Below are 114,346 nucleotides of genomic sequence, written 5' to 3'. Positions count from 1 at the left end.
CATTGTTCCAGCCTCCCGCCTTCTCCTCTTTCGCGGCCTTGCCCACGACGCATTGACGGCGGGGCGCCCCGCGCGCGAAAGTCCGCGGGAAGAAAGCGGCCGCCGACGCGGCCGGTCAGGATTTGTCGAGGCCGATGAGCGAAGCCGGAAATCTTGGAACGGAAAATTCCGGAGCGGCGGGCGTTTCCGGCGCCTACCGGGTGCTGGCGCGCAAATACCGCCCGTCGAACTTTTCCGAGCTGGTCGGCCAGGAGCCGATGGTGCGTACGCTCACCAACGCCTTCGCCTCCGGGCGCATCGCCCAGGCGTGGATGCTGACCGGCGTGCGCGGCGTGGGCAAGACCACCACCGCCCGCATTCTCGCCCGCGCCCTGAACTACCGCACGAGCGAGGTGAACCAGCCCTCGGTCGATCTTTCCGTGCCGGGCGAGCATTGCCAGGCGATCATGGAAGGCCGCCATGTCGACGTGATCGAGATGGACGCCGCCTCGCATACGGGCATCGACGACATCCGCGACATCATCGACCGCGTGCGCTACGCCCCGGTGGCGGCCCGCTACAAGGTCTACATCATCGACGAGGTGCACATGCTGTCCACGCAGGCCTTCAACGGCCTGCTGAAGACGCTGGAAGAGCCGCCGCCGCACGTCAAGTTCATCTTCGCCACCACCGAGATCCGCAAGGTGCCGATCACGGTTCTGTCGCGCTGCCAGCGCTTCGACCTGCGCCGCATCGACGCCGCGGCGCTGGTCCGGCACCTCACCTCGATCGCCGGCCAGGAAGGCATTTCGGTGGACGGCGAGGCGCTGGCCATGATCGCGCGCGCCGCGGAAGGCTCGGCACGCGATTCGCTTTCCATTCTCGACCAGGCGATCGCCCATGGCGGCGGGCGTGTGGACGCCGAGACCGTGCGCGCCATGCTGGGCCTCGCCGACCGCGCCCGCATCGTCGACCTGTTCGAGCATGTCATGAAGGGCGACGTGGCGGCGGCGCTGGCCGAATTGCGCGCGCAATACGACACGGGCGCCGACCCGGCCGCCGTGCTGACCGATCTTGCCGAGTTCAACCATCTCGTCACGCGGTTGCGCTTCGTGCCCGGGGCCGCGGACGACGCGTCGCTCTCGCAGGACGAGCGCGAGCGCGGCGCGGCCTTCGCCGAGAAGCTGTCGGTCAGGGTGCTGTCGCGTAGCTGGCAGATGCTGCTCAAGGGCATTCCCGAGGTGCAATCGTCCAACCGGCCGCTGAGCGCGGCCGAGATGGTGCTCATACGGCTCGCCCATGCCGCCGACCTGCCGACGCTCGACGAGGCGCTGAAGCGCCTGGACGACGGCGCCCCGGCCGCGCCCGGGCCGCGCGGCAACGGCGTGAGCGCAGCCGCGCCCGGAAACGGCGCCCCCGGCGCCAGTGCGGTGGCGCAGGCGCGCATGCCTTCCGGCAATGGCGGCGCCGCGCCGGCCATGCGGCTGGTGGAAGCCGCGCCCGAACCGGCGGCCTTCGCGCTCCCGCCGGCGGAGCCTGAGCCCGAGGCTGCCGCCGTATCCGTGAAGTCGCTGGCCGACATCGCCGCACTTGCCGACCAGAACCGCGACATCGCCTTCAAGGTGCTGCTGAAGCGCTGCGTGCGGCCGGTGCGCTTCGAACCCGGCCGCATCGACGTCGCGCTCACGCCCGACGCGCCCAGGATGCTGCTCAACGATCTCACCGCCAAGCTGCGCGCCTGGACGGGGCGAAGCTGGCTGGTTTCCCTGTCGAAGGAAGAAGGCGGCGCCACGCTGGCGGAGCTGGAAACGGCCCGGCGCGAGACCGCCATCCTCGACGCCCGGGCCGACCCGACGGTCGCGGCCATCCTCTCCCGCTTTCCCGGCGCCAAGATCATCGACGTGCGCATTCCCGACAGCGCGGCCGGCGACGAAGCCGGCGAAGACACCGGACTGGCCGCCGACCCGGCGGCGGATGACGACGACGACAACTGATCAGAACAAGGACACCCCGATGAAGGATTTGCTCGGCCTCATGGGCAAGGCGAAGGAAATGCAGGCCAAATTCCAGGCCATGCAGGAGGAAATCGCCGCCATGGAGGCTTCCGGCCAGGCCGGCGGCGGGCTGGTCTCGGTGACGCTGACCGGCAAGTTCGAGATGAAGGCGCTGAAGATCGACCCGTCTTTGTTCAAGGAAGACGAGGTGGAGATCCTTGAGGATCTGATCCTGGCTGCCCACAACGACGCCAAGGCCAAGGTCGAGCAGGCGATGCAGGAAAAGACCCGGGCGCTGACCGCCGGCATGCCGCTGCCGCCCGGGATGAAGCTGCCGTTCTGATCGTTGCGCAACCGGGCAGGACTGCCGCGCCCTGCCGCTGCGCCCACCGGGATCGCGCCGATGCGTTTTCGGCGCCATTCCACGCAATGGCGGACCGACCGGCAGCAACGCCAAGTAGATCGGGCTTCGCGCAAGATGCCGGAAAGATCAACTTGGTTGAGCCATGATGCACGCGACGACCGGCCGCAGCGATCCTTAACGGATTCTTAGCCGTTCCTTGTCAGCAGTGGCCGCCTCACCGAATGTTTCATTCGGTAGGATAACGTGCGCATTCCGTTAACTTTTTTGCCTTCCTTTTGCCGAAAATAATCTCATTCTGGCTGCATCGGGGACCGGGCGGCAGCAAAATGAGGCAGGGTTTGTTGATCGCCAAGCGAAGCAGGGCGCTATTGGTTCTATGCGCCGCCGTTTCACCCGTCATGCTGGCCGCCTGCAGCCAGACGACACATGCCCCCACCGCAAGCTTTACCGAAACCGTATCGCCCGGCGCGGTAAAGACGCATGCCTATCGCTACACCGCCCGGGACAGGACGTGCCTTGAGAGGGCGATGTTCTTCGAATCGAACCGCTCCAGCCGCGACGGACTGGTGGGCGTCGGCACGGTGGTCATGAACCGGCTGAAATCCGGCAATCACGGCGACACCATCTGCGAGGTGGTGGGCGAACCCGGCCAATTCGCGCCCGGCGTTCTGACCCGCAAGATGAATTCCCGGGCCTTGCCGGACGTCGAGGCGGCCGCGCAGGCGGTGCTGGACGGCGAGCGGCACCCCAGAATGAAGGACGCCATGTTCTTCCACACCGCGGGGCTGAAATTCCGCTACGACAACATGCATTACGTGGCGGTGGCCGGCGGCAACGCCTTCTATGAGAAGCGCGGCCGGAACTGGCAGCCGCTGCCGCCGGATTCCGAATTCAAGGTCGTGGCCGCCGATCCGTCGGCTCCGGCCCTGCTGGCCGGAACACCGAAGGAACTGCAGCCGGTGGCGATCGCCTCGGCGGCGGACGCTCCGGCCGAGCCGCTCACCGTCACCACGGTCAGGCATGCCGCGAGCGCGCCTGCGCAGCAGCCCGACGCCTCGCGCTTCGGCACCCTGCCCGAAGCGATGCCGGCCGCGCCCGTGATGACGGCAGCGATGGCGTCGTCGGAGCAGCCCGCCATGGGATTCCAGTCCACGCCGCAGAACACCGACGCCATCGGCGCGCTGATCATGAGCGAGAACAGGCCGCTGTAGAGCCTCGAATATCGCCGACGGCGGCTTGTGCGGCCTGTCTTCCGGTCGTCGAACGGCTTATATCGCTGGCATGTCCAAGCGAATCGCCGGCCCCGAGATCGAACGCCTGATCCAGCTCCTGGCCAAAGTGCCGGGGCTGGGCCCGCGCTCGGCGCGCCGGGCGGCCCTGCACCTCATAAAGAAGAAGGAGCAGCTTCTGGCGCCGCTCGCCGCCGCCATGGGCGAAGCGGTGGAGAAGGTGCGCATATGCTCCACCTGCGGCAATGTCGACACCACCGACCCCTGCATGATCTGCACCGACCCGCGCCGCGACCCCGCCACGCTGATCGTGGTGGAGGACGTGTCCGACCTGTGGGCGCTGGAGCGGGCCTCGGCCATGAACGTGCGCTACCACGTGCTCGGCGGCACGCTGTCGCCGCTCGACGGCATCGGCCCGGACCAGCTCAACATCCGCACGCTGGTCGACCGCGTGGCCGGCGGCGAGGTGAAGGAGGTGATCCTGGCCGTCAACGCCACGGTGGAAGGCCAGACCACCGCGCATTACCTGACCGACCAGCTTTCCGGCTTCGAGGTGAAGGTGACGCGGCTGGCGCATGGCGTGCCGGTGGGCGGCGAGCTGGATTATCTCGATGAGGGCACGTTGGCCGCGGCGCTGAAGTCGCGCACCGCCTTTTGACGCATTTCGACGGGCGGGGAGCCTGCATGAGCCGCATCCTTGCGACCCTGGCATTTCTTTTGGCGCTGCTTCTGCCCGCCTCGGCCGCGCAGGTCGACGACCAGTTCCGCGCCTGGCTGAAGACGGACCTTTGGCCCGAAGCGAAGGCCAAGGGCATCTCGCAAAAGACCTTCGACGCCGCCTTCGACGGCGTGAAGCCGAACCTCAAGCTGCCGGACCTCGTCATGCCCGGCGAGAAGCCGAAGCCGCCGCAGAAGCAGCACCAGGCCGAGTTCGGCTCGCCCGGCGCCTATTTCGCGGAGAAGACCATGCGCGCCGTCACCGCCGGCGGGCGCGCACGCGTTCAAAAAAACGCCGCCACGCTTTCGGCTGTCGAAAAGCGCTTCGGGGTGCCGGGCGACATCCTTCTGGCGATCTGGGGCCGCGAGACAGGGTTCGGTGCCGCGAAAATGCCCTACGACGCCTTCGAGGTGCTGGGCACCAAGGCGTTCATGGCGCGGCGCAAGGACATGTTCCGCACCGAGCTGCTGGCGGCGCTGGAGATCGTGCAGCGCGGCCTCGCCCCGGTGGGCGCCATGAAATCCTCCTGGGCCGGCGCGCTCGGCCAGCCGCAGTTCATGCCCACATCCTTCCTCAAGCATGCCGTGGACGGCGACGGCGACGGCCGCGCCGACATCTGGAACTCGGTGCCCGACACGCTGGCCTCGATCGGCAACTTCCTCGACCATTACGGCTGGGCAAGGGGCCGCGACTGGGGCTTCGAGGTGACGGTGCCGGCAAGCGTTTCCTGCGCGCTGGAAGGGCCGGATCGCGGCAGGAAAATCTCCGAATGGGCGGCCATGGGCATCGCCCGCGTCGGCGGCAAGACATTTCCGGCCAATGAGGCGCGGCAGGAGGGCTTTCTGCTGATGCCGGCCGGGCGGCACGGGCCGGCCTTCGTCGTCACGCCGAATTTCTACGTGCTGAAACAATACAACACCAGCGATCTCTATGCGCTGTTCATCGGCCATGCCGCCGACCGCATCGCCCATGGCGACAAGACCTTCTCGGCCGGCTGGGGCGATGTCGGCGGGCTCTTGCGCTCCGACATCGCCGCCCTGCAGCAGGCCCTGGAGAAAAAGGGTTACGACGTCGGTTCCGCCGACGGCCTGCCCGGCTTCAAGACGCGCCGCTCGATCGGCGACTGGCAGGCAAAAAACGGGCGGGCCGCCACCTGCTTCCCGGACGCGGAGCTGGTCAAAACAGTCCGGTAGGTGTCCGGCGCTCAGGTTCCGCGCGGCTTGGCGCGGCTGGTGGCGATCGCAAGAAGCGGATTTTCCGGCCAGACATGCTTGGGATAGCGGCCGCGCATGTCGGCGCGCACGTCGGCCCATGAGCCGCGCCAGAAGCCGGGCAGGTCGCGCGTGGTCTGGATCGGCCTGTGCGCGGGCGAAAGCAACTCCAGCGTCAACGGCACGGTGCCGCCGGCGATCGACGGATGCCGGTCGAGGCCGAACAGTTCCTGCACGCGGACGGCAAGCACCGGCGCCTCGCCGTCGTAACGGATGGGCACGCGGCTGCCCGACGGCGCATCGAAATGGGTCGGCGCAAGGGCTGCGACGCGGCGCTGCAGGTCGTGCGGCACCAGCGACGTCAGCGCCTCGGCCAGCGTGCCGGGCGCAATCGCCGCAAGCGAGGCCTCGCCGGTGAGGAACGGCAGCAGCCAGTCTTCCAGATGCTTCAGCAGCGCAGCGTCGGAAACGTCCGGCCAGGGCGCGCCCAGCCCGCGATGCAGCCAGGCGAGACGATGGCGCAGCGCCTCGGCCTCCCTGCTCCAGGGCAGCAGCGAAAGCCCATGCGCGCGAAGCGCCTCGATCAGGGTCGCATTCGCCTCCTCGCCGGCGGGGGCCGGCAGCATGCGCTCGCTCAGGGTCACGGCGCCGAGCCGCACGGTCTCGCGCACCCGCACGGCCCGCCTGTCGCGGTCGAAAGCGGAGTCGCGGCGCGTTTCCAGCCGGTCGGCCAGCACGGTGCGGAGGTCGGCCTCGTCGACGGCTGCAGCCGCGGTGATGCGGGCATTCTGCGCCTTGCCCTGCATGTCGGCCACCACCAGATAGGTTGCGCCCGCCAGCGGGTCGGCGGCGTCAAGCGCGGCGCCCGAGCCGTTGGCCAGGACGAAACGGCCGCGCTCGCCGCGCGCCTTGGCGACGCGGTCGGGCCAGGCATGCAGCAGCAGCGCGCCCGCGCTTGTACTTCCCTCCCGGTAGCTTTGGCTCGGGAGGGAGCGCGCCAGCCGCTCGGCCAGTTGCCGCGCCGCATTGGCGCGGGGCGATCTTTCGCTCGCGAACCGCATCAGCCGCCGCTCCAGATCGACGCTGTCGCCGCCCAGCCCGCGCTCGGTAAGCAACACGGCAAGCTCGGCAGCCTGGCGTGCCTGACCGGTCCTGGCCGCCTCCGCCACCATATGTGCCAGCCGCACGGGAAGCGCCAGCTTGCGCATGGCGGCCCCGCTCTCGGTCAGGCGGCCGCCTTCGTCTATGGCGTGAAGCGAGGAAAGCAGAGCCTTCGCCTCGGCGAGCGCCGGTGCCGGCGGCGGGTCGAGAAAGGCCAGGCTCGCCGGCTCGGCCACGCCGAAGGCCGCGCAATCCAGAACGAGGCCGGAGAGGTCGGCCTCCAGGATCTCCGGCGGGGTGAAGGCCGGCAGCGCCGCCGTCTGCTCAGCGCGCCACAGCCGGACGGCGACGCCTTCCTGCGTGCGGCCGGCGCGGCCGGCGCGCTGGTCGGCGGAGGCCTTCGACACGCGCACCGTCTCCAGCCGGGTCAGGCCGGAGGCCGGCTCGTATTTCGGCAGCCGCGACAGGCCGCTGTCGACGACGACCCGCACGCCATCGATGGTAATGGAGGTCTCGGCGATCGAGGTGGCCAGCACCACCTTGCGGCGGCCGGCCGGCGAAGGACGGATTGCGGCGTCCTGCGCCTTGCCGTCCAGCATGCCGTAGAGCGGCACGATGTCGGTGTCCGCCCCGACGCGGCCCTGCAGCCGCTCGGCGGTGCGCTCGATCTCGCGCTGGCCGGGCAGGAAGGCCAGCACCGAGCCCGTTTCGTCGGCAAGTGCGCCGCGGATGGCCCTGGCCATGGCGTCCTCGACCGGCTCGCCGGGCGCGCGTTCCTGATTGCGAATCTCGACGGGAAAGCTGCGGCCCTCGCTCTCGATCACCGGCGCGCTGGACAGGAGCCGCGCGACCCGCGCGCCGTCCAGCGTCGCCGACATCACCAGCAGCCGCAGGTCCGGCCTGAGCGCGCCCTGCACGTCCAGCGCCAGCGCCAGGCCGAAATCGCCGTCCAGCGAGCGCTCGTGGAACTCGTCGAAGATCACCGCCGCAACGCCCGGCAGTTCCGGATCGTCGAGGATCATGCGCGCCAGCACGCCTTCGGTGACGACGAGGATTTTCGTCCTTGCCGAGGTGCGGTTTTCCATGCGCATGGCATAGCCCACCGTGCCGCCCGGCTCCTCGCCGAGCAGAGCGGCCATGCGGCGTGCAGCGGCGCGGGCGGCAAGCCGCCGAGGTTCGAGAAGAACGATCCTGCCGTCGCCCAGCCACGCCGCGTCGAGCAGGAATAGCGGCACCAGCGTGGTCTTGCCCGCACCGGGCGGCGCCACCAGCACGGCGCTGCCCTTTCCGGCCAGGGCTTCGCCCAGCGCCGGCAAAGTCGCGCTGACGGGAAGCTGCGGCAGGTCTTTTGCGGTCATTGCCACCGCATAGCAGCGCCGGCTACGGCCGGCAAACTCCTGGTCAGGACAACGCCTGCTCCAGATCGGCGATCAGGTCGTCGGCGTCCTCGATGCCGGCCGACAGCCTGACCAGCGAATCGGAAATGCCGATGGCGGCGCGTTTCTCCTGCGGTATCGAGCCGTGCGTCATCAGCGCCGGATGCTCGATCAGGCTTTCCACGCCGCCCAGGCTCTCGGCCAGCGCGAACAGGCGCGTCTGTTCGAGGAAGCGTTTTGTCCCTGCAAGGTCGCGGTCCAACTCGACCGAGATCATGCCGCCGAAGGCATGCATCTGCGCCTTGGCCACCTCATGCTGCGGGTGGCTTTCCAGCCCCGGATAGAGGACGCGGCACACGTCCAGCCGCGCCTCCAGCCAGCGCGCGATCTTCAGCCCGTTTTCCGAATGCCGCTCCATGCGCAGCGCCAGCGTCTTCAGGCCGCGCAGCGCCAGGAAGGAATCGAACGGGCCCGAAATGGCGCCCACCGCGTTCTGCAGGAACTTAAGCCGGTCGCGCAGGTCGGCATTCTCGCCGACGACAACCACGCCGCCCACCATGTCGGAATGGCCGTTGAGATATTTCGTCACCGAATGCACGACGAGGTCGATGCCGAGTTCCAGGGGGCGCTGGATATAGGGGCTGCAAAAGGTGTTGTCGGCCACGGCGACGATGCCCCTGCGCCGGGCCAGTGCGGCCACGGCGGCGAGATCCACCACGCGCAGCAGCGGGTTGGTCGGCGTCTCCACCCACAACATCCGGGTCTCGGGCCGGATCGCGGCTTCGACGGCTGCGAGGTCGGTGAAATCGACGAAGCTCACCTGCAAGCCGGCCGAGCGTTTTCGGACGCGTTCCAGCAGGCGAAAAGTGCCGCCATAGATGTCGTCGGTCGCCACGATATGGGCGCCCGCGTCCAGAAGCTCGAAGACGTTGGCGATCGCCGCCAGGCCCGAAGCATAGGCGAAGGCTGCCGTGCCGCTTTCCAGGTCGGCCACGGCGCGTTCGAAGGCAAAGCGCGTCGGGTTCTGGCTGCGCGCATATTCGAACCCCTTGTGCACGCCGGGCGACTGCTGCGCGTAGGTGGAGGTGGCGTAGATCGGCACCATCACCGCGCCCGTGGTCGGGTCATGGCCCTGGCCGCCATGGATGGTGCGGGTGGAGAAGGCGAGCCGGTTGCGGCCCTGCACGGTTTCGCGAATGGTCATCTGGTGCGCCTGAGATGGTTGATGAGGTCGATCCGGGTGATGAGGCCGACGAACTCGTCGCCGTCGAAGACGATGGCCACCTCGTTGCGGTCGAAGACCGGCAGCAGCGCCTCCAGCGTCTGGCCGGCCTGCAGCGTGTGCAATTCCGAGGTCATGGCCGAGCGCACCGGCGCGTCGAAGCGCGTCCAGCGACCGTCATAGGGGCCGTCCACCTTGGCCAGTATGTCGCTCTCGTCGACGATGCCGACCAGCCTGCCGCCGTCCAGCACGGGAAGCTGCGAGACGTCGCCGCGCCGCATGCGGCCATAGGCGGTGAGCAGCGTGTCGTCCGGCCCGACGAAGACGGTGCCGCCCTCGCGATGCGAGCGGGCGACGAGGTCGCGCAGGTCGCCATGCTGCTCGCGCTCGGCGAGGCCCTGCTCGGCCAGCCAGAAATCGTCGAACACCTTGGACAGATATTTGTTGCCGGAATCGCAGACGAAGGTGACGACGCGCTTGGACGCCTGCTGCTCGCGGCAATAGCGGAGCGCGGCCGAAAGCAGCGTGCCGGAGGAGGAACCGGCCAATATGCCCTCGCGCGACAGGAGATCGCGCACGGCCAGCATCGAATGGCGGTCGGACACCGAATACGCCTTCTTCACCAGCGAAAGATCGGCATTGGGCGGGACAAAATCCTCGCCGATGCCTTCGACGGTCCAGCTTCCGGCCTCTTCCATCCGGCCGGTCTTCACGAACGGCGCCAGCACCGATCCGGCTGGATCGGCCAGCACCATTTCGGTCTTCGGCGAGACCTTGGCGAAGAAGCGGCCCAGACCCGTCAGCGTGCCGCCGGAGCCGACGCCCACGACCACGGCGTCCACGTCGCCGTCGAGCTGCTGCCAGATCTCGGGGCCGGTGGTGGTTTCATGCGCCAGCGGGTTGGCCGGATTGGCGAACTGGTTGACGTAGAAGGCGCCGGGCGTCTCGCCGGCCAGCTTCTCGGCCATGTCCTGATAATATTCGGGGTGGCCCTTGCCGACGTCGGAACGGGTCAGCCGCACTTCCGCGCCGAGCGCGCGCAGATGCTGCACCTTCTCGCGCGACATCTTGTCGGGCACGATCAGGACGATGCGATAGCCTTTCGGGATGCCGACCTGGGCAAGGCCGAGGCCGGTATTGCCGGCGGTGGCCTCGATGATGGTGCCGCCGGGCCGGAGGGCGCCGTCGCGCTCGGCCGCATCGATCATGGAGCGCGCGATGCGGTCCTTGATCGATCCGCCGGGATTCTGGCTCTCCAGCTTGATGAACAGGCGGCACCTGCCGGTATCGAACTTCTTCAGCTCCACCACCGGCGTGTCGCCGATCAGGTCGAGCACGGAGGAAAAGGGCGGGCTCAGCCGGCTCGCACCGGCATGCGGCTTCTCACCTGTGCTGGTGGTCATCGGAATCTCCCTGCTTGCGGCGTCCACATGTGCCGCCAACCGGCGTCCGCACTGATCGCAGACCGGCAGGCGCATTGTCGAAGGAAGAATTTTTCATTCATTCCTCCCAAACGGAATGGAATTCCAATTCCGGTCGAAACGCCCGCCTCTTCTGCAAAACCATATCTACGGCCTGCGGCCTGGCAGGCGCCCGTCACTGGAACATATGGAGCGCCTGAGCCGGCCGGAAAGCGCCGTCACTGCCGCTGAAGAGGCGAATGAGGCGCCCCGCTCATCCGCCCGGGTCGGACCAGCCGTTCGGCGGCGCGAAGTTCGCCATGGCCTCGGCCGGGCCCCAGGTGCCGAGCTTGTAGACCGCCGGCGGCGACTTGTCGTCCAGCACCGGACCGACGATGCGCCAGGCGATCTCGGAGGCGTCCTGGCGCGTGAAGAGCTGGGCGTTGCCGTTCATGGCGTCGCCGATCAGCCGCTGGTAGGGCTCCATCTCGTCCTTGTCGTCGTCCAGCGCGCTCAGTTCCACCTGCTCGCCCGCCATCTCGTCGCCGGCGGCCTTGCGCCGCGCGCCGATGCCGATGGCCACTTCGGGCGCGATGCGGAAGCGCACATAATTGCCCTGGTTGCGCTTGAACTGGTCGAACACGGCCAGCGGCGGCCGCTTCAACTGCACGACGACCTCCGTGGCGTGGACGGGCAGGTTCTTGCCGGCGCGGATGAAGAAGGGCACGTCCTGCCAGCGCCAGGTGTCGATCATGAAGCGCACGGCCGCGAAGGTCTCCACCGTAGAGCCCGGAGCCACGCCCGGCTCCTTCAGATAGCCGTCGAACTGGCCGCGCACCACGTCGTGCGCCGTCAGCGTGCGGATCGCCTTCAGCACCTGCACCTTCTCGTCGATGAGGTCGTCCGCGTCGCGGCCGATCGGGGGCTCCATCGCCAGCAGCAGAAGGATGTTGAGCAGGTGGTTCTCGATGACGTCGCGAATGCAGCCGACCTCGTCATAGAACCTGCCGCGGCCCTCCACGCCGAAATTCTCGGCCATGGTGATCTGCACGCTCTCGACATAGTTGCGGTTCCAGATCGGCTCCAGGAAGGAGTTGGCGAAGCGGAAATACAGGATGTTCTGGATCGCCTCCTTGCCGAGATAGTGATCGATGCGGAAGATCGCCTTTTCATCGAACACCAGATGCAGCACGCGGTTCAGCCAGCGGGCCGACTGCAGGTCGCGGCCGAACGGCTTTTCGACCATCAGCCGCGCGCCGGCCGCGCCGCCGGCCTGTTCCAGCCCCTGCACCACGGGCTCGAACATGGAGGGCGGCACGGCAAGGTAGTAGAGCGGATGGCGGTGGCCGCCGATCGCGTCCCGCAGCTTGTCGAAGGTCTCCTGACTGCGGTAGTCGCCGCTGACATAGTGCAGCAGGCCGGCCAGCTTGGAAAACACCGCCTCGTCGACCTGGCCGACCGCGGCCTTGATGCCGTCATGGGCGCGCTCGGCCAGCTTCTTTGCGTCCCAGTCCTCCAGCGCGACGCCCACGACGGGCTCCTTCAGCGTGCCGCGCGCCACCATGGCGTAAAGTGCGGGAAAGATCTTCTTGTGCGCCAGATCGCCGGTGGCCCCGAACAGCACCAGCACGTCGGACCGCTCTTCGCTCATGCTCGTCCCTCTCCTTTCCGCTCTCAGGCGCCGCCCTTCGGCTTTTCCACATGGCCGCCGAAGGCGAAGCGCATCGCCGACAGCAGCTTGTCGGAAAATTCCGACTCTCCGCGCGAGGCGAAGCGGTCGAACAGCGCCGAGGCCAGCACCGGGGCCGGCACGCCCGTGTCGATGGCCGCCTTCAGCGTCCAGCGCCCCTCGCCGGAATCGGACACGTGGCCGCCGAACTGGGCAAGCTCGGAATCCTTCTTCAGGGCGTCGGCAGTGAGGTCGAGCAGCCATGAGCCGATGACCGAGCCGTGCCGCCACACTTCGGCAACCTCGGCGAGGTCGATGTCGAACTGATAGTAGCGCGGCTCCTCCAGCGGCGTGGTCTCGGCATCGGCCTCGCGCTTCTGCTTGCCGGCATTGGCCGATTTCAGGATGTTCATGCCCTCGGCATAGGCGGCCATGACGCCGTATTCGATGCCGTTGTGGACCATCTTGACGAAATGGCCGGCGCCGCTCGGCCCGCAATGCAGATAGCCGAAAGGCGCGGTGCCTGCCGATCGGTCCGGCGCCGTCCCGGCGTCGGCGCCCGGCGCCAGCGCGGCAAAGACCGGGTCGAGCCGCTTCACCGCCTCGTCCGGGCCGCCGATCATCAGGCAGTAGCCGCGGTCGAGGCCCCAGACGCCGCCGCTGGTGCCGACGTCGAGATAGGCGAGATTCTTATCCGCCAGCTTCGCGGCCTGGTCCACGGCGTCGCGATAGTTGGAGTTGCCGCCGTCGATGATGGCGTCGCCCGCATCCATCAGCCCGGCGAGCTGGTCGACGATCCTGCCGGTGATCGCCGCCGGCAGCATCAGCCAGGCCGCGCGCGGCTTCGCCAGCTTGCCGACGAACTCCTCCATCGAGGCAACGCCGACGGCGCCGTCGGCCACGAGCGCGGCGACGCTCTGGGGGTTGATGTCGTAGACCACGCATTCATGGCCGGCCCGCAGCAGGCGCCTGACCATGTTGGCGCCCATCCTGCCCAGTCCCATCATTCCGATCTGCATCTGTCGTCCCTGCCTGATAGCGCCGTTGCCTTCCGGATGATCGCGCAGGGTGTATCGACGCAGGCGGAAAGTCTACATCCACCTTGGACGCACGGTCTGCGGCCGGCAGACGATGAACGCGACAGACGCGCAGGCGTTGCATGCGCGTCTGAAAGGCCTCGCGGCAGGGCCCGCACAGGATATGGAAAGCGCGCCGCGCCCGCAGATGCGCAGGCGCGGAGCCGAAGTCCGCCTAGTCCGGCAGGCGCCGCACGGCGCCCTTGTCGGCGCTGGTGGCGAAGGCGGCATAGGCCTTGAGCGCGGTGGAGACCTGGCGCTTGCGCTGCTCGGCCGGCTTCCAGCCCCGGGCATCCTGCTCGGCGCGGCGGGCGGCAAGCTGCGCCTCCGGCACGGCCAGGCTGATGGTGCGGTTCGGGATGTCGATCTCGACGATGTCGCCGTCGCGCACCAGGCCGATGGCGCCGCCGAGCGCCGCTTCGGGCGAGACGTGGCCGATGGAAAGGCCCGAGGTGCCGCCGGAGAAGCGGCCGTCGGTGATGAGGGCGCACGCCTTGCCCAGCCCCTTCGACTTGAGGTAGCTGGTCGGATAGAGCATCTCCTGCATGCCCGGCCCGCCGCGCGGACCCTCGTAGCGGATGACGACGACGTCGCCCGCCTTCACCTCGTTGCCGAGGATGCCCTTCACCGCCGCGTCCTGGCTCTCGAACACCTTGGCCGGGCCGGTGAATTTCAGGATGGATTCGTCCACGCCCGCCGTCTTCACGATGCAGCCGTCGAGCGCCAGATTGCCTTTCAGCACGGCAAGTCCGCCATCCTTGGAGAAGGGATGCTCGGCGGAGCGGATCACGCCGCTCTCGCGGTCGAGGTCGAGGTCGTCCCAGCGCCGGTCCTGGCTGAAGGCGGTCTGCGTCGGAACGCCGCCGGGGGCGGCGAGATAGAAGTCGCGCACGCTCTGGCTCGACGAGCGGGAAATGTCCCAATGCTCGATCGCCTGGCCCAGAGTGGCCGTGTGCACCGTGGGCAGGTCGCGGTTGATGAGACCGGCGCGGTCGAGCTGGCCGAGGATGGCGAAGATGCCGCCGGCGCGGTGCACGTCCTCCATATGCACGTCCGCCTTGGCCGGCGCCACCTTGCACAGGCAGGGCACGCGGCGCGACAGCCGGTCGATGTCGTCCATGGTGAAGTCCACGCCGCCCTCATGCGCCGCGGCCAGAATGTGCAGCACCGTATTGGTGGAGCCGCCCATGGCGATATCCAGTGTCATGGCGTTCTCGAAGGCGCCCTTGGAGGCGATGACGCGCGGCAGCGCGGTCTCGTCGTCCTGCTCGTAGCAGCGCTGCGCCAGATCGACGATCAGGTGCCCGGCCTCCACGAACAGGCGCTTGCGGTCGGCGTGGGTGGCCAGCGTCGAGCCGTTGCCGGGCAAGGACAGCCCGAGCGCCTCGGTCAGGCAGTTCATGGAATTGGCGGTGAACATGCCCGAGCAGGAGCCGCAGGTCGGGCAGGCCGAGCGCTCGATGACCTTGACGTCCTCGTCCGAAATCTTGTCGTCGGCGGCCGCCACCATGGCGTCGACCAGGTCGAGCGCCTGCGTCTTGCCCTGCAGCACCACCTTGCCGGCCTCCATCGGCCCGCCCGAGACGAAGACGGTGGGGATGTTGAGCCGCAGCGAGGCCATCAGCATGCCGGGCGTGATCTTGTCGCAATTGGAGATGCACACCATGGCGTCCGCGCAATGGGCGTTGACCATGTATTCGACCGAATCCGCGATCAGCTCGCGCGACGGCAGCGAATAGAGCATGCCGTCGTGGCCCATGGCGATGCCGTCGTCCACCGCGATGGTGTTGAACTCCTTGGCCACGCCGCCCGCCTTCTCGATCTCGCGCGCCACGAGCTGGCCGAGGTCCTTCAGATGCACATGGCCCGGCACGAACTGGGTGAAGGAGTTGACGACGGCGATGATCGGCTTGCCGAAATCGCCGTCCTTCATGCCGGTGGCGCGCCACAGGCCGCGTGCGCCGGCCATGTTGCGGCCATGGGTGGTGGTGCGGGAACGATAGGGAGGCATGAACTTTCCTTGCTGCCAGGGCCGCCGGTTGGGGCCGCGTAGAAACCGAGGTCCCGGGGTTTATATACGCAGGGTGCGGCTCTGGCCAAGCTTTTGCTGCGGGCGCGCAGGCCGTCGGGAAAGAAAGTTGCGCCCGCTGTCGGCGGCGGCGTTCCCGGCTCGTCCTGGTGATATCCACGCAAACCGACGAGGAGAGAAAGATGCAGAAGATCACACCGTGCCTGTGGTTCGAGAACCACGATGCCCAGGAAGCCTTCGATTTCTACGCAGCCATCTTCAAGAATGCGAAGATCACCAGCGAGCTTCGCAACGGCAAGGAAGGCCCGGGACCGGAAGGCAGCCTGCTGATGGCGGAGTTCGAGCTCGACGGCGTGCGGTTCCAGGCGCTGAACGGCGGCGCCCATGACAGCTTCAACGACTCGATCTCGCTCAGCGTCGAATGCGGATCGCAGGAAGAGGTCGACCACTATTGGGAGAAGCTGATCGAAGGCGGCGGCCGCCACGTGCAATGCGGCTGGCTGAAGGACAGGTACGGCATCTCCTGGCAGATCGTGCCGCAGATGCTGCTGCCCCTGCTGCGCGATCCCGACAAGGCCAAGGCCGGACGCGTGATGCGGGCGATGATGGAGATGGTGAAGCTCGACATCGCCGAGATCGAAGAAGCGGCGCGCGGCTAGCTTCCGCTCCCCCCGGGACAAAAAAGCGGCGGAAAACCCCGCCGCTTTTCGTGTGTCAGTTCTGCGTGGCCGGCTCGCTTGCCGGCAAGGCCGGCTCTTCTTCCGCCGCACGGTCCTTGTGGGCCAGGAACGTGTAGAACATCGGAACCACGAACAGGGTGAAGGTCGTTCCGATCAGGATGCCGGAGAAGATCACCAGGCCCATGGAATAGCGCGCGGCCGCGCCCGCGCCCTGCGCGGTGATCAGCGGCACCACGCCGAGCGCCATCGCCGCCGTCGTCATCAGGATCGGCCGCAGCCGGACCTTGGCCGAAGCGACGATGGCCTCGACGCGGCCCAGGCCGTGCTCTTCGCGCTGCTGGTTGGCGAACTCCACCAGAAGGATGCCGTGCTTGGTGATGAGGCCGATCAGCGTGATGAGGCCGACCTGCGTGTAGATGTTGAGCGTGCCGAGCCCGATATTGAGCGGAATGATGGCGCCGAAGATCGACAGCGGCACCGACATCATGATGATGAGCGGGTCGCGGAAGCTCTCGAACTGCGCGGCCAGCACCAGGTAGATGACGATCACCGCCAGCGAGAAGGCGATGAGGATGGTGCTGCCCTGCTCCTTCTCCAGGCGCGACTGGCCCGAATAGTCCACGAAGAAGCCGGCCGGAAGCACGGAACGCGCGATCTCCTCGATCGTGGCAAGGCCGGTTCCGGTGGTCACGCCCGGCACCGGCAGTGCCGAGATGGTGGCCGAGTTCAACTGGTTGAACTGCTCGATGGCCGCCGGCGAGGCGTTGGTGGAAATGTGGACCACGGCCGACAGCGGCACCATCTCGCCGGTGGCGCTGCGCACGAAATATTCGCCCAGCCGCTGCGGGTTGTCGCGGAACTCCTGCGGCACCTGGGGAATGATGTCGTAGGAGTTCGAATCGCGGTCGAACTGCGCCACCTCGGCCCCGCCGACCAGCAGGCCAAGCGTGGTGCCGATGTCGCGCACGGAGATATTGAGGGCCGCCGCGCGGTCGCGGTCGATGGTCACCGTCACCTGCGGCGCGTCGAAGGCCATCGAATTCTGCACGATGATGAAGCGGCCGGACGCCTGGGCCTTCTGCTTGATCTGCTCGGCAACCTCGTAGACCTGCGACGGATCGCCGGTCGACTGCACGATGAAGGAGATGGGCAGCCCGCCGCCGGCGCCGGGCAGGGAGGGCGGCGCGAAGACCAGCGCCTGCACGCCGGCGACCTTGGAAAGCCGGCCCTGGATGTCGGCCTGCAACTGCTTTTGCGAGCGCGTGCGCTCGGCCCAGTCCTTGAACGCCCACACGGAGAAGCCGCTGTTGGTGGCGCCGCCCATGCCGACGATGGAAAAATTGGCGCGCAGCTCCGGCAGATCCTGCGTCAGGTCGCGGATCTGGTCGGTGTAGAGGGTGGTGTAGTCCGACGTCGCGTAGCGCGGCGCCGTGATCAGCGCGAACAGCGCACCCTGATCTTCTTCCGGCGCCAGTTCGCTCGACGTCTTGAGGAACATGAAGCCGGTGACGCCGACCAGTGCGATGACGATCATCAGTGTGACGGGGCGGTATTTCAGCGAGCCTGAGACCAGCCGTTCGTAGCGGTTGGCGACACGGTCGAAGGTGCGGTCGACGAAGGCGGCGAAACGGCTCTGGTGGCCGGATTTCAGCAGGCGCGCCGACATCATCGGCGTCACCGTCAGCGCCACGAAGCCGGAGATGACGACGGCGCCCGCCAGCGTCAGCGCGAATTCGCGGAACAGCGAGCCGGTGAGCCCGCCGGTGAACGCCAGCGGCGCAAACACGGCCGCCAGCGTGATGGTCATGGCCACCACCGGCCCGGTGATCTCGCGCATGCCGGCAAAGGCCGCCTGCATGGGGCTCATGCCGTCTTCCATGTGGCGGTGGATGTTTTCCACCACCACGATGGCGTCGTCCACCACCAGGCCGATCGCCAGCACCATGGCAAGCAGCGACAAGAGATTGATGGAATAGCCGAGCAGGAACAGGAAGAAGCACACGCCGATCAGCGACAGCGGGATGGTGACGACCGGCATCACGACCGAGCGGAACGACCCCAGGAACAGCAGGATGACCACGACGACGATGGCGACGGCCTCGGCGATGGTCTTGAACACCTCGTCGATCGACGCGCCGATGGTGGCGGTGGCGTCGTAGACCAGCGTGATCGACATGCCCTGCGGCAGCTCCGACTGGATGGCCGGCAGCTCCTTGATGACGGCGCCGGCCGTGTCGAGCGGATTGGCGGCGGGCGTCGGGAAGATGCCGATGAAGGTGCCGGGCTTGCCGTTGAAGTTGACCCTTGTGTCGGTGTCCTCGGCCGCCAGCTCGACCTTGGCCACGTCGCGCAGGCGCACGACATTGTCCTTGTCGGACTTGACCGGCATGGCGCCGAAGGATTCGGGCGTCTGCAGCGTCGACTTCATCGTGATCGAATAGGCGACATATTCGTTCTGCGTCTTGCCCGGCGCCGACAGGAAGTTCGAGCCGTTGATCGCCGCAAGCACGTCGGAGGCCGTCAGGCCGCGCGCAGCGAGTTTCACGGGGTCGATCCACACGCGCATCGAATAATTGGCCGCGCCCAGCACCTGCACCTCGGCCACGCCCTCCACGGTGGAGACGCGGGGGCGGATGACGCGCTCGATATATTCGGTGAGCTGCTCGGCGGTCATGTTCGGGTTCTGCATCGCCAGATACATGATGGCGAACTGCTGGCCCGTGCCCTTGACGATGGTGGGATCCTTGGCACCCGACGGCAGTTGGCCGCGCACCTGCTGGACCTTGGACATGACCTCGGTGAGCGCGGTGTCGGGATTGGAGCCGAGCTTCATCTGCACGGTCACCACGCTGGCGGACGGCCGGCTCTGCGAGGTGACGTAGTCGATGTTCTCGGTGGTGGCGACCGCGGCCGAGATCGGCGCGGTGATGAAGCCCTGGATCAACTCGGGGCTGGCGCCGGCATAGACGGTGGTGATGGTGATGACCGTCTCGTCCACCTTCGGATATTGCCGCACCGACAGGTTCGACATGCCCTGGAAGCCGAGCAGCAGGATCATGAGGGCGACGACGGTGGCGAGCACCGGCCGCCGGATGAAGAGAGCGGAGAAATTCATTGCGCGCCGTCCTGCTTGGGCAGCAGCACCGACGGGTCGACCGTGTTGTCCACCGTGACCGGCGCACCGTTCGACAGGCGGTTCTGGCCCGCGGTCACCACCTCCTCGCCGGCCTCGATGCCGGACAGGATCTCCACCCGTCCGTCGGAGCGGCGGCCGGTCTTGACGAAGACCTGATGGGCGGACAGCGGCGGGGCTTCCTTTCCGGCCGTCTCCGATGCGGCCGAGGCCGTGCCGGAGGGGCCCTGACGGGCCGGTTCCTGCTGCGCCGGAGCGGCCGGCTTGTCCGATGGCGGGCGCACGACGAAGACGAAGTCGCCGTAGAGGCTGGCGGTCAGCGCCGTCTGCGGAATGGCGATGACGCCGTCCTCCTTCGGCTGCTCGACGCGCACCTGGACGAACTGGCCAGGGCTCAGGCGACGGTCGGGATTGGCGATCTCGGCACGCACGGAAACCAGGCGGCTGGTCGGGTCGATCTTGGGGTCGATGCCGGTGATGACGCCCTTGTAGGCCATATCGCCGCCGGTAAGGCCGAACGTGACCGGCTGGTCGATGTGCAGATCGGCCAATTGCTGCTCCGGCACGGTGAAGTCGGCACGCATCGTGTCGAGGTCCTGCAGCGTCACCACCACATTGCCCGGCGCGACATACTGGCCGGGATCGATCCGCGGAATGCCCAGCGTGCCGGAGAAGGGCGCCTTGAGCAGCTTCTGGTCGGCCAGGGCCTGGATCTTGACCACCTGCGAGCGCGAGGTCGAGGCGGCGGCGCTGGCGGAATCGAGCGCGGCCTGCGTGCCGGCGCCGCTCTTGCGCAGCGCCTGGGCACGGTCAAGCGCCTGCTGGTCGAGCGTGGCCTGCGTGCGGGCGGCGACCAGGTCGGCCTGCTCGACGGCATCGTCCAGCCGCACCAGCAACTGTCCTTGCTCCACGCGCTCGTTGGCCTTGAACAGGATCTCCTTCACCACGCCGGTGGTCTCGACGGTGAGGTCCACGCCGCGGGCGGCCGCCACCGTGCCGATCGCCTCGATGCCGGGCGTCCAGGTGACGGGCTCGACCTTCGCCGTCGACACGGTGAGCGGCACCACCGGCATGTTGGCGAAATATTGCTGGATCGCCCGGTCGCGGAACAGGTTGAAGCCGACGATGCCGCCGCACACCAGGACGAGCAGGACGAAGGCGATGAGGAAGCGCTTGATCACGAGGGCTCTCTTGCGTTTGCGACGGTCGACCATACCGAAGGCTTCCGGGCAGGCGAAGCCTCCCCGAAAATCGGAGCGGCCTTACTGTACCGTCTGGACGGTCTTGTCAATTGCGGATAAGCTAAATAATGGAGGTTCGATGAAAAGACCAAGGCCCAATTCGCGTGAAAAGATTCTGGCGGCGGCCGCCGACGTGGCCCGCGAAGCCGGGCCGGGCAATCTTTCGCTCGACGCGGTGGCGAGCCGCGCGGGCGTCTCCAAGGGCGGCCTGCTCTACAATTTCCCCTCCAAGGCCAAGCTCATGCAGGCGCTGGTGGAGCACTATCTGGGCGAGTTCGAGAAGCGGCTGGAGGCGGCCGGCGCGGCGCAGGGCAGCGGCGCAAACCTGCTCTCCACCTATGTGCAGCTCTCTGTCAGCGAGTGTCAGGAGACTCACGCCTCGGCCTCGTGGATATTCTCCGCCATCGCCGAGGACCCGGAATTCCTCGTGCCGATCAAGATCTTCCGGCGCCAGCTCTTCGAGCGCCTGAAGGCCGAGACGCCGGACCTGCGCGCGCTGCTGCTCGCCTATCTGGCGATCGAGGGGCTGCGCAGCCTCAGCCTTTTCGATTTCGATCTTTTGTCCGAAGACGAGCGCGAGCAGCTCGTCAAGGTGCTGCTGTCGATCTCGGTACGCGGCCTGGCCGATGACTAGGGTCAGCATCTTTCCAGCGCTGCCGCGAGCGTGTCTATTGCCGCCATGGCTTTCACCCTGAGGCAATTGCAGTTTTTCGTGGCCGTGGCCGAGCAGGGCACGGTCTCGCGCGCGGCGCAGAAGCTGTCGATCTCGCAATCGTCGGTCACGGAGGCGATCAAGGAGCTGGAGAGCGATCTCGGCGTGGAGCTGTTCGAACGCCATCCGCGCGGGCTCAACATCACCCACAAGGGCCACCAGTTCCTGCGCCACGCCACCAAGATCCTGATCAGCGTTTCGGACGCGCGGCGCGCCTTCCATGCCGGTCAGGAAGCCACCGGGGGCCGGCTTCAGCTCGGCGTCACCTCGCTGGTGGCCGGCTACGTTCTGTCCGACCTGCTCGCCCGCTACCGCCGCGCCTATCCGGGGGTGGAAGTCTCGGCCATCGAGGACAATGGCGACTATCTGGAGCACCTGCTGATCGGCGGCAAGCTGGATGTGGCCGTCATGGTCACCTCCAACCTGCGCGACCGCACCGCCCTGCAATCGGAAATCCTGGAGGTCTCGGCCTACCGGCTGTGGATGCCGCTCGGCCACCCGCTCGCCGGCGCCGACATCATCGGCGTGGACGACATCGCCGGCGAGCCGCTCATCATGCTCACCATCGACGAGATCGAGGAGAACATGGGCCGGCTGCTCGCGGCGTTCGGCGCGCGGCCGCACATCGCCTTCCGCACACGCTCGGTGGAGGCGGTGCGCAGCCTGGTGGCCACCGGGGCGGGCGTCGCACTGCTGCCCGACCTCGTCTACCGGCCGTGGTCGCTGGAAGGCGACCGCATCGAATCGCGCGACGTGTCGGGTTCGCTGCCGGTGGTGCAGGTCGGCATGGTATGGCGCCGCGGCTCCGGCCTGCCGCAGGCCGCGCGCGACTTCATCGGCATCGCCCAGTCGCAGCGCACGATCCGGCAGCGGCAATAGGCTATCTATCGGAAAAACCGATACCGACGTTCTGACAAATGAATTTGCGAAACCTGTGGTTTCGGGACACCCTCAAACAAGGAAGCGGAGCCGCCGAGGGGAGCGGCCCCCTTTTTTGACGGGAGGAGACGATGCATTCATTCCTGAAATCGTGCACCGCGCTGACGGTCGCGCTGGCTTTTGTCGGCCAGGCGGCCGCGCAGGAAGCGCTGAAGGAGCTGGGCAAGGGCGAGGGCGCGCTCTCGATCGTGGCCTGGCCCGGCTATATCGAGCGCGGAGAGAGCGACAAGAACTACGACTGGGTCACCGACTTCGAGAAGCAGACGGGCTGCAAGGTGACGGTCAAGACGGCGGCCACGTCGGACGAGATGGTGGCGCTGATGAACGAGGGCGGCTTCGACCTCGTCACCGCCTCGGGCGATTCCTCGCTGCGCATGGTCGCCGGCAAGCGCGTGCAGCCGATCAACACCGACCTGATCCCGAGCTGGAACACGGTGGACAAGCGGCTGCAGGACGCGCCGTGGTTCACGGTCGACGGCGTCCACTACGGCGTGCCCTACCAGTGGGGGCCGAACGTGCTGATGTACAACACCAATGTCTTCAAGGAAGCGCCGAAGAGCTGGAACGTGGTGTTCGAGCCGATGGACTTCCCCGACGGCAAGCCCAACAAGGGCCGCATCCAGGCCTATGACGGGCCGATCCACATCGCCGACGCCGCCAATTACCTTATGGCGCACAAGCCCGATCTCGGCATCAAGGACCCCTACGAGCTGAACGAGGACCAGTACAAGGCGGCCCTCGACCTGCTGCGCGTGCAGCGCACGCTGGTGGGCCGCTACTGGCACGACGCCATGATCCAGGTGGACGACTTCAAGAACGAGGGCGTCGTCGCCTCCGGCTCGTGGCCGTTCCAGGTCAACCTGCTGGCCAGCGAGAAGCAGCCCGTCGCCTCCACCATTCCGGAGGAAGGCGCCACCGGCTGGGCCGACACCACCATGCTGCATGTCGACAGCCAGCACCCCAACTGCGCCTATATGTGGCTGGAGCATTCGCTGTCGCCGAAGCTGCAGGGCGACCTCGCCGCCTGGTTCGGCTCCAACCCGGCCGTGCCGGCCGCCTGCAAGGGCAACGCGCTGCTGACCGACGAAGGCTGCAAGACCAACGGCTTCGAGGACTTCGACAAGATCAAGTTCTGGAAGACGCCGGTGACAAAATGCGCCACGCAGGGCGACCAGTGCGTGCCCTACTACCGTTGGGTGTCGGACTATATCGGCGTGATCGGCGGCAGGTAAGCAGGCCGCGCGCCAGCCCCATCATTCCCCACCCGGCCGCGTCTGCGGCCGGGCGGGCGATACATGCTTGAAGAGAGCCGAGGCCGGTCATGACCACCGCTGTTTCCTTTCGACAGGTCTCGCGCCATTTCGGCGCGGTCAAGGCCGTGGACGCGGTCGATCTCGACATCGCGCCCGGCGAGTTCTTCGCCATGCTGGGACCGTCGGGCTCCGGCAAGACGACGTGCCTGCGCCTGATCGCGGGCTTCGAGCAGCCGACCGCCGGCTCGGTGTCGATCTTCGGCGAGAGGGCGGAGGGCGTTCCGCCATACCGCCGCAACGTCAACACCGTTTTCCAGGACTATGCGCTGTTCCCGCATCTCAACGTGCTCGACAACGTGGCCTATGGGCTGATGGTCAAGGGCACGGCCAGGGCCGCGCGCCACAAGGCGGCCGAGGAGGCGCTGGCGCTGGTGCGGCTTCCGGACTACGGCGCGCGCCGCCCCGGCCAGCTTTCCGGCGGCCAGCGGCAGCGCGTGGCGCTGGCCCGCGCGCTGGTCAACCAACCCAAGGTGCTGCTTCTCGACGAGCCGCTGGGCGCGCTCGACCTCAAGCTGCGCGAGAACATGCAGGAAGAGCTGAAATCGCTGCAGAAGTCGCTCGGCATCACCTTCGTCTTCGTGACCCACGACCAGGGCGAGGCGCTGTCCATGGCCGACCGCGTCGCCGTCTTCAACGAGGGCCGCATCATGCAGGTGGGCGCCCCGCAGGAGATCTACGAGCGGCCCGCGACGCGCTTCGTGGCCGATTTCGTCGGCTCCTCCAACGTGCTGCCGCCGGACTTCGTGCAGCGCTATTGCGGCCAGCGCCGCTGGGGCTCGCTGCGCCCCGAGGCGATCCGGGTGAGCCGGACGGCGAGCGGCGACGGCGTTCCGGCACGCCTTGTCGGCACCAACTATCTGGGCGCCACGACGCGGCTGGCGCTCGATGCCGAGGGGCTGCGCCTGCACGCGGTGATGCCGGCCGGCAGCGCCCTGCCGCGGCACGGCGAAGAGGTGATGCTCACCTTCAACCGCGATCAGCTTCACCTGATGGAAGAGGCGGCATGACCGCGGCGGCCGTCCCCACCCGCGTGGCCTCAGCCATCCTGCCCGGCGGCGGTGGCGTGCGCGGGGCGCTGTCGGACGCCTTCTGGCGCCGGCCGAAGCTGCTGTTGCTGCTCATGCTCCTGCCGCCCGTGCTGTGGCTGGGCATCGTCTATATCGGCTCGCTGATCGCGCTGCTGCTGCAGAGCTTCTTCTCCATCGACGAGTTCTCCGGCCTCATCAACCGCCAGTTCACGCTCAAGACCTATGGCGACCTTTTCCAGGCGGCCAATCTCGACATCATCATCCGCACCGTCACCATGGCCGCCTGCGTCACGCTGGCGGCGGCGGCCGTGGCCTTCCCGATCGCCTATTATGCGGCGCGCTATGCGCGCGGGCGCTGGAAGGCGCTGTTCTACCTCGCCGTCATGCTGCCTCTGTGGTCGAGCTATCTGGTCAAGATCTACGCCTGGAAGCTGATCCTGGCCAAGGAAGGCATCCTCACCTGGCTGCTCGACAGGCTGCACCTTTCCTGGCTGCTCGACGCCTGGCTGTCGCTTCCCGTCGTCGGCGGCAATTCTTTGTCTGTCTCCTTCACCGGCACCTTCATCGTCTTCGTCTATGTCTGGCTGCCCTTCATGATCCTGCCCGTCCAGGCCGCGCTCGAGCGCGTGCCGGGCAACCTGGTGGAGGCATCGTCCGACCTGGGCGCCACGCCCGGCCAGACCTTCCGCAACGTGCTGTTCCCGCTGGCGCTGCCGGGCATCGTGGCCGGCTCGATCTTCACCTTCTCGCTGACGCTGGGCGACTACATCGTGCCGCAGATCATCGGTACCTCGCGCCTGTTCATCGGCCAGGCCGTCTACGCCCAGCAGGGCACGGCCGGCAACATACCGCTCGCCGCCGCCTTCACCGTGGTGCCCATCGTCATCATGGGCTTCTATCTGTGGGGCGCCAGGCGCCTGGGGGCCTTCGATGCGCTCTGACCGCTCGCAATCCGCGCCGCTGGGCCTGAAGATCGCCGCCGCCTGCGGCCTGCTCTTCCTGCACCTGCCGATCCTGCTGATCTTCGTCTACGCCTTCACCAGCGAGGAGAAGAGCTACCAGTGGCCGCCGCCCGGCTTCACAACCGACTGGTTCGCGGTGACGTGGAACCGGCCGGACGTATGGCGCGCGCTCTCGCTTTCGGTGCAGGTCGCGGCGATCTCGACGCTGATCGCGCTGGTGCTGGGCACGCTGTGCGCGGCGGCCGTGTCGCGGACAAGGTTCTTCGGCCGCGAGACCATCTCGCTGCTGGTCATCCTGCCGATCGCATTGCCGGGCATCATCACCGGCATCGCGCTGCGCTCGGCCTTCGCGCTGGCCGAAATCCCGTTCTCGTTCTGGACGATCGTGCTCGGCCACGCCACCTTCTGCGTGGTGGTGGTCTACAACAACGCCGTGGCCCGCTTCCGCCGCACCTCCGGCTCGCTGATCGAGGCCTCCTACGACCTCGGCGCCGACGGGTTCCAGACCTTCCGCTACTGCATACTGCCCAACATCGCCACCGCGCTGCTGGCGGGCGGCATGCTGGCGTTCGCGCTGTCCTTCGACGAGGTCATCGTCACCACCTTCACCGCCGGCCAGCAGCAGACGCTGCCGATCTGGATGCTGGAGGAACTGATCCGCCCGCGCCAGCGGCCCGTCACCAACGTGGTGGCCATGGTGGTGGTGCTGGTCACGCTCTTTCCCATCCTTGCCGCCTATTACCTCACGCGCGACGGCGATCAGGTCGCCGGATCGGGCAAATAAGGGAGACTTTCCATGGATACCCAGATGCTGATCGGCTCGAAATTCGAGACGGGCACGGAAGCCGAGGAGGCGATCCTCAACCCCAGGACAGGCGAGACCATCCTGAACCTGCCCGAGGCCGGCCCGGCACAGATCGATGCCGCGGTGGACGCTGCGGAAAAAGCCTTCGCCGGCTGGTCGCGCACCACGCCGGCGCAGCGGTCCGGCTACCTGCTCAAGATCGCCGACCGTATCGAGGCCGAGGCTGCGGAGTTCGCCAGGCTGGAGGCCCTGAACTGCGGCAAGCCCATCAACGCCGTGCTCAACGACGAGATTCCGGCGATCGTCGACTGCTACCGCTTCTTCGCAGGCGCCGTGCGCGCCATGCCCGGCCAGGTGGCGGGCGAATATATTGCCGGCCACACCTCGATGGTCCGCCGCGATCCGGTCGGCATCGTCGCTTCCATCGCGCCGTGGAACTATCCGCTGATGATGATGGCCTGGAAGCTGGCGCCGGCCATCGCCGGCGGCAACACCGTTGTCTTCAAGCCTTCCGAACAGACGCCGCTGACGGCGCTGAAGCTCGCCCGCATCCTGGTCGAGATACTGCCGGAAGGCGTGGTCAACGTGGTGCTCGGCCGCGGCGAGAGCGTCGGCAGCCCGCTCATCAACCATCCCAAGGTGAACATGATCTCCATCACCGGCGACGTCGCCACCGGCAAGAAGGTGCTGCAGGCCGCCGCGAAGTCGGTCAAGCGCACGCACCTGGAACTGGGCGGCAAGGCGCCGGTCATCGTCTTCGACGATGCCGACCTCGATGCCGTGGTGAACGGCCTGCGCGCCTTCGGCTACTACAATGCCGGGCAGGACTGCACCGCCGCCTGCCGCATCTATGCCGGAGCGAAGATCTACGACAGGCTGGTCGCCGACCTCACCTCGGCCGTCTCCACCATCGCCTACGACCGGCCCGACGATACCGAAAACGAGATCGGGCCGCTCATATCCAGGCGCCAGCGCGACCGCGTGTCCAGCTTCGTCGAACGCGCTTCAGAACTGAAGCATATCGAGATCACCACCGGCGGCAGCCCGGGGGAAGGCAACGGCTTCTACTATCAGCCGACGGTGGTGGCAGGCGCCCTGCAGGAGGACGAGATCGTGCGGCGCGAGGTGTTCGGGCCGGTGGTTTCCGTGACCCGCTTCTCCGACGTGGATCAGGCCGTGGCCTGGGCCAACGACAGCGACTACGGCCTGGCGTCCTCGGTGTGGACGAAGGACGTTTCGCGCGCCATGGCGACCGCCGCGCGGCTGCAATATGGCTGCACCTGGATCAACACGCATTTCATGCTGACCAACGAGATGCCGCATGGCGGGCTCAAGCAATCAGGCTACGGCAAGGATATGTCGCTCTATGCGCTTGAGGACTACACCGCCGTGCGCCATGTCATGATCGCGCACGGGTGAGCGTGCCTCAGGCGTTTCGCTAGCCCGTTCGATGCGCTAGGGTCAGGCCCTGTTAATTTGGTTGGAATGGTCGGAGCGGATTTGTGCGGATGCGCGAAGCAAGGCCGCAGGAAGGCTTGAGCCTTTCAAGGCCTTGCGACAAAGCAGCCCGTGCAAATCCGCCCGATCCGAAGGACGATCGAGCTGGCGTCGATCTGCCGCGTCAAAGTCCTCGACCGGGGGAACCACCCCGCTCTTCAGACTTTTCCTCGCATCTCTTGCCATCTCGAACGCCATTCCAGCCAAATTAACAGGACCTGACCCTAGATCGGGATGACGTTCCTCGAATCGTCATCCCGATCTATCTCTTCGCCGGAGCATGATCTTTTTCGAATGCCGCCATGCGCTTCTCGAAAATTCATGCCCCGGGACGCGGGCAAAAGGAGGCGCCGATGACGCCGCAAGCGGTTTTCTGGGACATGGACGGCACGCTGGTGGACAGCGAACCGCTGCACGACGCCGCGCTGTCGTCGGCGATGCAGAGCGTGGGGCTCACGCCCCCCGACGACCTGCATCAGCGCGTGCTGGGACAGAGCGCCGCCCATGTGTACGCCATGATGTGCGACGAGTTCGGCCTCGACGTGCCGTTCGAGCAATGGATCGCGCTGAAATACGAATACTATCTCGACAATGTCGCGGGACTGAAGCCGCGGCCCGGCGCGGTGGAGGTCTACCGCGAACTCAAGGCAGGCGGCGTGGCCCAGGCCGTGGTGTCCAATTCCGACCGGCTGGTCGTCGATGCCAATCTGCGCATGGTCGGCCTGGCCCATGCCGGCATGAAGACGGTGAGCCGCAACGACGTACGCGAAGGCAAGCCGCATGCCGAGCCCTTCCTGCGGGCGGCGTGGCTGGCCGGCGTCGACCCCGGCCGGGCGGTGGTGGTGGAAGACAGCTTCACCGGCGCGCTGGCGGGACTGGCGGCCGGCATGCGGACCCTGTTCTGGCCGGAGCGTCCGATGGCCGGGCCGGCAGGTGCCGTCGTGGTGGACGACATTGCGCAACTGCGGGCCGAATTGGGCCTGTAGCCCTTTTCCGCGCCTTGCGCCCAGGGCATGAAACGCTTCGGGAGGCCTTGCGGTCGCCGAAGCGTGCCCATCAGTTGCGGTAGGCAGGCTCCTGCTCGTCGAGGATCGCCTTCAGTTCGGCCAGATGCCGTTCCGCCTGGCCGGGGTAGTTTTCCAGCTCTGCGGCCGTCTTCTCGGCGATCTCGTCCGGCAGCACCCGGAGCGGCCGGCCGGTCCACAGCGCCTTGATGTAGGTCTCGGCGGCGCGCTCGAAATAATACATCCGGTTGAAGGCGTCTCCCACCGTGTCGCCGATCACCAGCACGCCGTGGTTGCCCATGATCATCACCTTGCGCTTCGGGTCGGCCAGCAGCGCCGAGCAGCGCTCGCCCTCCTCCTCGAAGGCGAGGCCGCCATAGCAATCGTCCACGACATAGCGATTGAAGAAGGTCGCGCAGTTCTGGTCGATGGGCGGCAGCGCGGAATCGGCCAGCGAAGCCAGCACCGTGGCGTGGATGGAATGCACGTGCATGACGCAACGCGCATGCGGGCAGTTGCGGTGGATGGCGCCGTGCAGGCCCCAGGCGGTCGGGTCGGGCGCGTTCGGACCGGACAACGTGTCGGGATCGTTGGCGTCGATCAGCAGGAGGTCGCTCGCCTTGATACGGGAGAAATGCATCTGGTTCGGGTTCATCAGAAACCTGGTGCCATCGCCGTTCACCGCAAGCGAGAAGTGGTTGGCGACCGCCTCGTGCATGTTGAGACGCGCGGTCCACCGGAAGGCGCAGGCAAGGTCGACGCGTTCCTCGTAGAAGGGCAGGTTGGTGAGCGCGTCCTTCCTCAGGCTGGCAACGGTCATCGGCGGTCCTCCTTTTGCTGCCAGCATGCCGTTCCGGCCGGCCGCCGGCAATGCCAAAATGGTGGGCCAGCCGGGCCGGCCGCTCAGACTATGGTGTCGAACAGGCGCAGGATCCACCACACCTGATAGACCAGCGCGAAAGCCACGAAGGCGATGTGGAAGCGGCGGTCCTGCACCAGGAAGGCGACGACGCACAAGCCCACGAACAGCGGCGTGCGGATGAGGTATTCGCTGCCGAAATGGGCGAAATGAGCCGGGCCCTTGAGCAGCGTATCGACCACGTCCAGCAGGTAGGTCACCGCCAGGACGCCGAAGAACCAGGCGCGGTTCGCATAGAAATAGTCCTCGAAGCCGCGATAGTCCTGCATGCTGTCGGGGAACAGCAGGGCGCACAGCAGGAAAAGAACGATGGAGTAGACGATGATGAACAGATACTTGCCGAAGGTCCAGGTGCCGATATGGTAGAGGCCGAACTCCCACCACCAGAAGTGCACGAGCATGAGAAGCACGGAGGCCGTCCAGGCCAGGTGCACGGGATAGAGCTGGTATTGTTTCGGGTGCTGCACGATGCGGGCGAGACCGGAGAGGAGCCGGGTCACGCCCAGGCCGATCACCATGCCCATGACGATGCGGACATGGGGAAAGACCTCGGGCGCCGTGGTCACCGTTTCCTGCGTCGCCATTCTTCCCCCTCGCTTGCCGTGGCCCAGCCCCGGCATTTACCGGAAAAGGGAGCAGGCCGGCAACCGCGCGCAATGTCAATCGGCCGGGTCAATCGACTGGATCTCATGCATGGAACCTTGCGGCGGCATGCCCGTTGGGCATAGCGCGAGGGGCGGACACGATATCCTCGGGAATACGGAGTGAAGACGCTTTGCATGCATCAATCCTTGTGATCGCGCTGGGCACCGCGCTTGCGGCGACCGGCGCTGCCCGGGCGCAGGCATCCGCCGGCAAGACGCTCGAAAGCACGATCATCGGCGCCGACGTGCGGCAGGAGGAAGCGACCGCCGCCGAGAAGCAGAACAAGGTGCTGGCCGCAATCGACAAGACCGCGGACAATCTGGGCGCCGTGCGCAAGACGACCTGGGCCGACAGGGTCGATATCGTCTTCCTGCGCGATGCCGCGCGCGAGGAGGGCCGCGGCCTGCCGTCGAAGATCGAGGACCGCGTGAAGGAGCACGAGGGCGAGATCGCGCGGCTGCAACAGGAGATCGAGGCCAACGCGCTGCTGTTCCACGCCATCGATTCCCGCCGCGTGCTGCCTCAGGACGTGCTGGCGGTGGATTTCGAGCCGGCCGGCAGGGTGGTCATCTATGCCGCCGCGCGGCCGCCGCAATGAGGGTGTGCCGCAGGCGCCCGCTATCGCCTGTTGCCTCGCGCCGTTTCCGTTTCTATAGAGAAAGGGGGCGCCCGCACCGCACGCAGGCAACGGGCGGGAAAGCAGGCGCGGTGGAGATCGGTCGCGCAGGGCGCAGCGGCGTCGCATCGGGAAGAGCTTTTTTCAGAAAGGAACCGGATGGCTGACGAGCTGGCAAGGCAGATCATCGACAAGATCAAGGCCCACGCCGAACCAGGCGGCGAGGAGATTACCACGAACACCGAACTGACGGCGCTCGGCATCCACTCGCTGGAGTTGACGGAGATCATCTTCGACCTGGAGGAAGCCTACGGCATCGAGATCGAGATGAACACGGTCGACGCCTGGAGCAACCTCAAGAACGTCGGCGACATGGTCGAGGCGGTTCGCGAACTCATCGCAACAAAAAAAGCCTGACCGGACCTCATGCGCCAGCGCGTCGTCATCACCGGCATCGGCGGCATCTGCGGGATGGGCACCGACGCCGCCTCCATCTGGGAAGCGATGCGGGCCGGCCGGCCGGCTATCGGGCCGATCGAGAATGTCGAGCTGCATGAACTGAAGGTCCGGATCGGCAGCCAGATCAAGGCGCTGCCCGACCACGGCATCGACCGCAAGCAGCTCGTTTCCATGGACCGCTTCAGCCTGCTGGCCGTCATCGCCGCACGCGAGGCCATGGCGCAGGCCGGCCTGCAGGCGGGCCAGGCAAACGAATGGCGCATGGGCGCCACGGTCGGCGTCGGCGTGTGCGGGTGGGAAGCGATCGAGGAAAACTACCGGGCGCTGCTGCTGGAAGGCAAGAACCGCGCCGGCATCTTCACCGTGCCCAAGGTGATGCCGGGGGCGGCGGCCGGCCAGGTCAGCATGGCGCTCGGCCTCCGCGGGCCGGTGTTCGGTGTCACCTCGGCCTGTTCCTCGGCCAATCACGCCTTCGCCGCGGCTGTGGACCAGATCCGGCTCGGCCGCGCCGACGTGATGCTGGCCGGCGGCAGCGACGCGCCGCTGGTCTGGGGCGTGCTGAAGGCATGGGAGGCGCTGCGGGTGCTGGCGCCGGAGACCTGCCGGCCCTTCTCGGCCGACCGCCAGGGGCTGGTCCTGGGCGAGGGCGCCGGCATGGCCGTACTGGAAAGCTATGAACACGCGCGCGCCCGCGGCGCCGAGATTCTCGGCGAGATCGCCGGCGCCGGCCTGTCGGCGGACGCCTCCGACATCGTCGCCCCCACGGTCGAAGGGCCGGAAGCGGCAATGCGCGCCTGCCTGGCGGACGCCGGGCTCGACCCGGAAGACGTGGACTATCTCAACGCCCATGGCACCGGCACGAAGGCCAACGACCAGATCGAGACGGCGGCCATCAGGCGCGTGTTCGGCGAGCACGTCTCGCGGCTGTCGGTATCCTCCACCAAGTCCATGCACGCCCATTGCCTGGGGGCATCCGGCGCGCTGGAACTGATCGCCTGCGTGATGGCGATCCGCGAGGGGCTGGTGCCGCCGACTGCCAACTACCGCGAGCCGGACCCGGACTGCGATCTGGACGTCACGCCCAACGTCGCGCGCGAGCGCCCGGTGCGCGCCGCGCTCAGCAATGCCTTTGCCTTTGGCGGAACCAATGCGGTGCTGGCCTTCACGCGCGCCTGAAGCCTTTCATGCGCGGCCCGGTGGCGCATTGAACCTGCGCGGCGCCTCGCCTAACTCTGTCACAGCCCCTCCCGCCGCATCCGCCGGCTCTTTTCCCGAGGACCTCTGATGGCCGATCTTTCCGCCTTTCCGATCAATTCACGCTGGCCGGCGCAGCACCCGGAGCGTCTCCAGCTCTATTCCTCGCCCACTCCCAACGGAGTGAAGATTTCCATCATGCTGGAAGAAACCGGCCTCCCCTATGAGGCGCACTATATCGACCTGGGCAAGGACCAGACCTGGACGCCGGAGTTCCTCTCGCTGAATCCGAACGGCAAGATCCCTGCGATCATCGACCCCGACGGACCGGGCGGCCAGCCGCTGGCGCTGTTCGAATCGGGCGCCATCCTGCTCTATCTGGCCGAAAAGACCGGCAAGCTGCTGCCGGCCGACGCGGTGCAGCGCTACGAGACCATCCAATGGGTATTCTTCCAGATGGCGGCGATCGGCCCGATGTTCGGCCAGGTCGGCTTCTTCCACAAATTCGCCGGGCGCGACATCGCCGACAAGCGCCCGCTGGAGCGCTACGTCAGCGAATCGCGCCGGCTGCTCGGCGTGCTCGACGCGCGGCTTTCCGGGCGCGACTGGATAATGGGCGCCGACTACACCATCGCCGACGTGGCCACGCTGGGCTGGGTGCGCAACCTGGTCGGCCTGTACGGCGCCGGCGACCTCGTCGGCTATTCCGACTTCAAGCAGGTCGCCGCCTGGCTGGAACGCGGCCTTGCCCGCCCGGCCGTGCAGCGTGGCCTCGCCATCCCGGCAAAGGCCTGACGGCCGCGGCATCAGCCGGTCTGTTCGTGCAGGATCAGGTCGGCAGCGCGCCGCCGCGCCAGGACGCGCTCGATATTGGGCATGTCGTTGGAGGCGATCCAGGCCAGCGCCTCCTCCTCGCTGCGCCCGTGCTCATGCCAGCGCTGGCGCAGGCGCCGTTCCAGCTCGCCGCGCGGGACGTCGAGGAAGATGGTGAAGTCGAACAAGGGCGCCAGCCGCGACCAGGGCTCCTCGTCGAGCAGCAGGTAGTTGCCCTCCACGAGCACGAAGCGCGCATCCGCGCCGATGACGGCCGCCGCCGCGCGCGACAGTTCGACCGAGCGGTCGAAGACGGGAATGGCGATGTCCGGCTCGCCGGCGCGGATGCGTTTCAGAAGCACCTCGAAGCCGGCGAAGTCGAAGGTTTCGGGCGCGCCTTTGCGCCCGCGCAGGCCCCGGCCCTCCAGCACCACGTCGTCATAGTGGAAGCCGTCCATCGGCACGACCTCGGCGGTGCCCTGCGGCAGAAGGCCATGCAGCGCCGAAGACAGGGTCGACTTGCCGGCACCGGGCGGTCCGGCAATGGCCACGACGAAGCGTCTGGCCTTTCCGGCGCGCCGGAAGATGGTGGCGGCGATAGTGGCGATCTCGGACATGCGTTCGCTCCGCTCGTTCTCCCCGTCGCCGCCACAATCCGAAAAATCGGGGGCCGGCGTCAAGCCTTGCCGATGCGCAGGAAAGTTCCGTCGAAGGGAACTTCCCGCACGGCGCCGTCCAGCGTCTCCAGCCGCAGCCGGTCGGGCAGCATGGCAACGGAAGCCGGCGGCGGGCCATCTGCCTGCGGCAGCGCGCCAATCACGTGACGAAAGGCGACGCGGCCGTCCGGCGCAAGCGCGAAGGCCGTGGCGACGCCCTCCCGCTTCAGCCAGTTGTCGCCCAACGAGGCGGCATGGCCGATCGCCGTGCGCCCGTCCTCGATGCCGAGCACGCCGCGGTGGCGGCCGTTCCAGGGGGCATAGTCGCGTCCGCCATTGCTGGTCCACAGCATGGTGACGGGCAGTTCGGCGGGGTTCTTCAGCACCAGCACGAGATCGCGCTCGGCGCGCCGCGCCACCGCCGTCCAGCCCGGCCCGGCGTGATCGGCCTCTATCAGTGTGACGAAATCCTCGCGGCTGGGCTCCATCGCATAGTCGCGCAGATCCGTCGTGCCGCCGCCGGCCGTGGGAAAGGCGGCCAGATCGGCGCTGCGGGCGGGATAGGCCAGGGCAAACCGGCCGCGCTTCGGGTCCGGCTCCAGCGATATTTCGGGCGTGGCGGCGAGGCGCTTCGGCGAGAAGGAAAGCCGCCCGCCCTCGCGCATGACCGTCATGGGATGGTGGGCGACCGAAATGGCGCCCGAGCCGCCGACGAAGGCATGCTCCTGGTAGAGGAACGGGTGGCCGTGGCGCAGGCGCAGCGTCTTTTCCACCGCCGCCCCCATCACCTTGCGGCGCAGGCGGAACACGGCGCGCCAGCCGTCGGCGACGGCGGCGCTTTCCACCACATCCCAAGGGCTGTTGGCGGGCCAGCCGTGCAGCGGCGCTGCCTCGACGTCGCTGGCCGAAAAGGGCGCGCACAGGAAATCGCCGGAGAGGCGCGCCACGCCTTCCGGCAGGCCCTGCGGCAGTTCACCCGGCGGTTCGTCCAGCCATGGCGCGCGGTGCAACGGCCTCAGGCCGCGCTCGCCGGCCTCGACCACGAGGTCCGCGAGATGGCCGACCGCCAGGTCCACCGAAACCGAAATGCCCTTCGCCGTGATGGTGATCCTGTCCATGGTCCGTCCCGATTCGCCCCCATGCACAACAGAGCGCGCGTCGGCGCGCCGGCGCAAGCCCGCAAAAGCTGGGCAAACGGCAATTCCCGGGCGCCGGCCAAATGGACGACGCCGAAATGCTGGGCTAGGGTCGGCGCGAAAAAACGCCCTGCCTTTCGTTCAAGAACGACCCGCCTTGCCGAATTTCCGATTGTCGTCCATTGCCGCAAGATGCTTCGCGACCCTCGCCCTCGTGGCGCTGGCGGCCGGCTGCACCACAACCACACCGCCGGAGGCCGTGCTCTCTGTGCCTGCGCCGCCGCAGAAATATGCGGCGATCGTGGTCGATGCGAAGACCGGCAAGCAATTGTTCGAGGCCAATTCGACCGCGCCGCGCTACCCCGCCTCGCTCACCAAGATGATGACGCTCTACCTGCTGTTCGAAGCGCTGGACTCGGGCCGCGTGACCAAGGAAACGCCGATTCCCGTTTCGGCGCATGCCGCATCGCAAGCACCCACCAAGCTGCACTTCAGGCCGGGGGAGACCATCGACGTGGAGACGGCGATCCGCGCGCTCGCCGTCAAGTCGGCCAACGACGTGGCGGTGGCGGTGGGCGAATATCTGGCCGGCAGCGAGGAGGCCTTCGCGGCCGCCATGACGGCAAAAGCCCGCCAGATCGGCATGCGCAACACGGTCTTCCGCAACGCCTCCGGCCTGCCCGACGACGGCCAGCACACCACCGCGCGCGACATGGCGGTGCTGGGCCTGGCGCTGCGCCAGCGCTTTCCGCAATATTACTACTACTTCTCTGCCACGGATTTTACCTTCCGCGGCAAGCTGGTGCGCGGCCACAACGACCTGCTCGGGCGCGTGAACGGCGTGGACGGCATCAAGACCGGCTATATCCGCGCCTCCGGCTTCAACATCGTCACGTCCTACGACGCAGGCGGAAAGCGGCTCGTCGTGGTGGTGATGGGAGCCGACAGCGCGCGCGAGCGCAACGCCCATGTGGAGGCGCTGCTGGAACGCGCGCTGGCGCAAGGCGCGGGCGCGCCGCGGCTGGTGTTCAACCAGCCTTGAGATTGCCCGCCCGCTCGATGGCCTCGACGATCAGGCGGCGGGCGTAGTCCGCATCGTGCCAGCCGTCGATCTTGACCCACTTGCCGGGCTCGAGGTCCTTGTAGTGCTGGAAGAAGTGGGACACCTGGTCGAGCGTGATCTGCGGCAGGTCGGTGTAGTTGAACACCTTCTCGTAGCGCTTGGTCAGATGCGGCGACGGCACGGCGATGATCTTCTCGTCCTGCCCGGCATTGTCCTCCATCACCAGCACGCCGATCGGCCGCACATTGATGATGCAGCCCGGCACCAGCGCGCGCGTGTTGCAGACCAGCACGTCGATGGGGTCGCCGTCGTCCGACAGCGTGTGCGGCACGAAGCCGTAATTGCCCGGATAACGCATGGGCGTATGCAGGAAACGGTCGACGAACAGCGTGCCCGCTTCCTTGTCCATCTCGTACTTGATCGGCTCGCCGCCGACCGGCACCTCGATGATGACGTTGACGTCCTGGGGCGGATTGGTGCCCACGGCTATCGCTTCGATGCGCATGCTTCAGTCCCTGTTTCGATTCGGCGAGACCGATACAGGCGGGCGCGGCAGGGCGCAATATGGCGAATGGCGCATAGGAGCGCAAAGGCCGGCCGTCACTCCCAGACGAAGGCGACCTTCTTCAGCGCCTTCTGCTCGAACACCTCCACGCCCTCGGCCACGTCGCGGCCGCCGGCGCCGGCATAGAAGGCGAGCGCATTGTCGTTGTCTTCCAGCGCCCACACCACCATGCCCTTCAGGCCATGGTCGACCAATGTGCGGCGGGCGGCGGCGAACAGTCGGGTGCCGAGGCCGATTCCCTGATATTCCGGCCGCAGGTAAAGCTCGTAGATCTCACCCTGCTGCTTCAGTTCGCGTGCGCGATTGCGCCCGATCGTGGCATAGCCGACGATCGTGCCGCCGATCTCCACCACCAGAACCGTGGCGGCGCGACGGATCGCGTTGGCCCACCAGCCCGGACCGCGGCGATTGATCATCGCCGTCAGCGTCCGGTACGGAATGATGCCGCTATAGGCGCCGCGCCAGGCTTCCATGTGCACGTCGGCAATGGCGCCCGCGTCGTCGGGCTCGGCCTTGCGGATGTCGATGGTCAACGTGTTCATAATTCATTAACCATAGACCCGAGCCGGGCTCTTGCAAAGAGCCTGGATGAGGCTTCCCACCGCCGCCTTTCGGCTGACGGAAAGCCCCGCCACGCAGAGCGGCTCAGATCTCGACCAGACGGTCTTCCAGCTCGTTGGGATTGCCGGGCGTCGGCGGAAAATGCTCCGCCAGCACCGCCCCTACCGTTTCGACGGCCTGGACGAAGCCGTCGGCGAGGCGGCCGTCGCCCGCATGAGCGGTCAGTTCGGCAACCACGCCGTCCCAGACATGCTGGCCGACGCGGGCGTCTATGCCCGAATCGGCGACCACCTCGGCATAGCGCTCGGCCAGCGACACGAAGACCAGCACGCCGGTGCGCGCCGCGGTGACATGCACGTTGCGGGAGAGGAACTGCTTGACCGCGTTGGCGTGCGCGGCGCGGTAGCGCAGGCCGCGCGGGACCAGATGGATGCGGAGCGCCGGCACCAGCCAAAGCACCAGGTAGACGCAGGCGAAGGCCAGCATCTGCGCCAGCACGAAATGGGGCAGCCGGAGCGACAGCCAGCGTGCTTCCAGCCCGTAGGCCACCGCCAGGCTGGCGAGCAGCATGGCGATCGTGGCGGTAAAGGCGGCCGCGAAGAAGTAGCCGCCGCTCGAACGCGCCAGAACGCAATAGATCTCGCCGTCGGTATTGTCCTCCGCCAGGCGGATCGCCTGCGAAATCCTGACGTGGTCCTGCGCGCTGATCGGTCCCGTGGCCATCGCCTTCCTCACCAGCTTCCCGAAGCGCCGCCGCCGCCGGACGAGCCTCCGCCGCCCGAAAAGCCCCCGCCTCCCGACGACCACCCGCCACCGCCCGAGGACCAGCCGCCGCCACCGGACGACCAGCCGCGCGAGGACCGGCGGCGATTGTCGAAGGTCATGCCGAGCCAGCGATAGCGCCCCGGCCCGATCCTGGTGCCGAAGATCGGCGGCAGGATCGCCATGGCGAAGCCGCCGAAGAAGATGAGCGCCCAGATGGTGATGAAGACGGCGAAGAACAGGTCGTCGCTGTTGTAGGACGACTGCTGATTGGCCCGGCCGCGCGCTTCCAGTTCCTCCGGGTTGCCCTCCAGAACCATGATGATGTCGTCGACGGCCTTTTCTATGCCGCCGGAAAAGTCGCCTTCGCGGAAGGCCGGCACGAGATCGTTTTCGATGATGAGCTTGCTGTGCAGGTCGGTCAGCGTGCCTTCCAGCCCGTAGCCGACCTCGATGCGCATCTTGCGGTCGTCGCGGGAGATCAACAGCAGGATGCCGTTGTTGTCGCCGGCCTGCCCGAGGCCCCAGGCCCGGAACAGGCGGTTGGCGTAGGGCTCGATCTCCTCGCCGCCGAGGTCGGGCACGGTGGCCACGACGATCTGGTCCGAGCCCTTCTTTTCGAAATCGGCCAGCTTCTGCGTCAGCGCGGCCCTGGCGGCGGCGTCGATCATGCCGGCGTCGTCGACCACGCGGCCGGTGAGCTTCGGCAATTCGGCCTGCGCCAGAGCACCCGCCAGCGGCAGCAGCAACGCAAGCAGGGCAAGGGCCAGGAGCCGGGCAATGCCGGCCCGCCCCCGCGCAGCGCGGGGTGGGAAAAGGCCCACGGCCTCGATCGAACCGCCGCTCACGACCGCAGGGCCCCTGACGTCAGCCGCCCTGGCTGGTGCCGAAGCTCACCTTCGGCACGTCCAGCTTGTCCTCCGGCGCGGAGAAATTCTGGAACGGCTGGCTGTTGCGGAACCACAGCGTCGCCCAGATCACCGACGGGAAGGTGCGCAGCGTGAGGTTGTAGTCCCGCACTGCCTGGATGTAGTCGCGCCGCGCCACGGCGATGCGGTTCTCGGTGCCTTCCAGTTGCGCCTGCAGGGCCAGGAAATTCTGGTTTGCCTTGAGGTCGGGATAATTCTCCACCACCGCCAGAAGCCGCGACAGCGCGCCGGTCAGGCCGGCCTGGCTGTCCTGGAACCGCTTGAAGGCTTCCGGATCGGAAAGGTTTTCCGGCGAGATCGTCACCTGCGTGGCCTTGGAGCGGGCATCGACCACGGCCTGCAGCGTGTCCTTCTCATGCGCGGCATAACCCTTCACCGTCTCGACCAGGTTGGGAATGAGGTCGGCACGGCGCTGATACTGGTTCTGTACCTCGCTCCAGGCCGCCTTGGCGTTTTCCTCGGCCGTGGGAATGGTGTTGTAGCCGCAGGCGCTGAGCAGCGGCAGAAGCACCGCCACCGCCAGCAGGGCCGGCAGGTTGCGCGGAAGCGGAAAAAGACGCTGTGCGAGCATATGCTTTTCCTTCAGGAGCCTCGGGAGGCAAGCATTACCACAATGAGCGGCCAAGAAAATGGGCACGCGTGGCATCATGCGCCGATGCGGCACCCCCTGTGCTGCGCGGAACGGACAGGCTAAGTTCGCCGCAAACGGGAACGACCATGGCATCAGGCAAGGATCAGCATGACGGACGCCCGAGCGATCCAGGCGAACGCGAGGCGCAGCGCATCCTGAAGCGCGTCTCCATGGAGGCAGCGCCGGGCGGCTCCTCGCTGGTGGGACGCGCCGCCAGGGGCGTGCGCGACCATGTCGCCGCCGCGGACGTCGATCCGGGCGACCGCATCGAGCATTGGGGCACGCGCATCGGCCGCGTGCTCGGCCTGCTGATCGTCGCCGCGCTGATGGTCTGGCTCCTGTTCCTTCTCCTCGATCGCGGATAGACCACGGATGATTCCACCGCAGACACAGGGCGCGCCCCGCGCCGTCGTCGTCGTCTCCAGCCATGTGGTGCGCGGCTCGGTCGGGAACCGCGCCGCCGTCTTCGCCCTCGAGAGCCTCGGCTTTCCCGTCTGGGCGGTGCCGACGGTGGTGCTGCCCTGGCATCCCGGGCACGGCCGCGGCACGCGCATCGTGGCGCCGCCGGAACAGTTTGCCGCGCTGATGGCGGATCTCGAACGCGCGCCCTGGCTCGGCGAGGTCGGCGCGGTGCTGTCGGGCTATCTCGGCGATGCCGGGCAGGCCGAAGCCGTGGCTTCACTGGTGGGCGCGGTGCGGGCGAAAAACCCGGGCGCCCTCTATGTCTGCGATCCGGTGATCGGCGATTCCGGCGGCCTCTACGTGCCGGAGGCAACGGCCGCCGCCATCCGCGACCGGCTGATGCCACTCGCCGACGTCGCCACGCCGAACCGCTACGAGCTTGCCTGGATGGCCGGCGGGAGCCTGCCGGACATGGAGGCGATCATGGCGGCGGCGCTGGCCGCCGACCCGCCCACCATGCTCGTCACCTCGGCGCCGCCCACGCTGAACGGCGGCATCGCCAACCTGCTCGTGCGGGACGGACAGGCGCTGCTGGCCGAGCACCGCACCGTTGCCCGGCCGCCGAACGGGCTGGGCGACCTGACCGCCGCGCTCTACCTGGCGCGCACCATGGACGGCATGCCGCCCGCCGATGCGCTGGGCTCGACCACGGCGGCGGTGTACGAGATCCTTGCCCGCACCGTGGCGCGCGGCGGCGACGAGTTGCAGCTCGAGACCGACGCGGACTGCCTGGCCCAGCCCACGGCCGCCGTGCAATTGCACCAACTGACGGGTTCCGATGGCTTTCCTTGAACTTCGTCATTGATCACGGCACCGTTTTCACATTAATTGCGACCGATGCCCCATCTTCCCGAACATCTTCTCGCCGGCCACCGCAACTTCATGCGCGGGCGCTATCCCTCCGAAAGCGGCCGGTACACCTCGCTGGCCCGCCAGGGCCAGGCGCCGGAGACCATGATCATCGCCTGCTGCGATTCGCGCTCGGCGCCGGAGACCATCTTCGATGCCGGCCCGGGGGAGCTGTTCGTGCTGCGCAATGTCGGCAACCTGGTGCCGCCCTACGAGCCGGACGGCGAGTTCCATTCCACCTCGGCCGCGCTGGAATTCGCCGTGCAGAGCCTGAAGGTCAAGCATATCGTGGTCATGGGCCACGGGCGCTGCGGCGGCATCCGCGCCGCTCTCGACACCAGCCACACGCCGCTTTCGCCCGGCGACTTCATCGGCAAGTGGATGAGCCTGATCGCGCCGGCGGCCGAGACGGTCGCCGCAACCACGCTGATGACCAACAGCGAGCGCCAGACCGCTCTGGAGCGCATATCCATCCGCTATTCGATCGCCAATCTCAGGACCTTTCCCTGCATCAAGATCCTCGAGGACAAGGGCAAGCTGACGCTGCACGGCGCCTGGTTCGACATCTCCACGGGCGAGCTATGGGCGATGAACAGGGAAACCGGCGACTTCGAGCGGCCGCCCCTGGAATAGGCCTTCCGCAAGCCTCAGACGGCAGCCAAAATAGCGGTTGGCATCGGCGCCGAACCTGCTAGGCCCACATCATGGCGACGCTGTTCACGCTCCAGGACGTCCGGACCTGCCAGCAGGAGGTCAGGAAGAGCCGCTTTCTCGCGGTGGCCGGCCCCGTGTCGGGGGAAACCGCGGCGAAGGCGTTCATCGCGCAGCATTCCGACCCGCGGGCAAACCACAATTGCTGGGCCTGGCGCGTCGGCCAGCAGTACCGGTTCAACGACGACGGCGAGCCCGGGGGCACCGCCGGCAAGCCCATTTTGCAGGCGATCGACGGCCAGTCGCTCGACGGCGTGGCGGTGGTGGTCACGCGCTGGTTCGGCGGCATATTGCTGGGCAGCGGCGGACTGATCCGCGCCTATGGCGGCACCGCCGCCTCATGCCTGCGCGCGGCGCCCAAGGTGCCGCTGATCGCCACTGTCGAGGCGACGATCACGGCCGGCTTCGCGGATCTGGCGCTGGTGCAGGCGCGGTTGGCGGCGCTGCCGGCGGTGCAGGTGCTTTCCCAGGACTATATGGCCACCGGCGGCAGGCTCGTCGTGACGATCCACGACGCCGAGGTCGACGCCGTGTGCCGAATGATGACTGACCTCACCAGCGGCCGCGCGGTGATCTCGCTGCCGGGCTAGACCATGATGCCGAAAAGCGTGAAGCGGTTTTCGGACGACATCATGGTCAATCTAATCGATTTTGCCGCACCGGAACGGCGGGCGCGCCGTGCGCCCTAAACGCCCAGATAGCGCTGCAACAGCTCCGGTTGCGCCTTTATCTCGACCGCCGGAGCCTCATGCGCGATGTGGCCGTTGGCGATGATGTAGACGCGCTTGGCCAGCGCAAGCGTCGCCGCCAGATTCTGCTCCACCAGCACGATCGTCTGCCCTTCCTGCGCCAGGTCACGGCAGGCGCGCACCAGATCGTGCACGATGACCGGCGCCAGCCCCTCGAACGGCTCGTCGAGCAGGATGATCTTCGGGTCGCGCACCAGCGCCCGCGCGATCGCCAGCATCTGCTGCTCGCCGCCCGACAGGTCGGTGCCGCGGCTGGTGCGCCGCTGCTTCAGCCGCGGGAACATGTCGTAGATGCGCTCCAGCGGCCATTTGTTGTCGGCGGTCAGTCCGGCGAGGATGATGTTTTCCTCCACATTCAGGCTGCCGAAGATGCGGCGGTCCTCATGCACGAGCTGCATGCCGGCGCGGGCGATGGCGTGGGCCTTGCGGCCCGCAAGCTCCGCACCGTCGAGCTTGACGCTGCCGGCGCGCGGGGTGACGACGCCCATCAGGCTCTTGAGCGTCGTCGACTTGCCGGCGCCGTTACGGCCCAGAAGCGCCACCACCTCGTGCTTCTCGACGCGCAGCGAGACGTCGAACAGGATGTGGCTGTCGCCGTAGTAACTGTTGAGGCCGTTGACTTCGAGCAGGCTCATGCCATCTCCCCGTGCACGCCGCCGAGATAGGCTTCCTGCACCTTCGCGTTGGTCCTGATCTCGTCGGGCGTGCCCTCGACCAGAACGCGGCCCTCCTGCAGCACGGTGATCTTCTCGACCAGCTCGAACAGGGAATCCATGTCGTGGTCGATGACGATCATGGTGCGGCCGCGCGCGATGGACTTCAGAAGCGCCACCGTCTCGACGCGCTCGCTCGGGCTCATGCCGGCAAGCGGCTCGTCGAGCAGCAACAGCGTCGGCGAGGTGGCCAGGGCGAGCCCGATCTCCAGCCGGCGCTTTTCGCCATAGGCAAGCTCCGACACCGGCGTGTCGGGCCGCCCGGCCAGGTTGACCAGCGCCAGCGTATGCTCCACCTGCTCGGCCAGGCCCGGAATGCCGCGGATGTTGCGGAACAGGTCGAGCCTGAACTTGCCGCGCAGTTCGCCGAGCGCGGCGATCGTCAGGTTCTGGCGGACGGTCAGCCGCTCGAAGAGCTGGTTGATCTGGTAGCTCTTGGTCAGCCCGAGCTGGCAGACATCCGACACGTTCATGCCGGTGATGTCGCGGCCCTCGAACACGATCCTGCCCGAGGTCGGCGCCACCTCGCAGGTCAGCATCTTGAAGAAGGTGCTCTTGCCGGCGCCGTTTGGCCCGATGATGCCGCGCATCTCGCCATGATCGACGGTGAAGTCGACATCGCTGTTGGCCACCACGCCGCCATAGCGCTTGGTGAGGCCAGTGGCCTGCAGGATGGGGCCGGACACGCGCTCGGCGTGCCGCTTGCGCGCCGGCATGGCGTCGGCGGCGACCGCCCGGGCGGCGGCTGCCAATGCAGGCGCGGCGGAGGAGATGGGTTCGGCTACGATCCCTGTCCTGTCTTTCGTCGCTAGGCGATAGAGATCGATGACGGCTCCCGCCAGGCCGCGCCGCAGGAAGCACACGAGCAGCACGAACACGATCCCCAGCACCAGCTTCCAGGTGGCGCCGAGATTGAGCGTCGTCTGGAAGAAATCGCTCAGGTAGAGCCATGCCGCAGCGCCGAGCAACGGCCCGAACAGGGTGCCGGCGCCGCCGATCGCGGTCTGCATGACGATCTCGCCCGATGTCGCGAACATGAAGGCGTCCGGCGGCATGAACCCCTGCATGAGGCCGAGCAGGCCGCCGGCGAAGCCGGAATAGACGGCGGCGACGACGAACACGGCAAGCTTGTAGCCGTGGATGTCGTGGCCGAGCGCCTCCGCCCGCAGCGGGTTGTCGCGAATGGCGCGCAACAGCAGCCCCACGGGCGAGCGCACGATGCGCAGCGCCACGACCAGCCCGACGAAATACCAGAAGGCGAAGAAGACATACATCGACCAGTTGGAGGAGAACTCGATGGTCGTGAAGCCGAGGCTGAGGTTCGGCGTCGGCACGCCGGGCAGGCCGTTCTCGCCGCCGGTGTAGTCCGACAACGGGTTGAACTCCACGAAGAAGAACACTTCGGCGATCGCCACTGTGATCATGGCGAAATAGATGCCGGTGCGCCTCAACGCGATCAGGCCGACCAGATAGCCGACGAAACCGGCCGCGATCGCGCCGAGGAAGACGGCCGCGATGGTGTTCTGGAACGCGGTTTGCGTCAGCAGATAGGCCGCGAACATGCCGCCGGTGCCGAAGAAGGCGGACTGGCCGAAGGAAAGCAGGCCGGTGTAGCCGAACAGGAGGTCGAAGCCGATCCCCAGCAGGCCCCATATGAGGATGCGGTTGATCGTCGTCGGGGTGAAGCCGAGATAGGGCAGCACGAAGGGCGCCGCGATCAGCCCGAGGGCCGTCAGAATCTCGACGAGGAATGGGCGTTGTCTAATCATGGGAAGGCAGCCCGTTCACTCGCGGCCCGCAGTGCCCAGCAGCCCGTGGGGGCGCAGGACCAGCACCAGCGTCATCGCCACGAACAGCATGACATAGGAATAACCGGGGTTGAACATCGAGGTGATGGAGATGATCTCGCCGGCGATGAGACCGCCGAGGATGGCGCCCGGGAAGGAGCCGACGCCGCCGATGACCACCACCACGAAGGTCTGCACCAGGATCGCCTCTCCGACATCGGGCGCGATGGAGACCACCGGGGCGTTGACGATGCCGGCGAAGCCCGCCGCCATGGCGCCGATGCCGAACACCAGCATGAAAATCCTGTAGACGTTGATGCCGAGCGAATCGACCATGACCGAATCCTCGATGCCGGCGCGCACGATCATCCCGATCCGGGTCTTGTAGAGCACGAAATAAAGCACCAGCAGCGCAACCGCGACGATGCCGAGCAGCGCGAGGCGATAGGTCGGATAGACCATGAAGCCGAGCGGCGTGATGCCCTGCAGCAAGGCCGGCGGCGGCACGGTCTGCGACAGGCTGCCGAAGACGAAGCGCACCGCCTCGACGAAAACGATGCCGAGGCCGAAGGTGACGAGAAGCTGGTCCTCGGGAGGTCGCGAATAGAAGTGGCGGATGATGAGCCGCTCCGTCACCACGCCCACCAGCATGACGAACAGCGAGCCGGCGATTACCGCGACGATGAAGGAACCCGAATAGGTATAGGCCACCCAGCCGGCATAGCCGCCGAGCATGAACATGGCGCCATGCGCCAGATTGAGCACGCCGAGCGTGCCGTAGATGATCGTCAGGCCGGAGGAAATCAGCGCCAGCAGCGCGCCCAGCACCAGCCCGTTGAAGCATTGCGATATGAAGTTGGCCCAGTTGATCACGCTGCCGCCCGCCTTGAGGTTGATGAGAACGCACCCCGTGCCGTCGCCCCGCACCCGTGAAGCCAGGCGGTCCGCCGCCTCGCAGGATGCGGGCGGCGGAGCCGCGCGGCGGAACGCTCGTGCTTCGTGCCGCCCCGCGCGGCCGTGGGGAGATCGACCCCTCCCGCCCGCAAGGGCGAGGAGGGCCGCCGGTCAGGTGTAGTCGCCGAGCTGGCAGCCGAAGGCATCCGCCGGCTGGATCACCTTTTCGCCGGGCACGACCTCGAGCACCTCCCAGAAGTCCTCGTCGTTCTTCATGTCCTTCTGGGCCTTGCCGCGGACGATGACGACCGGACGCACGCACTGGTGGTCTTCGGCGCGGTAGTGGACGTCGCCGAGGAGGGAGGGGATGGTCTCGCCCTTCTCGTACTGCTTGATGACGTCGGGCGGATAGAAGCTGCCGGCTTCCGAAACCATGCGCGCCCATTGGGCGAAGCTGACATAGGCGTTTTCGGCGCCCCATTCGGGCCGGTAGTTGTACTTCTTCTGGAACGTCTCGACGAACATCTTGGCCAGCGGATACTGATCCTCCAGGGTCCACCAGAAGTCGGTCGCCGCAAAGACGCCGGCGGTGATGTCGGGCCCGACCTCCTTGGCGAGGAACGGAACCTGGTAGGGGACGACCAGCGTCATCTGCGGCAGGATGCCGAACTGCTTGGCCTGCTGGGTCGACAGCACGGCGTCGCGGCCCCAGTTGACGTTGATCAGGAATTCGGCGCCGGAATTGGCGATGTTGGTCAGATACTGGCTGAAGTCCTGCGTGCCGAGCGGCGAGACCTGGTTGGTCACCATCTGCCAGCCGGCCTTTTCGGTCAGGTAGTCGTTGACCGACTTGGTGGTGGTGTGGCCGTAGGTGTAGTCCGGCGTCATGAACGCGGCCTTGCGGTTCTTGCCGAAATTCTTCACCAGAACCGGGCCGATCGCGTTGGCCGCCATCTCGCCGTAGAAGCCCTGGCGGAAGCCGTAGCGCACGCAGTCCTTGCCGGTGGTGTCGTTGGAGCCGGAGATCGCCGCCAGATAAAGGATCTTCTCGCGCTGGGCGAACTTGTTGAGCGCGACCGCCACGGCCGACGAGGTCGAGCCGGTCATCATGATCACCTTGTTCTGGTTGATGAAGGTCTGCTCGGCCTGCACCGCCTGGTTCGGCTTCGCCGCCGAATCGGCGGAAAGCAGCTCCACCTTCTTGCCCAGAAGGCCCTTGTCGAGCTTGGGCGCGAACGTCTTCATCAGCTCATGGCCGTCGTTGATATGCTCGACGGCAAGCTCCATGCCCTTGCGCTCGTCCTCGCCCTGCACCGCGTAGGTGCCGGTGAGCGGCACCGCGGCGCCGATATAGACCGTGTCGCCCTCAGAGCCCGCCGGCCACGTGCCGATCGCCGGCTTGTCGTCGGCAAGGGCCCAACCGATGTTGCCGAGGCCGGGGATCAAGGTCGCGCCGGCCACGCCTGCACCGATCTGCAGGACGTGACGGCGCGACAAGACACTTGTGGTCCTGTTTCCCAGTTTGAAGTCTGACATGCTTTCCTCCCACGGTTGGTGTTCCGATCCTTGCCTGGACGTGGCCGTCGACGGCCGATTGCCCTCCTTGCGATCGACAACGGCAACTCGGCTCTTGCCCGGCCGATGTTGTTGGAGATGTTGTCGCGACAGTAGGCCAACAGAAACAAAAGGCCGTCAATGCAACTTTCGTTTGCCATGGCGGCACGCGGGCAAAGCGGAATCGCGGCCGTTCTTCCGACCAGCAGGCGGGCAAACCGGGTGGGTGCATCCGAGCACGGCTCGCCGCCGCAACGACAGCCCGCGTCCTCAAAAGGACAAAACACGCGTTAGGAAAGGCGGTCCTTGAGACGGCTCCAGGGGTGCATCCGGTTCGCCACCTGCACCGCAACCGGGTGGAACGGCACCGGCTTCATGCCGGTGACGGGCAGCGGCATCTGCGCGTCGGTTCTGCGGCCGGCCGCCCAGCGGCCGATTTCCTGGCCGAGCGCCATGGAAAGCGCCACTCCGCGGCCGGAATAGACGCCGCCGAAGACCAGCCCGGGAGCGAGACGGTAGAGACGGGGCCGGCGGTCGGGCACCACGGCGAAGGTGCCGTGCCAATATTCCACCATCTTCGGCTCGCCCGCGAACGCCGGGAAGGCCTTGCCCAGCATGCGCGAGACCTTGGCGCGGCCGCGGTCCGCCTCGTCGAACCACAGCGTGTGGGTGCCGCCGCTCACCAGCCGGTTGTCGCGGTCATAGTGGAAGTAGCGGATGTCGTTGCGCATGTCCGAGACGGCCGGATTGCCGACCAGGATGCCGGCCCGCAGCGCCTCCGGCAGCGGATCGGTCGCCGCCTGGAATACCTTGAAGGGGACGAGCGTCTTCTTGAGACCCGGCCAGATGTCGCCCGTCAGCGCGTTGGTGGCGAGCACCACCTCCGGCGCGGCGATGCTGCCGGAAGCGGTAAAAACGCGCCAGCCGCCGTCCACCTTCTCGATGCGGGCGGCGCGCGAATTCTCGTATATGGTCACGCCTTCGCGTTCGAGCGCGCCCGCAAGCCCGACGGTCATGGCGAACGGGTTGATGTGTCCGGAATTGTGCACCATCCAGCCGCCGAGATAGGGGCTGCCTATGCGCGCGCTGACCTCGGCGCGGTCCAGCCAGGAAACCTGCGCGCCGAAAGCCTTCCATTCGTCGTGGAAACGCCTGGCCCTGGCGAGCGTGGCTTCGGTATGGGCGGGCTGGATCCAGCCTTCCTGCACCTGATGCGCGTCTATGTTGAAACGCTGCATCAGGCCGAAGGCCACGCCGGCGGAATCGGCGACCATGCGGTTGTAGCGCTCGCCCACCGTCTTTCCGTAGGCGGCCTCGAATTCGGAGGGCGCGGCCTTCGAGTGATGGGATATGACCAGGCCGTTGTTGCGCCCGGAGGCGGCCGACCCTATTTCGTTGCCTTCGAGCAGCGCGACGTCGAGGCCGCTGTCGCGGGCCCCGAGTGCCGCCGCCATGCCGGTGAAGCCGCCGCCGACGACCAGCACATCCGTCTTGCGGTCGCCCTGCAGCGCCGGCGCCGGACCGCGCACGCCGGCGGTCTTGCGCCACAGGTGCGGCGTCTTCCAGTCCACCTCAGACATGGAGGGTGTCCTGGCTCACTCCGCCCAGATAATGCTCGCCGAGCGCCGAATGCTGCGCCATCTCCTGTGCCGGGCCATGCAGCTTCACCCTGCCGGTGTTCAAGAGATAGGCATAGTCGCCGCATTCGAGCGCGAGTTGCACGTTCTGCTCCACCAGCAGGATGGACATGCCGTTGCGCGACAGGTCGAGGATGATGTGGAATATCTGGTGCACGATCTTGGGCGCCAGGCCGAGCGAAGGCTCGTCGAGCATCAGAAGCTTCGGCTCGGCCATCAGCGCGCGGCCGATGGCCAGCATCTGCTGCTGGCCGCCGGACATGCGGCTGGCCATGCCGTTGCGCCGCTCCTTCAGCACCGGAAAGAGTTCGAACACTTCGGCGCGCAGCGCCTCGAAGCTCTTGCCGGCACGGCCGATATGGGCGGCGACGAGGTTTTCCTCCACCGTCAGCCGCTGGAATATCTGCCGGCCTTCCGGGCAATGGGTTATGCCCAGGCGCACCACCTGCTCCGGCCGCATGCCGGTGATGTCGCGCCCTTCGAAGGTGACGGTGCCCGCGCTGGCGCGCGCCACGCCGGATATGGAATTGAGCAGCGTCGTCTTGCCGGCGCCGTTGGGGCCGAGGACGACCACGATTTCCTTCGGGTCGACCTCGATGCCGACGTTTTCAAGAACGCCGACGCGCCCGTATCCCGAGCTGAGCCCGGCGATCCTGAGCAGCGGCCCGGATGTCGTCGATGTCATTGGCGGTTCCCAGATAGGCTAGTTGGACGTCGGAACTGGCCTGCACCTCGGCGGGGGTGCCGTGAAACAGCAGTTTTCCATGATGCATGACGATGATGTTGTCGCAGAGCGTCATGACCAGGTCCATGTCGTGCTCCACGACGATCATGACGCGCTCCGGTGAACGAAGCGCGGCCAGTTTCGCGGTCAGTTCCGTCGTCTCGTGGTGGTTGAGGCCGGCCGCGGGCTCGTCGAGCAGCAGAACCCGCGGGTTGCACACGAGCGCGCGGGCGATCTCCAGCATGCGCTGCTGGCCGTATGGCAGGCTGCCGGCCTCGGCGTCGGCATAACCCTGCAGATCGAAGAAGCGCAGGATCTCGAGGCATTTCTCCCGCCGCCGCGCATGCCGGGCCGAGGCGTAGGGCGGCCACAGAACTTCCTTCAAGGTGCCTGCGACCTCTCGCGGATAGAAGCAGACCTCGAGATTTTCGAGCGCCGTCATCTGGTCGAAAAGGCGGATGTTCTGATAGGTGCGCGACACCCCGGAATTCGCGATCTCATACTTCTTGAGCCGGTCCAGGCGCTTGCCGTCGAGCGAGATCGACCCGCCCGAGACCGTGTAGGAGCCAGCCGTCATGTTGATCAATGTCGACTTGCCGGCGCCGTTGGGCCCGATGATGCCATGGATCATGCCCGGCACGAAATTCGCCGACACGTCGTCGATGGCGACGACGTCGCCATATTGCTTTCGCAGGTTCTGAAACGCCAGCGTCATTTGCCGAACAGCCCCCGGATGAGCTTGTCCGGACCGAAGCTGCGCGGCACGATGCCTCCCGGACGCACGATGATGAGGAAGATCATGAGGAGCCCGAGGAAGAGGATGCGCCATTCCGCGAACTGACGCAGCACTTCCGGCAGCAGGATGAGGATCGCGGCGCCGACGACGATGCCCAGAATGTTGCCGATGCCGCCGATCACGATGACCAGCACGATGAGTATCGATTCCTGCAGCGTGAAGCTTTCGGGGCTCACGAAGCGCTGGGAAGCGGCGAAGATGACGCCGGCAATGGAGCCGATCGTCGCCGACGTGGCGAATGCGGCGAGCTTGGCGTTGGTGGTGTTGATGCCGATGCCGCGCGCGGCGTCCTGGTCCTCGCGGATCGCGGCCCAGCCCTTGCCGAGTATGGAACGCTCCAGCCGCCACACCACCGTGCCCACCACGACCACCGTGACCAGCAGCAGCCAGAAGATCTCGATGGGCCGGGCCATCCCGATGCCGGCGAACGAGGCCTTGTCCAGCCGCGCGATGCCCTTGGGCCCGCCGGTGAGCCAGTCGAGGTTGTTGACGATGATGCGGATGATCTCGCCGAAGCCGAGGGTCACGATGGCCAGGTAGTCGCCTCGCAGCCGCAGAACCGGTATGCCGAGCAATATGCCCGTGAGCGCCCCCAGCATGGCCGCGACGGCCAGGATGAGCAGGAACGGCAGGTGCAGGCCGAGCTGCGGACTGGCCAGAAGGGCGTAGCTGTAGGCGCCCACCGCATAGAAGGCGACAAAGCCGAGGTCGAGCAGCCCGGCATAGCCGATGACGATGTTCAGGCCGATGCCGAGCAAGATGTAGATCAGCAGGCTGTTGATGACGCGCACATGATAGTTGGGCAGGAAGGGCGTGGCCGCGATCAGCGCCACGGCGAGACCCAGGAGAAGGAAGGAGAGGGCGCGGCTCGAGCGCGGCCCGGCCTGGGAGAGGGTGCCGGTGACGGACATCAGAACTCCCTCTTGTAGACGATGCTCTCTTCGGAAACGGTCTCGCCCAGAATGCCCGCCGGCCGCACCAGCAGGACCAGTATCAGGATGGCGAACGCGAGTACGTCGCGGTACTCCGTGCCCAGCACGCCATTGGTGAGGATCGGCAGCAGCGCCGTGCCCGCCACCTCGACGAAAGCCAGGATGAAGGCGCCGAGCATCGCACCGGGGATCGAGCCGATGCCGCCGAGGATCGCGGCGGTGAAGGCCTTCAGGCCGACCACGGTGCCCATCGTGGGCGACATGATGCCGTAGTAGCTGGCGTAGAGAATGCCCCCCGCGGCGCCGAGCAGCGGGCCGGCGAAGAACACCATCGAGATCGCGCCGTTGACGTTGATGCCGAGAAGCTGCGCGGTGGGACGGCTTTCCGACACCGCCCTCACGATCACGCCGATGCGGCTGCGGTTGACCAGGAAGGAAAGGCCGAACATCAGGACGAAGGCGGCGATCAATATGTCGATCTGCATGGAGGTGATGCTGCCGCCGAGCACCTCGTAGCGGGTCGTGGGGAAGAAGCTCGGAAACCCGATGGGCTGCGGGCCGGCGAGGATCTGCACGCCGGTGACGAGGGTGAGGGAAACGCCGAGCGACGACAGCATCGGCGCGAGGCGGCTGGAATTCCGCAGCGGCTTGTAGGCAACCCGCTCGATGCCGACGCCGACGAGGCCCACCAGGAGGGCGCCGGCAAAGAAAACCGCCGTGAGCGCGATGGCGCCCGCACCGCCGATGTCGCCGATGGACATGGCAAGCAGGAAAAAGGCGGCGTAGGCACCAAGCATGAACATTTCGCCATGGGCAAAATTGATCATGCGCAGCACGCCGTACACCATGGTGTAGCCGAGCGCGATCAGGGCGTAGATGGCCCCGATCGTCAGGGCGTTGACCGTCTGTTGGATCAGATATCCCAGCATAGACCGACGTCCTAGGTCGTGGTGACCGATGGCCCCCGGCCGTTGCACCGGGCCGGGGAAAAGACAAGAGGGAAAAGCCGCTTCAGGTCGTCGTGGCCAATCGGCGGCCGAAATCGTTCCCGAAGCGGCGCGCCGGAAGCCGTCCGAAGGCCGGGACGGCTTCCGCGGCCAAATCTCAGGCTATTTGGAGCCGACCAGTTTGAAGTTCTGGCCCTCGACCTCGTAGAGGTACGAAGGTGCGACCTTGAGCTCGCCGGTCTCGTCGAATTCCAGGTCGCCCACCGCCGTGGCGGCCTTCACCGCATGGATCGCCGCATTCATATCCTCGCGCGTCAGGCCCTTCGTGGTCTTGAGGACCTCCTCGAGAATCTGGCCCTGGACGTAGCCGTAGATGGAATAGGGTCCAGCCTCTTCGCCGTATTTTTCCTTGTAGAGTTTGGCGAACTCGGCGATGGCCGGCGAAGCGTCCATCGGCGGAACCTGGATGGCGACGAGCGTGCCCTGGACGTTGGCTTCACCGGCCTGCTTGATGAAATCGGGCGTGTAGCCGCCATCGGGCACGAGAAGCGTGGCGGACACGCCCTGCTCGTGCATCTGCTTGGCAAAGAGCGCGAGCTGCGGCATCACCGCGCCGAGATAGATGACGTCCGGCTTCTTCGACTTGATCTGCGCCAGCACGGCAGCGAAGTCCACGTCCGTGGGAGCCACGGCGACCGTATCGAGCACCTGGCCGCCGCCATCCGCGAAGTTCTTGCCGAAAATCTCCGAGATGCCCTGACCGAATACCTGCTTGTCGTTCACGATGACTGCCGTCTTGGCGCCGAGCTTGCCGAGCGCGAATTCGGCCGGCAGCAGCGCGCCCGCGAGATCGTTGGCCACCGGGCGCACCATGAAGGCGTAGCCCTGCTGGGTCAGCGAGGGGTTGGAGCCGAAAGTCATGGTGGGCAGCGAGCAGTCCTCGTAGATCGGCAGGGTGGACTGGGCGACGCCGGAGTTGAAATTGACCAGACCCAGAACGACCTTGTCGTTGTCGCAGAATTTCTGCGCCACCAGCGTTCCCTCGCGCGGATCGGCCTTGTCGTCTTCCTGCTGATAGGCGACGGTCACGCCGTTGACCCCGCCCGTGGCGTTCAGCTTGTCGACATAGAGCTTGAAGCCGTTGTGCCAGGTGTTGCCGAAATAGGCCTGCGGCCCCGACAGCGGCGCGGCCAAGCCCACGGTGACTTCCTCGGCCATGGCCGGCGCTGCCATCAATGCGCTGCCGAGAAGAAATGCGGCGGTGATCTTCTTCATAAGGTTCCCCTTGACTGCTCCTGTTCCAGGAGGGAGCGGCCCTTCCGGCCTTGTCCCTCGGCGTATGGAAGCAGACAACGGGATCGTCGTCAAGAAAGTGTCGACACTGTTGCGTTCAATTTTGCATTTTGCTACCGGCTAGGCGGCACCGACCCGGCGCCGCCTCTTGAGGCCGGCGCCGTCATCCGGCGCGAACACCCTGAGCAAGGCGTCCTTGAGCGCCCGTTGCGTCGCGGAGACCGTCATTTCGATATGCTCGCGCAGAAGCTCCACCCCCTTCTCGACATCGCGTGCGACCGCCGCCGCCACAATGGCGGAGTGAGCGCTGATCTGCGTCCTGTCGTGCGAGGAATGCTCGATCTGGATGCGTCGGATGAAGCGGATGCGCGCATTGATGGAGGCGAGCTGGGCGACGATCTCCGGATTGCCGGAGAGTTCGGCAATGAGCATGTGGAAGCCCTCGTCCTCCGTCAGGATGACGTCCGCCGGCTGGTCGCGATAGCCGTCGACGATCGCCTCCCAATAGGACTGAAGCCGCCTCAGGTCGGCGTCCTCGGCGCGTTCGCACATGAGCCTGAAGGCCGCGCATTCGAGGATGCACCGCAACTCGTAGAGGTCGAGCAGCCCTTCCGTGCTCAGGCTCCGGACAAAGAACCCCCGATTGGGCGTCAGCGAGACGAAACCCTCGGAAGCGAGCCTGTTCAGCGCTTCGCGGACCGGCGTTCGCGACACGCCGAGATTGGTGGCGAGCTTGACCTCGTTGATGCGCTCGCCCGGCTTCAGCTTGAACTCGACGAGCAGCTTGCGGATCGTGTTGTAGGCTCGTTCGCTGCTGTCGGCGGTGCGGCGCACGTCGGCATCGCCGGCGATGGGCGGCGTGCTGTCCGCGCTGCTGGTGGCTGTCTCGGTCATGACGAGTCCCGTTCGATCTTTCTGCAAGCCGTGCCGAAGCACGCGACGTCTATTTCTTTCCCAACCCGATACGAATGACAAGCTGTGGAACACAGGCTGGAGGGCGACAATGATCCTTGGGATTCTCGGTGTGGGACATCTGGCGACCTCGATGCTGACGGGGCTTCTGCGGTCGGGGCTCGATCCCGCCGCGATATTGCTGTCGCCGCGCGGCAAGGCGGCGGAGCTGGCCGCGCGCCATGGCTTCGGGCTCGCCGCCGACAATGGCGACCTCGTGCGGCGGGCCGGCATCGTGCTTCTGGCCGTGCGACCCGCCGATGCACCTGATGCGGTGGCCGCCCTGCCCTGGCGCGATGGCCAGGTGGTGGTCTCGGTCTGCGCTGGCGTGCCGCTGTCGCGGCTTGCCGTCGCGCCGGCGCGGGCAGTGCGCGCCATGCCGCTGACGGCCTCCGAAATCGGCGCCAGCCCGACGGTCTGTTTTCCGCATATCGAGGAGGCGCGGGCGCTGCTCGACCGGCTCGGTCCCGCCATAGCCCTTGCCAGCGAAGCGGATTTCGAGGTCGCGACCGTCAGCGCCGCCGTCTATGGCTGGGCACAGGACCTCATCCGCGGCGCCGCGGAATGGTCGGCCGGGGCGGGACTGGACCCGGAAACCGCCCGGCGGCTGACCGCCCTGACCTTCGTGGCCGCGGGAAGGCAGATCGCGGAGAACGGGGCGCCGATGGACCGGTTGCTGCAGGAACTGGTGACGCCGGGAGGCATCACCGAGCGCGGCTTGCAAGTTCTCGCGGCTCGCGGCGTTCCCGGGGCGTGGGAGGAAGCCTGCGCGGCCGTCCTCGACATGCTGACCCGGCAAGCGCCCGGAAATTAACCGGCAAGTAACCTGCATCGGCTCAGCGCTGCGGCGCGGGCGGATAGACATGCCCGCCGGCCGCCTGCTCGCTCGGCGTCACGGTCATCTCGGCAACGTCGACATGGTCCGGCATGCGCAGCGCGGCCATGAGCACGGCGGCGATGTCGGCGGGCCCGAGCGGCCGCTGCTCGGTGTACATCTTGCGCCGCAGGGTCTCGCTGTCTCCCTCGAAGGCCTGCAGATAGAAATCGGTCTGCACGCGCCCGGGGGCGATCTCGGTCAGCCGCACGCCGGTGCCGGCCAGGTCGTAGCGCAGGATGCGCCCGGCCTGCGACAGGCCGGCCTTGGCGGCGCCATAGGCGGTCGTGCCGGGAAAGACGGCGCCGGCGGCCGTGCTGGTCAGGTTGAAGACATGGCCGCGCCGGCGCGCCACCATGCCCGGCAACATGAGCTGGATGAGCTGAAGCGGCGCAATGAGGTTCAGCGCCACCACATCCGCGGTTTCGCCCACGTCCTGCTGGTGCAGCGGCCGCACGGACGCCAGCCCGCCGGCATTGTTGACCAGCACGTCGATTTCGGCCGAACCGAGCGCGGCCATGATGGCCTGGTGGTCGCGCACGTCCGCTGCGAGCGGGCGGACCCGAGGCCCGAGCCGCTCCCGCAGCGCCTCCAGGGCGGCCCGGTCGCGCGCCAGCGCATGGACCGTCAGCCCCTCGCCCACCAGGCTTTCGACGATCGCCGCGCCGATGCCTTTCGAGGCGCCGGTGACCAGAGCCGTGCGGTAGTCCATCGTCGTTCTCCTCAACAAGGGTTGGTCAAAGCGCCCCGTGCGCGGCGACAGCCTGAAGCACGCCGACGAGCCCGGCTTCGCGCGCCACCTTAAGCTCGTCCGCGCCGCGGCCGTCCACCGCGGCCGCCGTCGAGGCCGCCACCGCGCGGATCGTCTCCTCGTCGAGCCTGGCGTCCAGCAGCGTGTCCCAGATCGCCTGGTAGGTGGGGCCATATTTTTGCAGGAAACTGTCGATGCCGTCGGCATTGAGGCTGTTGGAGATGAACGAGCCCTGGAGCGTCCATTTCGGGCCCGGGCCGTACATGAAGGCGCGGTTGACGTCCTCGACGGTGGCCACGCCGTCGCGCACCAGCGCGATCGCCTCGCGCCACATGGCGCCCATCAGCCGCAGCGCCAGATGGCCGGTCACTTCCCGGTTGAGCGTGACCGGCTTCTTGCCGATCGCCTCGTAGAGCGCACGGGCGCGGGCCACGGCCTGCGCGTCGGTAGCCCGTCCGCCGACGATTTCGACAAGCGGCATGAGATGCGCCGGATTGAAGGGATGGCCGAGCACGATGCGGCCGGGCACGCGACACTCCTCCTGCATGTCGGATACCAGGAGAGCGGAGGAGGACGAGGCGATGACGACATCGTCGCCGACATGGGCTTCGATCTCGGCCAGCAGCCGGCGCTTGAGGGCAAGGTCCTCCGGGCCGTTCTCCTGCACGAAGCCGACATCGGCAAGCGTCTCGGCGAGCGTCGGGAACAGAAGGACCGGCGCCGGCTCGGCCGGGCCGTGCAGGGCGTCCAAATCGGCCATGAGCTGCGGCAACGCTTCGCCAAAGGCCGCCCCGCTTTTCGACGCCGGATCGAACACCCGCACCGGGTGGCCGGCATGCGCAAAGCACGCCGCCCAGCGCTGCCCGATGACGCCGAAGCCGACCACCCCGATCGCGGGCCTGTTCATTGGCCTATCTCCTCTCGTCCAGCGCGGCGCGGAAGGTCTCGTTCAGATCGTTCCACGGGATGAGCAGGTCGAGCCACGCGCCGATCCGCCCCGCGACGAGGATCGCCTCGTCGATCAGCGCGTCCAGCGGATCGACATGTGCCATCGCCGCCTTGAGCCGGAACAGCAGCGCGGTCGTCTCGTCCATGTGGCAGAAGTCGCGCAGGCGTGTCGCGGCCTTGTCGAGCACCAGCGCGGCGGCCCGCCTCAGGACCATTTCGTCGGCCATGCCGCGCTCGGCGCGGATCCACCATAAAAGCTCGTGCAGCACCCTTGCCTCGGACTCGGCCACGAATACCGGCCCCGCCGGGTGCAGGATGGCTCGCGACGCGGTGAGCCGGCCGATGTCGGCGGGGCATTCGTCCCACAGCAGCTTGCGCGCGGCGACGACATCCCCGGGCAGGAGAGAAGCAGGCGGCTCGCCCTCGGCTCCGTCGGCGCTGGCGAGCGCGGCCTGCAGGAGGCGTCGCCCCTGGTCCCGTTTCAGCATCGCCGCGAGATCGGCGATCCCTTCCACCGGGGCATCGAGATGGCCCAGCACGGTGACCTCGGCATTCTCGGCCTGGAGCGGGGCGAAGGTGATTTCGAGGAACTGCCGCACCGGCCAGTAGATGAAGGCGCCGGCCGGGGCGGACAGGACATGGGTTGCACCTTCCACGTCTTCCACGAAGGGCGCATGCCAATAGATGTGGCTGCCGGCGATCTTGGGCGTGTGAAGCTGGCAGTGCATCGGCAGGGCCGACAGCAGCGCGCGCCGGGTGCGGGGGGCGTCGCCGTTCAGCCGCAGCGGCCAGCTTCGGCCTTCCGCCGTGAATGTCAGGTCCATCTTACTTTCCGGGATTGAAGAAGGAGACGGGCTTGAGGATCTCGTTGCGCATGTCGAGAAGATAGTCGGTCTCGATCACCTTGCGCCGATAGGCCTGCCATTCGGGATCGGCCTCCATGCGGTCGCGGCGCTCTTCCCGGTCGGCCAGGCTGTCGTATTTCCACAGATGCACGATGCGCGACAAGTCGCCGATATGGGTCTGGAAGAAGCCGAAAGGCTCGCCCAGATAGTGTCGCTGCAAGGGCAGGCCGACTTCCTCGTAGAGCTTGAGGAAAAGCGGTAGCATGTTGGGGCGCGCGGTGTAGGTGCGATGGTCGAAGATCATGTCGATGCCTCCGTGGGGGTTTCGGTGGGGACGGCCGGCCGACGCTTCAGCCGGCGCTGCGCACGGTTTCGCCGATGAGCCGCGCCGCCAGCGCCGGCGCCTCCAATTGCGGGACGTGGCCGATGCCGTCGAGCAGATGCACCGCGGCGAAGCCGGGGGCGCGAGCGGCGTGGGCGGGCGGAATCACGCGGTCGAGCCTGCCCCAGACGATACGCGTCGGCACGGTCAGGCCCGCCAGGTCTGCGGCCAGGTCGAAAGCCTGTGCGCCATCGGGGAACAGGCTTTCGGCCATTGCAACAAGCGCCTCGCGATTGCCGTTGCGCTCCATCTGCCGGAACGCCGCCTGCGCATAGCCGCCGGGCAGGGCGGCTGCGCTGCCGACCATCACCGACAGCCAGCGCTCCAGCGATTGCGCCGTGGTGGCGCGGGCAAGGCCGTTGACGAAGCCGGCGTTGATCTCCGGGCCGAGGCCGCCGGGCGCGAACAGGGTGACGGAGCGCACCGACAGACGGCCAAGGCGCGAGAGCGCCAGCGCCGCCGCCCCGCCCAGGGAGTGGCCGACAAGATGCGCGCCCGTGACCTGCAGCCCGGCCAGCCGGTCGCAGAGGCTGAAGGCGATGTCCTCGATGCTGGAGGCCGGGCGCGCGGCCTCGGCGCCATGGCCGGGCAGGTCGAGGCCGATGGCTTCGACCGCCGGGCCGAGCAGCGGGATCACCTGCCGCCAGATGGAGCGGTCGGCGCCGAAGCCGTGGATGAGGACGACAGGCGCCGCCTGCCGGACCGGCAGGGGCGACGGCAGGAACGCGGGCGGGGTCTCCTCGCGCCGGCCCTGTGGAAGCGCAGTGCCGCGCGCCGCCAAGGCTGCGTTGACATCGCGCTTCTTGATGCGGCCGTTCGGGCCGCTCCCCGTCAAGGTCGACAGGTCCAGCCCGGCTGCGGCGGCCATGCGGCGGGCCAGCGGGCTGGCTATCGGCCGTTCGCAGGCGGCGCGAGCCGGAACGGCTGCGGCATCCGGGCTCTCCTTTTGCGGAACGGGCATCTCCGTGCCGGCGGCAGCCGGCGCAGGCTCGCCGCCGGTCACGGGCCTTTCGTCGGCGATGGTGCCGAGCACGGCGCCGACCGGCGCCTCCTGTCCTTCCGCGAAGAAGACCTCCGCAAGCCAGCCGTCGCTCGAGGCCTCGATCTCGGTCGCCGCCTTGGCGGTCTCGACGGTGACGACAAGATCGCCGGCCTTGACCGGATCGCCGGGCTTCGCCGCCCAGGCGATCACCAGCACGGCCTCCATATATTCGCCGCCGGCGCTGTCGATGCTGATCGGATGGGTCGCCATCGCCGCTCCCCTCACTTCAGCGCTTTGAGCGCGGCGCTGCGGATCTTCGCGGCATTCGGCAGCATCGCCGTTTCGAGCGGTTCGGAATAGGGGATCGGCATGTCCGGCAGCGTCACGCGCATGACCGGCGCGTCCAGCTCGTCAAAGGCGTGGTCCATGATCGTCGCCGAAAGCTCGGCCGCGTAGCCGCAGAAGCGCCAGCCTTCATTGACCACCACGGCATGGTGCGTCTTGGCGATCGAGGCGACGATGGCGCCGACGTCGAGCGGGCGCAGCGATCGCAGGTCGACCACCTCGGCCGAGACGCCGTCGGCCGCGAGAAGCTCGGCGGCCTTGACCGCCTCCACCACCATCTTGGAGGTGGCGAAAATGGAAACGTCGGTGCCCTCGCGCATGACGGCCGCCTTGCCCAGGGGCACGATCACGTCGCCCTCCGGCACCTCGCCGCGGATATTGTAGAGCAGCTTGTGCTCCAGGAAGACCACCGGCTGGTCGTCGCGGATCGCCGCCTTCAGCATGCCCTTGGCATCGGCGGGGGTGGACGGGGCGACGACCTTGATGCCGGGAATGTGCGCCAGCATGGAATCCAGCGCCTTGGAATGCTGGGCGCCGGCGCCGGCGCCGCCTCCGCCCTGGGTGCGCAGCACGAAGGGCATCCTGACCTGGCCGTTCCAGACGTAGTTGTAGATGGAGGCCTGGTTGACCAGCGCATCGAGGGAGAGCGGCACGAAGTCGGCATACATGATCTCCAGCACCGGGCGGGTGCCGGTCATGGCGGCGGTGACGGCCATGGCGGTCATGGCCTGCTCGGAGATGGGCGTGTCGCGCACGCGGCTATCGCCGAACTCCTCCATGAGCCCCTTGGTCACCTTGAAGACGCCGCCGTAGCGGCCGATGTCCTCGCCGAACAGGAAAACCGACGGATCGGCCTGCATTTCCTCGCGCAGGGCCGCGTTGAGCGCCTCGCCATATCGCATCAGAGCCATGTCAGTGCGCCTCGCTGTAGGGGTTGCAGGCTTCGTCGACGGAGAATTCCGGCATCGGGTCCGCAAGGGCGGTCGCGAACGCCTCGGCCACCTCCGCGCTCGATTCGGCCTCCAGCTTTGCCAGCCGCGCCTCGCCGACCTCGCCCAGCAGGGCCGCGCGCGCGATGGCGAGAGGATCACGCGCCTTCCAGGCCGCGATGTCCTGCGGCTTCTGGTATCCCCCCATGTCGGAGGTGGAAAAGCCCTCGACGCGGTAGGTCTTGCACTCCACCATGCCGGGCCCCTCGCCGCGCCGCGCGCGCTCCACCATTGCGGACACGGCGCGGTAGACGGCGACCGCGTCATTGCCGTCGACGATCTCGGCGGGCATGGCATAGCCGGCGGCGCGGACGGACAGGTCCGCCACCGGCGACTGCACGTCGGACGGCACGGTCAGGCCGAACTGGTTGTGCTCCAGCACGAAGACGACCGGCAGTTTCCACAGCCCGGCCATGTTCATTGCCTCGTGGCATATGCCGGTCTGGGCGGCGCCGTCGCCGAAGATGCACATGGCGACGTTGCCGGTGCCCAGGATCTGCATGGAAAGCGCCATGCCGGCGGCGGCGGGAATGCCCGCGCCCACGATGGCGTTTCCGCCGATCACGCCCTTTTCGGCGTCGGCCACCAGCATGTGGCCGGCGCGGCCGCCGCAGGCGCCGGTGGCGCGGCCGAGGATTTCCGCCACCACGGGGCGCATGGCCATGCCCTTGCCGATATAGACGGCGTGGCCGCGATGGGTGGTGGCCACCTTGTCGCCCGCTTCCAGGGCGGCCGTCGCGCCGACGCCGACCGCCTCCTGGCCGTCGCAGCGGTGGATCGGGCCGCGGGTGCGCCCTTCCTTGTGCAGCGCGCCGAGACTCTCCTCCAGATGCCGGACCAGGAGCATGCGGCGATAGATTTCCAGATGCTGTTCGACGGACGGTGTGTTTTTCACGGCTGGGCCCCGATTGCTGCCGAAATTAAATACAGAAGTGTCGACAATTTTCAAGCCGACACCGCTTGCGCGGGCACGGATTTCCCCTCAATTCCCGGTTGATTCAGGAGCCGCCCGGCCGCAGGGACCGCAGGGCGGACAGCATCTCGTCGAGGTCTGCGCAGGGAAGGCAGCCGAGCGCACCGATCTCCTTGCTCACGTCCACCGGCAGGCCGGAGTTCGAATCCTTCGGAATCTCATTGAGCCGCCCGCCGATCAGCAGCGGCAGGGCCAGCCCGCGTTCGGCCATGGCCGCCTTGACCGCCTGCGCATAGCGCAGCGCGACGCCGTTATAGGTGCTGACGGCCACGACGTCGGCACTGGCTTCGGCGGCACGCGCCACCAGCGTTTCCGGGTCGACGGCCACCCCGGCGTCGGCAATGGTGACGCCCAGGCCCTCCAGCGCCTGCTCGACCAGATATTTGCCGTGCTCGTGCACGTCGGTCGTGCCGATGCAGACGGTAAGCGGCGCGCGGGTTTCCAGCGGCTGCTGCGCCGACACCCAGACGGACGCCTTGTGGTTGAGTTCCCGCGCCCATTCGGCGTGGATGAGGGGCGCACGGCCGCGCGGGCCCTCGGCGCCGGGGCCGAACAGGGCCTCCATGCGTTTCGGCCCCATGCGGCGGACCGCCAGCATGAGCGCGGCGGGGTCCTCGACGTTGACGCCCCGGTCCGCCAGACCCTGCATGACGGAAGCCGCGAAGCGTCGGCCGCCCTCGACCAGCGTGTCGGCCATCGCCTCCACCTTCGCCCAGTCGAAGACCGGGTCGTAGAACGGCGCATGCAGCGCAAGCCGATGGGCGAAGGTCTGCGCGTCGATGATTTCGTCCACATCGGGGATGCGCTGGTTTTCCGTCACCGGCACGGGATTGATGGCATGGCCCGACGGCCAGCGCCCCACCGCAAGCATGTCGGCCATGAGATAGCTCGCCAGGCTGGCGTAGTTGCCGGCAGGCGTGGACTGGTAGGACACCGTGTTGCCGAAGATCATCGTTCCCGGCGTGTCGGTGACGCGCATGAGGGCAGCATGGAAGGCGGCGCGCGACAGCGGGTCGCTGAAGTGATGGCCGTAGCAATGCGAGACCGAGGCGCCGATCAGGTCGTCGACGATGTGCTTTTCCACCAGCACCATGCCCAGCGCGCAGGCCATGTCGACGAAGAGGCCGGCAAATCCGTCGTCCAGATTGGAGTGGACGAGGATCTGCGCATCCTGGGCGGCGATCAGGCCGAGCGCGGTCACGGTGGCCTCCGTGGTGACGACGTCGTCGTCCCAATAGGGCAGGCGGAAGGTGAAATACTGTCCCAGATTGCCGACGGACGAGGCACCGGCGGCGATCGCCGCACGGGTGTTTTCCACGGCGCCGGGCAGGCCCAGCATGAAGTCGCCGAAATGGGCGGCGGCCGGCGCCGCATTGGTGATGCGGGCGAAATCCTCCGGGCCGGCAAGAACGATGCCGGTGCCCCGGGCCGCCTTGGCGCGCATCGCCTCGGGATAGCCCATCGACCAGTCGAGCGTGATGCCGAAACGATCGACCGTGACCCCCGCCTTCCGGCACTGGCCATAGACCTGGGCGATCGCCTCGATAGTGCGGTCGACATTGCGGAAGCCGATATGGGCATGCTGCATGATGTGCTTGTCGGCCGCCGCCTTGCGCTTCCAGGCGGCTTCCGACGGCATGCCGGTTTCCGCCAGGAAGCGGCACGGACCAAGCCGCCAGTCGCGCGCCATGGCACGCCCTTCGGCAAGCAGGGCGGCGCCCGGCCTGAGGCGGGGATCGGTGAGGATGGAAGGATCGGCGGTCATGGTCGGACTGTTCCGATGAAGTTGCGGAAGGCGGCGGCAAGCCCCTCGGGGCGGACGAGGGGATGGAAATGCGCCCCGGGGACGACCGTGTAGGCCGCGCCGGGTATGGCTTCGGCGATCGCCCGCGAGAGCGCGGGCGGCGTCAGCACGTCGTTTTCGGCGGCAATCACCTGTACCGGCCCGGCAATGCGCGGCAGGTCGGCCAGGCGGTCGTGCCGCAGCAGCATGCGCACCCGCGCCGCCGCGACTTCCAGCGGGGCAAGAGCGCGCGCCGCCGCTTCGACAGCGGCCTCCAACTGCGCGTCATGGGCCTCCAGATAGGCCGGTTCGTGGCACAGGACATGGGTGAGGCGCTGGTAGGTTTCGGCCATGCCCGTTTCCAGCAGCTCGGCGCGCGCAAAAAAGAGCGCGCGGAAACGGGCGTCGGCGCGCGCCCACGAGCTGCTGATCGTGAAGCTGAGGGCAAGGCCCGGATGGTCGAGCGCCAGCACCTGCGCGACGCCGCCGCCGGTGGAATGGCCGACGACATGCACCGGTTCGGCGATCTGCCGCAGCAGGCTTGCGGTGTCGTCGGCGACGAGCGGGATGGAATGCGGCCCCGGCGGGCGGTCGCTCCGGCCCGCGCCCCGATGATCGACGACGATCAGGCGATGGTCCGCTTCCAGGAGACGGACCACGCCCGCCCAGAAGCGCCCGTCGCCGCCGAGCCCGGGAATGAGCAGGACACGCGGCCCGCGGGCACCGGCCGTCTCAAAGTGAATCCGGCAGCCGTCGGCGGCAACGAAATCGGGCATCAGCGGCCCTCCCCTTCGCCGAGGAGTTCGGCCAGCGCGGCGGCGATGCTCAGCGCGGTGAGCGCCGAGGTCTTGGGGTTGCCGGGCGACGGCGCGTTGACGAAGCGGAAGAAGGCGGTGCCGGCCGCGCTCTTCGCCTCGATTTCATGCGTATTGCCTTCGGCGTGCGGATCGGCGAGGACGCGCACCGTCACATTGCCGGCGCCGACGCAGAGCGCGACGGCGAAGGCGGCGTTGAGGTTCCTCGGATAGAGCCGCGCGGCATCGGCGGGCGTGCCTTCGAACAGGGTCACGGCCTCGCGCGACGCTGGGAGACCGGCCGCCGCCAGCTCGGCCGTCCAGGCGGCCGGCGGCTTGCGGGAGGTATAGCGCACCTCGACGTCGGGCAGGGAGGCGACGGCCCGCAGATAGTCGAGGCCGCCCAGCGCCCCTGACGGAAGCACCAGCCGCGTGCATCCGGCCCGGGCGGCGGCATGCAGCCGCGCGGCGAGAACCGGGTCGGCAAGCGCCCCGACGGAAGCGACGACGGTGGGGATGCCGCTTTCCAGAAGCGCCGGCACATGCGTGGAGACCGCCTCCTGGCCGGCAGCCTCGACGACGGCGGCGGGACGGGCGCCGATCAACGCGTGGAGCTGCGTCACCGCCTCGACATTGGCAGGCAGGTGCGGGCGCGAGCCCTCGCGCAGCAGCGCCACCCAGCGGACATCGTTGCCGGGGAACGCACCGACGATCTGGCGCGCGATGGTGCCGAAGCCGACAAGCCCGAGGCTGACCGGGCCCTCGCCGCCTGCGCGGGACCTGTCCGGGCGGGGAACGGCCGGCCGCGTCATCGTTCAGGTGCTTCGCTTGAGAGGATCGAACTTGTCGGCGATGTCGGCGCCGAACACCGTCTGCCGCTCGATTTCCAGCACGTTTTCGGGACGCGGGAAATTGAATGGCACCCGGTCGCCCGGCCTGCGGGGCCTGCCGATGAGGCGGAAGAAATCCTCCAGCCCGTTGGGCACGATCAGCCAGACCCAGCGCAGATGCGCCTCGCCGTCGTTGACGAACATGTGGCGCACGTTCTTCGGAATGAAAATGGCGCTGTCCGGACCGATCGGGTATTCCTCGCCGGCGATCACCGCGCGGCCGCTGCCCTCGATGACATAGATCGCCTCTTCGTTGTGCTCATGGGTGTGTTCGCGCACGTAGCCGCCCGGGGCGACCGACTGCGTGCCGAGGCCGAAGGGATGCTCCATGCCCACGACATGGGGAGCGAGCGCCACGTTGACGTAACCGTTGGCGGGCACCGGCTGCCAATAGCTTTCGCGCGAACCGGCGTCCGACACATGGACCGCTGGGGACATGGGCTGAGGGCAGTTGTCGTCCATTGTTCCGCCTGTCTAAAGAAGCCCGGCCGGGTCGGCCGGGACAGTTTGCGAACAGGAAGGAGGTTATCGCGCACAAAGTGTCTACACAATAGTAGACAGATTAAATTTCTTCCCACTATAGTGCGCCGGTCGAGACCGCAGGAGGAGTGCCGATGGACAAGTTCGACGTTCTGGTGATCGGTTCGGGATCGGCTGCCTGCGCGGCGGCGCTGAGGGCCGCCAAAGGCGGGCTGAAGGTGCTGGTCATCGAAAAGAGCGACTGGCTGGGCGGCACTTCGGCGATGTCCGGCGCCGGCGTATGGATTCCCGCCAACCACGTGGCGGCCGCCGAGGGCGTCGCGGACAGCCGCGAGGAGGCAATGGCCTATCTGCGCGCCGTCGGACCCGACGGATGGGCTGAGAAGGAGGATGCCCTCTGGAGGAACTTCGTCGATACGGCGCCGCGCATGCTGCGGTTCCTCTCCGACAACACGCCCCTGGACTTTCGGGTGGTCAACGAGCCGGACCCCTATGTCGAGGCGCCGGGCGGCAAGCTTCGCGGCCGCATGGTTTCGCCCATGCCGCTCAGCCGGCGCATCCTCGGCAGGTTCGGGGCGCGGCTGCGCCGCTCGACAATGCCGCACAGCTTCACCTACCAGGAGGCCACCGACCACGACCTCTATCACAAGCCCATAAGCGCCGGCCTGAAGCTGTGGCCGAAGCTCCTGTGGCGCTGGCTCACCAACTCCGGCGGCCAGGGCACCGCGCTGATGGCCGGCCTCATCAAGGGCTGTCTCGACGCGGGCGTGACCTTCTGGCTGGAAGCGCGTGCCGTGAAGCTGATCCAGGAACCCGACACCCGCGTCGTCGGCGCCGAAGTGGAGCGGCAAGGGCAACGCCTCAAGATCGTGGCCGGGCGCGGCGTGGTGATCGCCACCGGCGGCTTCGAATGGGACGCCGAGATGCTGGCGCGCCATTTCCCCGGCCCGCTCGACCGCATCGGCAGCCCGCGCAGCAACGAGGGCGACGGGCAGAAGCTGGCCGCCTCGGTCGGCGCGCAGCTCGACCGCATGGACCAGGCGAACATCTATCCGTGCCTGCCCACGCGCTACCAGGGCAAGCCGCACGGCCTGCCCATCATTTTCCAGGCCGAGGCGCACTCGATCGTTGTGAACCGCCACGCCAGGCGCTTCGTCAGCGAGAACGAATTCAACATCGGCGAGGCAATGGACGCGCGCGACGCCGACGGCTCCCCGACCCATCTGCCCTGCTACCTCGTTGGCGACAGCCGCTTCCTGAAAACCTCCCTGCCGTTCCGCTGGTATGCCTCCTACGAACGCGGCTGGGTGAAGAAATCGGACACCGTCGCGGGCCTCGCCGCCCAATTGGGGCTTCCGGCCGCCGCGCTGGAAGAAACGATCTCGCGCTGGAACGCGTTCTGCGCGAAGGGCCGCGACGAGGATTTCCGCCGCGGCGACAGCGGGTGGGAGGAATACAAGGCGCACGGCCCCGAAAACCGCCTGAAGCCGATCGACAGGGCGCCCTATATCGGCATGACGCTCAACCGCTCGATCCTCGGCACCAAGGGCGGCGCGCGCACGAACGAAAGGGCCCAGGTGCTGCGGCCGGACGGATCGATCATACCGGGCCTCTACGCTGCGGGACTTGCCATGGCCAATCCCTTCGGCACGCGCGCCGTTGGGGCCGGAACGACGCTCGGCCCCAACATGACCTGGGGTTTCGTGGCCGCAGAGACGATCCTGCACCAGAACCGATGAAGGAGCTTCCACTTCGGGCCTGATTTCCGGCAGACGGCCCAAAAGGCGCGCGGGGATATCGTCGTTCGAAGAATGCGAACAATGCATGCACCCGCCGGGGACTCCCGCTGAACGGCATAAGCGCCGATATTGGCCGCAACGGAACCCCAACCAAAGGGAGCGGCACCATGCAACTCACCGGCATCCACCACCTGACGGCGATCACCGCCGATGCCCCCGCCAACAAGCGCTTCTACACCGACACGCTGGGCCTGCGGCTGGTCAAGAAGACCGTGAACCAGGACGATACCAGCGCCTATCATCTGTTCTATGCCGACGGGCTGGCCACCCCCGGCACCGACCTCACCTTCTTCGACTGGCCGGTCTCGCCCGAACGGCGCGGCACCCGCTCCATCAGCCGCACCGGACTGCGCGTGGCGGGCGAGGACAGCCTCGAATTCTGGGCCGCGCGCCTGCGCGATGCCGGACTGGAGGCCGGCGACGTCGCCCTAGTCGACGGCCGGGCCAGCCTCGACTTCCAGGACCCCGAGGGCCAGCGTTTCCGGCTGGTGGACGATGGCGGCGCGGGCGCCGCCCATCCATGGGAAAGGAGCGGCGTGCCGGCGGAGCGGCAGGTCCGCGGCCTCGGCCCGATCACCATCTCGGTGCCGCAGAAGGAACCGACCGACGCCGTGCTGTCGCGCGTGCTCAACATGAGCGAGGTGCGCGACTACGCATCGCCCGACGGCGAGGGCCGCGTCCATGTCTACCGCATGGGCGAGGGCGGGCCGGCGGCCGAACTGCACGTCGCGGTGCAGCCCGGCCTTCCCGTCGCCTGGCAGGGCGCCGGCGCGGTTCACCATGTCGCCTTCCGCACGCCGGACATGGCCGCGATCCATGGCTGGGCAGAGCGCCTCTCGCAGTTCGGTGTGCCCAACTCCGGCGAGGTCGAGCGCTATTATTTCCGCTCGCTCTACTTCCGCGAGCCCGGCGGAAACCTCTTCGAGATCGCGACCGACGGCCCCGGCTTCGCCGTGGACGAACCTCTCGAGAGCCTCGGCGAGCGGCTGGCGCTGCCGCCCTTCCTGGAATCGCGGCGCAAGGTGATCGAGGCCAACCTGAAGCCCCTGGAATAGCGGCACGCCTGCGAGGCGAAGCGCGCGGGGCCGGTTTGCGGAAAGCCGGCTCCGCGCTTGTATCTTCTGCATGCATTTTGCATACAGGCCTCATGCGTCGACCAGATGCCCGTGTTTGCTGCGAAATGAAGGCCGAGATGACCCAGACGACCACCTTGACCATCCATGCCCTGACCGAACTCATCGAGAGCATTTTCCGCACCGCCGGACTGAACGCGCCTGCCGCCGCTTCGCTCGCGCATGCGATCGCGGCGGGCGAACGCGACGCCTGCAAGTCGCATGGCATCTACCGCATCGAAGGCTGCCTGCGCACGGTCAAGGCCGGCAAGGTGGCGCCGGATGCCGCGCCGGTACTGGCCGACGACGGCAGCGCGGTGATCCGCGTCGACGCGAAGGGCGGCTTTTCCAATCCCGCTTTCGATCTTGGCGCGCCGGTGCTGGCGGCGCGGGCACGCAAACTGGGCGTTGCCGCGCTCGTCATAAACGACTGCGTGCATTTCGCCGCCCTGTGGCCCGAGATCGAGACCCTGACCGGCATGGGCGTCGCCGCGCTGGCCATGTGCCCGAGCTACGCCACGGTCGCGCCCGCCGGCGGATCGAAGCCGCTGCTCGGCACCAATCCGCTGGCCTTCGGCTGGCCGCGCCCCGGCAAGTCGCCCTATGTGTTCGATTTCGCCACCAGCGTGGCGGCACGCGGCGAGATCGAATTGCATCGCCGCGCCGGCAAGGCCCTGCCGGAGCAATGGGCCATCGACGCGCAGGGCAAGCCCACGACCGACCCCGAACAGGCGCTGGCGGGCGCCATGCTTCCCTTCGGCGGGCACAAGGGCTCGGCCATCTCCACCATGATCGAACTGCTTGCAGGAGCCATGATCGGCGACCTGACCAGCGCCGGGGCGCTGGATCTGCTCGGCACGACGACGCTGGCGCCGCAGCATGGCGAACTGATCCTGGCCTTCAGCCCCGAGCGTTTCGCCGCCGGCCGGCCGGGCAATGTCTTCGACCGGGCGGAGGTTCTGTTCGATGCCATCCTCGAACAGGGGGCGCGGCTGCCTTCGCAGCGCCGCTTTACCGCGCGCGCCAAGGCCGAGGCCGAGGGCATCGCCCTCACCGCCGCCGAAATGGCGCAGCTCGAGCGGCTGCAAAGCCTCGGCCTCGACGCGGTGAATTGAACCGGACATGAAAAGGCCCCGCTCCGGCAGGAACAGGGCCTTTTCTTGCTTTCCCTTTTCAGGGCGCGAGGTGGCGGAAATCGCTGCCGTCAGGCGGCGTATTTCTGCACCGCGCCCGGCTGGCGGGACCAGTCGGCATACCAGGCATCGAACAGCTTGAGCTGCGCCTCGGTGAAGCCGCGTTGGCTGTCGGAAAGGGCGTCGGTCTCGTTGAAGTGGAGCGTGTATTCGGGGTTCCCCTTCAGCACCATCATGTACTTGTAGTAGAGCACCAGGTCGGCGCCCTCGTCGAAATAGGACAGCACGGCCAGCGCCTGCTCCAGTTCGCGCGCGCGGGCCCGGGCTTCGGCATCGCCCTTGGCGGCGGCGTGGGAAAGCGCGCACAGATGCAGCACCTCGCGCGGCAGCACGTTGCCGATGCCGGTAATGGCGCCGGTGGCCCCGCAATTGACGATGCCGTGGAAGACGGCGGTGTTGACGCCGACCATCAGCGCCACCTCGTCGTTGCCGCTGGTGATGTGCTCGGCCGCATAGGTCAGCGCCGCGGGGCCGCCGAACTCCTTGAAGCCGACCAGGTTGGGGTGCTCGGCGCGAAGGGCGAAGAACAGGTCGGCGCGGGTGGCGAAACCGTAGTGCGGGCTGTTGTAGATCACCGCCGGCAGATCGGGGGCGGCGGCGAGGATCGCCTTGAAATGGTTGCGCTGCGCGGTCGGCGACGAGCCGCGGGACAAGACGCGCGGAATGACCATGAGGCCCTTGGCGCCGACCTTCTGCGCATGCGCGGCGATTGCCGTGGCGCTGGCGGTGTTGATCGCGCCGGTGCCGACCACGACCGGCACGCCGGCCGCGGCCAGACGGGCCACGCCTTCCATGCGCTGCCCGTCGGTCAGCAGCGGCCAGTCGCCCATGGAGCCGCAATAGATGACGGCGGACATGCCGGCCGCCATAAGCTCCTGGCCCTTGCGCACCAGCGCGTCGAAATCGGGTGTGCGGTCGGCCTTGCACGGCGTCATCAGCGCCGGGATGCAGCCTGAAAAAATGCTGGCGTTCATGAGGGTCTCCTTCGGAAGCCTGTTTCTGCCCGCCCGGACAAGGCATGCAGCCGCCTGCAATCTACCGGGACTGGCTGCATAATATCACTTGTATTTTATTTGTCGACAGAAAACACTGGCCGAGCATATCCACCCCGCGGCCGGGCTTCGGAGCCGGTCGTCAGATCTCGATATGGGCGTTGGTGCGGGGGTCGGCGGCGATGGAGGCCTGGATGTGGCGCACGATCTGGTCGGCGTGCAGGCTGGCTAGCCTGTCCGCCTCCGCGACGTTCCTTGCGGCGATCGCCGCGATCATCTGCTCGTGCTCGGCCACATATTCCGGCGGCAGGACGTCCTGGAACGACGAGTAGTAGAGACGCAGGATGCGCCGTCCCTCGTCCAGCAATTGCGTGAACAGCTCGATGTAGTAGCGGTTGCGGCCCGCCTGGGCGATGCCTAGGTGGAAGTCGCGGTTGGCCGAGATCATCGCCAGCGCGTCCGTCGCCTCGACCGCCTCGGCGAAGGCGCGCTGCAGTTCGTTGATCCTTGCAAGATCCTGCGGCCGGTGGTGCGCCGCCGCGAGCCGCGTGGTGACGCGATACATCAGCGTGAGCGCGTCGAAGAAATGCGGCAGGTTGAGGAAATCGATGTTGGACACGATGGTGGCGCGGTTGGGCAGCATGGTGATGAGCCCCTCGGCGGCCAGCCGCACCAGCGCCTCGCGCACCGGCGTGCGCGACAGCGAGAAGCGGCCGGCAAGCTGGACCTCGTCGATCGGGCTGCCCGGCGCCAGCGTCAGTTCGATGATCTCGTTGCGCAGCTTCTCGTAGACATGCGAGGCGCCGGAGCCGCGCCGGTGAAGGCTTGTCCTGTCGGCTTCCTGCTCGCCGCGTCGCCTGCTCATCATCCAACCTCGCCGATGCCCGGAACGAGAGCCTACTTAGCCGGGGCGGCCGCGGCCTGAAAAGTGCCGGAACGGGAAATTCGTCGGCCGAGAGCGCATGGGGACCGCGCGGCGGGGTGCAGCCAGGCCGACGGCCCGTCAGAATCCCACTTTACAGCGCCGCCGGGCGGCGTCACCATGGATGGTCGGCTTGGAAACAATTGCCGGCCCGGTGCCGCACTGCGCCGGAAAGCCGGAGAAGGGCTGCTTCCGGTCTATCGCGCCGGAAGCGCCGCTGCCCGGGAGGAGGCAGCCGCACCGCTTTGGCAGGCGGTCGGGAACGACAGTGTGAAGGATGCAACTGGGAGGAACCAATGGTGAGATCGCTTGCTGGCGGCATCGTTGCCGCTTCTGCTCTGTTACTGCTGGGTGCCACTGCGCTGGCAGATCCGGAGATCGTGTCCGGACCCGCGGCCCAGCCGGACTGCTTCGTGCCCTGGACCAAGGACACGCAGTTCTTCAAATATCCGAAGAAGGAAGGTCCCTATCGCATCGCGCTGGCCAACGGCTACATCGCCAACACCTGGCGCATCCAGATGGTGCAGACGGCGAAGGCCTATGCGGCCCAGCCGGATGTCGCCGCCAAGCTCAAGGAATTCAAGGTGGTGTCGACCGGCGAGGACGTGCCGGCGCAGATCTCGGCGATCAACAACTTCATCGACGCCGGCTATGACGCCATCGTCACCGACGCGCAGAACCCGACCGCCTTCGGCCCGGTCATCAAGCGCGCCAAGCAGGCCGGGGTCGTCCTGGTCGCCTTCGACAACATCCTCGACACCAAGGACGCCATCAACGTCAACGTCGACCAGAAAGGCCTCGGCGAATTGTGGGCCAAGTGGCTGGTCGAGCACCTGCCCAACGGCGGCAAGGTGCTCGAGGTGCGCGGCGTGGCCGGAACATCCGTCGACACCGACCGGCACGACGGCATCCATGAGGTACTCAAGGCCTCGGGCAAGGACTTCAAGGTCACCGAGGTGATGGGCAAGTGGGACGACGGCGTCGCCCAGAAGGTGACCGCCGACGCCATCGCCACCAACGGGCCCTTCGACGGCATCACCGCCCAGGGCGGTGACACCGGCGTGGTGCAGGCCATGATGGATGCCAAGCATCCCTTCGTTCCTTTCGGTGGCGAAACGGAGAATGGCTTCCGCAAGTTCTGCGCCAAATATTCCTCGGAGGGCCTGAAATGCACGTCCGCCGGCAGCGGCCCCGCCCAGGTCGCCGTGGCGATCAAGACGGCGATCGCCGCGCTGGAAGGCGATGTGGTGCCGCAGGAAGTCAAGCTGCCGCTGGCGATCGCCTCCGACCCCGACTTTAAGGAAGGCCAGGACTATTTCCCCAATGAGTCCGACAACTTCTTCGTCGGCAATTCTTTCCCGACCTGCGGCATCAATTTCACCGCGCAGGAGATCATGGGACAGACCAAGGAGAACCAGTAGCCCTTCGCCGTGCGCCGCGCGGCGATGGCCCGCGGCGCACGGCTTTCTTCTCAACGGCGGGAGGAACCGATGGACGACGCGGGTGCGCCGCTGCTGCGCATGGAGGGCATCTCCAAGCGCTACGGCGGCGTGAAGGCGCTGGAGAAGGCCGACCTGTCGGTCTCGGCGGGCACGATCCACGCCATACTGGGCGAAAACGGCGCGGGCAAATCCACCCTGATAAAGATCCTTTCCGGCGTCGTCTCGCCGGACGAGGGCGAGATCGCGCTGGAGGGCCGGCCGGTGAGCTTCGCCTCGCCGGCCGCCGCCAACCAGGCCGGCGTGGTGTGCGTGTTCCAGGAACTGTCGCTGATCCCCGACCTCAGCGTCGCCGACAATATCGCCATTTCCGATCCGCCCAGGCGCTTCGGCATGATCGACCGCCGGGCGCAGCGCCGCATCGCCGAGGAGGCGCTGGCGCGGGCCGGGGCGGCCGACATCCATCCGCTGACGCTGGTCAAGGACCTGCCGCTGTCGCGCATGCAGATGGTGGAGATCGCCAAGGCGCTGGCGCGCCGGCCGCGCATCCTCATCCTCGACGAGGCCACGTCCGCGCTCACCGCGGCGGACGTCGCCAAGGTGTTCGAGGTGCTGAAGCGCCTGCGCTCGGAGGGGCTGGCGCTCATCTACATATCGCACCGCATGAAGGAGATCGCCGAACTGGCCGACGAATGCACCGTCTTCCGCAACGGCCGCAAGGTGGCGAGCTACGCCGCCGGAACGCGGACCGACGACGAAGTGGTGGAGATGATGATCGGTCGCGAGGTCAGCCATGCCTTCCCCGCCCGCACGGACAAGGCGCCCGACGGACCGTCCGTGCTGGAGGCACGCGGCCTTTCGTGGACGAACCGGCTGCACGACGTGTCGCTGAGCCTGCGGGCGGGCGAGGTGGTGGGGCTGGGCGGTCTCGACGGCCAGGGCCAGCGCGAGCTTCTGCTGGCCTTCTTCGGCGTGCTCCGGGGGCTTTCCGGCCGCATCCTGGTCGACGGGCGCCAGGTAAGCATCAACAGCCCGGCGGCCGCGCGCGCTGCGGGCATCGGCATGGCGCTGATCCCCGAGGACCGCAAGACCGAGGGACTGATGCTGCCCATGACGGTGCGCGAGAACCTGTCCTTCGCCACGCTCGACCTCCTGTCGCGCGGCGGCGTGATCGACCGCGCCGCCGAGCAGCGGCTGATCGACGACATGGTGCATCTTCTGGCCATCAAGACCGCCGGCATCGACATCCCCGTCGGCTCGCTGTCGGGCGGCAACCAGCAGAAGGTGGTGATCGCCAAGTGGCTGATGCGGCAGCCGCGCATCATCCTGCTTAACGATCCCACGCGCGGCATCGACGTCGGCACCAAGCAGGAGATCTACCAGCTTCTGCGCAAGCTGGCCGACGAGGGCGCGGCCATCCTGTTCTATTCCACCGACTATGCCGAGCTGATCGGCTGCTGCGACCGCGTGCTGGTGCTCTATGACGGCGCCGTGCAGCGCGAGTTGGCCGGCGCCGGCATCACCGAGCACGCGCTGATCTCCAGCGCGCTCAATATCCGCGAGACGACGAGGATGGGTGCGGCATGAAGGACTGGCGCTACTGGCTGGCCGAACAGCGCGGCACCCTGCTGGCGCTCGCCATCTTCCTCGTCATGTTCACGCTTTACACCTCCAACCATCCCGCCGGCTTCACCGCCAACGTGGTGCAGACCGCCGCCAACAAGGGCGTGCTGCTGGCCTTCGTGGCCATGGCGCAGACGCTGGTGGTGATCACCGCCGGCATCGACCTGTCGGTGGGCATGGTGCTGCTGCTCACCAATTGCCTGGCCTCGTGGATCGTCGTGGGCTCGCCGTTCGAGACCGCGCTCGGCGTGGCGGGGGTGCTGCTGGCCGGGGCCGCCTGCGGCGCGCTCAACGGCGCCATCGTCATCTACGGGCGCCTGCAGCCGATCGTGGCCACCATCGCCACGGGCGCCATTTTCTACGGGCTGGCGCTGCTGCTGCGGCCGTTTCCGGGCGGGTCGGTCAACGAGGACCTCGCCGATGCGCTGACGGGCAGGCTGCTCGGCGTGGTGCCGGCGAGCCTGGTGGCGCTGCTCGCGGTGGTGCTGGTGGTGTGGGTGCCGTTCAGCCGCTCGGTGCTGGGGCGCGCGGCCTATGCGGCCGGCTCGTCGGAGGTCGCGGCCTACATGTCGGGCGTGCCGATCCGGCGCGGCAAGTTCGCCGCCTACGTGCTGGCAGGGGTGCTCGCGGCGATGGGCGGGCTTTTCCTCACCTTCTTCACCTATACCGGGGAGGCGGCGCTCGCCAGCGGCAACACCTATACGCTGTTTTCCATCGCGGCCGTGGTGCTGGGCGGCGTGTCGCTGTTCGGCGGGCGCGGCAGCGCCGTCGGCGCCATATTCGGGGCGCTCGCCTTCCGCACCATCGGCGACCTTCTGTTCGTCTTCGATCTCGATCCGCTGTGGCAGCCGCTGTTCCAGGGCGTGATCCTGCTGATCGCGGTGAGCCTCGGCGCCTTTGCGCTGTTCCGCGTGCGCAACCGGCTGGAGTGGTTCCTGTGAGCGACACGACCGTGGCCCGCCTCGCCGATCGCCTGCCGCAGTTCCTGCGCCGCGCCGATCCGGCGGTGGTGACGGCGTTTGCCTGCATCGTGGTGCTGCTGTTCCTCGGCAGCCTCTATTCGCGCAGCTTCTTGTCGCCGGAATATCTGCTCCAGCAACTGAAGGTCGCCTCCTTCCTCGGCGTCATCGCCACCGGCATGATGCTGGTGATCCTGCTCGGCCAGATCGACCTGTCGGTGCCGTGGACGGTGACGGCGGGAGCCATGATGGGCTGCGCGGCCGCCGCCTACGGGCCGCTCGGCGTCGTATTGGCCATTCCCTTCGGGGTGCTGTGCGGCATGCTGGTGGGTCTCGTCAACGGCGTGGGCGTGGCCTATCTGCGCATACCCTCCATGATCGTGACGCTGGCCACCAACGCCGTCGCGCAAGGGCTGATGGTGGTCTATACCGGCGGCTTCTCGCCCCAGGATTCGGCGACGGCCGCCATGCGCTACATCGCCACCGGCTCGACCCTGCCGGGCCTTCCCAACGCCGTCGTCATCTGGGCGCTGATCGGGGCGGCGATGATATTCGTGCTGACCCGCACGGCTTTCGGCCGCTCCGTCTACGGCATAGGCAACCGGGAGCGCGCCGCCTACCTGTCCGGCGTCGACACGCGCCGCGTGGTGCTGATCGCCTTCGTCGCCTCCGGCGGCCTGGCGGCATTCGGCGGCGTGCTGCTCGCCGGCTATGCCTCCAAGGCGGCGCAGTCGATGGGCGACGCCTATCTGCTGCCCTCCATCGCGGCGGTGGTGCTGGGCGGCACGTCCATCCTCGGCGGGCGCGGTTCCTATCTCGGCACCGTGGCCGGCGTCATCCTCATCACCCTGCTGCAATCCATCCTGTCGGTGATGCAGATCCAGGAAGCCGGCCGGCAGATCATCTATGGCGTCGTCATCGTCGCCATGCTGCTGCTCTACGGGCGCGCCCCGGCGAGCCGCTGAGAACCGGGCCGCCGGCACCACGGCGTGCTTGACGTAGGGGAAAGCCCATGCAACGAGCGTCCGCGTGGAAGTGCGGGCGGGCATGGCGTCGCCATGACGCATCGGACCTGAAGCCGGAGATGACGGTAGTGATGGACACGGCTCTCGACCGGGCGATGGGGGCGCTGATGGGGGGTGCCCTGGGCGACGCGCTCGGCATGCCGACGCAACTTTTGTCCGCCCGCGCCATCGCCGCCGCCTACGGCCATGTCGACCGTTTCCTGCCGCCGACCCCCGACCATCCGGTCTCGCGCGGCCTGGAGGCGGGCACCATCACGGACGACACCGAGCAGGCGCTGCTGCTGGGCCGGGTGCTGCTCGGCTCCGGCAAGATTTTCGACCACAGGCGCTGGGCCGACGCGCTCCTGGACTGGGAACGCGACGTCAGGGCGCGCGGCAGCTACGACCTGCTCGGCCCTTCGACCAAGCGCGCGCTGGACGCCATCAACAACGGCATCGCGCCGGAAGAGGCCGGCCGATACGGCGACACCAACGGCGCGGCCATGCGCATCGCGCCGGTGGGCGTCATAATGCCGCCGCAGCCGCTTGCGGCCCTCGTCGCCAAGGTCGCCGAGACCTGCCGCGCCACGCACAACACCTCGATCGCCATCGCTTCTGCTTCAGCGGTGGCCGCGGCGGTCAGCCGCGGCGTCGCCGGCGGCGACTGGCGGCAGGCCAGCCGTGACGCGCTGGCGGCCGCCACGCAGGGCGCGAAGCTCGGCCACTGGGTAGCAGGCGCCGACATCGCCGCACGCATCGAATGGGCGCAGGGGCTGGTGCGCGGCAGGGCCGAGGCCGAGGCCACCCGCCTGATCGTCGATCTGGTCGGCACCAGCGTGGCCAGCCAGGAAGCCGTGCCTGCCGCCTTCGCCGTGCTGGAAGTGGCCGACGGCGACCCCTGGCGGGCGGCCGTCATCAGCGCCAATCTCGGCGGCGACACCGACACGATCGGCGCCATCGCCGCCGGTATCGCCGGCGCCTGCGCCGGGCTGTCGCGCCTGCCGGCCGACCGGATCGCGGAACTGCGCGGCATCGATCCGCAGGCGGTGCGGGCGCTCGCCGCCGATCTGTTGGCGGCGCGGCGCGCGGCCGAAGCGGCGGCCAGCACGGAGAACGGGGCATGACGACGCCGCGGCTGCTCCACATCGGCAGCGCGGTGGTCGACCATGTCTATCGGCTGGACGCCTTGCCGGAAGCGGGTTCGGAAAAGGTCGCGGCAAGCTACGCGCAGGTGGTGGGCGGCGGCTTCAACATGATGGTCGCCGCGGCGCGCACCGGCATGGCGGTGGCCTTCGCCGGCCAGCACGGCACCGGGCCGAACGGCGATGCGCTGCGCGCCGCCCTCGCGGCCGAGAAGATCGCGACGCTGACGCCGCCCTCGCGAGAAATGGATACCGGCAATTGCGTGGTGATGATCACCGCGGATGCCGAACGCACCTTCGTTTCCTGGCCGGGCGCGGAGGGCCGCGTCACGCCGGCGATGCTGGCCGCTGTCGCGCCGTCGACCGGGGACTGGGCGTTCATTTCCGGCTACACGCTGAGCTATCCCGGCAGCCGCGAGGCGCTGGCCGGCTGGATCGCGGCGCTGCCGCGGCCGATGCCCTTCGTCTTCGACCCCGCGCCCGTCGTGGCCGACATTCCCGCCCCGATCCTGGAGCGCGTGCTGGCCCGCACGGACTGGCTGAGCTGCAACGCCGCCGAGGCCGCATTCCTGGCCGGGAAAGGCGATGCCGCGGCAATGGCGGCGCGGCTTCTCGCCCGCTGCCCGGCGGCACGGGGCGTCGTCGTGCGGCTCGGAGCGCAGGGCTGCTTCGTGCATCCCGCCGGCGCCGACGGACGCATGGTGGAAGGATTTTCCGTCGAGGCCGTCGACACCAACGGCGCCGGCGACACCCATATCGGCGCTTTCGTGAGCGCACTGGCGCACGGACAAGACCCCTTCGAGGCGGCGCGCTATGCCAATGCCGCGGCCGCCATCTCCGTCACTCGCCACGGCGGCGCGTCGGCGCCGGCCGATACGGAAATCCGGGATTTCATCGCCCGCAGCGGTGGCGCGGCGGATCGCCACCATGCGGCCGGTGGCTGACATCACGCCCGACAGGACGGGCGGACAAAGAGAGGAAGAAGAAATGCGCAAACCCACACTGAAAGCGCCCGCGTTGACAGCCCTCGCCGCGGCTGCCGCGCTCATAACCACCGCATTGACCTTCACCGCCCAGGCGGCCGAGGTGCATGTACTGAACTGGAAGGGCTACGGCGCCGACGAGCCTTGGGCGGTCGAGGCCTTCGAGAAGGCCACCGGGCACAAGGTGGTGAACGACTTCTTCAATTCCGAGCAGGAGATGCTGACCAAGCTGCGGACCAATCCCGGCCTCTACGACGTGGTCATGATCAACGCCGCCTTCAACGACCAGGCGATGGCGGAAAAGCTGATCCAGCCGATCGACGTTTCGAAGCTGTCCAACTATGCCGACATCAGCAAGGACAAGGCCGGCTCACCCATGCTGAACCATGACGGCAAGGTGTACGGCGTGCCGTGGACATGGGGCCTGACCGCGCTCGCCATCAACGACAAGGCCTTCGACACGCCGCCCGACAGCATCGAGGTGATGTGGGACCCGGCCCACAAGGGGCGCGTCGTCATCCGCGACGACGCCGTCGAGGCGATCCAGTTCGGGGCCATCGCCACCGGCCAGAACATCAACGACATCAAGGACATGGATGCGGTCAAGGACAAGCTCGCCTCGCTCATGCCGCAGATCCGCACCTTCTGGAGCTCCGAGAACGACTGGAACCAGCTTGTGGCGTCGAACCAGATCGACGTCGGCACCTACTGGAGCGGTTCGGCCGATCGCGCCAAGACCCACTTCAAGCTGCCGGTCTCCCTGGTCGTGCCCAAGGAAGGCGCCGTGGCGTGGCTCGATTCCTTCTCCATCCCCGTCGGCTCCAAGAATGTCGAGGGCGCGGAAGCCTTCATCAACTACATGATCGATCCGAGCTTCTACGTGGAATGGGACACCAAGGTCGGCGCGCCGGTCTCGGCCAACGACAAGGCGGTGGCCGCGCTGCCGGAGGATGCCTTCAACCGCAAGGTGATGGGCGATCCCGAGGTCGCCAAGCGCATCCAGTTCCAGGCGCCGATCACCGATGCCCAGCGCGAGCAGTATCTGCAACTCTGGCAGGAGCTGAAGGTCAACGTGAAGTAGGCCCCGGGCGCCGGAGGGGACGGCCGATGGCCGGCGGCACGACCGGGCGGAGAGACGGGCTGGCGGCGGCGCTGCCGCTGCTGGCTCCAGCCTATCTGTGGCTGGCGGTGGCGGTTTTCCTGCCGCTGTCGGCCATGGCCTTCTTCTCCTTCATGACCGACCTGCCGATGGCCGGCAGGGACTGGTCGCCGACCTTGCGCAACTATGCGGCCTTCTTTTCGCAAGGCCTCTACGCGAAGCTGCTGCTGGCGTCGTTGCGGCTCGGCCTGGAAGTGACGCTGTGGTGCGTCCTCATCGGCTATCCCGCCGCCTATGTGCTGGCCAAGGTGCTGAAGGGGCGCAGCCGCGAGGCGATCTTCCTGCTCGTCATCCTGCCCTTCTGGTCGAACGGGCTGGTGCGCATCTTCTCCTGGGCCATGGTGCTGCGCGAGGGCGGCATCCTCGACACCGCGCTCAACGCCGTGCTGCCGTTCAAGGTCAATATCGACCTGATGTATTCCTATCCGGCCGTCATCATCGGGCTGGTGCACTCCTACGTGCCCTATATGGTGCTGACCTGCTATCTGACGCTGCAGGCCATCGACGGCTCCCTGATCGAGGCGGCTCGCTCGCTCGGCGCCTCGCGGCGGCAGACGCTGTGGCGGGTGATCCTGCCGCTTTCCATGCCCGGCCTGATCGCGGGTGCGGCGCTGATCTTCATCCCCGTGGTCGGCTCCTTCATGGAGCCGCGCATCCTGGGCGGGCGCACCGGAACCTTCTACGGCACGGTCATCGAGGACCAGTTCGTGGCGGTGTTCAACTGGCCGCTGGGCGCGGCGCTTTCCTTCATCCTGCTCGCCGTCGTGCTCCTCATCCTGGCGGCGGCGGCGCCGGTGCTGAAGAGGGTTGCGTGATGGCGGCCACCACCCGCATCCTGGAATGGCTGGGACGTCTCTATGTGGGGCTGCTTCTGGCCTTCCTGTATCTTCCGATCATCATCATGGCGCTGATGTCGTTCAACGCCTCGCCCTTCTACCAGTTGCCGATGGAATGGACGACCGACTGGTATGTCGCGCTGTCGCGCAACGGCCAGCTCATCGCCGCGACGTGGAACTCGCTCAGCATCGCTGTCGCCACCACGCTGATCTCGACCGTTCTCGGCACCATGGCCTCGCTGGCGCTGTTCCGCCACGACTTCCGCGGCAAGCGGCTGCTGGAGGCGCTGCTGTTTCCGCCGATCGCCATTCCGTGGCTGATCACCGGCACGGCGATGCTGATCTTCTTCTTCGCGGTCGGCATCGGGCGCGGCCTGCATGCCATCCTGCTCGGCCATGTGGCGCTGGCGCTGCCCTATGTCGTGGTGGTGGTTTCGGCCAGGCTGCGGACCTTCGCCCCGGAACTGGAGGAGGCCGCCCGCTCGCTCGGCGCCAACCAGTGGCAGGTGACGATGCGCGTGACGCTGCCCTGGATCATGCCGGGCGTGATCGCCGGCGCGCTGTTTGCCTTTGCCGTGTCGTTCGACCAGTTCGTCGTCTCCTACTTCCTGTCGACGCCCGGCCGCGACACGCTGCCCGTGGAGATCTACGCGGCGATCCGAAAGGGCTTCACGCCCGAGATCAACGCCGTCTCCACCATCATCATCGCGGTGTCGATGGCGCTGATGCTGTTGACCGCGCGCTTCTTCAAATTCGGCGGAGAACGATAATGGCCGAGGTCAGGGTCACCAACGTCTCGCGCAGCTTCGGCGCCACCAGGGCGCTGGACGACGTTTCGATCGATTTCCCCGACGGCGGCTTCTATGCGCTGCTGGGCCCTTCGGGCAGCGGCAAGACGACGCTGCTGCGCACCATCGCCGGCTTCGACTTCCCCGATTCCGGCCGCATCGAAATCGGCGGCGAAAGCGTGGAGCGCGTGCCGGTGGAGAAGCGCCGCATCGGCATGGTGTTCCAGAACTACGCGCTGTTTCCCAACATGAGCGTGGCCGACAACATCGCCTTCGGCCTGTCCGTGCGCGGCGAGCCGAAGGCCGAGATCGATGCCGAAGTGAAGCGGGTGCTCGATCTCGTGCATCTCGGCGGGCTGGGACCGCGCCGCCCGCACCAGCTTTCCGGCGGCCAGCGCCAGCGCGTCGCGCTGGCGCGCGCCATCGTGACCCGGCCGCGCGTGCTGCTGCTCGACGAGCCGCTTTCGGCGCTGGACAAGGCGTTGCGCGTCGACATGCAGGTGGAGCTGAAGCGCATCCAGCGCGAGGTCGGCATCACCACCGTCTTCGTCACGCACGATCAGGAAGAGGCGCTGACTATGGCCGACCGCATCGGCATTCTGCGCGACGGGCGGCTGGAGCAGGAGGGCACGCCGGAAGAAATCTACGACCGGCCGAGGAGCGAATTCGCCGCCACCTTCCTGGGCGACGCCAACATCCTGCGCGGCGAGGCCACGGCCAGGGGCATCCGGCTTGCCGACGGCACCGAGATTTCCGCCGGCGGCGGACCGCGCATGCCGGCCGGCGGCAAGGCAAGCTGCGCGGTGCGGCCCGAGCGCATCGACATCGCTGCGCCCGGCGCCCCGTCCGACGCAGCCGCCAACACATTGAAGGGGCGGATCTCGAAGCGCATATTCGCCGGCAATTCCAGCACCTATTTCGTCGACCGCGACGGCGCGACGATCAAGGTCAACGTGCAGAACAGAAGCTCCGAGCACCTGCGCGAGGGCGACGAGGTGGTGCTGAGCTGGTCGCCGCGCAGCACCGTGCCGGTCGAGCCGGAGTGACCTGCCCGCGCCGCCGGGTCAGCGGCTCATCGTCGTCAGGGCCGCGCCGACGCCGATGAAGACGCCGCCGGTTATCTTGTTGAACCAGCGGCCATGCCTGGAAAGCCACGGGGCGATCTTCTGCGCCGTGCGTGCCAGCAGCAGTTCGTAGACCACCTCGACCAGCACGAAGGTGCCGCCGAATATGGCGAGCTGGACGAGGTAGGACAGGCCGGGAACCATGAATTGCGGCAGGAACGCCGCGAAGAAGATGAGCCCCTTGGGGTTGGTGGCGGCAACCAGGAACCCCTGGCTGAAGAGCTGGGACGGGCTGGCCTTGGCGTTCGCTGCCTCAAGATCGCCGGCGGAAATCTGCGGCGACGGCATCCGCGAGATCCGGATGCCCAGATAGATGAGATAGGCGGCACCCACCCATTTCATGACCGTGAAGGCCTGTTCCGAGGCAGCCAGCAGCGCCCCCAGCCCGGCAAGCGAGGCGGCGATCAGCACGAAGAAGCCCAACGCGCCGCCCAGCACGGTGAAGATGGTCGGGCGGAAGCCGAAGCAGGCGCCATGCGTCAGCGACAGCAGCCCGTTCGGGCCGGGCGTCAGCGACAGTCCGATGGCGGCAATGAGATAGATCGACCAGGCGTGCAAAGTCATGGCGCACACATATCACAGCCGCCGGCCCGCCGGTCAACGGCCTGTGCGGGCCAACTCAGACCGAAAGCCTGTAAAAGCGTATGGCGTTGCCGCCATAGACGCCGGCCTGCCGGGCGCCCGACAGCAGCGGGTCCAGAACGGTGCGCAGCGCGTTGAATGCCTCGGCATAGGAGCCGGCCAGCAGGCAGACCGGCCAGTCGCTGCCGAACATCAGCCTTTCGGGGCCGAATGCCTGCAGCACGTGCTCGACATAGGGCCGGAGGTCGCCGGGCCTCCAGGCATCGTGGCGCGCCTCGGTGATCATGCCCGAAAGCTTGCAATGGACGCCGGGAAAGGCTGCGACACGCGCAATGTCCTGCGCCCATGGCTCGAACGCGCCCGAGGCGATGTCCGGCTTGGAGATGTGATCTATCGTCGCGCGCAGCGTCGGCACCGCCTCCAGCGCCTCGGCGACATTGCCGAGATGGCGCGGAAACGTGAGGAAGTCGAAGGCCACGCCGCGCTCGGCGACCGCGCGCAGGGCAGTGATCACCCCGGGGCGCAGGATATAGGCGTCGTCGTCCAGGTCCTGCAGCATGGGCCGCAGGCCGACGAATTTGGGATGTTTCATCCAGCCGTCGAGCTTCGCCTCGAAGGCCGGGTCTTCCAGGTCCAGCCATCCGACGACGCCGGCGACGAAGTCGGTCCGGCCGGCGAGGTCGAGCAGGAAAGCGGTTTCCGCCTCCGTCGGCGCCGCCTGCACGAGGACCGTGCGGTCGACCCCGGCCTTGCGCAGCAAGGGGGCGAGGTCGGCCGGCAGGTAGTCCCGATAGAGCGGCTCGCCCAGTTCGGGCGACAGCCAGCCATAGTCGCCGCGATCCACCCGCCAGAAATGGTGATGCGCATCGACGACGAGGCTGGTCATGGCCGGGCCGGCTCCTATTGGTCCGCCTTGACGTTCTGTCTCTGGGTTCCGAGCCCTTCGATGCCGAGTTCGACGACGTCGCCGGCCTTGAGGTAGCGCGGCGGCTTCATGCCCATGCCGACGCCGGGCGGCGTGCCGGTGGAGATGATGTCGCCCGGCTGCAGGCTCATGAACTGCGACAGATAGGACACGAGATGACGCACGCCGTAGACCATGGTCTTCGTCGAGCCGTTCTGCATGGTCTCGCCGTTGACCTTCAGCCACATCGGCAGCGCTTGCGGGTCGGCGACCTCGTCCTTCGTCACCAGCCACGGCCCGATCGGGCCGAAGGTGTCGCAGCTCTTGCCCTTGGTCCACTGGCCCTGCCGCTCGATCTGGAAGGCGCGCTCCGACACGTCGTGCGCCACGCAGTAGCCGGCCACATAGTCCAGCGCGTCGGCCTCCGACACGTATTTGGCCGTCTTTCCGATGACGATGCCCAGTTCCACCTCCCAGTCGGTCTTTTCGGACCCGCGCGGGATCAGCACGTCGTCGTCCGGGCCAACGATGGCCGAGGACGCCTTCATGAAGACGACCGGCTCGGAGGGCACGGCCATGCCGGATTCGGCCGCATGGTCGGCATAGTTGAGGCCGATGCAGATGAACTTGCCCACGCCCGCCACGCAGGGGCCGATGCGCGGAGTGCCCGACACCGCCGGCAGCGACTTCGGGTCGATTTGCGACAGCTCGGCAAGCCGTGCCGGATCCAGCGCCGCGCTGCCGATGTCGGCGACATGGCCCGACAGGTCGCGAACCACCCCGTCCGCATCCAGCAGGCCGGGCTTTTCGGCGCCGTGCGGGCCATAACGCAACAGTTTCATGAATTGTCCTCCGATCGGTCAGTAGGTGGCGCGGCCGCCCGAGAGGTCGAATACGGCCGCTGTTGTGAACGAGTTTTCCCTGGAGACCAGCCAAGCCACCATGCCGGCGGCCTCCTCGACCTCCAGGAAGCGGGCGCGCGGAATTTTCGACAGCATGTAGTCGATGTGCTCCCGGCTCATCTGCTCGAAGATCGGCGTGCGCGCTGCCGCCGGGGTGATGCAGTTGACGGCGATGTCGTGGCCGGCCAGTTCCTTGCCGAGCGACTTGGTCAGGCCGATCACCGCCGCCTTCGAGGCCGAATAGGCCGAGGCGTTGGGGTTGCCCTCCTTGCCGGCGATCGAGGCGACATTGACGATGCGGCCGTAATTGCGCGCCTTCATCGACGGCACCACGGCGCGGTTGACGTGGAAGGTGCCGTGAAGGTTGATGTCGATCACCCGCTTCCAGTCCTCCGGCGGATAGGCCTCCAGCGTGTGGTTGGGTCCGGCGATGCCGGCCGAGTTCACCAGGATGGAGACCGGCCCCAAGGCGGCCTCGGTCCTGGCGTGGGCATCCACGACCGCATCCGCATCGGTGATGTCGACGACGGCCGTCTCGACCGCGCCGCCCAGTTCCTGCCTCGCCGCCTCCAGCCGCTCGCCGTTCACGTCCCACAGGCTCAGCCTGGCCCCGGAAGCCAGAATGCGCCGGGCAAAGGCCAGGCCCAGCCCCTGCGCGCCGCCCGTCACCACCGCCACCTGGCCTTCAAGTTCGATCCGGTTCATCCTAAGCCTTTCCTGGCGAATCGAACGGGCAGGCCGCCGCCTTCTGCAGGCCGAACGAACGCACGCCGCCATCGCTCAGGATTGCTCTCGCATATTACATTAGTATAATGCAAGCGTGGATTGGCGCCGGCGCAGAACCGGTCCGGATGCGCTGCGCTTGCGCCTCGCCCGCCGCAATGCGTGCGCGTGGCCATCGATGCGCACCATGAGACGCTATGGCAAGGGCACAGACAGAACCGCGACAAGAGGCAGGGCCGGGGAACAGGGCATGGCGTCGAGATCTTCAGCGATATCGAGCGACGACCGTCTGGCCGAATTCCTGCTCGGCGTGTCTCTCAACCGCTCCATCCCGTTGCGTGACCAGGTCTATGCGCTGGTGCGCAAGGCGATCGTCACGGGCAAACTGGCGCCTGGGGCGCCGGTCAGCGAGATCGACATCGCGGCAAGCCTGGGAATTTCGCGCACGCCCGTGCGGGAGGCCGTCAAGAAAGCCAGCGACGAGGGCCTGATCGAGGTGTTCGCCCAGACGGGGACATTCGTCGCGGACATCAGCCGCAAGCAGGTGGAGGAAGCCTATATCATCCGCATCGCGCTCGAGCTGGAGAGCATCCGGCGGGCCGCCGCGGTCATCCGGACACGCCATCTGCAGGACCTGGAGGACATTATCGGCGCCCACGAAACGGCGCTCAAGCGCTCCCGCTTCGACGAGGCGATCGCGCGCGACGACGATTTCCACCGCTACATCGCCGAAGTGAACGGCCTGTCCATGCTGTGGAAGGCCGTCGACATCTCCAAGGCGCAGATGGACCGCTGCCGGCTGCTGCTGCTGCCGTCGCCCGGCGCCGGGCAGGAGACGATCGCCCAGCACCGCGCGATCCTGGAGACGCTCCGCCGGCGCGACCCCGACGCTGCCATGGCGGCGTTGCGGACCCATCTGGAAACCTCGCTGAGCAACACCATGTCCTACCTCGACGCCGCGCCCCGCCCGGCCTCGTCCTGAGACCTTTCGAGAGCCGGGCCCAGCCGCGATCGAAGGCAAAATGCGGTTTCTGGAAAAGCCGATGCCCGAACAGCCAATGCACCAGCCTGCGGGAGTTCTTGCATGAAAATCTCCGAACCGCGCCGCCTCACGCGTTCCGGCCTCGAGGCGACCGCGCTCGGCCTCGGCGCCGCCTCCTTCGGCGGGCTCTACCAGCCTTCGCCGGCAGACGAGGCCCTGGCCGCCATGGCACGGGCCTGGGAAGCCGGCATCCGCTATTTCGACGTGGCCCCCATGTACGGCCTCGGGCGCGCCGAACATCTTCTGGGTCATTTCCTGCGGGAGCGCCTGCCCGAGAACGCCCGGCCCGTCGTCAGCACCAAGGTCGGCCGGCTGATGGCAAGGCCCCGCCCGGGGCGCGACCTGCCGCCGGTGGCGCCGAAGAACCCGCTCGACCCCGGCTGGCACAACGGCCTGAATTTCCGCGAGGTGTTCGACTATTCCCACGACGGCATCATGCGCAGCTTCGACGACAGCCAGCAGCGCATGGGGCTCGCCGAAATCGACCTGCTCTATGTTCACGACATCGGCCGCCTGACGCATGCCGACCGGCATGAGCACCATTGGCGCGCACTGACCTGCGGCGGCTTCAAGGCGCTCGCCGACTTGCGAGCGGCGGGGCTGATCAAGGGCTTCGGGCTGGGGGTCAACGAGGCGGACGTCATCGAGGCGGCGATGGGCGAGGCCGATCTCGACTGCTGCCTGCTGGCGGGGCGCTACACGCTGCTCGAACGCTCCGCGGAAACGCTGCTCGACAAGGCGTACGCGCAAGGTGTCGCGATCGTGGCCGGCGGGGTTTTCAACTCCGGCATCCTCGCCGCCGGCGATGCCGGCCCGCGCAAATACAACTATATGGACGCCCCGCCCGACATTGCGCGGAAAGTGGACCGGCTCTCCGAAATCTGCGCAAGCCACGGCGTGCCGCTGGGCGCGGCGGCCGTGCAGTTTCCGCTCCGCCATCCGGCCGTGTCCTGCGTGCTGGTCGGCGCCAGGAGCCCGGAGCAGATAGGCGCGAACGTGCGATGGTTCGAGCAGGAGGTTCCGGCAACCCTGTGGAACGCCATCGATGCGCTGGACTGACGCCCGCTTCCGACACGCGCCATGGTGATCCGGAAACGCGGTCGATGACGGACCGGCTCACATCGCGCCCCGGATGCCGGTTTTCGATCCGCGCCCCTGCGTGGGGGGCGACGACGCGATCGCGCAGGCAGTCGGCTTCACGCCGGCGTTTCGATCCGCGCCCCCGCGTGGGGGTGACTTCGGGGTGATGTCCCGCAACGCCCCGCCCAACAGGTTTCGATCCGCGCCCCCGCGTGAAGGGGCGACAGCCGCGGTCAAGTTCCGGCTGCGCGTTGGCAATGTTTCGATCCGCGCCCCCGCGTGGGGGGCGACTGGCCCGCTTGGCCAGCCCGGCCGAGGCCCGCAAGGTTTCGATCCGCGCCCCCGCGTGGGGGCGACCCGGACTACGTCGAGTTCTGCTTTGCCGATGACGTTTCGATCCGCGCCCCCGCGTGAAGGGGCGACCTCCGGCGTCAGGCCGGCGGCCACGCGCTCCTCGTGTTTCGATCCGCGCCCCCGCGTGAAGGGGCGACCCGTTCGTTGCGCCCATCGTGCAAGCCAAGCCGCAGTTTCGATCCGCGCCCCCGCGTGAAGGGGCGACTCGGATAGGCTGGCTGTGCCATCAGCCCACCCGCTGTTTCGATCCGCGCCCCCGCGTGAAGGGGCGACCCCGCAACTATCAGGTGATGAGCGCCAACGAACTGTTTCGATCCGCGCCCCCGCGTGAGGGGCGACCCGCCGTCGAGGTATGCCTCCATGTCCGAGAGGGCGTTTCGATCCGCGCCCCCGCGTGAGGGGCGACTCGCCCTCTTCGAACTTCCTATTGCCGCTCCCATCCCGTTTCGATCCGCGCCCCCGCGTGAAGGGCGACCCCGCGCCGGCAGATCACCCGGAAATCCATAATAGTTTCGATCCGCGCCCCCGCGTGAGGGGCGACGTGTTCTGCCAGGCGTTGAACATCAGCGACTGGAAGTTTCGATCCGCGCCCCCGCGTGAGGGGCGACCCGCATGCCTGCGCACGGTGCGCGTGGCCCGCAAGGTTTCGATCCGCGCCCCCGCGTGAGGGGCGACATCATGGGCAGCATACACAAGCAGCGATATCGACAGTTTCGATCCGCGCCCCCGCGTGAGGGGCGACGATTGTGTTGCTGCAACGTATGGCCAGAAAGCAGGGTTTCGATCCGCGCCCCCGCGTGAGGGGCGACGCTTGCCCGACGGCTATGGATCAGTTCGTCAGGGCGTTTCGATCCGCGCCCCCGCGTGAGGGGCGACAAAGGCCGAGGAGCTGTTCGGCGCCCTGATCAAGTTTCGATCCGCGCCCCCGCGTGAGGGGCGACACGTCACGGTCTATCGCGTGGCCGAAAGTACCAAAGTTTCGATCCGCGCCCCCGCGTGAGGGGCGACCTTCGCTGCCCGGCAGGTGGTCAACGTCAACTGGGTTTCGATCCGCGCCCCCGCGTGAGGGGCGACGCCGCCACCCGGCAGCATGTCGAGTCCGGTCGCGAGTTTCGATCCGCGCCCCCGCGTGAGGGGCGACCGTTGCGCGCGCTCGCAATCAATGGGATTACCGGGTTTCGATCCGCGCCCCCGCGTGAGGGGCGACTTGGCGACATCGTCCATGCTGCGGCGTACGACGCGTTTCGATCCGCGCCCCCGCGTGAGGGGCGACAAGCGATCCACTGGACCCGCGATTCATTGAAATCGTTTCGATCCGCGCCCCCGCGTGGGGGGCGACACACTATCGTGCATCTCTGCAACGAGGAGATACCTGTTTCGATCCGCGCCCCCGCGTGGGGGGCGACCAGCGCGACAAGCAGGGCGCAGGTGATGCGCGGGTGTTTCGATCCGCGCCCCCGCGTGGGGGGCGACCATTGAATGGCAGTGGCAGCAGTCAAAGCCTGATGTTTCGATCCGCGCCCCCGCGTGGGGGGCGACCGAAAGGCGGTGTATGATGCCGCGTCCTGTAAAGGTTTCGATCCGCGCCCCCGCGTGGGGGGCGACCCGGGCAAGGATAAGAAGGAAGACTATTCAGCGAAGTTTCGATCCGCGCCCCCGCGTGGGGGGCGACGTGAACCGCTCGTAGGTCAGCACGTCCTTGACGACGTTTCGATCCGCGCCCCCGCGTGGGGGGCGACGTCACGGTGGCCCCGGCAACCCGCAGCTTGGATCAGTTTCGATCCGCGCCCCCGCGTGGGGGGCGACAAATCTTCGTAAACGAAATCCCGCCATCAGGGTTGTTTCGATCCGCGCCCCCGCGTGGGGGGCGACGATGGCCGTTGCCGCAGGAGTGAGCGGCTTGGTGTTTCGATCCGCGCCCCCGCGTGGGGGGCGACACGTCTCGGCGCCCACGTCTGCGGCCTTGCGGCAGTTTCGATCCGCGCCCCCGCGTGGGGGGCGACGGTCGCGCATCTTGAACGCCACCCCGATGTTCGTGTTTCGATCCGCGCCCCCGCGTGGGGGGCGACCCCCGCCTGCCTTGGTGTTGCTGGCGACCGAGCGGTTTCGATCCGCGCCCCCGCGTGGGGGGCGACGAGAATGGAAAGCCCCTGACCAAAGAATCGTTTGGGTTTCGATCCGCGCCCCCGCGTGGGGGGCGACGACGTTTACCCGCGTCGTCATCCCGGATGGGCCGGTTTCGATCCGCGCCCCCGCGTGGGGGGCGACGGTCGTCGCATCCCAGCCCGCGCCGATGGTCGGGTTTCGATCCGCGCCCCCGCGTGGGGGGCGACTCGCCGCAAGTACCGTTCATATAACGGGTGGAAAGTTTCGATCCGCGCCCCCGCGTGGGGGGCGACCATCCAGCGGCATGTCCGATCTTCTGTGTTGGGCGTTTCGATCCGCGCCCCCGCGTGGGGGGCGACCAGGCATCGCCGAGAAGCTTGGTTGCCGCAGACTTGTTTCGATCCGCGCCCCCGCGTGGGGGGCGACTTCCATCCAGGCTCTCTCGCCGTCTGTCAGATCCGGGTTTCGATCCGCGCCCCCGCGTGGGGGGCGACCGCATGGCCGGGCGCAATCTCTATGCTAAGGCGTTTCGATCCGCGCCCCCGCGTGGGGGGCGACGAGGTTTTTGACGTCCTGCTCGGACTTGCAGGGATGTTTCGATCCGCGCCCCCGCGTGGGGGGCGACATAGTCCCCGATGGCGTCGATCTCCTGATCGGAGTTTCGATCCGCGCCCCCGCGTGGGGGGCGACCCGCTGCCAGTTCCGCCCTCTCCTTGAGTATCGAGGTTTCGATCCGCGCCCCCGCGTGGGGGGCGACCCATTCGCGCCTGATAGGTGGCCGCATCGCGATGGTTTCGATCCGCGCCCCCGCGTGGGGGGCGACCACCTTAATACGCGGTCCTTGAGTGAACCGGCCGCCGTTTCGATCCGCGCCCCCGCGTGGGGGGCGACCCGGCAAGCTTTGCCCCAGCCTCACCCGCCATGAGTTTCGATCCGCGCCCCCGCGTGGGGGGCGACGCGCAGCGAGTTCGCGCAGTTGGTCTATCAGCGCCGTTTCGATCCGCGCCCCCGCGTGGGGGGCGACCTTTTCTGTCGCCGTCGCATTTGGATGAGTGAGCGTTTCGATCCGCGCCCCCGCGTGGGGGGCGACCAGACACGGCCTTCACCTTCGACCCCTCGAGCAAGTTTCGATCCGCGCCCCCGCGTGGGGGGCGACCCGCGTCCCTGATCTGGATACCTGGATAGCGCTCAAGTTTCGATCCGCGCCCCCGCGTGGGGGGCGACAACTTCTGTCCTTGGAACAAGTCAAGAATAGCGCGTTTCGATCCGCGCCCCCGCGTGGGGGGCGACGACCGGCACCGCCCCGTGCTTGAGCGAATAGCCGTGTTTCGATCCGCGCCCCCGCGTGGGGGGCGACGGCCCTCGTCATTCCCGCTCTCCGGTGAGGGGCTGGTTTCGATCCGCGCCCCCGCGTGGGGGGCGACTGCTGTTCGGCGGCGATTTCCTCGCGCTTCAGGATGTTTCGATCCGCGCCCCCGCGTGGGGGGCGACTTGATGAAGTTGGCCGACGTGACGAAGGCTTTATAGTTTCGATCCGCGCCCCCGCGTGGGGGGCGACAAGCTGACAGAGGCGCAGGCTAAGATATTCCAAGTTTCGATCCGCGCCCCCGCGTGGGGGGCGACCGGCGGTTCATTCGGGTTGTGGTCTATTTGCATTGTGTTTCGATCCGCGCCCCCGCGTGGGGGGCGACGCAAACTCATGGCCGGGCTCGCAACCCGCCAGCAGTTTCGATCCGCGCCCCCGCGTGGGGGGCGACGTTCACCTAGGCATCACCCTGCATCGCATCCGCGCGTTTCGATCCGCGCCCCCGCGTGGGGGGCGACTGGCTCGCGTCTGCCACTATCGACGTTCCGTCGCAGTTTCGATCCGCGCCCCCGCGTGGGGGGCGACCACCGAGCGCGTCCGCCGGCTCGAATGCCTGCGTGTTTCGATCCGCGCCCCCGCGTGGGGGGCGACGATCCAGACGGCCGGCGATTTCCAGTTCACCATGTTTCGATCCGCGCCCCCGCGTGGGGGGCGACGCAGGCTATGGCCAAGTTGGAGAGGCACGAAGCGGGTTTCGATCCGCGCCCCCGCGTGGGGGGCGACACCCTGCGGATTAGTCTGATCGATGATCACGCGCGTTTCGATCCGCGCCCCCGCGTGGGGGGCGACTCGCGCCCTTGATCGACTCAACACCAACGATCCAGTTTCGATCCGCGCCCCCGCGTGGGGGGCGACGAGATTGGCTGGTGGCTTGGCGTCGATCCAACTGTTTCGATCCGCGCCCCCGCGTGGGGGGCGACCATCGGCGGCGAGTTTCACCTCGCTCTTGTCGATGTTTCGATCCGCGCCCCCGCGTGGGGGGCGACTGACTACTGGCTGTGCAGACACTTCTACGGGCACGTTTCGATCCGCGCCCCCGCGTGGGGGGCGACCATTGGCGGCGTGATGCCGTTGCCGGTCAGCATCGGGTTTCGATCCGCGCCCCCGCGTGGGGGGCGACGACAGAGCGCGGCGGCGCTCCAGATGGGAGCCTGTTTCGATCCGCGCCCCCGCGTGGGGGGCGACGATTCTCTGCTATCCTCTGATGAGGACGCAGTAGTTTCGATCCGCGCCCCCGCGTGGGGGGCGACCAAACCGCCTCGGCCTGGTCGTCGTTCTTCACCGGTTTCGATCCGCGCCCCCGCGTGGGGGGCGACCTCAGGCGCAGGCCGCGCAGGCGCGTCTGGCGCTGTTTCGATCCGCGCCCCCGCGTGGGGGGCGACACGGCGTTGTACGGATTGCCGTTGAGTTGCTGCAGGTTTCGATCCGCGCCCCCGCGTGGGGGGCGACACGGCCGAGCGCCATTCCAGCGCGGCGAAGGTGCGGTTTCGATCCGCGCCCCCGCGTGGGGGGCGACCAGTTTTCCGGCTCTAGGTAAGCGCCGCTGCGGAGGTTTCGATCCGCGCCCCCGCGTGGGGGGCGACGTTAACTTGCCGTTCTTCTTGCTGATCAGCAGGAAGTTTCGATCCGCGCCCCCGCGTGGGGGGCGACGCTGGCTCCGGGATCGAACCGGGCCACCGCGAAGTTTCGATCCGCGCCCCCGCGTGGGGGGCGACCGCGCCGTCTCGAACGCAGCATCGAGGCTCCGGTTGTTTCGATCCGCGCCCCCGCGTGGGGGGCGACGCTGCGCCTCTAGCGATATTCGCTTCGGAGTGAGGGTTTCGATCCGCGCCCCCGCGTGGGGGGCGACAGCTTGGCCGTTCCTTCGTCGGCATCGAGATCGATGTTTCGATCCGCGCCCCCGCGTGGGGGGCGACGTATGCCGTTGATCGGCTCGCCGGCCCATGGCTGGTTTCGATCCGCGCCCCCGCGTGGGGGGCGACGCCTCGCCGTCGACGAAGGCCGGCACCGACACCATGTTTCGATCCGCGCCCCCGCGTGGGGGGCGACGATGTATTCCGCGCGGCCGGTGACAACGCCGGAGTTTCGATCCGCGCCCCCGCGTGGGGGGCGACCCGAACTTGTCGAATGCCTGCGTCGCCCGCGTATAGTTTCGATCCGCGCCCCCGCGTGGGGGGCGACGCCCGGCCAGGCGCCACGCAGCCTCGACATAGAGTTTCGATCCGCGCCCCCGCGTGGGGGGCGACTCTGCCGGCGATTCGTGCCGGCAGGATAGCTGAGGTTTCGATCCGCGCCCCCGCGTGGGGGGCGACGCTGGTAGTAGGATTGCCCCGTATCCATGCGTTCGGTTTCGATCCGCGCCCCCGCGTGGGGGGCGACACGATCTTGGGATTGCCGCTGGGTGCATCGAACCGGTTTCGATCCGCGCCCCCGCGTGGGGGGCGACAGGCGTTTTCGTACCGGCTCATGGCGGTCGCCCGCTGTTTCGATCCGCGCCCCCGCGTGGGGGGCGACCGTATGCCGTTGATCGGCTCGCCGGCCCATGGCTGGTTTCGATCCGCGCCCCCGCGTGGGGGGCGACCGATCGCGCAGGCGGATCGTTACCTTGCGCCAGGAGTTTCGATCCGCGCCCCCGCGTGGGGGGCGACACCATCTCAACCTGGCGCTCGACAACCTGCGCAAGTTTCGATCCGCGCCCCCGCGTGGGGGGCGACAAGCCAGTCGATCGCGGATCTGCTCGGTCTTCAGGTTTCGATCCGCGCCCCCGCGTGGGGGGCGACTCGCGGACATCGCGGAAATAGTCGAGCTTTGCCTTGTTTCGATCCGCGCCCCCGCGTGGGGGGCGACTCTCCGACTTCGCAGCCGCATTCCAGGCAGCAAGTTTCGATCCGCGCCCCCGCGTGGGGGGCGACATCGCGGCGTCCTTCAGTTCGGTCAACGTGTCGTAGTTTCGATCCGCGCCCCCGCGTGGGGGGCGACGCGACCGGTCTAGGCCCCGATCTGATCATTGCTAAGTTTCGATCCGCGCCCCCGCGTGGGGGGCGACATTTGGGTTTCACCTTAATCCGCGGTCCTTGAGTGTTTCGATCCGCGCCCCCGCGTGGGGGGCGACGTTCTTGATCCGCAGGCGCTCGTCTTCGTCGACGAGGTTTCGATCCGCGCCCCCGCGTGGGGGGCGACCACGTTTCGTCCGCAAGGGGCTTTCGGAGGCCGAGTTTCGATCCGCGCCCCCGCGTGGGGGGCGACATTGCCGCTGGGTGCATCGAACCGGAACAGGCGGTTTCGATCCGCGCCCCCGCGTGGGGGGCGACCGTCTATCCTTTAACCCGCTGATGGCGCTCGTCAAACAAGCTCGCAGGCGCGCATCGGCAGGATGTGCGTGGCCGTCCTGCGCTGCCGCGCCTGCCAGCAGCGGAATTCTTTCACGATTTCAAAGAACTGGCCGCAGCGCGAACCTGCCGGGCGCCGCCCGCACGCTTGGGGTTCGCGCCAGGCCGGCCGGGCGCCGCCCATACGGCGCTGCGGGCGCTCACACGATCAGCGTGCCGCCCAGATCCGCCGCCGGCTTTGCGCCCACATGCTCGACCTTCCGCTGCCAGTTGGCACCGAGATAGTAATAGCGCAGGCTGTCGGTGGCGGGATCAATGGCGGATTCCAGACGCGCCTTCAGCCGCGTCCATTGCGCCGGATCGACCTCGATCTCGAACACCGAATATTGCACGCGCTGGCCGAAGTCGCGACAGGCCTTCGCCACCGCCCGCAACCGGGCAGCTCCCTTGTCGCTGGACGTGGCGACATCATAGGTGACGAGCACAAGCATGGCGGCAGCCGCTTTGTTGATGCGTGATCCCGTGCGAAAGACCGCAACTTTCCGGTGTCATGCCTTATTTCCAGAACCAGGGCGGATAGGCGTCGAGATCGCCGCGCAGATGACGCGCCAGCAATTGCGCCTGCAGGTAAGGCACCAGGCCGAGCGGCGCCTTCTCCTCCAGAAACGGATGCTGGCGCTCTTCGCGCTTGCGCTCCTGCCAGGCGGCAAGCACCGTCCTGCGCGCCTCTTCTCCCAGCAGCACCGCGCCGCTTTCCTGCGTTTCGAAGTCGCGGGCGCGGAGCTGGCGCCGGTTGATCAGCGACAGTGCCAGCCTGTCCGCCAGCACCGGCCGCAATTCCTCCATCAGGTCGAGCGCCAGGCTCGGCCGGCCCGGCCGGTCGCGGTGGAGGAAGCCGACCGAGGGGTCGAGCCCCACGCTTTCGCAGGCGCTGCGGCAGTCATGCGCCAGCAGCGTGTAGAGAAAGGACAGCAGCGCGTTGACGGGATCGAGCGGCGGCCGGCGCGAGCGCGCCGTCCAGCGCATGGCCGCGTCCGGCGCGCGGATGAGGTGGTCGAACACGGAGAAATAGAGGTTGGCCGCCTCCCCCTCCGAGCCGCGCAGCCGGTCCACCTCCTCGTCGGCCAGTTCCGCGCGCCGCATGATATGGGCCAGCCGCTCCACGGCAGCCGCGATCGCCGCACGATCATCGGCCGACATGTCCTGGCCATAGTCGCGCAGCGCCCGCATCAGAACGGAGCGCTGATTGGCCACCTTGCCCGCCACCAGCGAGCGCACGATTCCTTCCGGCCGGTCGGAGGCGCGATACTGCGCGCGTCTCAGCAGCACGTTGCCGGTGGTGGGCCCCTCGATACGCGCCTGGAACCGGCCGTTGCGCTCCATGAGCGCGATCGAGATGCCGGCTGAAGCGCAGGCCGCCACCAGCGCCGGCGAAACCAGGATCGGCCCGAAGGCAACGACCGAGGCCAGCATGTGCAGCGGCACGCGCGCCCGCTCCTGCCCCTCCACCTCGGCGACAAGATTTTCGCCATCCTTGCGCAGCGCCGCGCCTTCGGTGGTCACATAGACGGTGTTGAGCAGCTTCCTCACGACGCGGCCTCCTCGGCGGCAAGGCGTGCCACCATGCGCGCGCGCCAGGCGATGACCGGCCGCGCCACGACCTCGGGGCGGCACAGATCCTTCAGCGAGCAGGCGCGGCAGCGTTCGCGCCGCGTCGTCGGCAGCGGCGTCGTGCCGGCGGCAAAGACCTCGGCGAAGGCCGCGGCGGTTTCCTGCGTCAGACGGCGCAGGTCCGCATCGAACGGCACGACGACGCGCCGCTTGGTCTCGCCGTAGAACAACGCGCCTTCCGGCACGGCCATGCCGGTCATCTCCTCCAGGCACAGCGCCTGCGCGCAAAGCTGCACTTCGTCGGCGCGATGCAGCTTCGGCTTGCCGCGCTTGTATTCCACCGGATAGGGCACTTCGCTCCCGTCCGGCTGCGGGTGGAATTCCACCAGATCGGCGGTGCCGGCGACGCCCAGCCGCGCCGAAGCCAAGGGCAGGGCCAGAACCCGGCGCACGCCACGCGCCCTGCGCGAGCCGCCTTTGTCGGCGACCGTATGCAGGACGTGGCCTTCCGCCGTGAAGCGGTTGTCGGCCCAGGCGCGCTCGACATGGATCAGAGCCGCCTGCCGCAGGCAATAGACCGCGTGCTGGAGCGCGGAAAGCGGGAAGGGTTCGCTCTCCGGCTGCGCCGGATCGCCGGCCGGCATGGCGTCAGCACTTCTGGATGATTTCCACCCCGTCCGGCAGGTTGTCGCGGTCGATGGTGACCGCATAGTCGGAGAAGGCGCGGGCAGGCGGGTAGTTGTCCATGCGGCCATCGATCTGACGGAACTCCCCGTCGATGCTGCGGCCGATCCGGATGCGCTCGAACAGGGCGTGCGACGGCGTATTGCCCAGTGCGTTGCTGTGCTTGAAGACGACCAGCCGGCGAGTTGCCATCTCGCCGCGTGCGGCCGAACGGTCGTGTTCGAACATGCTGCACAGGGCTTCGAACAGGAGTTCAAGGTCCGCGTCGGTAAAACCCGTGCGCTCCGCAAGCTTGGCGGAGACGAAACCATGCGCGCGATAGAGCGCGTAGGGAACGATATATTTGCGCCCCATGGTGCGGTTGTCCACGCGCTCATTGCCCTCTTCGCTACCCTCGGCGCGCTGTTTCTTCTCGGCCTCGTTGGTAGCGGCCATGCGCGTGATGGAGATTTCCTGCGGCAGGATCGGCTCGACGGAGTTGGCGAAGGTCATCTGTACCGGGCCCCGCACCTGCCCGGCATTGATGCCCGTCGACATGACCGCACCGAAGGTCCGCACGTCGAAGAAATTCCTGCACATGAAGTCGCGAAGTTGCCGTGCTTCGGCGTCGTCCTTCGGATTGAGCTTCGCGTCCTTTTCGACCTTGGGGTCATCCGGGCGCAGCGCCTTGTAGGCCTGGCGATGCTTGTCGTTGAGGATAGCTCCCTCTTCGACATAGATGTGGTGGCCGTCGACGCCGGAGCGTGCCAGATCGACATAATTTCGCACCTTGCGTTTCAGGCTCACGTCCGAAACCAGCCCATGATTGGTTTCGGGGTCCAGGCGCGGCAGGTTGCCGGCGTCGGGGTCTCCGTTGGGATTGCCCTTGGCAACGTCGAACAGGAGAACGAAGTCGTAGCGGTTGGCAATCGTGGTCATTCTGCGGCCTCCTCCGAACCTGCCGTATCGCGCTTGCGGAAAGCCTCTGCGCGTTGATGGTAGTAGCCGAGCCCGAACATCGCCTGCTCGGCCGAGCCCAGCGATGCCGGGAAAGGATCGTCGCCCGGCGACATCAGCTCCATGATGCCGCCGATCGCCTTCTCCAGATTCACACGCTGGCCGGGCCGCTCCTTGCCGACCTTGGAAAGATGGTTGGCGCAACCGCGCTCGAGCAGAGAAAAGACGCTACGCGGCGTGGCCGATGCCGAACCGTAGAACTTGTCCTTGATAGTCGCATTCACGTTGCGGCCCAGCGCTGCGTATTGCGCCTGCTCATAGACGGCGAACAGCCGCCCGAGCAGGTAGCCCTTGTTCCTGTTCTCCGGGTCCAGTGACACGGGAGCCTCCCTGGTTTTGTCTCCATGATCGGGTTTCATGCGGAAATTGCGCACCAGAACGGCACGCAAGATGGCAGCTCGCAGGCCATTGATGTCGCCGTCGGCGCGGATGCGCGACAGCACGGCCGACAGCAAGGTGAGCGGATAGGCCATGCCGCCCAGAATGGCGCGCATCCACTCGCCGGCCAGATTGGGCGGCACGTTTTCGCGCTTGCCCAGCACTGCCGTCTCCACCAGATACCGCCACAAAGGCGGGTAGGCCTCACGCCAAGAGGGCTCGACGTGCATGTCCTGGACGAAGCGTTGATAATTCCGCGCCAGCTCGCGGAAATCATTGTCGTAGTGGAAGCGGATCGAGATGCGCGCCGCGTTGGGCGCAAGGCCGAGCACGTGGAAGCGCACGCCGTCTTCCAGCCTCGAGTCCAGTGTCTCGAGCGGCTCGCCTTTTTTAAGCTGTTCCAGAAGGATGCCGATTTTCTTGGCTTCGGCTGTTTCGTCGACCGTCTCGCCGCCGAACATGGCGGTGAACAGCGCCTCCGCTTCCTTGGCGACCTCGGCCTCCGACGCGTCGGCCCAGAATACCGTCGAGGCATCGCCGATCTGGATGCGATGTCCGCTGTCCCGTTCGAGAAAGCGGTTGAGCGCGGTGGTGTAGGCGAAGGCGGCAGCCTCGGAGACCGGGGCGTTGTCGCCCTGCTCGTGGCCATAGGAAGTGAAGGCGTCCAGATTGAACGATACGATGGAGCCGCCCGAAGACTGGCCGCCCCATACACCCTTGATCGCCGGATGCAGCCGTGCGACCGGCGCTGCATCGCCGGTCACCAGACAAACCTGGGAAAGTTCGCCGCCGCCACCCGACAGACGCGACCACAGCGCCTTGGCCGCCGGCCGATCATGCAGCCATAGATTCCGGCGGCGGTCCGCCTCCAGGACGAAGGCGACATTCTGGTCTTGGAACTCGTCGTTCCACAGCGGCTCGGCGAATTGCTCGGGCGTCCACTGACGCAGAAACAGCAGCAGGGCATTCAGCCCGGGATCGTCCGTTCCGACCAGTTCCTTTTCGTGGCGTTCCTTGAAGGCGGCATGTTCTCGAGCCGTCCGCTTCCCCTCCCCTGACGTCACACCAAGCGTATAGGCTGTTTTGTCCCACAGGAAGTTTGGTGTAACGTTGGAAGCCCTCTTCACCGGCTGCGGCACCAGCATCGGGCGCGGATTACGCTTCTTTCCCTCGCCGACGCGCCAGTCGGTGACGCCGGCCACCGAGCCGTCCGGGTTCAGACCGACGATGACACCTATATTCTGGACCGAATAGCCAAAGGGCGGCGCTTCGGGCAGGCGTTCATAGGCACGCACCAGCGAGGCGAGAATGCTCATCTGCGCACCTCCGGCGAACCCGGCGGCGGCACCCGCACCACGCCATCGCGCAGTGTCGCGCGAAACACCATGGAGGGCCTGCCCCTGGCCTGGTGGTCGATGTCCCATAGCATAAAGCCGAGATCGCGCGGTTCGCCGAAGCCGAGGTCCCTGCCCCGCTGTTCCTGCGGCGCCTGCGGCGTCGGCTCTCCCGGCTCGATCAGCTCGAAGCTTGCCGCGAATTCGCGCGTGCCGAGACAGGGCTGGTGGAAACACTGGCCGCGCCCTGCCCGGCGGTTGAAGGTGTCGAGATGTTTGCCTTCATTATCTCCGGCATCGGCCTTCGTGGTCAGCTCGAAATGTGCGGCTATGACATAGGCGGGCCTCACCAGAACGGTCGAGGCACGCTGCTGCCGGTCCTCGTCGACCAGAAGCTGCAAGCCGCCGAGATCGCCGCGCTTCATGGCGCCCTTGACCTTGCCGGCGGGCACCTTGGAGCCGACCTCGTTGCGCCGGATCGACTGAAAACGCGGCGTCTCCAGCACATGGATTTCGTCGACCACCCAGCGGATCGCCGGCTTCCAGTGGATCGCCTCCAGAATGCCCCGCGCGGCCGACGGCGTCATCACCTCATAGGAGACGCGCTCCACCTTCATCTCGGGACGCGTGAAGCAGGCATGGTCCCCCCACACCTTCAACCGGATACCGTAGGCCATTCCCCCCCGCCCTGCCGATGCGCGACCGGTGCGCCTTTTTCTGCGCTATCCGTGCGCGATCAAACGATCGTGTCCTCCAAAGCCAGATATTCCGGCGTCTCCCACAGAAGCCCCACCTCCGGGTCGTACAGGTTCTGCGTGCGAAGCACGGCAAACTGATCCCCGCGCTGCTGAGGGCATTCGAATGCCACATGTCCGCAACGGATCAGCAACTCCCTGGCCCTCGCCGGAACCTGCACAATGTAAGTCTGCAACTTGCGGGCGATAAGGCCAGACGGAATCCGCTCGAAAGGAAGATCATCCACCGCTTTTATTGCCTTGTCATCGAAAGGCACGATCACCGCTTCCATATTGCTTTCGATCATGCGGAATTTCTGCGCAACATCACGGAAGGCGAAATTCGTTTCCCGGCCATCCAGCTTCAGGGCGTCCACTATGCCCTCGCGGTCCAGCCGCTCGGCCATGCGCCAGTAGACCTCGCCGTAGAAGCTGCGCATGGCCTCGAGCGTCTGGATGTCGCCCTGATGCGCGTCGAGGGCCCGGACCGTATCCTCCACCAGGGATTTGATCTCGCGCGGCGGCGGATAGTCCGGCGCGGCAAAGACGCTGACGATGCTGTCTTCCAGCGGCCGCCGGCCTTCTCGATTGCAACGGCCCGCTGCCTGCGTGATCTGGTCCCAGCCCGCTTCCGCGCGCCAGACGCGCGGAAAATCCACGTCGACGCCGGCTTCGATCAGGCTGGTGGCGATGAGGCGGCAGGCCAGCCCGTCCTTCAGCCTGTGGCGCGCGTCGTCCAGGATCCCGCGCCGGTGCGCCGCGCATTGCCGCGTGGTCAGATGCACCAGCCCGTCCAGTCCTGCTTCCTTCGCCTGCCTGTAAAGCTCCAGCGCATGCCGGCGGCTGTTGACGATCACCAGCGCTTGCGGCAGCGGCCGCATGGCCGCCACCAGCGCCTCGTTGCTCATCTCGCCGACGCGCTCGATGCGGGCACGGCGAAGCCGGGAGGCAAGGCCACGCGGATCGGGGGCGAGTTCGCGGCCTTCGAGGTCGAGCCCGTCCGGAAAGCCCTGTCCCCCGTCCTCACCGTCCTTGCCCAGCGCCGGCTGCGTGGCCGTGCACAGCACGATGGTGCAGCCAAACAGGCGCGCCAGCGTATCCAGCATGCGCACCGCAGGCTTCAGCAGATGGCGCGGCAGGGTCTGGGCCTCGTCCAATATAATGATGGAGCCGGCGATGTTGTGCAGCTTGCGGGCGCGAGAGGTCCTGGCCGCGAACAGGCTTTCGAAAAGCTGCACGTTGGTGGTGACGACGACCGGGGCCGCCCAGTCCTCCATGGCGAGCCGCAGCTTGTCGCGGCTGGTGGGAAAATCCCGCTGGCCGCGGCGCGCCGCCGCCTCGTCTTCCTCGATCGCCGAATGGTGCTCCAATATGTGCTCGCCGCCCAGCACCTTGCGGAAAACCGTCGCCGTCTGATCGATGATCGACGTGAAGGGTATGGCGTAGATGATGCGGCGCAGGCCATGCGCTTTGGCATGGTCCAGCGCAAAGCCGAGCGAGGCGAGCGTCTTGCCGCCGCCGGTCGGCACGGTCAGCGTGAACAGGCCGGGCGCCAGCGCCGCGCCGGCGCGCACGTGGGCAAGTATGTCGCGGCGCAGCGGGTTCAACTCGCCGTCGCGCGGCAGGCCGGCCATATGGGTGTCGAAGCGGGACAGATAATCCGGCAGCAGATCGCCCAGGGCAGGCCATTCGCGGTCCACCTGCCGGTTCTCCAATTTGGCATAGAACTCTTCGGTGTTCTTGAAATCCGCGTCCACCAGGCAGGAGAACAGGAAGCGCGCGATGACCGACATGTCGAAGGCCACATGCCGGTTGCCGACGCCTATGGCCTTGAGCATCCGCTCCGGCAGCAGGCCGGCAAGGTCGGGCGCGATCTCGTCGCGCCAGGCCGGATCGAGGCTGTCCGTGAAACGCCGGCAACGCTCCTCGAAGCAGGAAGGCTCGGCCGTCCTCCTGTCGGGCAGTCCGGCGTGGTGGCCCAAGATCGCGTAGGAAATGATCTCCGCCATCAGCACGTCGAAGGGGCTTCCGTCCCTGGCCAGTTGCTGAAGGATGGCCGCTCCGGCGGTGGAGTGATCGACGCGGATGTCCGCGCCCGTCAGCCGGCGCTGGAATTCGGGATCGTATTTGCCCAGATCGTGGAACAGGCCGGCCGCGGAGGCGGCCTTTTCCAGGCCGAAGACCTCGGCGAACCGGGCCGCCAGACCGGCCGTCTCGATCAGATGCTCCGGCAGGCCCTGCCAGTCGCTGCAATCGCCCGGCGTCCCCGAATGCGCATAATAGGCCGGCCGCGCCTGCGCTTGCCCGTTCTGCCCCGGTTGCATGTCACCCCCCCCAACGCCAACCGATGGTGGCATGGAAGGCCGCTCCGGACAAGGACGGGCGGTTCACGGAAGCAGGGAACCCGTGCGGATTCCGCGTCTGCAAATGAAAGGCTCTATTGCGTTGCCGAGGCCGTCTGCAGCTCCGGCTTGTTCCAGCCGCCGCCGAGTGCCTGGAACAGGCTGGTCTCCGCCAGCAGCCGGTTCAACCGGACCTGGACCAGCGTCGATTCGGCGGTGAACAGGGTCTGCTCGGCCTGGAGGACGCTGATGAGATTGACGGTGCCTCCGTTCAACTGCGCCTCGGCCACCTCGAAGGCCTTGCGCGAATTGGCCACCACGTCGCCCTGCAGCCGCAACTGGATCGTGGTCTGCTCAAGCGCGACGAGCGCCATTTCCACGTCGCCGAACGCCGACAGCACCGCCTTGCGGTAGGATTGCAGGAATTGAAGCTGCACGCCTCTCGCCTGCTTGAGTTCGCTCTTCAGCAGAAAGCCGTCGAAGATCGGCTGCGTCAGGCTGGCGGCGAGCGTGTAGTACCAGGCGCCGGGCGCGAACAGCGAAGACAGCGCCGCGCTCTGGTAGCCTGTCGTGCCGGTCAGCCCGATCTGCGGCAGGAAGGCCGCCCGGGCCGACTCGACGCTGAAATTGGACGCGGCGAGCTGCGCTTCCGCCTGCCGGATATCCGGCCGCCGCACCAGCAGTTCGGACGGCAGGCCGGGCGTCACGCGCGGCACCGATATGCGCGACAGGCTCGGACCGTTCACCTTGAAATCGGCGGGCGCGCGCGCCACCAGCACCGCAAGGGCGGCGATGTTCTGCCGGCGCGTCACCTCGAGCGGCGGGATCGAGGCCCGGACCTGGGCCACCAGCGCGGCCTGCTGCGAGACGTCGAGCTGCGAAGCCGTTCCGGCAGCGAACTGCTTCTGGATCAGGTTGAGGATACGGGTCGACGCGGCGAGGTTGCTGCGGGCGACCTTCAGCTCGTCCTGCGCGGCAAGTATCTGGAAATAGGTGTTGGCGACTGAAACGACGGTGCTGAGCGCGACGACCTCGTGGTTGTAGCGGCTGGCCAGGGCATTCTTTTCGGCCGCGAACAAGGTCGCGCGGTTCTTGCCCCAGAAATCGAGCATGTAGCTCGCCGTCAGCCCGAGATTGTACTGCGAGAATACGGAGGCTCCGCCTCCCACCGTCGCCTGTTGGCGTATCCGCTCGGCCGAGGCCCCTCCGGTCAGGCTGGGCAGCAGCGGCGCGCCCGCTATGCCGGCCTGCGCGTCCGCCTGTATGATCTGCGCCACCGCCACGGCGATGTCGAGGTTGGAGATCTGCGCCTGCTCGATAAGGCCGGTAAGTTCCTTCGAGCGGAATCCCTGCCACCAGTCCAGCGCCGGGACGGCGGCGTCGGGATGGCGCGGCCCGGCCCCGTAGGCGGCCGGCACCTCGAGCGCCGCGTCGGGATGTTCCGTGCCGAGAATGCAGCCGGAGAGGCCCAGCCCCGTCAGGCAGACGGCCAGGATACGGCCGAACGGCCACCTGCCATTTGCGCGAGTGGCATGAACCGAACCGCGAGCAACACAACGCATACCGCGCCAACCAAGCTCAGAAGTTCCAGGATGGTAAGCGCCCCTCTCCGTGTGCCCGAGGGCTTACCTTGAAGCGGTTGCAGCGTGACAGCTTCATGCATGCCGAGTCAATCCGTCATCTGGCCGTCATCCGGCCGTCATCCGGCCATCATCCGGCCGTCATGCGCCGAGATTGTCGGGGAGTTCGCGGCGTCGGGCCGCGACGGAACGCAATCGAGCGTCCGCCCCGGTCATTCTGCCGGCTGCGCCTGTGGCCGCGATCCCCTGAGCCAAAGGCGCAGATGATCGACATAGAGATAGATGACCGGCGTCGTGTAGAGCGTGAGCATCTGGCTCAGTATCAGACCGCCGACGATCGCGATGCCGAGCGGCTGTCGGATCTCGCCGCCTTCGCCGAGGCCCAGCGCCAGCGGCACGGCGCCGAGCATCGCTGCCAGCGTCGTCATCATGATCGGCCGGAAGCGCAGCAGGCAGGCCTGGAAGATGGCCTCGCGCGGCGGCAGATGGCCGTTGCGCTCGGCATCGAGTGCGAAGTCGATCATCATGATGGCGTTCTTCTTCACGATGCCGATGAGCAGGATGACGCCGATCAGCGCCATGATGCTGAATTCGATGCCGGTCGCCGTCAGCGCCAACAGCGCTCCCACCCCGGCTGAAGGCAGGGTCGACAGGATGGTGAGGGGATGGGCATAGCTTTCGTAGAGGATGCCCAGAACCGCATAGACCGCGATCAGCGCGGCCAGGATGAGCATCGGCTGGTCGGACAGCGAATCCTCGAAAACCTTCGCCGTGCCGGCGAAGGTGCCATGGATGGAGCCCGGCAGCCCGATGCGGTCCGACGCCTGGCCGATGGCGGCGACCGCGTCGCTCAGCGCCATGCCCGGCGCGAGGTTGAACGATATGGTGGTGGCGACGAACAGCCCCTGATGGTTGATGGCGAGCGGCGTGCTGCCGGGCCCGTATCGGGCGACGGCGGCAAGCGGCACCATGGTCTCGACGCCCGTGCTGACCGCCGAACCCGTCGAGGCGGCCGTCCTGCCCGTGCTGGCGATCGAATTGTTCGCCTGGTTGCGCGCGGCGTCCGCCGCGATGGCGGCCGCGCTGGCGGACTGGCCCGGCGACACGAACGTGCCGGCCACCGCGTTGCTCGCCTGCGAGCCGCCCACCGAGCCGCCCGCGGTGCTGACATAGACCTGCTTCAGCGTCTCCGGGCTCTGCCAATATTGCGGCGCCACCTCCATGACCACGTGGTACTGGTTGCGCGCCACATAGATGGTCGAGACCTGCCGCTGCCCGAAAGCGTCGTATAGGGTGTTGTCGATCTGGCCGACCGTGATGCCGAAGCGCGAGGCCGCATCGCGGTCGATGTCGACATCGGCCTGCAGGCCCTTGTTCTGCTGGTCGCTGTTGACGTCGGTGAGCCGCGGATCGGTCTGCAGCGCGGCGGCGAGCTTTGGCGCCCACTCGACCAGCTCGTCGAACGTGTCTCCCTGCAAGGTGTATTGATACTGCGCGTTGGACTGCCGCCCGCCGACGCGGATGTCCTGCACGGACTGCAGGAACAGGGTCGCCCCCGAGACGACGGACAGTTCCCGCCGCAGCCGCCCGATCACCTGGTCGGCCGAGATCTTGCGTTCGGATAGCGGCTTCAGGGAAACGAACATGAAGCCCGAATTGGTCTGCCCGCCGCCGGTGAAGCCGACGGCCGTCCCCACGGCCGGGTCGCGGCTGACGATACCGGCGAACTGGCCGAGCTTCTGGGACATGAGCTGGAACGAGATCGCCTGGTCGGCCTGGATGGAGCCGACGAGCCGCCCGGTGTCCTGCTGCGGGAAGAAGCCTTTCGGGATGGCGACGTAGAGATAGAAGTTCAGGCACAGCGTTGCCGCCAGTATCGCCAGGATCAGGCGCGGATGGCCGAGCGCCCAGGAAAGCGAGCGCCTGTAGCCGGCAAGCATGGCATCGAACACGCCTTCGCTGAGGCGGTAGAGCCTGCCGTGCCGCCTGTCCCGTTCGGAGCGCAGCAGGATGGAGCACATCATCGGCGTGGTCGTCAGCGATACGACCAGCGAAACCAGTATGGCGGCGGAAAGCGTGACGGCGAACTCGCGGAACAGTCGGCCGATGATGCCGCCCATGAGCAGGATCGGAATGAAAACGGCGATCAGCGAGATGCTCATGGCGAGTACGGTGAAGCCGACTTCCGCGGCTCCCTTGATCGCGGCCTGCAAGGGCGGCATGCCGGAGGAGACGTGCCGGGAGATGTTCTCCAGCACGACGATGGCATCGTCCACCACGAAGCCGGTGGCGATCGTGAGCGCCATCAGCGACAGGTTGTCGATGCTGAAGCCGAGCAGGTACATGACGCCCAGCGTGCCCACCAGCGAAACCGGTACCGCAACGATCGGCACCAGCGTGGAGCGCACGTTGCGCAGGAAGGCGAACACCACCAGGATGACGAGGCCGATGGCGATCATCAGCGCCTGCTCCACCTCCTGCAGCGAGGCACGGATGGTGGTGGAACGGTCTGAGGCCAGCGTCAGGTCTATGGCCGGCGAGATGGAGGCGCGCAATGTCGGCAGCAGCGCCTTCACCCGGTCCACGGTCGCTATGATGTTGGCGTTGGGCGACCTGTTGAGGATGATGAGCACGGCGGGCTTGCCGTTGGCGAGGCCGGCATTGCGGATGTTCTCCACCGAATCCGTGACCTCCCCGACATCCGTCAGGCGAACCGGGGCGCCGTTGCGGTAGGCCACGATCAGCGATCGATAGTCCCTGGCGGCCGTCGCCTGGTCGTTGGCGTAGATCTGGTAGCGCTGGTCGCCGACGTTGACGGCGCCCTTGGGGCTGTGCGCGTTGGCGGAGGCGAGCGCGGCGCGCACGTCCTCCAGCCCGATGCCGTAATTGTAGAGCGCCTGGGGCACCAGTTCGACCCGCACGGCCGGAAGCGAGCTGCCGCCGACCGTCACCTCGCCGATGCCGTCGACCTGCGACAGCTTCTGCGCCAGCACCGTGCTGGCGGCATCGAAAAGCTGGCCCTTGGACAGCGTGTCCGAAGTCAGCGCAAGGATCAGGATCGGCGCGTCCGCCGGATTGACCTTCCGATAGGTCGGGTTGGAGCGCAGGCTGGTCGGCAGGTCCGCGCGCGCGGCGTTGATGGCGGCCTGCACGTCGCGCGCGGCGCCGTCGATATCCCGGTCGAGGCCGAATTGCAGCGTGATGCGGGCCGAGCCGACGCTGCTCGACGAGGTCATCTCGTTCACGTCCGCGATCTGGCCGAGATGCCGTTCCAGGGGGCTCGCCACCGTCTGCGCCACCACCTCGGGGCTCGCGCCCGGCAGCGTCGCCTGGACCGATATGACCGGATAGTCCACCGCCGGCAGCGGCGCCACCGGCAGAAGGGGGAAGGCCACCAGCCCCGCCATCAGCACGCCGAAGGTCAGCAGCGTCGTCGCCACCGGGCGCCTGATGAAGGGGACCGAAAGGTTCATGGCACCGCGCCCGCGCCCGCACCGCGCCCTTGCGGCCTGTCGATCCGCGCGCTCCCCAGCCTGTGCGAAAGTCGGTCGAGCCACAGATAGATGACCGGCGTCGTGAACAGCGTCAGCAACTGTGAAAGCAGCAGGCCCCCGACGATGGCGACGCCCAGCGGATGCCTCAACTCGGAGCCGACGCCGGTGCCCAGCATCAGCGGCAGCGCGCCCAGGATCGCCGCCAGCGTCGTCATCAGGATCGGTCGGAAGCGCAGCAAACAGGCCCGATGAATGGCGGCGCGCGGCGGCAATCCCTCCTCCCGCTGCGCTTCCAGCGCGAAGTCGATCATCATGATGGCGTTCTTCTTCACGATGCCGATCAGAAGGATGATGCCGATGATGGAGATGACGGTGAGGTCCTCTCCGGCGAACATGAGCGCCAGCAGGGCGCCGATGCCGGCCGAGGGCAGGGTGGACAGGATGGTGATCGGGTGGACGAAGCTCTCGTAGAGGACGCCGAGCACGATGTAGACCGTCACCACCGCCGCCAGCACCAGGAAAAGCTGGTTGCCGAGCGAGGACTGGAAGGCGCGCGCCGCGCCCTGGAAGCTGGTGATGACGCTGAGCGGCATGCCGATCCCGGCCTGGGCCTGGCCGATGGCGGCGACCGCCTCGCCGAGCGACGCGCCGGGCGCCAGGTTGAACGAGACGGTCGTTGCGGGAAACTGCCCCATATGCGTGACCTGAAGCGGGGCGGTGCCGACATGGACCCTGGCCACCACCGGTAATGGTATGGGCGCCCCGCCGGTGGAAGAGGGCAGATAGATCGAGTTCAGCGACTGCAGCGAGCCCTGCAGGGCGGGAACCGCCTCCAGGACGACGCGGTACTGGCTCGAGGTGGTGAAGATGGTGGACACGATGCGCTGGCCGAACGCATCGTAGAGCGCGTTGTCAACCGTGGCGGGCGTGATGCCGAAGCGCGCCGCCTGGTCGCGGTCGATGTCGATAAAGGCGGCGAGCCCGCTGTCGGCGAGGTCGCTGGCCACGTCGGCGAGTTGCGGCAGCGTGTTCAGCTTGTCGACCAGCTTCGGCGTCCATTCCGCCAGCTCGTCCGCGTTGGCATCCTGGAGAACGAATTGATACTGCGTGCGGCTGACCGTGCCGTCTATGGTCAGGTCCTGCACGGGCTGCATGTAGAGCGTGATGCCGGAAAGGCCGGCGGCGGCCTGCTTCAGCCGCCCGATCACCGTTGCGATGTCGGCGCCGCGCTGGTCGTGCGGCTTCAGGTTGATCAGCATGCGCCCGACATTGAGCGTCATGTTGGTGCCGTCCACGCCGATGAAGGACGACAGGCTTTCCACGTCGGGGTCCTTCAGCACGATGGCGGCCAGTTCCTGCTGCCGCGCGGCCATCGAACTGTAGGAAACCGACTGCGGCGCCTCGGTGATGGCCTGGATGACGCCGGTGTCCTGCACCGGGAAGAAGCCTTTCGGGATCACGACATAAAGCACCGCCGTCAGCAACAGCGTGGTCACGGCCGCCATCAGCATCAGTTGCTGCCGGTCGAGCACCCAGTCGAGCGCGCGTCCGTAGCCGCGGATCACCCATTCGAAGAAGTCGTGGCTGGCGCGCTGGAAAGCGTTCTCGTGAACGTCCGATACGGGCTTGAGCAGCCTGGCGCAGGCCATCGGCACCAGCGTCAGCGAGACCACGGCCGAGATCAGGATGGTGGTGGCCAGCGTGATGGAGAATTCGCGGAAGAGGCGGCCGACCACGTCGCCCATGAACAGGAGCGGGATGAGCACGGCAATCAGCGAGACCGTCAGCGATATGATGGTGAAGCCGATCTGCTCCGACCCCTTGAGCGCGGCCTCCTGCGGCGAGTAGCCTTGCTCGATGAAGCGGGCGATGTTCTCGATGACCACGATCGCGTCGTCGACCACGAAGCCGGTGGCGATGGTGAGCGCCATCAGCGACAGATTGTCGAGGCTGTAGCCGAACAGGTACATGACGCCCAGCGTACCCACCAGCGACAGCGGCACGGAAAGGCTCGGGATCAGCGTCGCGCGCGCGCTGCGCAGGAAGACGAAGATGACCAGCACCACGAGCACCACCGCCAGGGACAGTTCGTATTCGACGTCGCGCACCGAGGCGCGGATGGTGGTGGTGCGGTCGGTCAGCACCTTGACGTCGATGGATGCGGGCAGCGACGCCTGGAGCTGCGGCAGCAGCGCCTTGATGCGGTCCACCACGTCGATGACATTGGCGCCGGGCTGACGCTGGATGTTCATGATGATGGCGGGCGTAGCGTTCATCCAGGCGCCGAGCTTGTCGTTCTCGGCGCCGCTGACCACGGTGCCTACGTCGCTCAGCCGCACCGGAGCGCCGTCCTTGTAAGCCACGATCAGCGATAGATACTGGTCGGCGCTGCTTAGCTGGTCGTTGGAGTTGATCGTGTAGGCGCGCGAAGGGCCGTCGAAGCTGCCCTTCGGCGTGTTGACGTTGGCGTTGCCCAGCGTGGTGCGCAGATCGTCGATGTTGAGGCCGTAGGCGGCGAGCTTGCGCGGATCGGTCTGGACGCGCACGGCCGGGCGCTGGCCGCCGCTCAGCGTCACCAGGCCGACGCCGGCAAGCTGCGAGATCTTCTGGGCGAGCCGGGTGTCGGCAAGCTGCTGCACCTCGCGCAGCGGCAGGGTCTCGGAGGTCAGCCCGAGCGTCAGCACCGGCGCATCGGCCGGATTGACCTTGGCGTAGATCGGCGGCGCGGGCAGGTCCGCCGGCAGCAGGTTGCCGGCGGCATTGATCGCCGCCTGCACTTCCTGCTCGGCCACGTCGAGCGAGATCGCCAGGCTGAACTGCAGCGTGATGACGGAAGCGCCGGCCGAGCTCACCGAGTTCATCTGGTTGAGGTTGGCGATCTGGCCGAGTTGCACCTCCAGCGGCGCGGTGACCGAGGACGTCATGACATCCGGGCTCGCGCCGGGATAGAAGGTCTGCACCTGGATGGTCGGATAGTCGACCTCGGGCAGGGCCGAAACGGGCAGGAACTGGAAGGCCAGCACGCCCGAAAGCATGACGGCCACCATCAGGAGCGTCGTCGCCACCGGCCTCAGGATGAAGGCGCGCGACGGGTTCATTGCTGTCCAGCGGGTTGCGCCTGCCCGGCATCGGGACGGCGATGCTGGCCGCCATGCTTCGGCGGCGCTCCGGGCTGGCCCTGTCGCGCCGCCGGCGAGGCCGGCTGTTGCGTCCCCGCCTGGCCCTGGTCCGCATCCCGGACATTGACCGTGGCCCCATCACGCAGCTTGTCGGCTCCGTCGACCACCACACGCTCGCCCGCGCTCAATCCGGAGCGTACCTCGACGCGGTCGCCATTGGTGACGCCGAGGTCGATCTTGCGCACGGAGACTGTACTGTCGGAGTTGACGACATAGGCGAAAGTGCCGGGTTGCCCGCGCTGGACGGCAGCCGTCGGCACGGTCGCCACATCCTTGTGCTGGTCGACAAGCAATTCCACGTTGACGAACTGGTTTGGATAGAGAAGACGCTCCTCGTTGCCGAAGCTCGCCCTGAGCCTGATCGTGCCGGTGGTGGGGTCGATCTGGCTGTCGAAGCTCTCCAGCCGGCCGTCGGCGAGCTTGCTGTCGCCGGTGCGGTCATAGGCGGTCACGGGCAGCGTTGCGCCCTGGCCGAGCCGCTGTGCCACCGCCTGCAGCTCGTCCTCGGGAATGCTGAAGAGAACGCTGATCGGCTGGATCTGGGTGATGACGACGATGCCGGCGGCGTCGCCCGGCGTGACGTAGTTGCCGGTATCGACCTGCCGCAGGCCAGCACGCCCGTCCACCGGGGCCAGGATGCGGCAATAGGCCAGATTCACCGTCGCCGCCTGGACGGCCGCCTTGTCGGCCTCGACCGTGCCCTGGTACTGCGCCACGAGGGCCACCTGCGTGTCCAGGGTCTGGCGCGGCACCGCGTTCTGCGCGGCGAGCCCCTGGTAGCGCTTGAGATCGACCTGCGCGCCCTGGAGAAGCGCCTGATCGCGGGCAAGCGCACCCTGCGCCTGCGCCAGCGCCGCCTCATAGGGCCTGGGGTCGATCTGGGCCAGAAGATCGCCCTTGCGGACGTCCTGGCCCTCCTTGAAGTCGACCTCGATGAGCTGTCCGCTGATCTGCGACTTCACCGTCACCGTCGCGAGCGAGGTGACGGTGCCGAGCGCGTCGAGCGTCACGTTCATGTCGCCGGTCGCGACGGTCGCGACGCCGATGGAGCTCGGCTGCATCATGCGCCGTTCCTGCGGCGCCTGACCCGTGGCCAGCGGGCGTTGCCACAGATAGGCCCCGACCGCCGCCACGACCAGCAGGAATATCGCCCAGGCGACCCAGCCGCGCGCGCGCCGCTGCCCGGCAGCGGGCCTGTCGAGGGGAGACGGCTCGAACTGCGGGCCCTCGATCCGCCGGCGCTCGGCCTGCGGCTCTTCCAGCCGCGGCCGTCCGGCGGTCCTTGGCTTGGCAGCTTTCAGGTGCTTGTCCATGACGGTCCTTCAAGCTCGCTGCAGGCGAATTTGTATGGCCAAAACCGGACCAAGTCGAATTAAGACTTGGAAAGGTTGGGTCGCGAGTCGCGCCATTCGGCGGGCACCGGCCTGCGAAGTCCCGTCGGCAGGATACATCGCCTCGCGACCGCCTCCCTTCACGGATCGATCCCGCGCACGCCGCCGGGATCGGCGCCGCCGGCGGGAAGCGCCGGCACCGCCGCGTCGCCGATCGAAGCGGCATCGGGCCGGCGTTTCCTGGCGAACCGGCCCGCAAGGCGGTCGAGATAGAGGTAGACCACCGGCGTGGTGAACAGGGTGAGAGCCTGGCTGACGGCAAGCCCGCCGAACATGGCGAAGCCCAGCGGCTGCCGCAGCTCCGAACCGGTTCCATGGCCGAGCATCAGGGGGACCGCGCCGAGCATGGTGGCCATGGTCGTCATCATGATCGGCCGGAAGCGGATCAGGGCGGCACGGCGTATCGCCTCCTCGCTCGACAGGTTGTCGCGGCGTTCGCCCTCGATGGCGAAGTCGACCATCATGATGCCGTTCTTCTTGACGATGCCGATCAGGAGGATGACGGCGATCAGCGCGATCAGGCTGAAGTCGTAGCCCAGCAGCATCAGGGTCGCCAGCGCGCCAATGCCGGCTGACGGCAGCGTCGACAGGATGGTCAGCGGATGGATGTAGCTTTCGTAGAGGATGCCGAGGATCAGGTACACCATGACCAGGGCGCCCACCAGCAGCAGCGGCACGGTGGTCAGCGACTGCTGGAAAGCCTGCGCGGTACCCTCGAAACCGAAGTTGATCGTCGCAGGCAGGTTCATCGCGTGCAAGGCGCGCGTGATCGTGTTCGTGGCGTCGCCGATCGAAACGCCCGCCGCGAGGTTGAAGCTGATGGTGACGGAAGGGAACTGGCTCTGGTGACTGATCTGCAGCGGCTGGACAGGCACCGTGGTCCAATGCGCAAGCACCGACAGCGGCACGTCCGCGCCGCTTGCGGACCTGACATAGAGCTTGTTCAGGGTGGCGATGTCGCCCTGGAGCGAGGGCAGCACCTCCATGATGACGTAGTAGCTCGAAAGCTGGGTGAAATACTGCGCGATCTGGCGCTGGCCGAAGGCGTCGTCGAGCGTGTTGTCGACGACCGCCGGCTGGATGCCGTAGCGCTCCGCCTGGGCGCGGTCGACGGTCAGCGTCAGCGTCGTGCCGTTCGTCTGCTGGTCCGACGCGACGCCGGCGAGGTCCGGCAGCGATTGCAGCTTCGCCAGCACCTTGGGCGACCAGGTGTTCAGCGCCCCGATGTCGGGGCTGGTCAGGCTCATCTGGTACTGGGTGCGTGACACGCGGCCTCCCACGCGCACGTCCTGCGCCGCCTGGAGGAACAGATGCGCGCCTTCCACCTTCGCCAGCTTGGGCTGCAGGCGGCGGATGATCTGGTCGGCGCTCGCCTTGCGTTCGTCGCGCGGCTTCAGCGTGATGAAGACGCGTCCGCTGTTCAGCGAATTGCCGACGCCGCCCACGGCCATGGCGACGCTGGCGACGTCCGGGTCCGCCTGGACGATGGCGCCC

At 67.5% G+C, this 114,346-nt stretch carries 96 protein-coding genes, 1 other RNA gene and 1 CRISPR repeat array (2 of these 98 only partly in view); of the genes, 40 read left to right on the top strand and 57 right to left on the bottom strand.

The annotated features are described in order from the left end of the window. The 6 genes from ffs to ACTDI4_RS03190 form a co-directional block, all read left to right on the top strand. Nucleotides 1-19, top strand: an RNA gene (gene ffs / locus ACTDI4_RS03215) — signal recognition particle sRNA small type (it extends 78 nt beyond the left edge of the window). Between the two features lie 115 nt (nt 20-134). Beyond that, complete coding sequence (locus tag ACTDI4_RS03210; RefSeq protein WP_442839780.1) at nt 135-1,973, top strand: DNA polymerase III subunit gamma/tau; 1,839 nt, start codon at nt 135-137, stop codon at nt 1,971-1,973. Between the two features lie 19 nt (nt 1,974-1,992). Further along, a complete protein-coding gene (locus ACTDI4_RS03205; RefSeq protein WP_442839779.1) occupies nt 1,993-2,316 on the top strand; it encodes a YbaB/EbfC family nucleoid-associated protein in 324 nt (107 codons plus the stop codon). A 548-nt stretch (nt 2,317-2,864) separates the two neighbouring features. After that, complete coding sequence (locus ACTDI4_RS03200; protein ID WP_442839778.1) at nt 2,865-3,548, top strand: cell wall hydrolase; 684 nt, start codon at nt 2,865-2,867, stop codon at nt 3,546-3,548. Between the two features lie 70 nt (nt 3,549-3,618). Beyond that, on the top strand, nt 3,619-4,224 hold the full coding sequence (gene recR / locus ACTDI4_RS03195; protein ID WP_442839777.1) for a recombination mediator RecR: 606 nt from the start codon (nt 3,619-3,621) through the stop codon (nt 4,222-4,224). 26 nt (nt 4,225-4,250) lie between these two features. Beyond that, nucleotides 4,251-5,477: a lytic murein transglycosylase gene (locus ACTDI4_RS03190; RefSeq protein WP_442839776.1), complete on the top strand. Its 1,227-nt coding sequence runs from the start codon at nt 4,251-4,253 to the stop codon at nt 5,475-5,477. Nucleotides 5,478-5,488: 11 nt separating this feature from the next. Here the strand turns inward: ACTDI4_RS03190 and hrpB are convergent, their stop codons facing one another. The 6 genes from hrpB to ilvD all read right to left on the bottom strand — a co-directional run bounded on the left by hrpB (nt 5,489) and on the right by ilvD (nt 15,350). Next, entirely contained in the window at nt 5,489-7,954 is a 2,466-nt protein-coding gene (gene hrpB / locus ACTDI4_RS03185) for an ATP-dependent helicase HrpB (protein WP_442839775.1), read from the bottom strand. Between the two features lie 43 nt (nt 7,955-7,997). Next, the gene (locus ACTDI4_RS03180; RefSeq protein ID WP_442839774.1) at nt 7,998-9,176 is read right to left on the bottom strand and encodes a trans-sulfuration enzyme family protein; all 1,179 of its coding nucleotides are present in this window, start codon (nt 9,174-9,176) and stop codon (nt 7,998-8,000) included. Beyond that, nucleotides 9,173-10,597, bottom strand: coding sequence for a pyridoxal-phosphate dependent enzyme (locus ACTDI4_RS03175; protein WP_442839773.1), 1,425 nt, complete (start codon nt 10,595-10,597; stop codon nt 9,173-9,175). The genes ACTDI4_RS03180 and ACTDI4_RS03175 overlap by 4 nt, the downstream gene beginning before the upstream one ends. A gap of 271 nt (nt 10,598-10,868) precedes the next feature. Continuing rightward, nucleotides 10,869-12,245, bottom strand: a complete 1,377-nt coding sequence (zwf, locus tag ACTDI4_RS03170; RefSeq protein ID WP_442839772.1) for a glucose-6-phosphate dehydrogenase — start codon at nt 12,243-12,245, stop codon at nt 10,869-10,871. 23 nt (nt 12,246-12,268) lie between these two features. After that, nucleotides 12,269-13,282 (bottom strand): phosphogluconate dehydrogenase (NAD(+)-dependent, decarboxylating), encoded by a 1,014-nt coding sequence (gnd, locus tag ACTDI4_RS03165; RefSeq protein WP_442839771.1) that lies wholly within the window; start codon nt 13,280-13,282, stop codon nt 12,269-12,271. A gap of 232 nt (nt 13,283-13,514) precedes the next feature. Next, on the bottom strand, nt 13,515-15,350 hold the full coding sequence (gene ilvD, locus ACTDI4_RS03160) for a dihydroxy-acid dehydratase (protein WP_442839770.1): 1,836 nt from the start codon (nt 15,348-15,350) through the stop codon (nt 13,515-13,517). 200 nt (nt 15,351-15,550) lie between these two features. Between ilvD and ACTDI4_RS03155 the strand changes: the two genes are divergently transcribed. Beyond that, entirely contained in the window at nt 15,551-16,027 is a 477-nt protein-coding gene (locus ACTDI4_RS03155) for a VOC family protein (RefSeq protein WP_442839769.1), read from the top strand. A 55-nt stretch (nt 16,028-16,082) separates the two neighbouring features. Here ACTDI4_RS03155 and ACTDI4_RS03150 read toward each other — a convergent pair whose 3' ends face one another. Next, nucleotides 16,083-19,163 (bottom strand): efflux RND transporter permease subunit, encoded by a 3,081-nt coding sequence (locus ACTDI4_RS03150; protein ID WP_442839768.1) that lies wholly within the window; start codon nt 19,161-19,163, stop codon nt 16,083-16,085. After that, nucleotides 19,160-20,362, bottom strand: coding sequence for an efflux RND transporter periplasmic adaptor subunit (locus ACTDI4_RS03145; protein WP_442839767.1), 1,203 nt, complete (start codon nt 20,360-20,362; stop codon nt 19,160-19,162). Before ACTDI4_RS03145 ends, ACTDI4_RS03150 begins: the two co-directional genes overlap by 4 nt. A 139-nt stretch (nt 20,363-20,501) precedes the next feature. On the opposite strand from ACTDI4_RS03145, the gene ACTDI4_RS03140 reads away from it, so the two are divergent. The 8 genes from ACTDI4_RS03140 (at nt 20,502) to ACTDI4_RS03105 (ending at nt 28,664) form a co-directional block, all read left to right on the top strand. Continuing rightward, on the top strand, nt 20,502-21,056 hold the full coding sequence (locus ACTDI4_RS03140) for a TetR/AcrR family transcriptional regulator (RefSeq protein WP_442839766.1): 555 nt from the start codon (nt 20,502-20,504) through the stop codon (nt 21,054-21,056). A gap of 45 nt (nt 21,057-21,101) precedes the next feature. Beyond that, nucleotides 21,102-22,013, top strand: coding sequence for a LysR family transcriptional regulator (locus ACTDI4_RS03135; RefSeq protein ID WP_442839765.1), 912 nt, complete (start codon nt 21,102-21,104; stop codon nt 22,011-22,013). 131 nt (nt 22,014-22,144) lie between these two features. Then, the gene (locus tag ACTDI4_RS03130; protein WP_442839764.1) at nt 22,145-23,305 is read left to right on the top strand and encodes an ABC transporter substrate-binding protein; all 1,161 of its coding nucleotides are present in this window, start codon (nt 22,145-22,147) and stop codon (nt 23,303-23,305) included. Nucleotides 23,306-23,394: 89 nt separating this feature from the next. Beyond that, nucleotides 23,395-24,393, top strand: a complete 999-nt coding sequence (locus ACTDI4_RS03125; RefSeq protein WP_442839763.1) for an ABC transporter ATP-binding protein — start codon at nt 23,395-23,397, stop codon at nt 24,391-24,393. Then, nucleotides 24,390-25,355, top strand: a complete 966-nt coding sequence (locus ACTDI4_RS03120) for an ABC transporter permease (protein ID WP_442839762.1) — start codon at nt 24,390-24,392, stop codon at nt 25,353-25,355. The genes ACTDI4_RS03125 and ACTDI4_RS03120 overlap by 4 nt, the downstream gene beginning before the upstream one ends. Further along, on the top strand, nt 25,345-26,160 hold the full coding sequence (locus ACTDI4_RS03115) for an ABC transporter permease (RefSeq protein WP_442839761.1): 816 nt from the start codon (nt 25,345-25,347) through the stop codon (nt 26,158-26,160). Before ACTDI4_RS03120 ends, ACTDI4_RS03115 begins: the two co-directional genes overlap by 11 nt. 12 nt (nt 26,161-26,172) lie before the next feature. Beyond that, nucleotides 26,173-27,600 (top strand): gamma-aminobutyraldehyde dehydrogenase, encoded by a 1,428-nt coding sequence (locus tag ACTDI4_RS03110; RefSeq protein ID WP_442839760.1) that lies wholly within the window; start codon nt 26,173-26,175, stop codon nt 27,598-27,600. Between the two features lie 431 nt (nt 27,601-28,031). Then, nucleotides 28,032-28,664: an HAD family hydrolase gene (locus ACTDI4_RS03105; RefSeq protein ID WP_442839759.1), complete on the top strand. Its 633-nt coding sequence runs from the start codon at nt 28,032-28,034 to the stop codon at nt 28,662-28,664. Nucleotides 28,665-28,734: 70 nt separating this feature from the next. On the opposite strand, the gene ACTDI4_RS03100 is transcribed toward ACTDI4_RS03105, so the two are convergent. Together ACTDI4_RS03100 and ACTDI4_RS03095 are read right to left on the bottom strand one after the other, a co-directional pair. After that, the gene (locus ACTDI4_RS03100) at nt 28,735-29,502 is read right to left on the bottom strand and encodes a class II aldolase and adducin N-terminal domain-containing protein (protein WP_442839758.1); all 768 of its coding nucleotides are present in this window, start codon (nt 29,500-29,502) and stop codon (nt 28,735-28,737) included. A gap of 83 nt (nt 29,503-29,585) precedes the next feature. Continuing rightward, entirely contained in the window at nt 29,586-30,185 is a 600-nt protein-coding gene (locus ACTDI4_RS03095; protein WP_442839757.1) for a hypothetical protein, read from the bottom strand. A gap of 191 nt (nt 30,186-30,376) precedes the next feature. Here ACTDI4_RS03095 and ACTDI4_RS03090 point away from each other — a divergent pair, with 191 nt between their 5' ends. The 4 genes from ACTDI4_RS03090 to ACTDI4_RS03075 all read left to right on the top strand — a co-directional run bounded on the left by ACTDI4_RS03090 (nt 30,377) and on the right by ACTDI4_RS03075 (nt 33,310). Next, the gene (locus ACTDI4_RS03090; RefSeq protein ID WP_442839756.1) at nt 30,377-30,844 is read left to right on the top strand and encodes a hypothetical protein; all 468 of its coding nucleotides are present in this window, start codon (nt 30,377-30,379) and stop codon (nt 30,842-30,844) included. A gap of 177 nt (nt 30,845-31,021) precedes the next feature. Further along, nucleotides 31,022-31,279, top strand: coding sequence for an acyl carrier protein (locus ACTDI4_RS03085; protein ID WP_442839755.1), 258 nt, complete (start codon nt 31,022-31,024; stop codon nt 31,277-31,279). Nucleotides 31,280-31,288: 9 nt separating this feature from the next. Next, entirely contained in the window at nt 31,289-32,497 is a 1,209-nt protein-coding gene (locus ACTDI4_RS03080; RefSeq protein ID WP_442839754.1) for a beta-ketoacyl-[acyl-carrier-protein] synthase family protein, read from the top strand. 108 nt (nt 32,498-32,605) lie between these two features. After that, nucleotides 32,606-33,310, top strand: coding sequence for a glutathione S-transferase N-terminal domain-containing protein (locus tag ACTDI4_RS03075; protein ID WP_442839753.1), 705 nt, complete (start codon nt 32,606-32,608; stop codon nt 33,308-33,310). 11 nt (nt 33,311-33,321) lie between these two features. On the opposite strand, the gene ACTDI4_RS03070 is transcribed toward ACTDI4_RS03075, so the two are convergent. Continuing rightward, the gene (locus tag ACTDI4_RS03070; RefSeq protein WP_442839752.1) at nt 33,322-33,945 is read right to left on the bottom strand and encodes a nucleoside triphosphate hydrolase; all 624 of its coding nucleotides are present in this window, start codon (nt 33,943-33,945) and stop codon (nt 33,322-33,324) included. A 59-nt stretch (nt 33,946-34,004) separates the two neighbouring features. Further along, complete coding sequence (locus tag ACTDI4_RS03065; RefSeq protein WP_442839751.1) at nt 34,005-35,102, bottom strand: hypothetical protein; 1,098 nt, start codon at nt 35,100-35,102, stop codon at nt 34,005-34,007. Nucleotides 35,103-35,292: 190 nt separating this feature from the next. Here ACTDI4_RS03065 and ACTDI4_RS03060 point away from each other — a divergent pair, with 190 nt between their 5' ends. Next, nucleotides 35,293-36,162 carry a D-alanyl-D-alanine carboxypeptidase family protein gene (locus tag ACTDI4_RS03060; protein ID WP_442839750.1) on the top strand — a complete coding sequence of 290 codons (870 nt, stop codon included), beginning with the start codon at nt 35,293-35,295 and terminating at the stop codon, nt 36,160-36,162. Here the strand turns inward: ACTDI4_RS03060 and ppa are convergent. From ppa to ACTDI4_RS03035, 5 genes are all read right to left on the bottom strand, one after another. Beyond that, the gene (gene ppa / locus ACTDI4_RS03055; RefSeq protein WP_442839749.1) at nt 36,149-36,688 is read right to left on the bottom strand and encodes an inorganic diphosphatase; all 540 of its coding nucleotides are present in this window, start codon (nt 36,686-36,688) and stop codon (nt 36,149-36,151) included. The genes ACTDI4_RS03060 and ppa overlap by 14 nt on opposite strands. Before the next feature lie 95 nt (nt 36,689-36,783). Continuing rightward, the gene (locus ACTDI4_RS03050) at nt 36,784-37,290 is read right to left on the bottom strand and encodes a GNAT family N-acetyltransferase (protein WP_442839748.1); all 507 of its coding nucleotides are present in this window, start codon (nt 37,288-37,290) and stop codon (nt 36,784-36,786) included. Between the two features lie 103 nt (nt 37,291-37,393). After that, on the bottom strand, nt 37,394-38,032 hold the full coding sequence (locus ACTDI4_RS03045; RefSeq protein WP_442839747.1) for a TPM domain-containing protein: 639 nt from the start codon (nt 38,030-38,032) through the stop codon (nt 37,394-37,396). Between the two features lie 8 nt (nt 38,033-38,040). Then, nucleotides 38,041-38,853, bottom strand: a complete 813-nt coding sequence (locus tag ACTDI4_RS03040) for a TPM domain-containing protein (protein WP_442843248.1) — start codon at nt 38,851-38,853, stop codon at nt 38,041-38,043. 85 nt (nt 38,854-38,938) lie between these two features. Continuing rightward, nucleotides 38,939-39,571, bottom strand: coding sequence for a LemA family protein (locus tag ACTDI4_RS03035; protein WP_442839746.1), 633 nt, complete (start codon nt 39,569-39,571; stop codon nt 38,939-38,941). Between the two features lie 146 nt (nt 39,572-39,717). Here ACTDI4_RS03035 and ACTDI4_RS03030 point away from each other — a divergent pair, with 146 nt between their 5' ends. From ACTDI4_RS03030 to ACTDI4_RS03015, 4 genes are all read left to right on the top strand, one after another. Further along, the gene (locus ACTDI4_RS03030) at nt 39,718-39,996 is read left to right on the top strand and encodes a hypothetical protein (protein ID WP_442839745.1); all 279 of its coding nucleotides are present in this window, start codon (nt 39,718-39,720) and stop codon (nt 39,994-39,996) included. A 7-nt stretch (nt 39,997-40,003) separates the two neighbouring features. Beyond that, a complete protein-coding gene (gene pdxY, locus ACTDI4_RS03025) occupies nt 40,004-40,885 on the top strand; it encodes a pyridoxal kinase PdxY (RefSeq protein WP_442839744.1) in 882 nt (293 codons plus the stop codon). A 45-nt stretch (nt 40,886-40,930) separates the two neighbouring features. Continuing rightward, nucleotides 40,931-41,575, top strand: a complete 645-nt coding sequence (locus ACTDI4_RS03020; protein WP_442839743.1) for a carbonic anhydrase — start codon at nt 40,931-40,933, stop codon at nt 41,573-41,575. A gap of 80 nt (nt 41,576-41,655) precedes the next feature. Next, nucleotides 41,656-42,243, top strand: a complete 588-nt coding sequence (locus tag ACTDI4_RS03015) for an IMPACT family protein (protein WP_442843247.1) — start codon at nt 41,656-41,658, stop codon at nt 42,241-42,243. Between the two features lie 95 nt (nt 42,244-42,338). On the opposite strand, the gene ACTDI4_RS03010 is transcribed toward ACTDI4_RS03015, so the two are convergent. The 11 genes from ACTDI4_RS03010 to ACTDI4_RS02960 all read right to left on the bottom strand — a co-directional run bounded on the left by ACTDI4_RS03010 (nt 42,339) and on the right by ACTDI4_RS02960 (nt 54,573). Next, nucleotides 42,339-43,037 carry an ABC transporter ATP-binding protein gene (locus tag ACTDI4_RS03010; protein ID WP_442839742.1) on the bottom strand — a complete coding sequence of 233 codons (699 nt, stop codon included), beginning with the start codon at nt 43,035-43,037 and terminating at the stop codon, nt 42,339-42,341. Further along, nucleotides 43,034-44,884 carry a branched-chain amino acid ABC transporter ATP-binding protein/permease gene (locus ACTDI4_RS03005; RefSeq protein ID WP_442839741.1) on the bottom strand — a complete coding sequence of 617 codons (1,851 nt, stop codon included), beginning with the start codon at nt 44,882-44,884 and terminating at the stop codon, nt 43,034-43,036. The genes ACTDI4_RS03010 and ACTDI4_RS03005 overlap by 4 nt, the downstream gene beginning before the upstream one ends. 15 nt (nt 44,885-44,899) lie before the next feature. Then, entirely contained in the window at nt 44,900-45,775 is an 876-nt protein-coding gene (locus tag ACTDI4_RS03000) for a branched-chain amino acid ABC transporter permease (RefSeq protein WP_442839740.1), read from the bottom strand. Between the two features lie 192 nt (nt 45,776-45,967). Further along, nucleotides 45,968-47,332 carry a substrate-binding protein gene (locus ACTDI4_RS02995; protein ID WP_442839739.1) on the bottom strand — a complete coding sequence of 455 codons (1,365 nt, stop codon included), beginning with the start codon at nt 47,330-47,332 and terminating at the stop codon, nt 45,968-45,970. 308 nt (nt 47,333-47,640) lie between these two features. Beyond that, nucleotides 47,641-48,930 carry an NAD(P)/FAD-dependent oxidoreductase gene (locus ACTDI4_RS02990; RefSeq protein ID WP_442839738.1) on the bottom strand — a complete coding sequence of 430 codons (1,290 nt, stop codon included), beginning with the start codon at nt 48,928-48,930 and terminating at the stop codon, nt 47,641-47,643. Continuing rightward, entirely contained in the window at nt 48,923-49,672 is a 750-nt protein-coding gene (locus tag ACTDI4_RS02985; RefSeq protein WP_442839737.1) for an ABC transporter ATP-binding protein, read from the bottom strand. The genes ACTDI4_RS02990 and ACTDI4_RS02985 overlap by 8 nt, the downstream gene beginning before the upstream one ends. Continuing rightward, the gene (locus ACTDI4_RS02980; protein ID WP_442839736.1) at nt 49,596-50,426 is read right to left on the bottom strand and encodes an ABC transporter ATP-binding protein; all 831 of its coding nucleotides are present in this window, start codon (nt 50,424-50,426) and stop codon (nt 49,596-49,598) included. Before ACTDI4_RS02980 ends, ACTDI4_RS02985 begins: the two co-directional genes overlap by 77 nt. Continuing rightward, nucleotides 50,423-51,418: an ABC transporter permease subunit gene (locus ACTDI4_RS02975; protein ID WP_442839735.1), complete on the bottom strand. Its 996-nt coding sequence runs from the start codon at nt 51,416-51,418 to the stop codon at nt 50,423-50,425. The genes ACTDI4_RS02980 and ACTDI4_RS02975 overlap by 4 nt, the downstream gene beginning before the upstream one ends. Beyond that, on the bottom strand, nt 51,418-52,368 hold the full coding sequence (locus tag ACTDI4_RS02970) for a branched-chain amino acid ABC transporter permease (protein WP_442839734.1): 951 nt from the start codon (nt 52,366-52,368) through the stop codon (nt 51,418-51,420). The genes ACTDI4_RS02975 and ACTDI4_RS02970 overlap by 1 nt, the downstream gene beginning before the upstream one ends. A 180-nt stretch (nt 52,369-52,548) precedes the next feature. Further along, nucleotides 52,549-53,661: a branched-chain amino acid ABC transporter substrate-binding protein gene (locus tag ACTDI4_RS02965; protein WP_442839733.1), complete on the bottom strand. Its 1,113-nt coding sequence runs from the start codon at nt 53,659-53,661 to the stop codon at nt 52,549-52,551. A 138-nt stretch (nt 53,662-53,799) separates the two neighbouring features. Further along, nucleotides 53,800-54,573, bottom strand: coding sequence for a GntR family transcriptional regulator (locus ACTDI4_RS02960; RefSeq protein ID WP_442839732.1), 774 nt, complete (start codon nt 54,571-54,573; stop codon nt 53,800-53,802). 109 nt (nt 54,574-54,682) lie between these two features. Here ACTDI4_RS02960 and ACTDI4_RS02955 point away from each other — a divergent pair, with 109 nt between their 5' ends. Then, nucleotides 54,683-55,444, top strand: coding sequence for a pyrroline-5-carboxylate reductase family protein (locus ACTDI4_RS02955; protein ID WP_442839731.1), 762 nt, complete (start codon nt 54,683-54,685; stop codon nt 55,442-55,444). A gap of 22 nt (nt 55,445-55,466) precedes the next feature. Here the strand turns inward: ACTDI4_RS02955 and ACTDI4_RS02950 are convergent, their stop codons facing one another. From ACTDI4_RS02950 to ACTDI4_RS02900, 11 genes are all read right to left on the bottom strand, one after another. Further along, the gene (locus ACTDI4_RS02950; protein WP_442839730.1) at nt 55,467-56,216 is read right to left on the bottom strand and encodes an SDR family oxidoreductase; all 750 of its coding nucleotides are present in this window, start codon (nt 56,214-56,216) and stop codon (nt 55,467-55,469) included. Between the two features lie 25 nt (nt 56,217-56,241). Beyond that, nucleotides 56,242-57,162: a 3-hydroxyacyl-CoA dehydrogenase NAD-binding domain-containing protein gene (locus tag ACTDI4_RS02945; RefSeq protein ID WP_442839729.1), complete on the bottom strand. Its 921-nt coding sequence runs from the start codon at nt 57,160-57,162 to the stop codon at nt 56,242-56,244. A 4-nt stretch (nt 57,163-57,166) separates the two neighbouring features. Beyond that, entirely contained in the window at nt 57,167-58,027 is an 861-nt protein-coding gene (locus ACTDI4_RS02940; protein WP_442839728.1) for a hypothetical protein, read from the bottom strand. Nucleotide 58,028: 1 nt separating this feature from the next. Then, entirely contained in the window at nt 58,029-58,352 is a 324-nt protein-coding gene (locus tag ACTDI4_RS02935) for an NIPSNAP family protein (protein WP_442839727.1), read from the bottom strand. Nucleotides 58,353-58,398: 46 nt separating this feature from the next. Next, nucleotides 58,399-59,682: an alpha/beta fold hydrolase gene (locus ACTDI4_RS02930; protein WP_442839726.1), complete on the bottom strand. Its 1,284-nt coding sequence runs from the start codon at nt 59,680-59,682 to the stop codon at nt 58,399-58,401. An 11-nt stretch (nt 59,683-59,693) separates the two neighbouring features. Continuing rightward, nucleotides 59,694-60,668 (bottom strand): alpha-ketoacid dehydrogenase subunit beta, encoded by a 975-nt coding sequence (locus ACTDI4_RS02925; protein WP_442839725.1) that lies wholly within the window; start codon nt 60,666-60,668, stop codon nt 59,694-59,696. Nucleotide 60,669: 1 nt separating this feature from the next. Next, nucleotides 60,670-61,641 (bottom strand): thiamine pyrophosphate-dependent dehydrogenase E1 component subunit alpha, encoded by a 972-nt coding sequence (locus tag ACTDI4_RS02920; RefSeq protein WP_442839724.1) that lies wholly within the window; start codon nt 61,639-61,641, stop codon nt 60,670-60,672. A 103-nt stretch (nt 61,642-61,744) separates the two neighbouring features. Continuing rightward, complete coding sequence (locus tag ACTDI4_RS02915; protein WP_442839723.1) at nt 61,745-63,484, bottom strand: cobalamin-dependent protein; 1,740 nt, start codon at nt 63,482-63,484, stop codon at nt 61,745-61,747. Beyond that, nucleotides 63,481-64,278 carry an alpha/beta fold hydrolase gene (locus ACTDI4_RS02910; protein ID WP_442839722.1) on the bottom strand — a complete coding sequence of 266 codons (798 nt, stop codon included), beginning with the start codon at nt 64,276-64,278 and terminating at the stop codon, nt 63,481-63,483. Before ACTDI4_RS02910 ends, ACTDI4_RS02915 begins: the two co-directional genes overlap by 4 nt. Then, the gene (locus ACTDI4_RS02905) at nt 64,278-65,108 is read right to left on the bottom strand and encodes an aspartate dehydrogenase (protein WP_442839721.1); all 831 of its coding nucleotides are present in this window, start codon (nt 65,106-65,108) and stop codon (nt 64,278-64,280) included. The genes ACTDI4_RS02910 and ACTDI4_RS02905 overlap by 1 nt, the downstream gene beginning before the upstream one ends. A 3-nt stretch (nt 65,109-65,111) precedes the next feature. Further along, entirely contained in the window at nt 65,112-65,624 is a 513-nt protein-coding gene (locus ACTDI4_RS02900; RefSeq protein WP_442839720.1) for a cupin domain-containing protein, read from the bottom strand. A 176-nt stretch (nt 65,625-65,800) separates the two neighbouring features. On the opposite strand from ACTDI4_RS02900, the gene ACTDI4_RS02895 reads away from it, so the two are divergent. The 3 genes from ACTDI4_RS02895 to ACTDI4_RS02885 all read left to right on the top strand — a co-directional run bounded on the left by ACTDI4_RS02895 (nt 65,801) and on the right by ACTDI4_RS02885 (nt 69,692). Continuing rightward, nucleotides 65,801-67,405, top strand: coding sequence for an FAD-dependent oxidoreductase (locus tag ACTDI4_RS02895; protein ID WP_442839719.1), 1,605 nt, complete (start codon nt 65,801-65,803; stop codon nt 67,403-67,405). Between the two features lie 167 nt (nt 67,406-67,572). Continuing rightward, a complete protein-coding gene (locus ACTDI4_RS02890; RefSeq protein ID WP_442839718.1) occupies nt 67,573-68,520 on the top strand; it encodes a ring-cleaving dioxygenase in 948 nt (315 codons plus the stop codon). A 137-nt stretch (nt 68,521-68,657) separates the two neighbouring features. Continuing rightward, entirely contained in the window at nt 68,658-69,692 is a 1,035-nt protein-coding gene (locus ACTDI4_RS02885; RefSeq protein ID WP_442839717.1) for an Ldh family oxidoreductase, read from the top strand. Nucleotides 69,693-69,781: 89 nt separating this feature from the next. Here ACTDI4_RS02885 and ACTDI4_RS02880 read toward each other — a convergent pair whose 3' ends face one another. Both ACTDI4_RS02880 and ACTDI4_RS02875 read right to left on the bottom strand, forming a co-directional pair. Beyond that, nucleotides 69,782-70,744, bottom strand: coding sequence for a dihydrodipicolinate synthase family protein (locus tag ACTDI4_RS02880; RefSeq protein ID WP_442839716.1), 963 nt, complete (start codon nt 70,742-70,744; stop codon nt 69,782-69,784). A gap of 160 nt (nt 70,745-70,904) precedes the next feature. Continuing rightward, nucleotides 70,905-71,627, bottom strand: coding sequence for a GntR family transcriptional regulator (locus tag ACTDI4_RS02875; RefSeq protein WP_442843246.1), 723 nt, complete (start codon nt 71,625-71,627; stop codon nt 70,905-70,907). A gap of 353 nt (nt 71,628-71,980) precedes the next feature. On the opposite strand from ACTDI4_RS02875, the gene ACTDI4_RS02870 reads away from it, so the two are divergent. The 10 genes from ACTDI4_RS02870 to ACTDI4_RS02825 all read left to right on the top strand — a co-directional run bounded on the left by ACTDI4_RS02870 (nt 71,981) and on the right by ACTDI4_RS02825 (nt 82,663). Beyond that, entirely contained in the window at nt 71,981-73,105 is a 1,125-nt protein-coding gene (locus ACTDI4_RS02870) for a sugar ABC transporter substrate-binding protein (protein ID WP_442839715.1), read from the top strand. Nucleotides 73,106-73,174: 69 nt separating this feature from the next. After that, complete coding sequence (locus tag ACTDI4_RS02865) at nt 73,175-74,710, top strand: sugar ABC transporter ATP-binding protein (protein WP_442839714.1); 1,536 nt, start codon at nt 73,175-73,177, stop codon at nt 74,708-74,710. After that, on the top strand, nt 74,707-75,687 hold the full coding sequence (locus ACTDI4_RS02860; protein WP_442839713.1) for an ABC transporter permease: 981 nt from the start codon (nt 74,707-74,709) through the stop codon (nt 75,685-75,687). The genes ACTDI4_RS02865 and ACTDI4_RS02860 overlap by 4 nt, the downstream gene beginning before the upstream one ends. After that, nucleotides 75,684-76,670 (top strand): ABC transporter permease, encoded by a 987-nt coding sequence (locus tag ACTDI4_RS02855; protein ID WP_442839712.1) that lies wholly within the window; start codon nt 75,684-75,686, stop codon nt 76,668-76,670. The genes ACTDI4_RS02860 and ACTDI4_RS02855 overlap by 4 nt, the downstream gene beginning before the upstream one ends. Nucleotides 76,671-76,801: 131 nt before the next feature. Then, complete coding sequence (locus tag ACTDI4_RS02850) at nt 76,802-77,833, top strand: ADP-ribosylglycohydrolase family protein (protein WP_442843245.1); 1,032 nt, start codon at nt 76,802-76,804, stop codon at nt 77,831-77,833. Further along, the gene (locus ACTDI4_RS02845) at nt 77,830-78,795 is read left to right on the top strand and encodes a PfkB family carbohydrate kinase (RefSeq protein ID WP_442839711.1); all 966 of its coding nucleotides are present in this window, start codon (nt 77,830-77,832) and stop codon (nt 78,793-78,795) included. Before ACTDI4_RS02850 ends, ACTDI4_RS02845 begins: the two co-directional genes overlap by 4 nt. A gap of 58 nt (nt 78,796-78,853) precedes the next feature. After that, nucleotides 78,854-79,915: an ABC transporter substrate-binding protein gene (locus ACTDI4_RS02840; RefSeq protein WP_442843244.1), complete on the top strand. Its 1,062-nt coding sequence runs from the start codon at nt 78,854-78,856 to the stop codon at nt 79,913-79,915. 26 nt (nt 79,916-79,941) lie between these two features. After that, nucleotides 79,942-80,808, top strand: a complete 867-nt coding sequence (locus ACTDI4_RS02835; RefSeq protein WP_442839710.1) for an ABC transporter permease — start codon at nt 79,942-79,944, stop codon at nt 80,806-80,808. Continuing rightward, the gene (locus tag ACTDI4_RS02830) at nt 80,808-81,599 is read left to right on the top strand and encodes an ABC transporter permease (RefSeq protein WP_442839709.1); all 792 of its coding nucleotides are present in this window, start codon (nt 80,808-80,810) and stop codon (nt 81,597-81,599) included. Before ACTDI4_RS02835 ends, ACTDI4_RS02830 begins: the two co-directional genes overlap by 1 nt. After that, nucleotides 81,599-82,663: an ABC transporter ATP-binding protein gene (locus ACTDI4_RS02825; RefSeq protein ID WP_442839708.1), complete on the top strand. Its 1,065-nt coding sequence runs from the start codon at nt 81,599-81,601 to the stop codon at nt 82,661-82,663. Before ACTDI4_RS02830 ends, ACTDI4_RS02825 begins: the two co-directional genes overlap by 1 nt. An 18-nt stretch (nt 82,664-82,681) precedes the next feature. On the opposite strand, the gene ACTDI4_RS02820 is transcribed toward ACTDI4_RS02825, so the two are convergent. Genes ACTDI4_RS02820 through ACTDI4_RS02805 form a run of 4 tightly spaced genes read right to left on the bottom strand, consistent with a single transcriptional unit; the run spans nt 82,682 to nt 85,834 of the window. Next, complete coding sequence (locus ACTDI4_RS02820; RefSeq protein ID WP_442839707.1) at nt 82,682-83,305, bottom strand: LysE family translocator; 624 nt, start codon at nt 83,303-83,305, stop codon at nt 82,682-82,684. A gap of 55 nt (nt 83,306-83,360) precedes the next feature. Next, on the bottom strand, nt 83,361-84,209 hold the full coding sequence (locus tag ACTDI4_RS02815) for an amidohydrolase family protein (RefSeq protein WP_442839706.1): 849 nt from the start codon (nt 84,207-84,209) through the stop codon (nt 83,361-83,363). A 14-nt stretch (nt 84,210-84,223) separates the two neighbouring features. Continuing rightward, nucleotides 84,224-85,069 (bottom strand): fumarylacetoacetate hydrolase family protein, encoded by an 846-nt coding sequence (locus tag ACTDI4_RS02810; protein WP_442839705.1) that lies wholly within the window; start codon nt 85,067-85,069, stop codon nt 84,224-84,226. Nucleotides 85,070-85,087: 18 nt separating this feature from the next. After that, complete coding sequence (locus tag ACTDI4_RS02805) at nt 85,088-85,834, bottom strand: SDR family NAD(P)-dependent oxidoreductase (protein ID WP_442839704.1); 747 nt, start codon at nt 85,832-85,834, stop codon at nt 85,088-85,090. Nucleotides 85,835-86,102: 268 nt separating this feature from the next. On the opposite strand from ACTDI4_RS02805, the gene ACTDI4_RS02800 reads away from it, so the two are divergent. Next, nucleotides 86,103-86,834, top strand: a complete 732-nt coding sequence (locus ACTDI4_RS02800; RefSeq protein ID WP_442839703.1) for a GntR family transcriptional regulator — start codon at nt 86,103-86,105, stop codon at nt 86,832-86,834. A 102-nt stretch (nt 86,835-86,936) separates the two neighbouring features. Further along, on the top strand, nt 86,937-87,953 hold the full coding sequence (locus tag ACTDI4_RS02795; protein WP_442839702.1) for an aldo/keto reductase: 1,017 nt from the start codon (nt 86,937-86,939) through the stop codon (nt 87,951-87,953). Between the two features lie 80 nt (nt 87,954-88,033). After that, nucleotides 88,034-95,111: a CRISPR direct-repeat array (repeat unit 32 nt; unit sequence GTTTCGATCCGCGCCCCCGCGTGGGGGGCGAC). Between the two features lie 218 nt (nt 95,112-95,329). Here the strand turns inward: ACTDI4_RS02795 and cas2 are convergent. The 12 genes from cas2 to ACTDI4_RS02735 all read right to left on the bottom strand — a co-directional run. Continuing rightward, nucleotides 95,330-95,620 (bottom strand): CRISPR-associated endonuclease Cas2, encoded by a 291-nt coding sequence (cas2, locus tag ACTDI4_RS02790; protein ID WP_442839701.1) that lies wholly within the window; start codon nt 95,618-95,620, stop codon nt 95,330-95,332. A gap of 64 nt (nt 95,621-95,684) precedes the next feature. Next, the gene (gene cas1c / locus ACTDI4_RS02785; RefSeq protein WP_442839700.1) at nt 95,685-96,719 is read right to left on the bottom strand and encodes a type I-C CRISPR-associated endonuclease Cas1c; all 1,035 of its coding nucleotides are present in this window, start codon (nt 96,717-96,719) and stop codon (nt 95,685-95,687) included. Continuing rightward, nucleotides 96,716-97,384 carry a CRISPR-associated protein Cas4 gene (gene cas4 / locus ACTDI4_RS02780; protein ID WP_442839699.1) on the bottom strand — a complete coding sequence of 223 codons (669 nt, stop codon included), beginning with the start codon at nt 97,382-97,384 and terminating at the stop codon, nt 96,716-96,718. Before cas4 ends, cas1c begins: the two co-directional genes overlap by 4 nt. Before the next feature lie 4 nt (nt 97,385-97,388). Next, nucleotides 97,389-98,342, bottom strand: coding sequence for a type I-C CRISPR-associated protein Cas7/Csd2 (gene cas7c, locus ACTDI4_RS02775; protein ID WP_442839698.1), 954 nt, complete (start codon nt 98,340-98,342; stop codon nt 97,389-97,391). Then, nucleotides 98,339-100,114 (bottom strand): type I-C CRISPR-associated protein Cas8c/Csd1, encoded by a 1,776-nt coding sequence (cas8c, locus tag ACTDI4_RS02770; RefSeq protein WP_442839697.1) that lies wholly within the window; start codon nt 100,112-100,114, stop codon nt 98,339-98,341. The genes cas7c and cas8c overlap by 4 nt, the downstream gene beginning before the upstream one ends. Further along, the gene (gene cas5c, locus ACTDI4_RS02765) at nt 100,111-100,809 is read right to left on the bottom strand and encodes a type I-C CRISPR-associated protein Cas5c (protein ID WP_442839696.1); all 699 of its coding nucleotides are present in this window, start codon (nt 100,807-100,809) and stop codon (nt 100,111-100,113) included. Before cas5c ends, cas8c begins: the two co-directional genes overlap by 4 nt. Nucleotides 100,810-100,868: 59 nt before the next feature. After that, on the bottom strand, nt 100,869-103,190 hold the full coding sequence (gene cas3, locus ACTDI4_RS02760) for a CRISPR-associated helicase Cas3' (RefSeq protein WP_442839695.1): 2,322 nt from the start codon (nt 103,188-103,190) through the stop codon (nt 100,869-100,871). Between the two features lie 113 nt (nt 103,191-103,303). Further along, a complete protein-coding gene (locus tag ACTDI4_RS02755; RefSeq protein ID WP_442839694.1) occupies nt 103,304-104,770 on the bottom strand; it encodes an efflux transporter outer membrane subunit in 1,467 nt (488 codons plus the stop codon). A 230-nt stretch (nt 104,771-105,000) separates the two neighbouring features. After that, nucleotides 105,001-108,261 carry an efflux RND transporter permease subunit gene (locus ACTDI4_RS02750; RefSeq protein ID WP_442839693.1) on the bottom strand — a complete coding sequence of 1,087 codons (3,261 nt, stop codon included), beginning with the start codon at nt 108,259-108,261 and terminating at the stop codon, nt 105,001-105,003. Next, entirely contained in the window at nt 108,258-111,380 is a 3,123-nt protein-coding gene (locus tag ACTDI4_RS02745) for an MdtB/MuxB family multidrug efflux RND transporter permease subunit (protein WP_442839692.1), read from the bottom strand. Before ACTDI4_RS02745 ends, ACTDI4_RS02750 begins: the two co-directional genes overlap by 4 nt. Further along, nucleotides 111,377-112,774, bottom strand: coding sequence for an MdtA/MuxA family multidrug efflux RND transporter periplasmic adaptor subunit (locus tag ACTDI4_RS02740; protein WP_442839691.1), 1,398 nt, complete (start codon nt 112,772-112,774; stop codon nt 111,377-111,379). The genes ACTDI4_RS02745 and ACTDI4_RS02740 overlap by 4 nt, the downstream gene beginning before the upstream one ends. Nucleotides 112,775-112,932: 158 nt before the next feature. After that, nucleotides 112,933-114,346: the 3' end of an efflux RND transporter permease subunit gene (locus ACTDI4_RS02735; RefSeq protein WP_442839690.1), read on the bottom strand. 1,760 nt of this gene lie beyond the right edge of the window; the window shows 1,414 of its 3,174 coding nt (coding positions 1,761-3,174); its start codon lies off the right edge, out of view; it ends in the stop codon at nt 112,933-112,935.

This window comes from Mesorhizobium sp. PUT5 (genome assembly GCF_052216645.1).
GTDB lineage: Bacteria > Pseudomonadota > Alphaproteobacteria > Rhizobiales > Rhizobiaceae > Mesorhizobium.
This window is presented reverse-complemented; position numbering and strand designations above follow the sequence as displayed.

Excerpts from the sequence above, each read along its gene's own strand:
- ACTDI4_RS03210 (WP_442839780.1), top strand. The coding sequence starts at position 135 with ATGAGCGAAGCCGGAAATCTTGGAACGGAAAATTCCGGAGCGGCGGGC.
- ACTDI4_RS03205 (WP_442839779.1), top strand. The coding sequence starts at position 1,993 with ATGAAGGATTTGCTCGGCCTCATGGGCAAGGCGAAGGAAATGCAGGCC.
- ACTDI4_RS03200 (WP_442839778.1), top strand. The coding sequence starts at position 2,865 with ATGTTCTTCGAATCGAACCGCTCCAGCCGCGACGGACTGGTGGGCGTC.
- recR (WP_442839777.1), top strand. The coding sequence starts at position 3,619 with ATGTCCAAGCGAATCGCCGGCCCCGAGATCGAACGCCTGATCCAGCTC.
- ACTDI4_RS03190 (WP_442839776.1), top strand. The coding sequence starts at position 4,251 with ATGAGCCGCATCCTTGCGACCCTGGCATTTCTTTTGGCGCTGCTTCTG.
- hrpB (WP_442839775.1), bottom strand. The coding sequence starts at position 7,954 with ATGACCGCAAAAGACCTGCCGCAGCTTCCCGTCAGCGCGACTTTGCCG.
- ACTDI4_RS03180 (WP_442839774.1), bottom strand. The coding sequence starts at position 9,176 with ATGACCATTCGCGAAACCGTGCAGGGCCGCAACCGGCTCGCCTTCTCC.
- ACTDI4_RS03175 (WP_442839773.1), bottom strand. The coding sequence starts at position 10,597 with ATGACCACCAGCACAGGTGAGAAGCCGCATGCCGGTGCGAGCCGGCTG.
- zwf (WP_442839772.1), bottom strand. The coding sequence starts at position 12,245 with ATGAGCGAAGAGCGGTCCGACGTGCTGGTGCTGTTCGGGGCCACCGGC.
- gnd (WP_442839771.1), bottom strand. The coding sequence starts at position 13,282 with ATGCAGATCGGAATGATGGGACTGGGCAGGATGGGCGCCAACATGGTC.
- ilvD (WP_442839770.1), bottom strand. The coding sequence starts at position 15,350 with ATGCCTCCCTATCGTTCCCGCACCACCACCCATGGCCGCAACATGGCC.
- ACTDI4_RS03155 (WP_442839769.1), top strand. The coding sequence starts at position 15,551 with ATGCAGAAGATCACACCGTGCCTGTGGTTCGAGAACCACGATGCCCAG.
- ACTDI4_RS03150 (WP_442839768.1), bottom strand. The coding sequence starts at position 19,163 with ATGAATTTCTCCGCTCTCTTCATCCGGCGGCCGGTGCTCGCCACCGTC.
- ACTDI4_RS03140 (WP_442839766.1), top strand. The coding sequence starts at position 20,502 with ATGAAAAGACCAAGGCCCAATTCGCGTGAAAAGATTCTGGCGGCGGCC.
- ACTDI4_RS03135 (WP_442839765.1), top strand. The coding sequence starts at position 21,102 with ATGGCTTTCACCCTGAGGCAATTGCAGTTTTTCGTGGCCGTGGCCGAG.
- ACTDI4_RS03130 (WP_442839764.1), top strand. The coding sequence starts at position 22,145 with ATGCATTCATTCCTGAAATCGTGCACCGCGCTGACGGTCGCGCTGGCT.
- ACTDI4_RS03125 (WP_442839763.1), top strand. The coding sequence starts at position 23,395 with ATGACCACCGCTGTTTCCTTTCGACAGGTCTCGCGCCATTTCGGCGCG.
- ACTDI4_RS03120 (WP_442839762.1), top strand. The coding sequence starts at position 24,390 with ATGACCGCGGCGGCCGTCCCCACCCGCGTGGCCTCAGCCATCCTGCCC.
- ACTDI4_RS03115 (WP_442839761.1), top strand. The coding sequence starts at position 25,345 with ATGCGCTCTGACCGCTCGCAATCCGCGCCGCTGGGCCTGAAGATCGCC.
- ACTDI4_RS03110 (WP_442839760.1), top strand. The coding sequence starts at position 26,173 with ATGGATACCCAGATGCTGATCGGCTCGAAATTCGAGACGGGCACGGAA.
- ACTDI4_RS03105 (WP_442839759.1), top strand. The coding sequence starts at position 28,032 with ATGACGCCGCAAGCGGTTTTCTGGGACATGGACGGCACGCTGGTGGAC.
- ACTDI4_RS03100 (WP_442839758.1), bottom strand. The coding sequence starts at position 29,502 with ATGACCGTTGCCAGCCTGAGGAAGGACGCGCTCACCAACCTGCCCTTC.
- ACTDI4_RS03095 (WP_442839757.1), bottom strand. The coding sequence starts at position 30,185 with ATGGCGACGCAGGAAACGGTGACCACGGCGCCCGAGGTCTTTCCCCAT.
- ACTDI4_RS03085 (WP_442839755.1), top strand. The coding sequence starts at position 31,022 with ATGGCTGACGAGCTGGCAAGGCAGATCATCGACAAGATCAAGGCCCAC.
- ACTDI4_RS03080 (WP_442839754.1), top strand. The coding sequence starts at position 31,289 with ATGCGCCAGCGCGTCGTCATCACCGGCATCGGCGGCATCTGCGGGATG.
- ACTDI4_RS03075 (WP_442839753.1), top strand. The coding sequence starts at position 32,606 with ATGGCCGATCTTTCCGCCTTTCCGATCAATTCACGCTGGCCGGCGCAG.
- ACTDI4_RS03070 (WP_442839752.1), bottom strand. The coding sequence starts at position 33,945 with ATGTCCGAGATCGCCACTATCGCCGCCACCATCTTCCGGCGCGCCGGA.
- ACTDI4_RS03065 (WP_442839751.1), bottom strand. The coding sequence starts at position 35,102 with ATGGACAGGATCACCATCACGGCGAAGGGCATTTCGGTTTCGGTGGAC.
- ppa (WP_442839749.1), bottom strand. The coding sequence starts at position 36,688 with ATGCGCATCGAAGCGATAGCCGTGGGCACCAATCCGCCCCAGGACGTC.
- ACTDI4_RS03050 (WP_442839748.1), bottom strand. The coding sequence starts at position 37,290 with ATGAACACGTTGACCATCGACATCCGCAAGGCCGAGCCCGACGACGCG.
- ACTDI4_RS03045 (WP_442839747.1), bottom strand. The coding sequence starts at position 38,032 with ATGGCCACGGGACCGATCAGCGCGCAGGACCACGTCAGGATTTCGCAG.
- ACTDI4_RS03035 (WP_442839746.1), bottom strand. The coding sequence starts at position 39,571 with ATGCTCGCACAGCGTCTTTTTCCGCTTCCGCGCAACCTGCCGGCCCTG.
- ACTDI4_RS03030 (WP_442839745.1), top strand. The coding sequence starts at position 39,718 with ATGGCATCAGGCAAGGATCAGCATGACGGACGCCCGAGCGATCCAGGC.
- pdxY (WP_442839744.1), top strand. The coding sequence starts at position 40,004 with ATGATTCCACCGCAGACACAGGGCGCGCCCCGCGCCGTCGTCGTCGTC.
- ACTDI4_RS03020 (WP_442839743.1), top strand. The coding sequence starts at position 40,931 with ATGCCCCATCTTCCCGAACATCTTCTCGCCGGCCACCGCAACTTCATG.
- ACTDI4_RS03010 (WP_442839742.1), bottom strand. The coding sequence starts at position 43,037 with ATGAGCCTGCTCGAAGTCAACGGCCTCAACAGTTACTACGGCGACAGC.
- ACTDI4_RS03005 (WP_442839741.1), bottom strand. The coding sequence starts at position 44,884 with ATGATTAGACAACGCCCATTCCTCGTCGAGATTCTGACGGCCCTCGGG.
- ACTDI4_RS02995 (WP_442839739.1), bottom strand. The coding sequence starts at position 47,332 with ATGTCAGACTTCAAACTGGGAAACAGGACCACAAGTGTCTTGTCGCGC.
- ACTDI4_RS02990 (WP_442839738.1), bottom strand. The coding sequence starts at position 48,930 with ATGTCTGAGGTGGACTGGAAGACGCCGCACCTGTGGCGCAAGACCGCC.
- ACTDI4_RS02985 (WP_442839737.1), bottom strand. The coding sequence starts at position 49,672 with ATGACATCGACGACATCCGGGCCGCTGCTCAGGATCGCCGGGCTCAGC.
- ACTDI4_RS02980 (WP_442839736.1), bottom strand. The coding sequence starts at position 50,426 with ATGACGCTGGCGTTTCAGAACCTGCGAAAGCAATATGGCGACGTCGTC.
- ACTDI4_RS02975 (WP_442839735.1), bottom strand. The coding sequence starts at position 51,418 with ATGTCCGTCACCGGCACCCTCTCCCAGGCCGGGCCGCGCTCGAGCCGC.
- ACTDI4_RS02970 (WP_442839734.1), bottom strand. The coding sequence starts at position 52,368 with ATGCTGGGATATCTGATCCAACAGACGGTCAACGCCCTGACGATCGGG.
- ACTDI4_RS02965 (WP_442839733.1), bottom strand. The coding sequence starts at position 53,661 with ATGAAGAAGATCACCGCCGCATTTCTTCTCGGCAGCGCATTGATGGCA.
- ACTDI4_RS02960 (WP_442839732.1), bottom strand. The coding sequence starts at position 54,573 with ATGACCGAGACAGCCACCAGCAGCGCGGACAGCACGCCGCCCATCGCC.
- ACTDI4_RS02955 (WP_442839731.1), top strand. The coding sequence starts at position 54,683 with ATGATCCTTGGGATTCTCGGTGTGGGACATCTGGCGACCTCGATGCTG.
- ACTDI4_RS02950 (WP_442839730.1), bottom strand. The coding sequence starts at position 56,216 with ATGGACTACCGCACGGCTCTGGTCACCGGCGCCTCGAAAGGCATCGGC.
- ACTDI4_RS02945 (WP_442839729.1), bottom strand. The coding sequence starts at position 57,162 with ATGAACAGGCCCGCGATCGGGGTGGTCGGCTTCGGCGTCATCGGGCAG.
- ACTDI4_RS02940 (WP_442839728.1), bottom strand. The coding sequence starts at position 58,027 with ATGGACCTGACATTCACGGCGGAAGGCCGAAGCTGGCCGCTGCGGCTG.
- ACTDI4_RS02935 (WP_442839727.1), bottom strand. The coding sequence starts at position 58,352 with ATGATCTTCGACCATCGCACCTACACCGCGCGCCCCAACATGCTACCG.
- ACTDI4_RS02930 (WP_442839726.1), bottom strand. The coding sequence starts at position 59,682 with ATGGCGACCCATCCGATCAGCATCGACAGCGCCGGCGGCGAATATATG.
- ACTDI4_RS02925 (WP_442839725.1), bottom strand. The coding sequence starts at position 60,668 with ATGGCTCTGATGCGATATGGCGAGGCGCTCAACGCGGCCCTGCGCGAG.
- ACTDI4_RS02915 (WP_442839723.1), bottom strand. The coding sequence starts at position 63,484 with ATGACCGCCGATCCTTCCATCCTCACCGATCCCCGCCTCAGGCCGGGC.
- ACTDI4_RS02910 (WP_442839722.1), bottom strand. The coding sequence starts at position 64,278 with ATGCCCGATTTCGTTGCCGCCGACGGCTGCCGGATTCACTTTGAGACG.
- ACTDI4_RS02905 (WP_442839721.1), bottom strand. The coding sequence starts at position 65,108 with ATGACGCGGCCGGCCGTTCCCCGCCCGGACAGGTCCCGCGCAGGCGGC.
- ACTDI4_RS02900 (WP_442839720.1), bottom strand. The coding sequence starts at position 65,624 with ATGTCCCCAGCGGTCCATGTGTCGGACGCCGGTTCGCGCGAAAGCTAT.
- ACTDI4_RS02895 (WP_442839719.1), top strand. The coding sequence starts at position 65,801 with ATGGACAAGTTCGACGTTCTGGTGATCGGTTCGGGATCGGCTGCCTGC.
- ACTDI4_RS02890 (WP_442839718.1), top strand. The coding sequence starts at position 67,573 with ATGCAACTCACCGGCATCCACCACCTGACGGCGATCACCGCCGATGCC.
- ACTDI4_RS02885 (WP_442839717.1), top strand. The coding sequence starts at position 68,658 with ATGACCCAGACGACCACCTTGACCATCCATGCCCTGACCGAACTCATC.
- ACTDI4_RS02880 (WP_442839716.1), bottom strand. The coding sequence starts at position 70,744 with ATGAACGCCAGCATTTTTTCAGGCTGCATCCCGGCGCTGATGACGCCG.
- ACTDI4_RS02875 (WP_442843246.1), bottom strand. The coding sequence starts at position 71,627 with ATGAGCAGGCGACGCGGCGAGCAGGAAGCCGACAGGACAAGCCTTCAC.
- ACTDI4_RS02870 (WP_442839715.1), top strand. The coding sequence starts at position 71,981 with ATGGTGAGATCGCTTGCTGGCGGCATCGTTGCCGCTTCTGCTCTGTTA.
- ACTDI4_RS02865 (WP_442839714.1), top strand. The coding sequence starts at position 73,175 with ATGGACGACGCGGGTGCGCCGCTGCTGCGCATGGAGGGCATCTCCAAG.
- ACTDI4_RS02860 (WP_442839713.1), top strand. The coding sequence starts at position 74,707 with ATGAAGGACTGGCGCTACTGGCTGGCCGAACAGCGCGGCACCCTGCTG.
- ACTDI4_RS02850 (WP_442843245.1), top strand. The coding sequence starts at position 76,802 with ATGGACACGGCTCTCGACCGGGCGATGGGGGCGCTGATGGGGGGTGCC.
- ACTDI4_RS02845 (WP_442839711.1), top strand. The coding sequence starts at position 77,830 with ATGACGACGCCGCGGCTGCTCCACATCGGCAGCGCGGTGGTCGACCAT.
- ACTDI4_RS02835 (WP_442839710.1), top strand. The coding sequence starts at position 79,942 with ATGGCCGGCGGCACGACCGGGCGGAGAGACGGGCTGGCGGCGGCGCTG.
- ACTDI4_RS02830 (WP_442839709.1), top strand. The coding sequence starts at position 80,808 with ATGGCGGCCACCACCCGCATCCTGGAATGGCTGGGACGTCTCTATGTG.
- ACTDI4_RS02825 (WP_442839708.1), top strand. The coding sequence starts at position 81,599 with ATGGCCGAGGTCAGGGTCACCAACGTCTCGCGCAGCTTCGGCGCCACC.
- ACTDI4_RS02820 (WP_442839707.1), bottom strand. The coding sequence starts at position 83,305 with ATGACTTTGCACGCCTGGTCGATCTATCTCATTGCCGCCATCGGACTG.
- ACTDI4_RS02815 (WP_442839706.1), bottom strand. The coding sequence starts at position 84,209 with ATGACCAGCCTCGTCGTCGATGCGCATCACCATTTCTGGCGGGTGGAT.
- ACTDI4_RS02810 (WP_442839705.1), bottom strand. The coding sequence starts at position 85,069 with ATGAAACTGTTGCGTTATGGCCCGCACGGCGCCGAAAAGCCCGGCCTG.
- ACTDI4_RS02805 (WP_442839704.1), bottom strand. The coding sequence starts at position 85,834 with ATGAACCGGATCGAACTTGAAGGCCAGGTGGCGGTGGTGACGGGCGGC.
- ACTDI4_RS02800 (WP_442839703.1), top strand. The coding sequence starts at position 86,103 with ATGGCGTCGAGATCTTCAGCGATATCGAGCGACGACCGTCTGGCCGAA.
- ACTDI4_RS02795 (WP_442839702.1), top strand. The coding sequence starts at position 86,937 with ATGAAAATCTCCGAACCGCGCCGCCTCACGCGTTCCGGCCTCGAGGCG.
- cas2 (WP_442839701.1), bottom strand. The coding sequence starts at position 95,620 with ATGCTTGTGCTCGTCACCTATGATGTCGCCACGTCCAGCGACAAGGGA.
- cas4 (WP_442839699.1), bottom strand. The coding sequence starts at position 97,384 with ATGCCGGCCGGCGATCCGGCGCAGCCGGAGAGCGAACCCTTCCCGCTT.
- cas7c (WP_442839698.1), bottom strand. The coding sequence starts at position 98,342 with ATGACCACGATTGCCAACCGCTACGACTTCGTTCTCCTGTTCGACGTT.
- cas8c (WP_442839697.1), bottom strand. The coding sequence starts at position 100,114 with ATGAGCATTCTCGCCTCGCTGGTGCGTGCCTATGAACGCCTGCCCGAA.
- cas5c (WP_442839696.1), bottom strand. The coding sequence starts at position 100,809 with ATGGCCTACGGTATCCGGTTGAAGGTGTGGGGGGACCATGCCTGCTTC.
- cas3 (WP_442839695.1), bottom strand. The coding sequence starts at position 103,190 with ATGCAACCGGGGCAGAACGGGCAAGCGCAGGCGCGGCCGGCCTATTAT.
- ACTDI4_RS02755 (WP_442839694.1), bottom strand. The coding sequence starts at position 104,770 with ATGCGTTGTGTTGCTCGCGGTTCGGTTCATGCCACTCGCGCAAATGGC.
- ACTDI4_RS02750 (WP_442839693.1), bottom strand. The coding sequence starts at position 108,261 with ATGAACCTTTCGGTCCCCTTCATCAGGCGCCCGGTGGCGACGACGCTG.
- ACTDI4_RS02745 (WP_442839692.1), bottom strand. The coding sequence starts at position 111,380 with ATGAACCCGTCGCGCGCCTTCATCCTGAGGCCGGTGGCGACGACGCTC.
- ACTDI4_RS02740 (WP_442839691.1), bottom strand. The coding sequence starts at position 112,774 with ATGGACAAGCACCTGAAAGCTGCCAAGCCAAGGACCGCCGGACGGCCG.